Source organism: Micromonospora cathayae (assembly GCF_028993575.1).
Taxonomy (GTDB): domain Bacteria; phylum Actinomycetota; class Actinomycetes; order Mycobacteriales; family Micromonosporaceae; genus Micromonospora; species Micromonospora cathayae.
Genome location: NZ_CP118615.1, coordinates 907,618 through 1,022,960 on the forward strand (window position 1 = coordinate 907,618; position 115,343 = coordinate 1,022,960).

Annotated in this window: 97 protein-coding genes, 1 tRNA gene and 1 pseudogene (2 of these 99 only partly in view); 41 read left to right on the forward strand and 58 right to left on the reverse strand. The window is 73.3% G+C overall.

Going from position 1 to position 115,343, the window contains the following annotated elements; genetic code table 11:
* On the forward strand, positions 1 to 470 hold the final stretch of the coding sequence (gene radA / locus PVK37_RS04290) for a DNA repair protein RadA (protein WP_275032415.1). The gene continues 982 nt to the left of window position 1, outside the view; 470 of the gene's 1,452 nt are visible here — the last part of the coding sequence; the start codon falls outside the window, past its left edge; the stop codon is at positions 468 to 470.
* Positions 471 to 578: 108 nt separating this feature from the next.
* Positions 579 to 1,766 (forward strand): DNA integrity scanning diadenylate cyclase DisA, encoded by a 1,188-nt coding sequence (disA, locus tag PVK37_RS04295; protein WP_275032417.1) that lies wholly within the window; start codon positions 579 to 581, stop codon positions 1,764 to 1,766.
* A gap of 87 nt (positions 1,767 to 1,853) precedes the next feature.
* On the opposite strand, the gene PVK37_RS04300 is transcribed toward disA, so the two are convergent.
* From PVK37_RS04300 to PVK37_RS04310, 3 genes are all read right to left on the reverse strand, one after another.
* Complete coding sequence (locus PVK37_RS04300) at positions 1,854 to 2,591, reverse strand: hypothetical protein (RefSeq protein ID WP_275032418.1); 738 nt, start codon at positions 2,589 to 2,591, stop codon at positions 1,854 to 1,856.
* An 89-nt stretch (positions 2,592 to 2,680) separates the two neighbouring features.
* On the reverse strand, positions 2,681 to 3,241 hold the full coding sequence (locus PVK37_RS04305) for a peptide deformylase (protein ID WP_275032419.1): 561 nt from the start codon (positions 3,239 to 3,241) through the stop codon (positions 2,681 to 2,683).
* Positions 3,238 to 3,750 (reverse strand): glycine cleavage system transcriptional repressor, encoded by a 513-nt coding sequence (locus tag PVK37_RS04310; protein WP_275032422.1) that lies wholly within the window; start codon positions 3,748 to 3,750, stop codon positions 3,238 to 3,240. Before PVK37_RS04310 ends, PVK37_RS04305 begins: the two co-directional genes overlap by 4 nt.
* 97 nt (positions 3,751 to 3,847) lie before the next feature.
* Between PVK37_RS04310 and PVK37_RS04315 the strand changes: the two genes are divergently transcribed.
* Positions 3,848 to 4,747, forward strand: a complete 900-nt coding sequence (locus PVK37_RS04315) for an HhH-GPD family protein (protein WP_275032423.1) — start codon at positions 3,848 to 3,850, stop codon at positions 4,745 to 4,747.
* Positions 4,748 to 4,996: 249 nt separating this feature from the next.
* Here PVK37_RS04315 and PVK37_RS04320 read toward each other — a convergent pair whose 3' ends face one another.
* The 11 genes from PVK37_RS04320 to PVK37_RS04370 form a co-directional block, all read right to left on the reverse strand.
* Positions 4,997 to 7,537, reverse strand: a complete 2,541-nt coding sequence (locus tag PVK37_RS04320; protein ID WP_275032424.1) for an ATP-dependent Clp protease ATP-binding subunit — start codon at positions 7,535 to 7,537, stop codon at positions 4,997 to 4,999.
* A gap of 650 nt (positions 7,538 to 8,187) precedes the next feature.
* On the reverse strand, positions 8,188 to 8,538 hold the full coding sequence (locus PVK37_RS04325) for a histone-like nucleoid-structuring protein Lsr2 (RefSeq protein WP_275032425.1): 351 nt from the start codon (positions 8,536 to 8,538) through the stop codon (positions 8,188 to 8,190).
* 135 nt (positions 8,539 to 8,673) lie between these two features.
* On the reverse strand, positions 8,674 to 10,182 hold the full coding sequence (gene lysS, locus PVK37_RS04330; protein ID WP_275032426.1) for a lysine--tRNA ligase: 1,509 nt from the start codon (positions 10,180 to 10,182) through the stop codon (positions 8,674 to 8,676).
* Between the two features lie 463 nt (positions 10,183 to 10,645).
* A complete protein-coding gene (locus PVK37_RS04335) occupies positions 10,646 to 11,404 on the reverse strand; it encodes a type III pantothenate kinase (RefSeq protein ID WP_275032427.1) in 759 nt (252 codons plus the stop codon).
* Between the two features lie 23 nt (positions 11,405 to 11,427).
* Complete coding sequence (nadC, locus tag PVK37_RS04340) at positions 11,428 to 12,303, reverse strand: carboxylating nicotinate-nucleotide diphosphorylase (protein WP_423791049.1); 876 nt, start codon at positions 12,301 to 12,303, stop codon at positions 11,428 to 11,430.
* Between the two features lie 98 nt (positions 12,304 to 12,401).
* A complete protein-coding gene (locus tag PVK37_RS04345) occupies positions 12,402 to 14,096 on the reverse strand; it encodes an L-aspartate oxidase (RefSeq protein ID WP_275032429.1) in 1,695 nt (564 codons plus the stop codon).
* Positions 14,097 to 14,294: 198 nt separating this feature from the next.
* Entirely contained in the window at positions 14,295 to 15,191 is an 897-nt protein-coding gene (locus tag PVK37_RS04350) for a septum formation family protein (protein ID WP_275032430.1), read from the reverse strand.
* Between the two features lie 112 nt (positions 15,192 to 15,303).
* The gene (gene panD / locus PVK37_RS04355) at positions 15,304 to 15,729 is read right to left on the reverse strand and encodes an aspartate 1-decarboxylase (protein ID WP_275032431.1); all 426 of its coding nucleotides are present in this window, start codon (positions 15,727 to 15,729) and stop codon (positions 15,304 to 15,306) included.
* 54 nt (positions 15,730 to 15,783) lie between these two features.
* Positions 15,784 to 16,632 carry a pantoate--beta-alanine ligase gene (gene panC / locus PVK37_RS04360; protein WP_275032432.1) on the reverse strand — a complete coding sequence of 283 codons (849 nt, stop codon included), beginning with the start codon at positions 16,630 to 16,632 and terminating at the stop codon, positions 15,784 to 15,786.
* The gene (locus PVK37_RS04365; protein WP_275032433.1) at positions 16,629 to 17,591 is read right to left on the reverse strand and encodes a Rossmann-like and DUF2520 domain-containing protein; all 963 of its coding nucleotides are present in this window, start codon (positions 17,589 to 17,591) and stop codon (positions 16,629 to 16,631) included. Before PVK37_RS04365 ends, panC begins: the two co-directional genes overlap by 4 nt.
* A 191-nt stretch (positions 17,592 to 17,782) precedes the next feature.
* Entirely contained in the window at positions 17,783 to 19,111 is a 1,329-nt protein-coding gene (locus tag PVK37_RS04370; protein ID WP_275032434.1) for a phytase, read from the reverse strand.
* Positions 19,112 to 19,165: 54 nt separating this feature from the next.
* On the opposite strand from PVK37_RS04370, the gene PVK37_RS04375 reads away from it, so the two are divergent.
* Positions 19,166 to 20,239, forward strand: a complete 1,074-nt coding sequence (locus PVK37_RS04375; protein WP_275032435.1) for an SAM-dependent methyltransferase — start codon at positions 19,166 to 19,168, stop codon at positions 20,237 to 20,239.
* Between the two features lie 31 nt (positions 20,240 to 20,270).
* Here the strand turns inward: PVK37_RS04375 and PVK37_RS04380 are convergent, their stop codons facing one another.
* On the reverse strand, positions 20,271 to 21,728 hold the full coding sequence (locus tag PVK37_RS04380) for a M16 family metallopeptidase (RefSeq protein ID WP_275032436.1): 1,458 nt from the start codon (positions 21,726 to 21,728) through the stop codon (positions 20,271 to 20,273).
* 91 nt (positions 21,729 to 21,819) lie between these two features.
* On the opposite strand from PVK37_RS04380, the gene PVK37_RS04385 reads away from it, so the two are divergent.
* Positions 21,820 to 22,983, forward strand: coding sequence for an NADH-quinone oxidoreductase subunit D (locus PVK37_RS04385; protein WP_275034951.1), 1,164 nt, complete (start codon positions 21,820 to 21,822; stop codon positions 22,981 to 22,983).
* Between the two features lie 27 nt (positions 22,984 to 23,010).
* Here the strand turns inward: PVK37_RS04385 and PVK37_RS04390 are convergent, their stop codons facing one another.
* The 4 genes from PVK37_RS04390 to PVK37_RS04405 form a co-directional block, all read right to left on the reverse strand.
* Complete coding sequence (locus PVK37_RS04390; protein ID WP_275032437.1) at positions 23,011 to 25,074, reverse strand: hypothetical protein; 2,064 nt, start codon at positions 25,072 to 25,074, stop codon at positions 23,011 to 23,013.
* A 131-nt stretch (positions 25,075 to 25,205) separates the two neighbouring features.
* A complete protein-coding gene (locus PVK37_RS04395) occupies positions 25,206 to 26,210 on the reverse strand; it encodes a glycine betaine ABC transporter substrate-binding protein (protein WP_275032438.1) in 1,005 nt (334 codons plus the stop codon).
* A gap of 390 nt (positions 26,211 to 26,600) precedes the next feature.
* Positions 26,601 to 27,323 (reverse strand): ABC transporter permease, encoded by a 723-nt coding sequence (locus PVK37_RS04400; RefSeq protein WP_275032439.1) that lies wholly within the window; start codon positions 27,321 to 27,323, stop codon positions 26,601 to 26,603.
* Between the two features lie 70 nt (positions 27,324 to 27,393).
* The gene (locus PVK37_RS04405; RefSeq protein WP_275032440.1) at positions 27,394 to 28,080 is read right to left on the reverse strand and encodes an ABC transporter permease; all 687 of its coding nucleotides are present in this window, start codon (positions 28,078 to 28,080) and stop codon (positions 27,394 to 27,396) included.
* A 2-nt stretch (positions 28,081 to 28,082) separates the two neighbouring features.
* Between PVK37_RS04405 and PVK37_RS04410 the strand changes: the two genes are divergently transcribed.
* Complete coding sequence (locus PVK37_RS04410) at positions 28,083 to 29,108, forward strand: ABC transporter ATP-binding protein (RefSeq protein WP_423791000.1); 1,026 nt, start codon at positions 28,083 to 28,085, stop codon at positions 29,106 to 29,108.
* Positions 29,109 to 29,249: 141 nt separating this feature from the next.
* On the opposite strand, the gene PVK37_RS04415 is transcribed toward PVK37_RS04410, so the two are convergent.
* The 7 genes from PVK37_RS04415 to folP all read right to left on the reverse strand — a co-directional run bounded on the left by PVK37_RS04415 (position 29,250) and on the right by folP (position 34,108).
* Positions 29,250 to 29,750 (reverse strand): hypothetical protein, encoded by a 501-nt coding sequence (locus tag PVK37_RS04415; protein WP_275032441.1) that lies wholly within the window; start codon positions 29,748 to 29,750, stop codon positions 29,250 to 29,252.
* A gap of 70 nt (positions 29,751 to 29,820) precedes the next feature.
* Entirely contained in the window at positions 29,821 to 30,129 is a 309-nt protein-coding gene (locus tag PVK37_RS04420) for a hypothetical protein (protein WP_275032442.1), read from the reverse strand.
* A 46-nt stretch (positions 30,130 to 30,175) separates the two neighbouring features.
* A complete protein-coding gene (locus tag PVK37_RS04425) occupies positions 30,176 to 31,417 on the reverse strand; it encodes an ABC transporter permease (protein ID WP_275032443.1) in 1,242 nt (413 codons plus the stop codon).
* Positions 31,418 to 31,595: 178 nt separating this feature from the next.
* Complete coding sequence (locus PVK37_RS04430) at positions 31,596 to 32,078, reverse strand: DUF3180 domain-containing protein (protein ID WP_423791050.1); 483 nt, start codon at positions 32,076 to 32,078, stop codon at positions 31,596 to 31,598.
* A 67-nt stretch (positions 32,079 to 32,145) separates the two neighbouring features.
* Positions 32,146 to 32,673 (reverse strand): 2-amino-4-hydroxy-6-hydroxymethyldihydropteridine diphosphokinase, encoded by a 528-nt coding sequence (gene folK, locus PVK37_RS04435; protein WP_275032445.1) that lies wholly within the window; start codon positions 32,671 to 32,673, stop codon positions 32,146 to 32,148.
* The gene (folB, locus tag PVK37_RS04440) at positions 32,670 to 33,035 is read right to left on the reverse strand and encodes a dihydroneopterin aldolase (protein WP_275032446.1); all 366 of its coding nucleotides are present in this window, start codon (positions 33,033 to 33,035) and stop codon (positions 32,670 to 32,672) included. The genes folK and folB overlap by 4 nt, the downstream gene beginning before the upstream one ends.
* A gap of 41 nt (positions 33,036 to 33,076) precedes the next feature.
* Positions 33,077 to 34,108 (reverse strand): dihydropteroate synthase, encoded by a 1,032-nt coding sequence (gene folP, locus PVK37_RS04445; RefSeq protein ID WP_341483417.1) that lies wholly within the window; start codon positions 34,106 to 34,108, stop codon positions 33,077 to 33,079.
* Between the two features lie 353 nt (positions 34,109 to 34,461).
* Between folP and PVK37_RS04450 the strand changes: the two genes are divergently transcribed.
* Genes PVK37_RS04450 through PVK37_RS04480 form a run of 7 tightly spaced genes read left to right on the forward strand, consistent with a single transcriptional unit; the run spans position 34,462 to position 43,042 of the window.
* Positions 34,462 to 34,776, forward strand: a complete 315-nt coding sequence (locus PVK37_RS04450; RefSeq protein WP_275032447.1) for a hypothetical protein — start codon at positions 34,462 to 34,464, stop codon at positions 34,774 to 34,776.
* Between the two features lie 12 nt (positions 34,777 to 34,788).
* Positions 34,789 to 35,151 (forward strand): hypothetical protein, encoded by a 363-nt coding sequence (locus PVK37_RS04455; RefSeq protein WP_275032448.1) that lies wholly within the window; start codon positions 34,789 to 34,791, stop codon positions 35,149 to 35,151.
* 49 nt (positions 35,152 to 35,200) lie between these two features.
* Entirely contained in the window at positions 35,201 to 38,713 is a 3,513-nt protein-coding gene (locus tag PVK37_RS04460) for an ATP-binding protein (RefSeq protein WP_275032449.1), read from the forward strand.
* Between the two features lie 4 nt (positions 38,714 to 38,717).
* Positions 38,718 to 40,700 carry an MFS transporter gene (locus PVK37_RS04465; RefSeq protein WP_423791051.1) on the forward strand — a complete coding sequence of 661 codons (1,983 nt, stop codon included), beginning with the start codon at positions 38,718 to 38,720 and terminating at the stop codon, positions 40,698 to 40,700.
* Complete coding sequence (locus PVK37_RS04470) at positions 40,697 to 41,254, forward strand: hypothetical protein (RefSeq protein ID WP_275032451.1); 558 nt, start codon at positions 40,697 to 40,699, stop codon at positions 41,252 to 41,254. Before PVK37_RS04465 ends, PVK37_RS04470 begins: the two co-directional genes overlap by 4 nt.
* Positions 41,251 to 42,429 (forward strand): M23 family metallopeptidase, encoded by a 1,179-nt coding sequence (locus PVK37_RS04475; protein WP_275032452.1) that lies wholly within the window; start codon positions 41,251 to 41,253, stop codon positions 42,427 to 42,429. The genes PVK37_RS04470 and PVK37_RS04475 overlap by 4 nt, the downstream gene beginning before the upstream one ends.
* Before the next feature lie 13 nt (positions 42,430 to 42,442).
* Positions 42,443 to 43,042, forward strand: a complete 600-nt coding sequence (locus tag PVK37_RS04480; RefSeq protein WP_275032453.1) for a hypothetical protein — start codon at positions 42,443 to 42,445, stop codon at positions 43,040 to 43,042.
* Positions 43,043 to 43,047: 5 nt separating this feature from the next.
* Here PVK37_RS04480 and PVK37_RS04485 read toward each other — a convergent pair whose 3' ends face one another.
* Positions 43,048 to 43,608: a hypothetical protein gene (locus PVK37_RS04485; protein WP_275034953.1), complete on the reverse strand. Its 561-nt coding sequence runs from the start codon at positions 43,606 to 43,608 to the stop codon at positions 43,048 to 43,050.
* A gap of 219 nt (positions 43,609 to 43,827) precedes the next feature.
* Between PVK37_RS04485 and PVK37_RS04490 the strand changes: the two genes are divergently transcribed.
* Positions 43,828 to 46,950, forward strand: coding sequence for an FtsK/SpoIIIE domain-containing protein (locus PVK37_RS04490; RefSeq protein WP_275032454.1), 3,123 nt, complete (start codon positions 43,828 to 43,830; stop codon positions 46,948 to 46,950).
* A complete protein-coding gene (locus PVK37_RS04495) occupies positions 46,947 to 47,933 on the forward strand; it encodes a hypothetical protein (protein WP_275032455.1) in 987 nt (328 codons plus the stop codon). Before PVK37_RS04490 ends, PVK37_RS04495 begins: the two co-directional genes overlap by 4 nt.
* Positions 47,934 to 47,940: 7 nt before the next feature.
* On the opposite strand, the gene folE is transcribed toward PVK37_RS04495, so the two are convergent.
* The 4 genes from folE to PVK37_RS04515 all read right to left on the reverse strand — a co-directional run bounded on the left by folE (position 47,941) and on the right by PVK37_RS04515 (position 51,996).
* On the reverse strand, positions 47,941 to 48,603 hold the full coding sequence (gene folE, locus PVK37_RS04500) for a GTP cyclohydrolase I FolE (RefSeq protein ID WP_275034955.1): 663 nt from the start codon (positions 48,601 to 48,603) through the stop codon (positions 47,941 to 47,943).
* Between the two features lie 32 nt (positions 48,604 to 48,635).
* The gene (ftsH, locus tag PVK37_RS04505; RefSeq protein ID WP_275032456.1) at positions 48,636 to 50,675 is read right to left on the reverse strand and encodes an ATP-dependent zinc metalloprotease FtsH; all 2,040 of its coding nucleotides are present in this window, start codon (positions 50,673 to 50,675) and stop codon (positions 48,636 to 48,638) included.
* A gap of 452 nt (positions 50,676 to 51,127) precedes the next feature.
* Positions 51,128 to 51,703, reverse strand: a complete 576-nt coding sequence (gene hpt, locus PVK37_RS04510; protein ID WP_275032457.1) for a hypoxanthine phosphoribosyltransferase — start codon at positions 51,701 to 51,703, stop codon at positions 51,128 to 51,130.
* Positions 51,704 to 51,858: 155 nt separating this feature from the next.
* On the reverse strand, positions 51,859 to 51,996 hold the full coding sequence (locus tag PVK37_RS04515) for a hypothetical protein (protein ID WP_275032458.1): 138 nt from the start codon (positions 51,994 to 51,996) through the stop codon (positions 51,859 to 51,861).
* Positions 51,997 to 52,144: 148 nt separating this feature from the next.
* Here PVK37_RS04515 and PVK37_RS04520 point away from each other — a divergent pair, with 148 nt between their 5' ends.
* Positions 52,145 to 53,107: a GlxA family transcriptional regulator gene (locus tag PVK37_RS04520; protein ID WP_275032459.1), complete on the forward strand. Its 963-nt coding sequence runs from the start codon at positions 52,145 to 52,147 to the stop codon at positions 53,105 to 53,107.
* A 45-nt stretch (positions 53,108 to 53,152) separates the two neighbouring features.
* Here PVK37_RS04520 and PVK37_RS04525 read toward each other — a convergent pair whose 3' ends face one another.
* From PVK37_RS04525 to dacB, 4 genes are all read right to left on the reverse strand, one after another.
* The gene (locus tag PVK37_RS04525; RefSeq protein ID WP_275032460.1) at positions 53,153 to 54,796 is read right to left on the reverse strand and encodes a gamma-glutamyltransferase family protein; all 1,644 of its coding nucleotides are present in this window, start codon (positions 54,794 to 54,796) and stop codon (positions 53,153 to 53,155) included.
* A gap of 22 nt (positions 54,797 to 54,818) precedes the next feature.
* Positions 54,819 to 55,802, reverse strand: coding sequence for a tRNA lysidine(34) synthetase TilS (gene tilS, locus PVK37_RS04530; protein WP_275032461.1), 984 nt, complete (start codon positions 55,800 to 55,802; stop codon positions 54,819 to 54,821).
* Positions 55,803 to 55,812: 10 nt separating this feature from the next.
* On the reverse strand, positions 55,813 to 56,880 hold the full coding sequence (locus PVK37_RS04535; protein WP_275032462.1) for a zinc-dependent metalloprotease: 1,068 nt from the start codon (positions 56,878 to 56,880) through the stop codon (positions 55,813 to 55,815).
* A 237-nt stretch (positions 56,881 to 57,117) separates the two neighbouring features.
* Positions 57,118 to 58,569 (reverse strand): D-alanyl-D-alanine carboxypeptidase/D-alanyl-D-alanine endopeptidase, encoded by a 1,452-nt coding sequence (gene dacB, locus PVK37_RS04540; RefSeq protein WP_275034956.1) that lies wholly within the window; start codon positions 58,567 to 58,569, stop codon positions 57,118 to 57,120.
* A gap of 699 nt (positions 58,570 to 59,268) precedes the next feature.
* On the opposite strand from dacB, the gene PVK37_RS04545 reads away from it, so the two are divergent.
* Positions 59,269 to 59,775 carry an inorganic diphosphatase gene (locus PVK37_RS04545; protein ID WP_275032463.1) on the forward strand — a complete coding sequence of 169 codons (507 nt, stop codon included), beginning with the start codon at positions 59,269 to 59,271 and terminating at the stop codon, positions 59,773 to 59,775.
* A 36-nt stretch (positions 59,776 to 59,811) separates the two neighbouring features.
* Here PVK37_RS04545 and eccD read toward each other — a convergent pair whose 3' ends face one another.
* Positions 59,812 to 61,215: a type VII secretion integral membrane protein EccD gene (gene eccD / locus PVK37_RS04550; RefSeq protein WP_275032464.1), complete on the reverse strand. Its 1,404-nt coding sequence runs from the start codon at positions 61,213 to 61,215 to the stop codon at positions 59,812 to 59,814.
* A gap of 94 nt (positions 61,216 to 61,309) precedes the next feature.
* Between eccD and eccCa the strand changes: the two genes are divergently transcribed.
* The 3 genes from eccCa to PVK37_RS04565 all read left to right on the forward strand — a co-directional run bounded on the left by eccCa (position 61,310) and on the right by PVK37_RS04565 (position 68,042).
* On the forward strand, positions 61,310 to 65,287 hold the full coding sequence (gene eccCa / locus PVK37_RS04555) for a type VII secretion protein EccCa (RefSeq protein WP_275032465.1): 3,978 nt from the start codon (positions 61,310 to 61,312) through the stop codon (positions 65,285 to 65,287).
* Positions 65,288 to 65,506: 219 nt separating this feature from the next.
* Positions 65,507 to 66,883 carry a type VII secretion-associated serine protease mycosin gene (mycP, locus tag PVK37_RS04560; protein WP_275032466.1) on the forward strand — a complete coding sequence of 459 codons (1,377 nt, stop codon included), beginning with the start codon at positions 65,507 to 65,509 and terminating at the stop codon, positions 66,881 to 66,883.
* Between the two features lie 220 nt (positions 66,884 to 67,103).
* Positions 67,104 to 68,042: a hypothetical protein gene (locus tag PVK37_RS04565; RefSeq protein ID WP_275032467.1), complete on the forward strand. Its 939-nt coding sequence runs from the start codon at positions 67,104 to 67,106 to the stop codon at positions 68,040 to 68,042.
* Positions 68,043 to 68,153: 111 nt separating this feature from the next.
* Here the strand turns inward: PVK37_RS04565 and PVK37_RS04570 are convergent, their stop codons facing one another.
* From PVK37_RS04570 to PVK37_RS04595, 6 genes are all read right to left on the reverse strand, one after another.
* Positions 68,154 to 69,332, reverse strand: coding sequence for a MarP family serine protease (locus PVK37_RS04570; protein WP_275032468.1), 1,179 nt, complete (start codon positions 69,330 to 69,332; stop codon positions 68,154 to 68,156).
* A gap of 64 nt (positions 69,333 to 69,396) precedes the next feature.
* Positions 69,397 to 70,110, reverse strand: a complete 714-nt coding sequence (locus tag PVK37_RS04575) for an NUDIX hydrolase (protein WP_275032470.1) — start codon at positions 70,108 to 70,110, stop codon at positions 69,397 to 69,399.
* Positions 70,107 to 70,862, reverse strand: a complete 756-nt coding sequence (locus PVK37_RS04580; RefSeq protein ID WP_275032471.1) for a TlpA family protein disulfide reductase — start codon at positions 70,860 to 70,862, stop codon at positions 70,107 to 70,109. The genes PVK37_RS04575 and PVK37_RS04580 overlap by 4 nt, the downstream gene beginning before the upstream one ends.
* Positions 70,859 to 71,647 carry an endonuclease III gene (nth, locus tag PVK37_RS04585; protein WP_275032472.1) on the reverse strand — a complete coding sequence of 263 codons (789 nt, stop codon included), beginning with the start codon at positions 71,645 to 71,647 and terminating at the stop codon, positions 70,859 to 70,861. The genes PVK37_RS04580 and nth overlap by 4 nt, the downstream gene beginning before the upstream one ends.
* Before the next feature lie 64 nt (positions 71,648 to 71,711).
* On the reverse strand, positions 71,712 to 72,878 hold the full coding sequence (locus PVK37_RS04590; RefSeq protein WP_275032474.1) for a CapA family protein: 1,167 nt from the start codon (positions 72,876 to 72,878) through the stop codon (positions 71,712 to 71,714).
* A 72-nt stretch (positions 72,879 to 72,950) separates the two neighbouring features.
* On the reverse strand, positions 72,951 to 73,691 hold the full coding sequence (locus PVK37_RS04595) for an adenosylcobinamide amidohydrolase (RefSeq protein ID WP_275032475.1): 741 nt from the start codon (positions 73,689 to 73,691) through the stop codon (positions 72,951 to 72,953).
* 217 nt (positions 73,692 to 73,908) lie between these two features.
* Here PVK37_RS04595 and PVK37_RS04600 point away from each other — a divergent pair, with 217 nt between their 5' ends.
* The 8 genes from PVK37_RS04600 (at position 73,909) to PVK37_RS04635 (ending at position 84,660) form a co-directional block, all read left to right on the forward strand.
* On the forward strand, positions 73,909 to 74,586 hold the full coding sequence (locus PVK37_RS04600) for a Crp/Fnr family transcriptional regulator (RefSeq protein WP_275032476.1): 678 nt from the start codon (positions 73,909 to 73,911) through the stop codon (positions 74,584 to 74,586).
* Positions 74,587 to 75,565: 979 nt separating this feature from the next.
* Complete coding sequence (locus PVK37_RS04605; protein WP_275032477.1) at positions 75,566 to 75,772, forward strand: hypothetical protein; 207 nt, start codon at positions 75,566 to 75,568, stop codon at positions 75,770 to 75,772.
* Between the two features lie 25 nt (positions 75,773 to 75,797).
* A complete protein-coding gene (locus PVK37_RS04610; protein WP_275032478.1) occupies positions 75,798 to 77,336 on the forward strand; it encodes a hypothetical protein in 1,539 nt (512 codons plus the stop codon).
* Between the two features lie 117 nt (positions 77,337 to 77,453).
* On the forward strand, positions 77,454 to 78,059 hold the full coding sequence (locus PVK37_RS04615; protein ID WP_275032479.1) for a TetR/AcrR family transcriptional regulator: 606 nt from the start codon (positions 77,454 to 77,456) through the stop codon (positions 78,057 to 78,059).
* 92 nt (positions 78,060 to 78,151) lie between these two features.
* Positions 78,152 to 79,828 carry an acyclic terpene utilization AtuA family protein gene (locus tag PVK37_RS04620; protein ID WP_423791052.1) on the forward strand — a complete coding sequence of 559 codons (1,677 nt, stop codon included), beginning with the start codon at positions 78,152 to 78,154 and terminating at the stop codon, positions 79,826 to 79,828.
* Positions 79,825 to 81,426 (forward strand): acyl-CoA carboxylase subunit beta, encoded by a 1,602-nt coding sequence (locus PVK37_RS04625; protein WP_275032481.1) that lies wholly within the window; start codon positions 79,825 to 79,827, stop codon positions 81,424 to 81,426. Before PVK37_RS04620 ends, PVK37_RS04625 begins: the two co-directional genes overlap by 4 nt.
* 28 nt (positions 81,427 to 81,454) lie before the next feature.
* Positions 81,455 to 83,500, forward strand: coding sequence for an ATP-binding protein (locus PVK37_RS04630; protein ID WP_275032482.1), 2,046 nt, complete (start codon positions 81,455 to 81,457; stop codon positions 83,498 to 83,500).
* The gene (locus PVK37_RS04635) at positions 83,497 to 84,660 is read left to right on the forward strand and encodes an acyl-CoA dehydrogenase family protein (RefSeq protein WP_275032483.1); all 1,164 of its coding nucleotides are present in this window, start codon (positions 83,497 to 83,499) and stop codon (positions 84,658 to 84,660) included. Before PVK37_RS04630 ends, PVK37_RS04635 begins: the two co-directional genes overlap by 4 nt.
* Before the next feature lie 11 nt (positions 84,661 to 84,671).
* Here the strand turns inward: PVK37_RS04635 and PVK37_RS04640 are convergent, their stop codons facing one another.
* The 3 genes from PVK37_RS04640 to PVK37_RS04650 all read right to left on the reverse strand — a co-directional run bounded on the left by PVK37_RS04640 (position 84,672) and on the right by PVK37_RS04650 (position 88,565).
* Positions 84,672 to 85,754, reverse strand: a complete 1,083-nt coding sequence (locus PVK37_RS04640; RefSeq protein WP_275032484.1) for a hypothetical protein — start codon at positions 85,752 to 85,754, stop codon at positions 84,672 to 84,674.
* A complete protein-coding gene (locus tag PVK37_RS04645) occupies positions 85,751 to 86,671 on the reverse strand; it encodes a transporter substrate-binding domain-containing protein (protein ID WP_275032485.1) in 921 nt (306 codons plus the stop codon). The genes PVK37_RS04640 and PVK37_RS04645 overlap by 4 nt, the downstream gene beginning before the upstream one ends.
* Positions 86,672 to 86,795: 124 nt before the next feature.
* Positions 86,796 to 88,565 (reverse strand): alpha/beta hydrolase, encoded by a 1,770-nt coding sequence (locus PVK37_RS04650; protein WP_275032486.1) that lies wholly within the window; start codon positions 88,563 to 88,565, stop codon positions 86,796 to 86,798.
* Positions 88,566 to 88,916: 351 nt separating this feature from the next.
* Here PVK37_RS04650 and PVK37_RS04655 point away from each other — a divergent pair, with 351 nt between their 5' ends.
* Positions 88,917 to 89,237 carry a hypothetical protein gene (locus PVK37_RS04655; RefSeq protein ID WP_275032487.1) on the forward strand — a complete coding sequence of 107 codons (321 nt, stop codon included), beginning with the start codon at positions 88,917 to 88,919 and terminating at the stop codon, positions 89,235 to 89,237.
* A gap of 78 nt (positions 89,238 to 89,315) precedes the next feature.
* On the opposite strand, the gene PVK37_RS04660 is transcribed toward PVK37_RS04655, so the two are convergent.
* From PVK37_RS04660 to PVK37_RS04690, 7 genes and pseudogenes are all read right to left on the reverse strand, one after another.
* The gene (locus tag PVK37_RS04660) at positions 89,316 to 90,833 is read right to left on the reverse strand and encodes a serine/threonine-protein kinase (protein ID WP_275034958.1); all 1,518 of its coding nucleotides are present in this window, start codon (positions 90,831 to 90,833) and stop codon (positions 89,316 to 89,318) included.
* Between the two features lie 31 nt (positions 90,834 to 90,864).
* On the reverse strand, positions 90,865 to 91,323 hold the full coding sequence (locus tag PVK37_RS04665; RefSeq protein ID WP_275032488.1) for a hypothetical protein: 459 nt from the start codon (positions 91,321 to 91,323) through the stop codon (positions 90,865 to 90,867).
* A gap of 135 nt (positions 91,324 to 91,458) precedes the next feature.
* A pseudogene (locus PVK37_RS04670) lies at positions 91,459 to 95,055 on the reverse strand (adenylate/guanylate cyclase domain-containing protein); the annotation flags it as partial.
* On the reverse strand, positions 95,052 to 95,885 hold the full coding sequence (locus PVK37_RS04675) for an MBL fold metallo-hydrolase (RefSeq protein WP_275032489.1): 834 nt from the start codon (positions 95,883 to 95,885) through the stop codon (positions 95,052 to 95,054). The pseudogene PVK37_RS04670 and the gene PVK37_RS04675, both read right to left, overlap by 4 nt.
* Positions 95,886 to 96,044: 159 nt before the next feature.
* Positions 96,045 to 96,503, reverse strand: a complete 459-nt coding sequence (locus tag PVK37_RS04680) for a RidA family protein (protein ID WP_275032490.1) — start codon at positions 96,501 to 96,503, stop codon at positions 96,045 to 96,047.
* Complete coding sequence (sp36, locus tag PVK37_RS04685) at positions 96,500 to 96,655, reverse strand: Sp36 family protein (protein WP_091452994.1); 156 nt, start codon at positions 96,653 to 96,655, stop codon at positions 96,500 to 96,502. The genes PVK37_RS04680 and sp36 overlap by 4 nt, the downstream gene beginning before the upstream one ends.
* 45 nt (positions 96,656 to 96,700) lie before the next feature.
* Positions 96,701 to 97,174 carry a hypothetical protein gene (locus tag PVK37_RS04690; protein ID WP_275032491.1) on the reverse strand — a complete coding sequence of 158 codons (474 nt, stop codon included), beginning with the start codon at positions 97,172 to 97,174 and terminating at the stop codon, positions 96,701 to 96,703.
* Between the two features lie 474 nt (positions 97,175 to 97,648).
* On the opposite strand from PVK37_RS04690, the gene PVK37_RS31810 reads away from it, so the two are divergent.
* Genes PVK37_RS31810 through bagB form a run of 3 tightly spaced genes read left to right on the forward strand, consistent with a single transcriptional unit; the run spans position 97,649 to position 100,577 of the window.
* Positions 97,649 to 98,365: an Rv0361 family membrane protein gene (locus tag PVK37_RS31810; protein WP_423791053.1), complete on the forward strand. Its 717-nt coding sequence runs from the start codon at positions 97,649 to 97,651 to the stop codon at positions 98,363 to 98,365.
* A gap of 26 nt (positions 98,366 to 98,391) precedes the next feature.
* The gene (bagA, locus tag PVK37_RS04700) at positions 98,392 to 99,369 is read left to right on the forward strand and encodes an ATPase BagA (protein WP_275032492.1); all 978 of its coding nucleotides are present in this window, start codon (positions 98,392 to 98,394) and stop codon (positions 99,367 to 99,369) included.
* Between the two features lie 56 nt (positions 99,370 to 99,425).
* Complete coding sequence (gene bagB, locus PVK37_RS04705) at positions 99,426 to 100,577, forward strand: ArsA family ATPase (RefSeq protein WP_275032493.1); 1,152 nt, start codon at positions 99,426 to 99,428, stop codon at positions 100,575 to 100,577.
* Between the two features lie 31 nt (positions 100,578 to 100,608).
* Here bagB and PVK37_RS04710 read toward each other — a convergent pair whose 3' ends face one another.
* Positions 100,609 to 100,929 carry a WhiB family transcriptional regulator gene (locus PVK37_RS04710; RefSeq protein WP_275032494.1) on the reverse strand — a complete coding sequence of 107 codons (321 nt, stop codon included), beginning with the start codon at positions 100,927 to 100,929 and terminating at the stop codon, positions 100,609 to 100,611.
* Positions 100,930 to 101,330: 401 nt separating this feature from the next.
* Between PVK37_RS04710 and PVK37_RS04715 the strand changes: the two genes are divergently transcribed.
* Positions 101,331 to 103,778, forward strand: a complete 2,448-nt coding sequence (locus tag PVK37_RS04715) for a penicillin-binding protein (protein WP_275032495.1) — start codon at positions 101,331 to 101,333, stop codon at positions 103,776 to 103,778.
* Between the two features lie 125 nt (positions 103,779 to 103,903).
* On the opposite strand, the gene PVK37_RS04720 is transcribed toward PVK37_RS04715, so the two are convergent.
* On the reverse strand, positions 103,904 to 104,359 hold the full coding sequence (locus PVK37_RS04720) for a GatB/YqeY domain-containing protein (RefSeq protein ID WP_275032497.1): 456 nt from the start codon (positions 104,357 to 104,359) through the stop codon (positions 103,904 to 103,906).
* Between the two features lie 25 nt (positions 104,360 to 104,384).
* Here PVK37_RS04720 and PVK37_RS04725 point away from each other — a divergent pair, with 25 nt between their 5' ends.
* Both PVK37_RS04725 and PVK37_RS04730 read left to right on the forward strand, forming a co-directional pair.
* The gene (locus PVK37_RS04725; RefSeq protein WP_275032498.1) at positions 104,385 to 105,278 is read left to right on the forward strand and encodes a metallophosphoesterase; all 894 of its coding nucleotides are present in this window, start codon (positions 104,385 to 104,387) and stop codon (positions 105,276 to 105,278) included.
* A gap of 73 nt (positions 105,279 to 105,351) precedes the next feature.
* Positions 105,352 to 105,428: transfer RNA gene (locus PVK37_RS04730), tRNA-Pro, on the forward strand.
* Positions 105,429 to 105,903: 475 nt separating this feature from the next.
* On the opposite strand, the gene PVK37_RS04735 is transcribed toward PVK37_RS04730, so the two are convergent.
* Complete coding sequence (locus tag PVK37_RS04735; protein ID WP_275032499.1) at positions 105,904 to 106,479, reverse strand: HD domain-containing protein; 576 nt, start codon at positions 106,477 to 106,479, stop codon at positions 105,904 to 105,906.
* 90 nt (positions 106,480 to 106,569) lie between these two features.
* Between PVK37_RS04735 and PVK37_RS04740 the strand changes: the two genes are divergently transcribed.
* The 3 genes from PVK37_RS04740 to PVK37_RS04750 all read left to right on the forward strand — a co-directional run bounded on the left by PVK37_RS04740 (position 106,570) and on the right by PVK37_RS04750 (position 109,485).
* A complete protein-coding gene (locus PVK37_RS04740) occupies positions 106,570 to 107,934 on the forward strand; it encodes a helix-turn-helix domain-containing protein (protein ID WP_423791001.1) in 1,365 nt (454 codons plus the stop codon).
* A 197-nt stretch (positions 107,935 to 108,131) separates the two neighbouring features.
* A complete protein-coding gene (locus tag PVK37_RS04745; protein WP_275032500.1) occupies positions 108,132 to 108,299 on the forward strand; it encodes a hypothetical protein in 168 nt (55 codons plus the stop codon).
* A complete protein-coding gene (locus PVK37_RS04750; RefSeq protein ID WP_275032501.1) occupies positions 108,286 to 109,485 on the forward strand; it encodes a helix-turn-helix domain-containing protein in 1,200 nt (399 codons plus the stop codon). Before PVK37_RS04745 ends, PVK37_RS04750 begins: the two co-directional genes overlap by 14 nt.
* A gap of 252 nt (positions 109,486 to 109,737) precedes the next feature.
* Here PVK37_RS04750 and PVK37_RS04755 read toward each other — a convergent pair whose 3' ends face one another.
* On the reverse strand, positions 109,738 to 110,601 hold the full coding sequence (locus PVK37_RS04755; RefSeq protein ID WP_275032502.1) for an NAD(P)-dependent oxidoreductase: 864 nt from the start codon (positions 110,599 to 110,601) through the stop codon (positions 109,738 to 109,740).
* Positions 110,602 to 110,735: 134 nt separating this feature from the next.
* On the opposite strand from PVK37_RS04755, the gene PVK37_RS04760 reads away from it, so the two are divergent.
* Together PVK37_RS04760 and PVK37_RS04765 are read left to right on the forward strand one after the other, a co-directional pair.
* On the forward strand, positions 110,736 to 111,200 hold the full coding sequence (locus PVK37_RS04760; RefSeq protein WP_275032503.1) for a MerR family transcriptional regulator: 465 nt from the start codon (positions 110,736 to 110,738) through the stop codon (positions 111,198 to 111,200).
* Positions 111,201 to 111,278: 78 nt separating this feature from the next.
* The gene (locus PVK37_RS04765; RefSeq protein ID WP_275034960.1) at positions 111,279 to 111,827 is read left to right on the forward strand and encodes a carboxymuconolactone decarboxylase family protein; all 549 of its coding nucleotides are present in this window, start codon (positions 111,279 to 111,281) and stop codon (positions 111,825 to 111,827) included.
* Positions 111,828 to 111,894: 67 nt separating this feature from the next.
* Here PVK37_RS04765 and PVK37_RS04770 read toward each other — a convergent pair whose 3' ends face one another.
* Together PVK37_RS04770 and PVK37_RS04775 are read right to left on the reverse strand one after the other, a co-directional pair.
* Positions 111,895 to 113,622, reverse strand: coding sequence for a cellulose binding domain-containing protein (locus PVK37_RS04770; protein ID WP_275032504.1), 1,728 nt, complete (start codon positions 113,620 to 113,622; stop codon positions 111,895 to 111,897).
* A gap of 594 nt (positions 113,623 to 114,216) precedes the next feature.
* A complete protein-coding gene (locus PVK37_RS04775) occupies positions 114,217 to 115,086 on the reverse strand; it encodes an AraC family transcriptional regulator (RefSeq protein WP_275032506.1) in 870 nt (289 codons plus the stop codon).
* 183 nt (positions 115,087 to 115,269) lie between these two features.
* Between PVK37_RS04775 and PVK37_RS04780 the strand changes: the two genes are divergently transcribed.
* Positions 115,270 to 115,343, forward strand: the beginning of a protein-coding gene (locus PVK37_RS04780; RefSeq protein WP_275032508.1) for a hypothetical protein. It continues 520 nt past the right edge of the window; the window shows 74 of its 594 coding nt (coding positions 1-74); its start codon is at positions 115,270 to 115,272; the stop codon falls past the right edge of the window.

A 115,343-nucleotide genomic window follows, 5' to 3' on the forward strand; every position in this document is an offset into this window, starting at 1 on the left:
AGGTACAGGCGCTGATCGGGGCGACCGTGGCCGGCTCGCCCCGGCGTACCGTCTCCGGGTTGGACGGTGCCCGGCTGGCGATGGTGCTGGCGGTGCTCCAGCGGCGCACCGAGCGGCTCACCCTGCACGACCGGGAGGTCTTCGCGGCCACCGTGGGCGGCATCCGGGTGGTCGAGCCGGCCGCCGACCTGGCGGTGGCGTTGGCGGTCGCCTCCGGCGGGCTCAACCTGGCCATCGCCCCGCACCTGGTGGCGATCGGTGAGGTCGGGTTGACCGGCGAGGTACGCCGGGTCGGCGCGGTCCCCCGCCGACTGGCCGAGGCGGCCCGGCTGGGCTTCCGGCTGGCCCTGGTGCCCACCGGCTGCGGCCCCGCCGCCTCCGGGGTCGGCGCCCCGGAGAACATGCGCGTGGTCGAGGTCGCCGACGTACGGGCGGCGTTGCAGTGCGCGGCCCGCGCGTCCGCCGAGTGACGGCCGCCTGTCGAGGCGCGCTGTCGCAGGTGGGAGAGGAGTCGGGCAGGTGACACATCACAGTAACCACGGCAGCACCCAACGCATGCCAGTCCGTAGACTGTCCGGGTGCCGATCGACCGCGATGCCAGCAAGCCAGCCGGCGCGACTCCGCACGCCCGTAGTGGCGCGCTGGGTTCCCCGGCCCGACCGATCAGCGTCAGCGTGACCGGCGCCGCCACCACCGGCGGAGCGGGCGACCCGCTCCGGGCGAACCTCGCACTGATGGCCCCCGGCACCGCGCTGCGCGACGGCCTGGAACGCATCCTGCGGGGCCGTACCGGCGCGTTGATCGTGCTGGGGTACGACAAGATCGTCGAGACGCTCTGCACCGGCGGGTTCCCGCTCGACGTCGAGTTCTCCGCCACCCGCATCCGGGAACTCTGCAAGATGGACGGTGCGGTGGTGCTGTCCAGCGACGGCACCCGGATCGTCCGGGCGGCGGTGCACCTGATGCCGGACCCGTCCATCCCGACGGAGGAGTCCGGCACCCGGCACCGCACCGCCGAGCGGGTGGCCCGGCAGACCGGGTATCCGGTCATCTCGGTCAGCCAGTCGATGCGGATCATCAGCCTCTACGTCAACGGTCAGCGGCACGTGCTGGACGATTCGGCCGCGATCCTGTCCCGGGCCAACCAGGCCCTCGCCACGCTGGAGCGGTACAAGCTCCGGTTGGACGAGGTCTCCGGCACCCTCTCCGCGCTGGAGATCGAGGATCTGGTCACCGTACGGGACGCGGTGGCGGTGGTGCAGCGGCTGGAGATGGTCCGCCGGATCGCCGACGAGATCGCCGGCTACGTGGTCGAGCTGGGCACCGACGGCCGACTGCTGGCCCTCCAGTTGGACGAGCTGATGGCCGGGGTGGACGCCGACCGGACGCTGGTCATCCGGGACTATCTCCCCGCCGGCCGCAAGTCCCGCACCCTGGACGAGGCCCTGGTCGAGCTGGACCTGCTCGGCGCCACCGAGCTGATCGACCTGGTCGCGGTCGCCAAGGCCATCGGCTACCCGGGCGCGTCCGACGCGCTGGACGCGGCGGTCAGCCCGCGCGGCTTCCGGCTGCTGGCCAAGGTGCCCCGGCTGCCGGTGGCCATCGTCGACCGGCTGGTGCTGCATTTCGGCAGCCTCCAGCGGCTGCTCGGCGCGACCGTGGAGGACCTTCAGGCCGTCGACGGGGTCGGCGACGCCCGCGCCCGGGGCGTCCGGGAGGGCCTCTCCCGGCTCGCCGAGGCGTCGATCCTGGAACGGTACGTCTGATCCCGTCCCGCGCGTCGGATCACCGCTCGCCCGCAGCGTTCCCCGGTCGGCTCAGGGCGGCTCTCGGCTTCTCTCCGGGCTGCGGGCTCAGTCGACGACGGTCAGCTTCGCCGGGGCGCTGAGCTTGGTGTCCAGCCGGCCGAAGACCTGGTACGTGCCCGGGGCCAGCTTCGGCCCGCTGGCGATCCCGTTGGCGCACTGGCTGGCGTCCAGGCCGTTCCAGTTGACCGTGTACGAACGCTCGAAGGCGGGGGTGAAGGACTGCACGTCCGACCCCTTGGCGGTACCGCAGGTGTCCGAGGACCAGACCTTCTCCGCGCCCGCCTTGACGTAGAGCTCCTGAAGGTCCGCGCCGACGTCCCGGCTGCACGTCCGTCCCGAGATGTTCTTGATCTTCAGTTGCAGGTCGACCGGAGCGCCGCTGCGGACCGACGCGGGCAGCACCACCGGCGTCACCGAGATCTCGGCGTCCGTGCAGCCACCGTCGCCGCCGGCCGGCCCGGCGGGCGCGCCGCCACCCGGCGCGGGCGGGGCGGCGCTGGTGGCCGTCGGATCGCCGGCACCACCCGGGCCACCGCCGTCCGGCGCGTCCGGGTCGGACGACGCGGGCGGCGCCCCTGACTGGGGAGTCAGCACCGAGCCGCTCGGGGCCGGCTCGGCCGCCGACGGCGTCGGCGAAGGCGACCGCTGCGGGTTCGCGGTGTTGTCGCCCGACCCGCTGCACGAGTAGAGCACGACAATCAGAAAGAGAATCCCCGCTCCGAGTACGACGGCACGACGCCGCCAGTACACGGCGGGCGGCAGGGGGCCAACCGTCAGACGCATGATGCCCCCACGGTAGCGGCGTACCGCACAGCGACCCGGTACGACGCGCCGGAGCGAGAACGGCTCAACCGCGCCAACCTCTCCACGCCCTACAGGTAGACCTTGCGTTGGTAGATCGCGTGCGCGCCGGCCACCCGGTCGAGGAAGAGCAACCCGGCACAGTGGTCGATCTCGTGCTGGAGGGCACGGGCCTCGAACCCGTCGGTGGACAGCCGGACCGTCCGGCCACTGCCCGGCAACTGTCCCTCCACCACCAGCCGGCTGGCCCGCTTCACGTCCCCGGTCAGGTCGGGCACCGACATGCACCCCTCCCGGCCCGCCTTCCACCGGCTGGCCTCCACCACCCGGGCGTTGCACAGCACGAACGTGCCGTGCACGGTCACCGCCTTCGGATGGCCGGTCACGTCCACCGCGAAGACCTGCGCACCCACGCCGACCTGCGGAGCCGCCAACCCGACGCACCCCGGCGAGACCCGCATCGTGGCGACCAGGTCGGCGGCGAGCCGGACCACCTCGTCGGCGGTGGGATCGACCTCCACACCGGCCTGGCTGAGCACCCCGTGCGGCGCGGCCACCACCGGGCGTACCTCGCCCGGGACGGTCAGCGCCTCCGGTGTCCAGCCGTCCAGGCCGGTGCGCTGCGCTGTCACAGCAGATCCGGGTCGGCCGGCCGGAGGGTGACCTCGACACCCAGCTCGGCGGCGGTGCGGGCGAGCCGCTCCCGGAGCACGTCAGCCGCGCCGTCCGGCAGGTCGACCTCCGCGATCACCACGTACAGGTCACCGGAGAGCCGGGTGCTCAGATCGGTGACGTTTCCGCCCACCTCGGCCAGGGCCCGGGTCGTCGCCGCGACGATGCCGAGCCGGTCCGCGCCGTGCACCGCCATCACGTACGGCTCGCCGGGTGCGGTGCTCGCGCCGTCCGGCACGACCTCGCTCACCGTCGCCAGCAGGTGGCCGTCGGCGGCGAGCGGCGCGAGCGCGGCCTCGACCTCGGTGGCGGCCGGACCGACACAGATCAGGGTCATCGCGAAGTGCCCGCGCAGCCGGGTCATGGTGGAGTCGGTGAGGTTCGCGCCGAGCCCGGAGAGCACCTCCGCGACGTCGGCCACGATGCCCGGCCGGTCCCGGCCGATGACGGTGATCGCGAGCTCGTTCATGCCGGCATTCTCCCCCGCTGACCCGTCGGCCCCGCGCCGACCCACCCGGACCGCCCACGCTGCGGGACGTACCGGACGTGACATCATCGGCGGCGCGATGACAGAGCAGACTTTCGCCGAGCGGGTCAGCCGCTGGTACGAGGAGAACGCCCGCGACCTGCCGTGGCGTAAACCCGGGACGAGCCCGTGGGCCATCCTGGTCAGTGAGGTCATGCTCCAGCAGACCCCGGTGGTCCGGGTGGTGCCGGCCTGGGAGGCGTGGCTGGCCCGCTGGCCGGTGCCCGCCGCACTGGCCGCGGAGAGCCCCGCCGACGCGATCCGGATGTGGGGACGGCTCGGCTACCCCCGTCGGGCGGTGCGGCTGTACGAGTGCGCGGTGGCCCTGGTGGAACGGCACGCCGGGGAGGTGCCGGAGCGGCTGGACCAGTTGCTCGCCCTGCCCGGGGTGGGCACGTACACGGCCCGGGCGGTGGCCGCGTTCGCGTACGGGCAGCGGCATCCGGTGGTCGACACGAACGTCCGCCGGGTGGTGGCCCGGGCGGTGGCCGGGGAGCCGGACGCCGGCCCGACCACCCGTCCGTCCGACCTGGTGGCGACCGAGGAACTGCTGCCGGTCGAGCCGGCTGCGGCGGCCCTGGCCAGCGCGGCCTTCATGGAACTCGGGGCGGTGGTGTGCACGGCCCGGTCGCCGCGCTGCGCGGTCTGCCCGGTGGAACGGGTGTGCGCCTGGCGGGCCGCCGGTCAGCAGGCGCCGACCGGCCCGACCCGCCGCCCACAGCGGTACGCGGGCACCGACCGTCAGGTACGCGGGCTGCTGCTGGCCGTGCTGCGGGAGGCGACCGGCCCGGTGGCCCGGCTCCGGCTGGACCAGGTCTGGGCCGACGACGTGCAGCGGTCCCGGGCCCTGGCCGCGCTGGTCACCGACGGCCTGGTGGAACCGGTCGGCGAAGCCAGCTACCGCCTGGTCGGCGACGGCCCCGCCCACCTGCCGATCTGACGCCGTCCGCCGGCCTGTGTCCCCGACGCCGTGATCGACTCGGGTTGCGGCATGTCGGGGTGTCAGCGGCCCGTTCGACCCCCAGGTGCCGCATCCCACGTTGATCGTCGGGCGAGTCGGCGAGCACGGGGCGCGGGGCGGACGCCGGCCCACCGGGGCCGCCGGGGAGACGAACAGGGGCCCGGCGGCTTGCGCCGCCGGGCCCCTGTCGCGTTGTCTGCCGCCCTGTCCGGGACGGCCTGACGTCCGTCAGGCAGCCGCCTCGTCCGCGCCGGTGGGGGCGGGGCCGCCGAGGTTGGCCGGCACGGCGTCCGGCACGTCCACCGGTCGGTCCGCGCCCTTGAACACGAGCTTGGACTTGTCGATGTCCTCCGGGTCGCCCTCGCAGTCCACCACCACGATCTGACCCGGGGTCAGCTCGTTGAACAGGATCCGCTCGGAGAGGTTGTCCTCGATGTCGCGCTGGATCGTGCGACGCAGCGGACGCGCCCCGAGCACCGGGTCGAAGCCCTTCTTCGCCAGGTACTTCTTGGCGTTGTCGGTCAGCTCCAGACCCATGTCCTTGTTCCGCAGCTGGGTCTCGATCCGGGCGATCATGATGTCCACGATCGAGAGGATCTCGTTCTGGCGGAGCTGGTGGAAGACGATGGTGTCGTCGATCCGGTTGAGGAACTCGGGCCGGAAGTGCTGCTTCAGCTCGTCGTTGACCTTCTGCTTCATCCGGTCGTAGTTGGACTCGGAGTCCTCCGACGCCTGGAAGCCCAGCGACACCGCCTTGGCCACGTCCCGGGTACCGAGGTTGGTGGTCAGGATGATGACCGTGTTCTTGAAGTCCACGATCCGGCCCTGACCGTCGGTGAGCCGACCGTCCTCCAGGATCTGGAGCAGCGTGTTGAACACGTCCGGGTGGGCCTTCTCGATCTCGTCGAAGAGGACCACCGAGAACGGCCGACGCCGCACCTTCTCGGTGAGCTGCCCGCCCTCGTCGTAGCCGACGTAGCCGGGAGGGGCACCCACCAGCCGGGAGACGGTGTACCGGTCGTGGAACTCGGACATGTCGAGCTGGATCAGCGCGTCCTCGCTGCCGAAGAGGAACTCGGCCAGCGCCTTGGACAGCTCGGTCTTACCGACACCGGACGGGCCGGCGAAGATGAACGAGCCGGAGGGGCGCTTCGGGTCCTTCAGGCCGGCCCGGGTCCGCCGGATCGCCTTCGAGACCGCCTTGACCGCGTCCTCCTGGCCGATGACGCGCTTGTGCAGCTCGTCCTCCATGCGCAGCAGGCGCGAGGTCTCCTCCTCGGTCAGCTTGTAGACCGGGATGCCGGTCCAGTTGCCGAGCACCTCGGCGATCTGCTCGTCGTCGACCTCGCTGACGACGTCCAGGTCACCGGCCTTCCACTCCTTCTCCCGCTGGGCCTTCTGGCCGAGGAGCTGCTTCTCCTTGTCGCGCAGCTGGGCGGCCCGCTCGAAGTCCTGCGCGTCGATCGCGGACTCCTTGTCCCGGCGGACCTGGGCGATCCGCTCGTCGAAGTCGCGCAGGTCCGGCGGCGCGGTCATCCGGCGGATCCGCATCCGGGCCCCGGCCTCGTCGATCAGGTCGATCGCCTTGTCCGGCAGGAAGCGGTCGGAGATGTACCGGTCGGCGAGCGTGGCGGCGGCCACCAGGGCGGCGTCGGTGATGCTCACCCGGTGGTGCGCCTCGTACCGGTCGCGCAGCCCCTTGAGGATCTCGATGGTGTGCGCCAGCGAGGGCTCACCCACCTGGATCGGCTGGAACCGGCGCTCGAGCGCGGCGTCCTTCTCCAGGTGCTTGCGGTACTCGTCGAGGGTGGTCGCGCCGATGGTCTGCAGCTCGCCGCGGGCCAGCATCGGCTTGAGGATGCTGGCGGCGTCGATCGCGCCCTCGGCGGCGCCCGCGCCCACCAGGGTGTGGATCTCGTCGATGAAGAGGATGATGTCGCCCCGGGTGCGGATCTCCTTGAGCACCTTCTTCAGGCGCTCCTCGAAGTCACCGCGGTACCGCGAGCCGGCCACCAGGGCACCCAGGTCGAGGGTGTAGAGCTGCTTGTCCTTCAGCGTCTCGGGCACCTCGCCCTTGATGATCTTCTGGGACAGCCCCTCCACCACGGCGGTCTTGCCGACGCCGGGCTCACCGATCAGGACCGGGTTGTTCTTGGTCCGGCGGGAGAGCACCTGCATGACCCGCTCGATTTCCTTCTCGCGCCCGATCACCGGGTCGAGCTTGCCCTCGCGGGCGGCCTGGGTCAGGTTGCGGCCGAACTGGTCCAGCACGAGGCTGGTCGACGGCGCGGCCTCGCCGGTGGCGGTGCCCGCGGCGGCCGGCTCCTTGCCCTGGTACCCCGAGAGGAGCTGGATCACCTGCTGGCGGACCCGGTTGAGGTCGGCGCCGAGCTTGACCAGCACCTGGGCGGCGACGCCCTCGCCCTCGCGGATCAGGCCGAGCAGGATGTGCTCGGTGCCGATGTAGTTGTGGCCGAGCTGGAGCGCTTCGCGCAGCGACAGCTCCAGCACCTTCTTGGCCCGCGGCGTGAACGGGATGTGCCCGCTCGGCGCCTGCTGACCCTGGCCGATGATCTCCTCGACCTGCTGACGGACGCCCTCGAGGGAGATGCCGAGGCTCTCCAGGGCCTTTGCCGCGACACCCTCACCCTCGTGGATCAGGCCCAGCAGGATGTGTTCCGTACCGATGTAGTTGTGGTTGAGCATCCGGGCCTCTTCCTGGGCCAGGACGACAACCCGTCGCGCTCGGTCGGTGAACCGCTCGAACATGCCCTCGTGCTCCTCACGTGCCGTGCGCCTTGATAGCCAAGATCTTGGCGGGGCCGGTGCGCGGACGACCGGGGTGGACGCCCGTGCCTCATTACTCTATCGCCGCGAACCGACTCCGCTGAGGTCGTGTGTCTCCGGCCGGGGTCCGGTACGCGTCGTTTTACCCAACCGTCCACGCTCAGGAGGTGTTCCGGGCCGGCGTCCTGTACGCGCAGAGCGAAATTCGGTGGGTGGGTGGACGGGCCCGACGGGCCCCGGACGGTCCTCCACAGGCTGTGGACAACTCCTCCACCGGTTGTGGACAACGCCCGTCCGGACGGATTCCTTCCCGCCCGGCGACGCTCTCCTCCCCCGGCCGCCCCGACCCTCCCCGGCCACCCGGAGGGACCGGCGGCCGGACCGCCCGACTCCTCACCGGCCCACCCGGGAGGACCGGCCACCGGACGCCGCCGGGAGAACGGTCTACCGGACGCGCCGGAGGACCTTCTCCGGCCGCGCCGGGAGGCACGGAAGGGCCGGGAGGCACGGAAGGGCCGGGCTTGTCGGGGAGAGACCGGCCGCGGCGGGAGACCGGCGGCCGGTGCCGAACCGACGCCGGCCCGGAGCGGGTGCTCCGGGCCGGCGTCGGTGTAGCTCGTCGCGGGTCGGCGTCAGTGGCCGGCCTTCGCGTGGAACTCGTCGACGATCTCCTGCGGGATACGCCCCCGGTCGGAGATCTCCCGGCCCTGACCCTTCGCCCAGTCCCGGATCGCCTTGTTCTGGGCCCGGTCCGCGGTAGCGCCCCCCCGGCCGCGCGCGGCCCGACCACCGACCACCACCCCGCCTCGACCGACCTTCGAGCCGGCCGCGACGTACGGGGCGAAAAGGTCCCGCAATTTCTCGGCGTTCTTGTTGGAGAGGTCGATCTCGTACTGAACGCCGTCGAGCGCGAACTTGACGGTCTCGTCGGCGTCTCCGCCGTCCAGGTCATCGACCAGCTTGTGAATGATCTGCTTGGCCACGTGCCATTCCTTTCAAGCAGGTTCGCCTGCTAACAAGAGCACAATAGCGGGCAGGATGCTGAGCTCGTCAATAGGACACCGGATTCAGTCACAGGTAGCCTGACTACCGCCGGGCCGGGGGGAGCGAGTCCCCCACTACTCCGGGCGGACCAAGGGAAACAGGATCGTTTCCCGAATTCCCAGGCCGGTCAGGGCCATCAAGAGCCGGTCGATTCCCATTCCCATACCCCCGGCCGGCGGCATTCCGTACTCCATGGCCCGGAGAAAGTCCTCGTCGAGCCGCATCGCCTCGTCGTCACCGCGGGCGGCCAGCGCCGCCTGGGCCGTCAGCCGCTCCCGCTGCACCACCGGGTCCACCAGCTCGGAGTACGCCGTGGCCAGCTCGAAGCCGAGCACGTACAGGTCCCACTTCTCGGCCAGGCCGGGCTCGGACCGGTGGGCCCGGGTGAGCGGGCTGGTCTCCTCCGGGTAGTCGCGCACGAAGGTCGGCTCCTGCAGGCCCGGCACCACCAGTTCCTCGAAGAGTTCCTCGGCCAGCTTGCCCGGCCCCCACTTCGGATCCACGGAGAGACCGACCTTCTCCGCGTACTCCACCAGCCGGGCCCGGTCGGTACGGACGGTGACCTCCTCACCGAGCGCTTCGGAAAGAACTCCGAACAGCGAGACCGAGCGCCACTGGCCGCCCAGGTCGAACTCCCGGCCGTCGGCATGCGTCACCGTGGTCGAGCCGGCGACCGCGACCGCCGCCCCCTGCACCAGATTCCGGGTCAGCTCGGCCATGGTGTCGTAGTCGCCGTACGCCTCGTACGCCTCGAGCATGGCGAACTCGGGCGAGTGCGAAGAGTCGATGCCCTCATTACGGAAGTTGCGGTTGATCTCGAACACCCGGTCGACGCCACCGACCACCGCCCGCTTGAGAAACAGTTCCGGGGCGATTCGCAGATAGAGATCGGTGCTCAACGCATTGCTGTGCGTCACGAATGGTCGGGCCGCCGCGCCCCCGTGCAGGAGCTGGAGCATCGGGGTCTCCACCTCCACGAAGTCCCGCCCGTGCAGGTTGTCCCGGAGGCTGCGCACGGCCGCCGCCCGGGTGCGTACCATCTGCCGCGCCTGCGGTCGGACGACCAGGTCGACGTACCGCTGCCGGACCCGGGCCTCCTCGCTGAGCGGCTTGTGCGCGACCGGCAGCGGGCGCAGCGCCTTGGCGGTGACCGCCCAGCTCTCGACCAGCACGGACAGCTCGCCGCGCCGGCTGGTGATCACCTCACCGGTGACCCCCACGTGGTCCCCCAGGTCGACCAGGCGCTTCCAGTCCTCCAGCCGGTCCGCGCCGACCCGGTCCAGCGAGAGCATGGCCTGAAGTTCGGTACCGTCACCGTCACGCAGGGTGGCGAAGCAGAGCTTGCCGGTGTTCCGGACGAAGATCACCCGGCCGGTGACCGAGACGGTGTCCCCGGTCGCGGTGTCGGTCGGCAGCTCCGCGTACCGCTCCCGGACGGCGGCCAGGGTGGTGGTCCGGGGGTAACCCACCGGGTACGGCTCCATCCCGTCGGCGAGCAGCCGGTCACGCTTCTCCCGGCGGACCTTCATCTGCTCGGGAAGGTCGTCGGCGGGATCCATCGGCACGGTGTTCTGCTCGGTCACGGCATGCTTCCTCAGCGGGAGAAATCGGGTGGGTTCACGGCAGAGCGTACTCAAGCCCGCGCGCGGCCAGCACTCGATAACCTGCCCGGCATGACCGACCCCACTCAGGCCCTCTCGTTCGGCTCGGCAGCGGAGGAATACGACAGGTACCGCCCCACGTACCCCGCCGACGCGGTCACCTGGGCGGTCGACGCCCCACCACCGGCCCGGATCGTCGAGCTCGGGGCGGGCACCGGACTGCTCACCAGGGCCGTGCTGGCGCTCGGCCACCACGTCGTACCGGTCGAGCCGGACGAGGCGATGCGGGCACGACTGGCCGCCGCGACGCCCGGGACGAGGGCGTACGCTGCTCGACCGCCACCCGGACCTGGCCGGTCGGGAGCGCGTCGTCCTGCCGTACCGGACGTTGGTCATCCGTGCCCGGCGGACCTGACACCCGCCGACCCGGCTCCGGCGATGCGCCTCAGAGATTGCGGTCGTAGACCAGGCGCAGGCCGATCAGGGTGATCATCGGCTCGTGGTGGGTGATGGTCCGGCACTCGTTGATCACCAGGGCGGCCAGGCCCCCGGTGGCGATCACCGCCCTCACCTCGCCCAACTCCTCGATCATCCGCTCCACGATCCGGTCCACCTGCCCGGCGAAGCCGAAGTACAGGCCGGACTGGAGGCACTCCACGGTGTTCTTGCCGATCACCGACCGGGGCTTGGCCGCCTCGACCTTGCGGAGCTGGGCGGCGCGGGCGGCCAGCGCGTCGAAGGAGATCTCGATGCCCGGCGCGAACGCCCCACCGAGGAACTCGCCCCGGGAGCTGATCACGTCGAAGTTGGTGGTGGTGCCGAAGTCGACCACGATCGACGGGCCGCCGTACAGGGTGTGCGCGGCCAGCGTGTTCACCACCCGGTCCGCGCCGACCTCCTTCGGGTTGTCGATCGCCAACTGCACGCCGGTCCGTACCCCCGGCTCGACGATCACGCTGGGCAGGTCACCGTAGTAGCGGGCCAGCATGGTACGCAGCGAGCGCAGCGCGGCCGGCACGGTGGAACAGGCGGCCACCCCGGTGATCTCCACCGCGTCGCCGGCGAGCAGCCCCCGGAACATCAGGCCCAACTCGTCGGCGGTCGAGCGGGCGTCGGTCTTGACCCGCCAGGAGTGCACCAGCTTGTCGCCGTCGAAGGTCGCCAGCACGGTGTTGGTGTTTCCGATGTCGATGCAGAGCAGCACGCACGCAGCCTAGACGCTGCCGCTCAACGGGTACGCAGGTCGAGTGCGACGTCCAGGATCGGCGAGGAGTGGGTCAACGCGCCCACCGACAGGTAGTCGACGCCGGTCGACGCGTACTCGGCCGCCACGTCCAGGGTCAGCCCGCCGGTCGCCTCCAGCTCGGCCCGGTCCCCCACCGCGGCCACCACCTCGGTCAGCGTCGCCGGGGTCATGTTGTCCAGCAGCAGGAAGTCCGCGCCGGCCGCCACCGCCTCCTCCGCCTCGGCCAGGGTGTCCACCTCCACCTGTACCGCCACCTCGGGGAACGCCTCCCGGACCCGGCGGTAGGCGGCGGCGATCCCGCCGGCCGCGAACTTGTGGTTGTCCTTGATCATGGCGACGTCGTACAGGCCCATCCGCTTGTTGGTGCCGCCCCCGGCCCGGACCGCGTACTTCTCCAGGATCCGCAGGCCGGGCGTGGTCTTGCGGGTGTCCAACACCATCGCCTTCGTGCCGGCCAGCTCGTCCGCCCAGGCCCGGGTGTGGGTCGCCACCCCGGACATCCGGCTGAGCAGGTTCAGCGCCGTCCGCTCGGCGGTCAGCAGCAGCCGGGTCGGGCCGGTCACCGTCGCCAGCACCTCACCCCGGGCCACCCGCGCGCCGTCCACCGCGACCAGCGACACCTCGACCGTACGGCCGTCGCCGGTCAGCACGCCGACCAGCTCGAACACCGCGGCGGCGACGGCCAGCCCGGCCACCACCCCGTCCGCCCGGGCCACCACGTCAGCGGTGTCGGTCTGCCCGGCCGGGATGGTGGCGACGCTGGTGACGTCCCGGAACTCCGGCCCGAGGTCCTCCCGCAGCGCGGTCTCGATGATCCGCCGGACCTCGGCCGGGTCGAGACCGGCCTCCCGCAGCATCCGTTGCGTCGACTGCCTCACCACAGCTCCTCGCTTCGCGACTGCATGTTCACACCGGAGGCTTCACGCCCCGGGTCGTACCGGGACCGGCCGCACGCTCACGCCGGCACCGTCCACCGCTGCGTCAGCCGGCCGTCCGGCCCGACCGCACCGACCAGGTGGCCGCGCCACGCCTCGTCGGCCGTCGGGAAGTCCTCCCGCCAGTGGCAGCCCCGGGTCTCCCGGCGGGCGTACCCGGCGGCGACCAGCGTCGACGCCACGGTCAGCAGGTTCGTCGCCTCCCAGCTCGCCGTCCGGGGCAGCCCCCGCCCGGTGCCCAGCTCGCTCAGGATCCGGGCGGTGTCGGCCAGCGTCGCCGCCGACCGGAGCACCCCCGCGCCCCGGGTCATCGCCCGTTGCAGCACCGGCGTCGCCTCCGGCGGCAGCACCCAGCCGCCCCCACCGACCCACGCGCCGGTCGGCGCGGGCTGCGCCTGTCCGGGCAGGCCCCGGGCGATGTCCTCGGCGATCCGGCGGGAGAACACCAGCCCCTCCAGCAGCGAGTTGGAGGCGAGCCGGTTGGCGCCGTGCACGCCGGTGCAGGCCACCTCGCCGCAGGCGTACAGGCCGGGGATGGAGGTCTGGCCGCGCAGGTCGGTACGGACCCCGCCGGAGGCGTAGTGGGCGGCCGGGGCGACCGGGATCAGGTCGGTCGCCGGGTCCACCCCGATCGCCAGGCAGGACGCCACGATGGTCGGGAAGCGCCGGGCCAGGTGCTCGCCGCCCAGATGCCGGGCGTCGAGGAAGACGTGGTCCGCGCCGGTGGCCAGCAGCACCCGGTGGATGCCCTTGGCGACCACGTCCCGGGGGGCCAGCTCGGCCAGCTCGTGCTGCCCGACCATGAACCGCTTGCCGTCGCCGTCCACCAGGTACGCGCCCTCGCCGCGCAGCGCCTCGGAGACCAGCGGCTGCTGGGCGTGGCCGGCACCGGGAACCCGGGCGGGCTCCGGCACGATCAACGCGGTCGGGTGGAACTGGACGAACTCCACGTCGGTGACGGCCGCGCCGGCCCGCATCGCCAGCGCCACCCCGTCGCCGGTCGAGACGGCCGGGTTGGTGGTCGCCGAGAAGATCTGCCCCATCCCGCCGGTGGCCAGCACGACCGCGCGGGCCAGCAGCGCACCCACCCCGTCCTCGCTGCCCTCGCCGAGCACGTGCAGGGTGATGCCGCAGGCCGGGCCGAGGCCGCCGGGGCCGTCCCCGGGAGCGCGGAGCAGGTCCAGCACCAGGGCGTGCTCGACCAGCCGGATCCACGGGTCGCGGCGGACCGCGGCGTGCAGGGCACGCTGCACCTCCGCGCCGGTGGCGTCCCCGCCGGCGTGCACGATCCGGTCCGCCCGGTGCCCGCCCTCCCGGGTGAGCATCAGCGAGCCGTCCGGGTGCCGGTCGAACTCGGCCCCGATCCGCATCAGCTCGCGCAGCCGGGCCGGCCCCTCCTCGACCAGCACCCGCACCGCCGCCGGGTCGCAGAGACCCACCCCGGCCACCTCGGTGTCGTACGCGTGCGCGGCCGGGGTGTCCGCCGGGTCGAGGACCGCGGCGATGCCGCCCTGCGCCCAGCGGGTCGAACCCTCGTCGATGTTGACCTTGGTGACCACGGTGACGTGCAGCCCCGCCTCACGCAGATGCAGGGCGGCGGTCAGGCCGGCGACCCCGGACCCGACCACGATCACGTCGGTGGTCTCCACCCAACCGGGCGCGGGGGCGGCCAGCAGGTCGGGGAGTCGGGGCAGCTCGACGGTCGACAGCTCCATGGGCACAGTCAACCGCGCCGGGGCACACCGCGCAGCGGCGGGGCCGAACCGAGTGGCGCGGGTGACGCTGGTGTACCGACTGACGCCTCCGTGCCGGGGGCGACGCACCGACTCAGCGGGCGCGGACCGACTCAGCGGGCGCGGAGTACCGGCGGACGCGTCGACTCAGCGGGCGCGGACCGGCGGGCGCGGACCGGCTCAGCGGGCGCGGACCGGGAGGGCGGTCGGGCCGGCGCCCTTGAGCGAGCGGGTCACCGTACGGTCGCTGAGCCAGAGGTGGCAGCGGACCCCCCGGTCGCCCACCTTCCAGCGGGCCGGACCGGGTGGGCGGACCACCACGTCGGCGCGGAACCGCAGGTCGTCGTCGACCGGCAGGCCGGCGTACCGGGCCAGGACCGACCGGCAGCCGGTGTAGACCGGGGCCCAGTCGGCGGCCTTGGCCGGGTACGGCCGGTCCGGGGCCTTCCACACCCCGACGAACTCGGCGTTGTGCGCCCTGGCACAGTCGACCGGGGTGAGCCGTTGCACGCCCAGTTGCCGGCCGGTACGCGCGTCCTGGCAGCCCAGCCGCAGCGGTGACGGCCCCTTCAGCGCGTCCCGCAGGCTGCCGGTCCGCAGCACCGTACGGGCCGCCGACTCGACGGTGTCCAGCTCGGTCAGGTCGCAGCGGTACCAGCGGGCCCCGGACGCCCAGCCCACCGTCGACGGCAGCGCCACCCCGAGGCGCAGCCGGCCGGCCCGCCACTCGTCCCCCACGTACGCCGACGCCCGGGTGTCGCAGTCGGCGAAGGCGGCCCGCATCGCCGCCGAGTCGATGGCCGGTGGCGCGGTGACCGTGGCGGGGAACGTACCCACGTGGGCCGTCTCGAGCCGGTGCGGGACGGCGCAGTCCACCGGCGCGAAGGCGGTCAGGGCGAGCCGGTCGGTGAAGTCGGCCACCTGGCAGACCCCGGCGGGCGGGACGAACGGCCCCGGTGCCGCCATCGGCTTCCAGTCGTCGGTCAGGTCGCCGTCGAACCCGTCGGAGCCGGCGCAGCCGGTCAGGGCCAGCAGGGCCACCGCCACCGCCGCCAGGCTCCTGCTCGCACGGCGCATCGCGGCCTCCCCCAGCCAACGGCCGTCGCCCGACGGCGCGCGGTAAGGGTAACCAGAAATGACCCTCCGGTAACAGACCGGATGCGCGGGCGGCAACCGGACACCGCGCCAGCTAGCCGACTGCGACGGCGTCCCCGCGGACCGGGTCGCCGACCATGCCGGGAGCCACCCCGGCCGGGTCCGTGCCCAGCTCGATCACCCGGTTGTCGGCGTCCACGTGCACCACCCGGGGCCGGTACGTCCGGGCCTCGGCGTCGTCCATCTGCCCGTACGAGATGAGGATGACCAGGTCACCGGGGTGCACCAGGTGGGCGGCGGCCCCGTTGATGCCGATCACGCCGCTGCCCCGCGCGCCCGGGATCACGTACGTCTCCAGCCGTGCCCCGTTGGTGATGTCCACGATCGCCACCTGCTCACCGGGGAGCAGGTCGGCGGCGTCGAGGAGATCCTGGTCGACGGTGACCGAGCCGACGTAGTGCAGGTCGGCCTGGGTCACCGTGGCCCGGTGGATCTTCGACTTGAGCATGGTGCGGTACATCGGATCGCTACCTCTCGCGGTTCGGGTCCGGGCCGGCCCACCCGGGTGGGGTGGTCACCGGGGACCGAGCCAGATCTCCATGTTGTCGATCAGTCGGGTGGTGCCGACCCGGGCCGCGACCAGCAGCCGGGCCGGCCCCCGCTCCGGGCCGGGTTCCAGGTCGGGGTCGGCGAGCACCAGGTAGTCCAGCTCCGCGGCGCCCTTGCTCGCCACGTCGAAGCCCAGGTTGGCGGCGACCAGTACGCCCTCCGGGGTCCCACCGTCGCCGGTGGCGGCGGCACCGGCCCGCAGCGCGGCCGACAGGGCCAGCGCGGCCTTTCGCTCGGCGGGGGACAGGTAACGGTTGCGGCTGGACAGGGCCAGTCCGTCCGGCTCCCGGACGGTCGGCACGCCGACGATGCGGACCGGCACCGCCAGGTCGCGCACCATCCGGCGGACCAGGGTGAGCTGCTGGTAGTCCTTCTCGCCGAAGAACGCCAGGTCGGCCCGGGTCAGGTTGAGCAGTTTGAGGACCACGGTGAGCACCCCGTGGAAGAAACCCGGCCGGCTGGCCCCCTCGAACTCGGCACCGAGCGGGCCCGGGTCGAGGCGGACCGCCTGTTCGCCGTCCGGGTACATCTCGTTCACCGTCGGGGCGAAGACCAGGTCGGCACCGGCCCGCCGGCAGATCTCCAGGTCCGCGTCGAGGGTGCGCGGGTACCGGTCGAAGTCCTCGTGGGGGCCGAACTGCAACGGGTTGACGAAGATCGTCACCAGGACGTGGTCGGACTGGTCCCGGGCGACGCGCAGCAACGCCTCGTGTCCCTCGTGCAGCGCGCCCATGGTCATCACCACCCCGACCGTGCCGGTCAGCGCGGCCCGCGCCTTCGCGAGGTCGTCGCGGGTGTGCAGTACCTCGGTCATGCCATCGCCTCCCGATGCGTGCCGCCCAGCACCCCGAGCAGCGACTCGGCGTCGGCCGGACGCAACCGGCCGGCGGCGATCGCCCGGTCGGCGGTGCGCCGGGCCAGGGCCAGGTACGCCTCGACCGAGTCGGGCGCGGTCGCGGTCAACCGGTCGAGGTGCCGTGCCACGGTGCCGGCGTCACCCCGGGACACCGGGCCGGTCAGCGCGTCGTCGCCGAGCCGCAGGGCATTGTCCAGGGCGGCCCGCAGCAGCGGGGCGAGCACCCGGTCCGGCTCGGCCACCCCGGCGTCACGCAGCCGGTCGGCCGCCTCGTTGACCAGGGTGACCAGGTGGTTCGCGCCGTGCGCCAGGGCCGCGTGGTAGAGCGGGCGGTCCGCCTCGGCGATCCACTCCGGCACCCCGCCGAGGTCCGCCACCAGCCGGGCGGCCAGGGCCCGCAGGTCCGTCGGGGCGGTCACGCCGTACGACACGCCGGGCAGCCGGTCCAGGTCGTCGGGCGTACCGGTGAAGGTCATCGCGGGGTGCAGCGCGAGCGGCCGGGCTCCCACGGCGGCGGCCGGGGCGAGCACGTCCAGCCCGTACGCCCCGGAGGTGTGCGCGACCACCTGGCCGGGCCGCAGCGCGCCGGCCTCGGCGAGCCCGGCCACCACGGCGGCGAGCGCGTCGTCCGGGACGGCCAGCAGGAGCAGGTCGGTGGCGGCCCGGCCGACCGCGACGGCGGAGCGGCGCTCGACGGCGGGCAGCAGCAGGGCGATCCGGGCGGTGGACGCGTCGGAGACGCCGGCGGCGGCGACCACCCGGTGCCCGGCGGCGGTGAGCGCAGCGCCCAGTACGGCACCGACCCGGCCGGCGCCGATCACGCCGACGGTGAGGGTGCGCGGGAAGGCTGGGGAGGTGCCCGCTCGACGGGCGGCCCCGTCGGGGGCGGCCGGACGCGGGCGCGGCGATGCGCTCATGTGATGATCCAGTCCTCGGTGATGGGGTACCGGTCAAGCGCAAGTATGCGCCGTGATCATCGACGCGCACAGGTGGGTGTGAAAACCTTCACCGGCACCGACGCCGGCACCGGCACCCGCGCCGGCACCGGCCGGGGACGCGCGGAAGGCGACCCCGGCCGGCGGGCCGAGCGGGCATCCGGCCGGGCGGGTCAGCGGACGGCGCGCAGGAAACCGGCGTCGAGGAACTTGAAGTTCGTCTCCGGCCGGGGCTCCCCGTCCCCGCCCGGGGTGACCGGGGTGTTCCCGCCGTCGTGCACCACCAGCAGCCCACCCGGGTACCCGGGCAGCGGGGTCGACACGGCCGCCGCACCGTCGCACTCCTGGGCCCCGTCCACCCGGCCGTCGACCACCGCGAACCGACCGGTCGGCCGGTTGGTCCGCCGGTCGTAGGTGTAGAAGGTGTCGTCACCCTGGCTGGAGACGACCAGGGTGCCGGTGAACCGGCCGGTCCGGTAGATGGTCAGCCCCTCCACGTCGGCGGCGATCCGGCCACCGAAGCCGGGGTCGGCCGAGTAGTCGACCACGCAGTCGTCCTCCTCCGGGTCGAAGGCCGCCGGGACGCCGTACTCGCGGGTGTGCTCCACCACCCGAGGGGCACCGGCGAACCGGCCGGCGCGCAGCGGAACCCGCCACAGCCCGACCGTCTCCTGGGCGAGGTACACGGTGCCGGTGGCCGGGTCGACCACCGTCCCCTCGACCTGCGGCCCGTCGCCCGGGTCGGCGCACGGCGACCAGGTACCGCCGTCCGGCAGGGTGAACACCGAGGGCAGGGTCAGCCGGTCCACCGGCAGGTAGGAGATCCGGTCCCTCTCGGCCACGATCTCGAACACCCCCACCTCCGGGGTGCTCCGGCGGCTCACCACCGCGTACGCGGTGCCGTCCCCGGCGGTGAAGGTGCCCAGCCCGTACGCGGTGCGCTGCTCGTTGACCTCGGCCTGGTCGGCGCTGAACGCGTACGGCACGTCGGCCGCCGTGACGTCGGTGAGCAGCCGGGTCACCGGGTCGATCCGGTAGAACCGCAGCTGGTCCCGGCCCCGGTCGGTGACCACGGCCAGGTCCACCGGCCGCCCGCCGAGGCGGAAGCCGGTGACCAGGTCGACGTTGTTGAACCGGCCCGACTCGTCGTCCGGGCCGGGCGCGGGCGGGGTGGGGATCGCCTGCCGTTCCCGGGCGGCCAGGTCGTAGACCCGCAGGCCGCCGTTCTTGGCGGTGGCGACGACCAGGCTGCCGGCCCGGTCGGTGGGGTGCACCCAGATCGCCGGGTCGTCGGCGTCGGCGTCCCCGCCGGCCTCGTCGTCGAAGAGGGACGGCGTCTCGACCGAGGCGCGGACGGAGGTGGGGGAACCGGCCGGCCCGTGCACCGGCTCGGCAGGCTTGGCAGGCTTGGCGGGGTGGGACGCGGCCGGCGCGGCGGTCACCGCGCTACCGGCCACCAGCAGCGGAAGCACCGCCACGGCGGGGATCAGGAGTCGTCGCATACCGGCTGACCGTAGGGTCGGCACGGTGACGCGAGCTGAACCCGGGATGAACTGATGGCCGTCGGTTGGCGGACGGCGATGACCAGGGCCCTGTACGGTCCCGGCGGCTTCTTCGTGACCGGGGCCGGCCCGGCCGCCCACTTCCGGACCAGCGTGCACGCCTCCCCGGTGTTCGGCGCGGCGCTGCTGCGCCTGGTCGAACAGGTCGACGCCGCGCTCGGCCACCCCGACCGGCTGGACGTGGTGGACGTCGGCGCGGGTCGGGGCGAGCTGCTCACCACCCTGGCCCGGCTGGTCGCGCGGTCGCCGGCCGTCAGCCGCCGCGCCGACCCGACCGCACCACCCGACGGCCGGCCGGCGGCCCTGCTCGACCGGCTCCGGTTGACCGGGGTGGAACTGGCACCCCGCCCCCCGGACCTGCCCGCGCCGATCGGCTGGCGGGACCGGCTGCCGGAACCGGTCACCGGGCTGCTGCTCGCCACCGAGTGGCTGGACAACGTACCGCTGGACGTGGCGGTGGCCGGCGGGGACGGCTGGCGGACCGTCCTGGTCGATCCGGCCGGGCACGAGTCGGTGGGTGGGCCGGTCGACCCGGCCGACGCCGCATGGCTCGACGCCTGGTGGCCGGGGCCGGTGCCGGGCGGCCGGGCCGAGATCGGCCGGCCCCGGGACCTCGCCTGGGCGGACGCGGTCCGGGCCGTCGACCGGGGGCTGGCGCTGGCGGTGGACTACGGGCACCTACGGGCCAGCCGGCCGGTCGACGGGACGCTGACCGGCTACCGCAACGGCCGACAGGTGCCGCCGGTGCCGGACGGCTCCTGCGACCTCACCGCGCACGTGGCGGTGGACGCGGTCGCCGCTGCCGGTGACCCGGCCACCGGTACGTCGTACGCGCTGCTTCCGCAGCGGGACGCGCTGCGGCTGCTCGGGGCGGACGGCGGGCGACCGCCGCTGGCGTTGGCCGGCACCGACCCCGCCGGTTACCTGCGGGCGCTCGCCACCGCGTCGGCGGTCACCGAACTGACCGACCCGGCCGGGCTCGGCGGACACTGGTGGCTGGTGCAACCGGTGGGCGTCCCGTTGCCGTTCGCGACCCCCACCGACCCCACCCGGGTCGGTCCCGGGTGACCGGCCCCGGCCCGGTCGGCCGCCCTCCCGCTCAGTCCAGGTTCACCAGCTCGGAGCGGCGGTAGCGCAGGGCCGCCGGCACCGCCGCGTCGACCGCGCGGACCGCCGCCTCCGCCCCCTTGAACAGCTCCGGATCCACCGGTACCTGGCAGCCGTGCAGCCCGAAGACGGTCCGTCCGGCACCGTCCTCCTCGACCCCCACCACCTCCGAGAACCGGATCCGGTGCACGTCACCGTCCGGGTCGCGCAGCGCCACCCCGTCGTCGGTCAGGATCAGGCGCAGACCCCGCGCATCCTTCGTCAGCACCTTCGCCAGCAGCGGCGGCCGGAAGACCCGACCGGTCGGTTCCTGCCGGTCCCGGCGGCAGCCCCCCTCGGCCAGCCCGGGCAGGTCGGGTGCCACCCCGCAGGGCACCACCAGCTGGGCGGTGGACAGCGCCTCCCGGAACGCCGCCCGGACCTCCTCCGGGGTCACCCGGGACCGCTGCGCCAGCCGGGTCGCCGGATCCTGGTACGCCATGCCGAACAGCTCGCGGACCGCCGCGTCCAGCAGTTCCGGCTCCACCGCGCGCGGGTCGTCCGCCAGTTCCCGGGCCGCCTCGCAGCGGTCCGCCAGCTCGGCCCCGGTGGGCCCCTCGTCGGCCATCCGCCGCAGCTCCGTCCAGAGCAGCCCGGCCACCTCGGCCTCCTGCCCCTCCCGGGCGTCGACGGTGAGCGTGAAGATCCGCCGGTCCCGGTCGAGCGGGACGACGTCGCCGCCGACCTCGTAGCTGAGGCCGTGGGTGTGCCGGGCGATCTGTTCCAGCCGCTCGGAGAGCACCTCCATGCCCTGCGCCCAGACCGGCCCACCGGTACCGAGCAGCGACACCCCCACCTCGGCGACCACATGCTCGAACCACACCGGCCCCGCCGTCGGCATTGGCTCCGGCAGCAGGTGCTCCGGTCGGGGCCCCGGCGGCAACGGCAGACGCAGGTCGGCCGGGGGCGGACCGGTCAGTACCAGCGCCGCGTTCCCGGCCACGAAGAACCGGGCCGCGTGCGCCCGGACCTGCTCGGCGGAGAGCCGGTCGTAGCCCGGTCCGGCCCAGGGGGCCAACCCGGCGCCCTGGACGCCGAGCCGCTGGCTGTACAGCGCCGCGCTGGTCGGGTCGGTGTAGTTCCCGCCCTCGGCGGTCAACACCCCGGCCTCCTTGTCGATCCGGTCGGTCGGCAGGTCGGCCAGGGTCCGGCAGACCCCGTCGAGGAAGGTGACGACCTGGTCCGGGCGGCCGGTGGCGGTGAAGATGGTCACGTCCAGGTCCACCGAGGCGTTCCGGTCGTGGTGCACCCGGGGCAGCGAACCCATCGTCAGGTGCTCCACCAGGTGGGTGATGCCGATGGTCCGGAACGTCTCGTCCCGGCCGCCGCAGCCGAACAGCAGGGCGGCGGTCAGCGGCTCCGGACCCCGGGCCCAGAACACCGGTACCCCGTCGATCAGCACACGCTCCATGGAGCGGGATGCTACGACCGCGATCATGGGCCGGGCACCGGCCGTCCGGTTGGGACGCACCGCCCGCGACGGCACCGGACGCCGTGGCACGATGGCGGGCATGACCACCGACGCCGGGAGCCTGCGCGAGCTGACCGTCGGCACCGGAGCCGGGCTGGACACCGCCGACATGGTGCTCAACATCGGCCCGCAGCACCCGTCCACGCACGGGGTGCTCCGGCTCAAGCTGGTACTCGACGGCGAACGGGTGGTCGCCTGCGAGCCGATCGTCGGGTACATGCACCGGGGCGCGGAGAAACTCTTCGAGGTCCGCGACTACCGGCAGATCATCGTGCTCGCCAACCGGCACGACTGGCTGTCGGCGTTCTCCAACGAGCTGGGCGTGGTGCTGGCCGTCGAACGGCTGATGGGGTTGGAGGTGCCGGAGCGGGCGGTCTGGCTGCGGACCGCGCTGGCCGAGCTGAACCGGGCGCTCAACCACCTGATGTTCCTCGGCTCGTACCCGCTGGAGATCGGCGCGATCACCCCGATGTTCTACGCGTTCCGGGAACGGGAGACCCTCCAGGCGGTCATGGAGGAGGTCTCCGGCGGCCGGATCCACTACATGTTCAACCGGGTCGGCGGGCTCAAGGAGGAGGTGCCGGCCGGCTGGACCGGCCGGGCCCGCGCCGCCATCGGCCAGGTCCGCCGGGGCCTGCCCGACCTGGACGACCTGATCCGCCGCAACGAGATCTTCCTGGCCCGTACCGTCGGGGTCGGGGTGCTCTCCGCCGCCGACGCCGCCGCGTTCGGCGCGTCCGGGCCGGTCGCCCGCGCCTCCGGCCTCGACCTGGACCTGCGCCGCGACGAGCCGTACCTCGCCTACGGCGAACTGGACGTGCCGGTGGTCACCCGCGCCACCGGGGACTGCCACGCCCGGTTCGAGGTGCTGCTCGACCAGGTGTACGTCTCACTCGACCTCGCCGAGCAGTGCCTGGACCGGGTGGACCGGCTGACCGGGCCGGTCAACACCCGGCTGCCGAAGGTGGTCAAGGCCCCCGAGGGGCACACCTACGCCTGGACGGAGAACCCGCTCGGCATCAACGGCTACTACCTGGTCTCGCGGGGCGAGAAGACGCCGTGGCGGCTCAAGCTGCGCACCGCGTCGTACGCGAACGTGCAGGCGCTGTCCACCCTGCTCCCCGGCTGCCTGGTGCCCGACCTGATCGCCATCCTCGGTTCGATGTTCTTCGTGGTCGGCGACATCGACAAGTGACCCCCCGGCCGGCCCGGGTCACCGGGGTCACTGCCAGTGGTCCGGGGCGGAGCGGGAACCGTACTCGCGGGGTGGCCGGTCGTAGCCGTCCGGCCCGGTTTCCGGCGCGCGGCCCCGGCGGGGCGTGTCCGGCGTCGGCCAGTCGTCCGCCGGCGGTCGCTGCCGGGGCGCTCGGAACGCGTCCGGCACCGGCACCCCGCCCGGGGGCAGTGCGTGGTGCGGCTCCGGCCAGCGCCCGCCCCGGTCCGGGTAGCCGCCCGACCGGGGCCCTGCCCCGGGATCGGGATACGCCCGCCGGGCATCAGGCGGCTCGGGCCCGGGGTCCGGGTACGCCCGCCGGGGGTCCGGGTGCTCCCGTCGGGAACCGGGGTGTTCCCGCCGGGGGTCCGGGTGCTCCCGCCGGGGCTCGCCGCGCCGGACCGTAGCCCACCGGTCCTCCATCCGCAGTTCGGTCCCGGCCCCGTCGGCGTGCAGTGCGGCACGCCGCTCGCCCATCCGTACCTCCCGGCCGTGCTCGTCGTCCCGTACCGCGGCCCAGCGGTCCCCGGCCCGGACGTCGGACCAGTGATCCGCCCCGGCCCCCTCCGCCGGGTACGGCCGATCCCGGTCCGAACGCTCGGCGGGCCCCTCCCAGGCCCGGTCGTCCGGCCGTTCCCAACCGCGGTCGTCCGGCCCCTCCCAGCCGCGGTCGGCGCTCTCCCGGCTACGTCCCGACCGGGGTCTCTCCTGCCGGGGTGCCGGCCCGTCCCACCGGTCGTCGGCAGGCCCCGACCATGGCTGCTCCTCGGGCGGCGGCGTGGGGGTCCACCGGCCGTACACGTTCCCGGGCACCGGGTCAGGGCCGGAACCGTCCACGATGGTGTGCCGGGTGGTCACGTGCACGGTCTCGGTGTGCCGCACCACGCCGACCGGACGGGACGTCTCCGGCCCGTGGCCGGCGCCGGGCCCGTCGGGCCGGGGCACGCCGTACACCCCGGGCGCCGGCCGCTCGGCGGCGTACCGGGCGGCCGGTCGGGTCCGGCGGGCGGCCGGTTCCTCGTCGTCGGACCGGTGGCCGGGGTAGTCGTCGGGCCGCTGGCCGGGGTAGTCGTCGGAGCGGTACCCGTCCCACTGGTCCTGGGCCCGGCGGGCGCGGTACCGGTCCGGCTCGTCGTCGTGGTGCCGGCGGGCGTACGGGTCGGGCTCGTCCTCGTGCCGCCGGCGCGCCCGGTACCGGTCGGGTTCCTCCTCGTCCGGCCGGCGGGCGTCGTCGTCCCGGTCCTCGTCCGGCTCGGGACGTCGCCGGCGTCCACCCTCGGCTGCGGTCGACCGGCGACGACCGGCAGCGGCCTCGTCCGTCCGGCGGCGTCCGGCAGCGGCCTCGTCCGTCCGGCGGCGTCCGGCAGCGGTCTCGTCCGTCCGGCGGCGTCCGCCGGTCGGCTCGTCCGTCGCGCTGTCCGCCGACTCCTCCGGCCAGCCGCGACCGCCTCCGGGCCCGACCGCCCGGTACGGCTCCGGCTCGTCGGTACGCCCGGACACCGCGCCCGCCGCGCCGGGTACCGCCACCCGCGCCCGTCCCGGACCGGCCCGCTCGGCACCGGGCACCGGACCAGCGCCTTCCGGGCCGGACACCGACCCGGCGTGTTCGGGGCCGGACATCGAGGCGGTCCGCTCGGTACCAGACCTCGGAGTGGTCCGCCCGGTACCGGACAGCGGCCCGGCCCCCGCGCCGCCCGGTACCGGTTCGGCACCCGGAACGGACGCGCTCCCCCCGGTCCTCCGGGGCACCGACGCCACCGCCTCCGGGGCCCGGTACGCCTGCTCGGCGACCTGGTGCCCGGATCGGGCCACCACCGCGATCTCGGCGCGCAACTCGTCGACCTCGTCGTAGAGCTGCCGAACGGCGGCACCGTCGTCGGGGCGCAGGGCGACCGACAGGCCGATCGCCACCACGGAACCGAGGGCGAGCACGGCGGCCACCCGCAGGGTGCCGTTACCGTCGGCCACCAGCAGCAACAACGCCGCGATCACGGCGAGCGCCACACCGACCCAGAACAGCAGGGGCAGTCGCGGCAGGCCGCGCTTGTCATCGGGGAGCACCGGAGCGGGCATGGGTGTGCAGCCTACCGAGCGTCCCTGGGACGAAAAAGGCCGACGGTGCCCGAAACCGGGCACCGTCGGCACAACGGCACGGATCAGCACGCCGATCCGGCGGTCACCCGCTGCGGCGACCCGCGCCGGACTCAGTTGACGGCGAGCGCCGCGTCCGAGCTGAACACCAGGCCCACGCTGGCGGTACCGGTCTTCAGGGCGTTCTTGGTCTGCGGGCCACCGGCGTCCAGCGAGCTGAACGAACCGGCCTTGAAGTCGTAGACCTCGACCAGACCGGCCTGGCACTTCGGCCGCTGCGGGCACTCCGGCGGTCCGGCCAGCACGGTGGCCGACCCGGAGCACTTCTCGGCGAGCTGGGTGAGGGTCGTCACGCCGTACTTGTCGGAGAAGGCCTTGGTGACGGCGAAGGCGTTCTGGTCCTGGGCGGCCGAGGGCGCGCCGAAGGCGAGCCCGGCCTTCTCACCGGCGGCGGTGAGCGCGGCGACCGTCTTGTCCAGGTCCGGCGAGGAGACCGGCTGGGCGTTCTGCCCGTTGGCCTTGTTGTTGAGGAACTCCGCCAGGGTGGCCGCGTACTCCGGGACCACCTGGATCTCGCCCTTCTCCAGGGCCGGCTCGTACAGTTCGCGGCTGCCGATCTGCTGCACCTTGACCTCGTACCCGGCAGCGGTGAGCACGATCGCGTACAGCTCGCCGAGGGTCTGGTTCTCGCTGAAGTTGGCCGCCCCGACCACGAGGGGGCCGCCCGGCCCCTTGGCGATGCCGTCGGTGAGGCCGTTCGCGGCGGCGAACTCCTCGGCGGCGACCTTCGGGGTCTTGCGGTCCACGTCGACGGCCTTGTTGAGCGCGATCAGCTTCGGCGTGTCGAGCGCGGCGGAAACCTTGTCGAGCGCGGCGACGAGCTGCGGGTTCGCCGCCTTCGCGTTGATCGCCGGGATGATGTTGTCGGTGTTCTGGAGCTTCTTGTCGTCGTCCAGGACGACGAGCTGGTCGCCGGCGACCGGCGCGCAGCCGGCCCCCGAGGACGCCGCCTCCGGCGCGTCGGTGCCGGACGAGCCGGCGTCACCGCAGCCGGTGAGGAAACCAGCCGCGGCGAGGGCGCCCACCGCGCCGATCACCAATCGAGTACGTGCGCGCATCTGCCCGCCTCCCGTGTCCCGGCGCGACCCGTACGGGCCGGCCGCGTGTCCGACGGGCGATCGTTCGGCCGCCCGCTGTCCGCCGCGAATCTCGCGGGAATCCCACGAAACATCTTCGCGGAACCGACCGAGACTTTCTCGCGGAATATCCACGAAACATCTTCGGCCACGGGACCGACGGACTGGCAACTCGGAGCCCGGTTTGACGCCGGATCGTCACCGAGCGGCATCGGCTGACCGCCTTTCCGCGTACCGGAGAACGGCCGCACGACCGGGCAGAACCGGCGGCCGTACGGCCGGGCAGGGCCCCGGGCGGCTGCCGCCGGCTGGCCAGGGCCGGGCGGGAGTCGGCGGCCGGGCAGGGCCGGGGGGGTACGGGTGCCGGCCGGCTCAGCCGCCGGTCACGGCGCTCGCCGCACGGCGGGCGGCCCGGCGGCGGGCCCGGCGCAGCGGGCGCGGGGTGACCAGCCGCTCGACCACCGCCAGGACCAGTTCGACCAGGATCGCCAGCCCGGCCACGAGCAGCCCGCCGGCGAGGATCTGCCCGCCACCGGCCGCGATGTCCAACCCGAAGCCGGCTCGGATGATCTGCCCCAGCCCGCCGCCGTTGACGAACGAGGCCAGCGCCGCCGTGGCGACCACCTGGACGGCGGCGGTCCGGAAGCCGGCCGCCAGGTACGGCACCGCCAGTGGCAGTTCCACCCGCCGCAACACCTGCCAACCGGAGAACCCCATTCCCCGGGCGGCGTCCCGGGCCTCCGGGTCGGCCTGCCGGATCCCGGTGTACGCGTTCGCGAGCAGCGGCGGCACCGCGAAGACGGCCAGGGCGACCACCACCGACGGTTGACCGAACCCGAGGAAGGTCAGCGGGAGGATGGTCAGCAGGGCCAGCGTCGGCACGGCGAGCGTGACGTTCGACACGAGCACCACCAGGCCCCCGCCCCGGCCGGTGTGCCCCAGCCAGAGCCCCACCGGCCAGGCCAGCAGGCAGCCCAACGCGACCGCCGCCGCCGACATGGTCAGGTGTTCGGTCAGCCGGTCCAGGACGCCGCCCGGGTTGGTCCAGTTCAGCGGGTCGTTGAGCCAGACCACCGCCTGTTCGATCGCGCTCACCGGGGCCTCCCCGTCACGTTCACCGGAGCCTGCCCGATCGCACTCAGCCGGAGCCTCCTCCTCGTCGCGCTCACGGGAGCCTCCTTCGCAGCCAGGGGGTGAGCAGCCGGCCGACCCCGGCCAGCACCAGGTCGAGCAGCAGCGCCAGCAGCACGCAGAGCAGGGTGCCGGTCATGATCTGCGCCTTGTAGAAGTTGTTCTGGAAGCCGGCGAAGATGAGCTGGCCGAGCCCGCCCCGACCGACCACCACCCCCACCGTCACCAGCGCGACCGTGGAGACGGTGGCGAGCCGGAGCCCGGTGAGGATGCCGGGCAGCGCCAGCGGCAGCTCCACCCGCAGCAGCCGGCCCCAGCGCCCGTACCCCATGCCCTCGGCGGCCTCCCGGACCTCCGCCGGGACCTGGCTCAGCCCGGCCACCGCGTTCCGGACGATCACCAGCAGCGCGTACAGCGCCACCACGCTGAGTACGGTCACCGCCCCGATACCGAGGTACGGCGCGAGGAAGGCGAACAGCGCCAGGGACGGGATCGTGTACAGGACCCCGGTGAGTGCGAGAATCGGCCCGGTGAGGGACCGGTACCAGTGGGCCGCCACCGCCAACGGCAGGGCCACCAGCGCGGCGATCAGCACCGCGCGGGCGGTCAGCGAGGCGTGCTCCCCCACCGCGGCGATGATCGTGTCAGAGTTGTCCCGCACGTACTGCCAGGAGAACCACGGGTTACCCGGATCGGCCCGGTAGCTCAGGCGGAAGGACATGCGTGGACGTTACCCCGGATCCCGTTCCCGGTACGGCCGCCGGCAGCGGCCCGGCCGACCGGTCCGGCGCCTCGTCGATCACCCTGGAGGGCATCGGCAAGCGCTACCCGGACGGCACCGAGGCGGTACGTGACCTCAGCCTGGAGGTCCGTGCCGGCGAGCTGACCGTGTTGATCGGCCCGTCGGGCTGCGGAAAGTCCACCGTGCTGCGGATGATCAACCGGCTGGTCGAGCCGACCTCCGGTCGGATCCTGCTCGGCGACGACGACGTCACCCGGGTCGACCCGGTGCGGCTGCGCCGCCGGATCGGCTACGTCATCCAGAACGTCGGTCTCTTCCCGCACCAGACCGTACGGGCCAACGTCGGCACCGTGCCCCGGCTGCTGGGCTGGTCGAAGGAGCGCAGCAGCCGCCGGGTGGACGAGTTGCTGGAACTGGTCGGGCTGGACCCGGCCCAGTTCGGCCGCCGCTACCCGCACGAACTCTCCGGAGGGCAGCGGCAGCGGGTCGGGGTGGCCCGGGCGCTCGCCGCCGACCCGGTGGTGCTGCTGATGGACGAGCCGTTCTCGGCCGTCGACCCGATCGTGCGGACCCGGCTCCAGGAGGAGTTCCTCCGCCTCCAGGCCGAGATGCGCAAGACGATCGTGCTGGTCACCCACGACCTGGACGAGGCGGTCCGGCTCGGTGACCGGATCGCGGTGCTCTCCGAGGGCGGCAAACTGGAGCAGTACGACCCGCCCGCCCGGCTGTTGGGCGCGCCGGCCTCGGACTTCGTCCGCGAGTTCGTCGGGGCCGACCGGGGCATCCGTCGGCTGGCCGTCACCCCGGTCACCCGGGAGACCCTGCAACCGCTGCCCGCCGACCTGTCCGGGCTGCCCCGGGTCCGGTTGGGCGGCTCGGCGTACGACGCGCTGGCCGCCCTGCTGGGCGCGTCCGCCGACCGGGCGGTGGTGGTGGACGACGACGGCCCGGTCGGCGCCCTGACCCGGCAGCAACTGCTCGACCTGGGTCAACAGCCGGTCCCCTGACCGGGGCTGATGTCGGGGCCGGTGCCGGTCCCCTGGCCGGGGCCGGTGCTGGTCCCCTGACCGTGACCGGGCCGGTCCCCTGGCCGGGGCCGGGCGGCCGTCCGGCGTGTCCGGCCGGGCGGGGTCGCAGCACCGGACGGCTCAGGCCCGGCCGCCGAGACTCGCGATGCCGACGACCCAGCCGGCGAAGAACCCGTACCCGGCCCCGGTGCCGGCCGCCTGGAAGGCCGCGAACAGCGACGGGTCGTCGCCGAACAGGGTGGCGAGCACGGCCGCGAACCCGGCCGCGAAGACGTACGCCCCCCAGCCGGAGAAGAACTGGCTGAGCAGGCCGCTCGCCGGGGCGGACTGGGGACCGGGCAGCAGGTAGAGCAGCACCCCGGTCAGCACGATCAGCAGCAGGGCGCGCAGCCCGTCGGTGAACAACGTCTCCAGCGGGGCGGACGAGTCGAGCCGCCAGGTCGGCCAGGCGAGCAGGCGGAGGAACCAGCCGCCCGCCGAGTTCGGGTCGGTGCTCCGCTCGGCCCACCGGGCGTACCCGGAACTGCCGCAGACGGCGACCAGGACCAGCGCGGCGAGCGTACCGGTCCCGGTCGCGGTGCTGCGACGGCGGTCGACTCCGGCCCGGCTGGTCAGCGGCATGCCGCGACCAGTTCCCAGCCACCTCGGACGGGCAAACCTGCCGGCGGTGCGCTTCACCGGGGGTGTCGGCTCAGTGCTTCATCAGGTAGTCGATGAAGGCCGCCCGCAGCAGCGGAGCGGTCTCCTCGTAACCGTGCCCGGTCAGCTCCCGCCACAGCGCCGCCGCCTCGTCGATGGTCGGCCCGACCGAGTTGGGCGCGCCGTCCAGGGCCGCCGCCTCGTCGGCGTTGGGCAGGTGCCGCAGCACCGACCAGAAGAAGCGCACGTCATGACGCTCCCTGGCCAGCGCGAACGCCTGCTGCCGGAGTTCCTCGGTGGAGAGTGCGTCCAGCTCGGCGAAGGATCGGCCACCCGTACCCGTGGCTGTTGAGTCGGTCATGCGGCGAGCCTAACCGGCGAGATCAGGCCCGGCCCGTCGAGTCACCTCAGCGGGTGTCGCCGCGCCACCGGTCGGGTCCGCCCTCCCAGCGTCGCCACGGGTCGGCCGGGTCCTCGGTGGCGGCATTCGACGGTAACGCGGGCGGCCAGGGGGCCTGCGATCCGGCGCGGGGCAGCGCCCAGCCCTGACTGATCGACGCGTCCCCGACCGGGGTGGTCTCCGGACGGTCCTCCGTGGCCGGCCGGGGCCGCCCGTACGCCTCGACCAGCCGGGTGACGACCAGACCGACGCCGAGCGCGGCCCCGGCCACCGCCCACCGGCTGATCTCGTGACCGGCCGCCTCGACGTACGCGAACAGGAAGCCGACCAGGACCACCACCAGCAGGGTCCCACTCACCCCGCCCCGACGGCCGAAGGCGCTCGTCCCACCGAGCAGCGCCATGCCCACGCCGAGCGCCGTCCAGTCCAGACCGGGGTCGGGGACGACCCGACCGCTGCCGTTCGCGGCGAGCAGCACCCCGGCCAGCGTCGCCAGCACGGTCGAGCCGATCAGCGCACCGACCGTGACCAGACCGGCCACCGTCCCCCGCCGCCGGGCCGGGTCCTCCACCGGCCGGAACCGGCCCACCAGCCGACGTACCGACCGGATCGCGCCGAAGAGTCCGCCCAGGACGGCGACCGCGGCGAAACCGGCGAAGAGGTAGTACGCGCTGTGCCGGGGGTCGTAGTCGGCCTGCACCGGCACCGGGACCGACCGGCGTTCGATCCAGGCCACCACCGCGGCCGCCCCGGCCAGGCTGGCCGCCCAGGCCGGCACGTGCAGGAGCACCACGAACACCGCCAACGCCAACCCACCGGCGGCGGCGAACACGGCGGCCGGGACGACAGCCTCGGTCACCCCCCGGTCGCCCTGCTCGGCGAAGTGCAGGGCGGCGGCGACCGCGACCGGGCCGATCGCCAGGTTCGGCGCCGCGGTCCGCAGGCTCAGCCCGGCCGCCAACGCCAGCAGGCCGAGCCCCACCACGCCGACGAGCAGCTCGCGCAGGCCGTCGCCGCGCAGCGTCTGCGGGCTCTGCAACCACAGCAGCAGTCCGAGTACGACCACCTTGCCGGCGAGTGCGCTCTCCCAGGCGACGTGTACGCCGACCCGGTCCCGCCCAGACTCACCGTCGGCCCGGTCCCGTCCCGCCCCACCGTCCGGTGGGTCCTCGGGTCCGAGGGTGGCGGCGGCCCGCCTCGGCTGCTCCCGGTCGACGGACTCACCCCGGCCCGGCTCGTCGTAGCCCATTGACGCACGCCTCCCACGGTGACCGGAACCGGCCCGGCGCACGGCGGGCCGGAACGCGCGGACCGGAGTCGGCCTTGACTACCCGGTCGCAGGCACCGTACCCGCGGTCACCGCGCAGAGGTAACCCCGTGATCAATGCGTGACGGAACCCGTGATCAATGGGTGACGTAAGCGGTTGTCAATGAATGTGCGGGCGCTCGCGGTCGTCGGGTTCGCGCTCGTCGTCCGGGCGCTTCGGCACCCGGCAGGAACGTTCCAGCCAGAGTGCCGCCCCGACCAGCGCCAGCGAGGCGGCCAGGCCGGCCAGCGCCGGCCCCCGGTCCTCGACCGCCGCCCGCGTGGTGCGCTCGATGAAGAGCCAGCCGGCCAGTCCGGCGTAGAACCCGGCGAAGATCGCACCGGCCAGCGCGGACGCCTTCGCCAGCACCACGAACCGGGCCACCACCAGCGGGTTGACCGGATCCCGGCCCGGCCTGCGCTCGATCCGCCCCTTGGTGTTGACCGCCGCGTACGCCTCCAGCACGGCCAGCCCGGCCAGGGTGACCACCGGCAACCAGGGCAGGGCCGGCATGGACCGGTAGAAGAAACTGATCAGCAGCCAGGCCAGGGCGGCGGCGGCCAGCCCGGCCACCAGCAGGGAGGCGGGCCGGGTCGGGCCCATCCGGTCCCGGTCGGACCCCGGGCCACGTGGCGACGGGGACTGGGTCATGCCGGCCGGCTCCACTGGGTCATGACGTCGACTCTAACGTCAGATCCGGACGGGCACCCAGTTCCAGGGCGTCCCCGGCGACCGGCTCGGCGTTCAGCAGGTCGGTCAGCCAGCCGTGCCCCGGCAGCTTCCCGTACGGCTGGATGTCGATCCACGGCCGCAGCACGAAGGCGCGCAGGTGGGCGCGGGGATGCGGCAGGGTCAGTTCGGGATCGTCGCTGAGCACCGGCTCACCGGCGTCGTCCCAGACCGCCACCACGTCCACGTCGAGGGTGCGCGGACCGAACCGCCGCCGCGGGTCGCGGACCCGTCCGGCCGCCCGCTCGGCGGCCCGCGCCCGCGCCAGCCAGTCGACGGCGGTGGCGGCCGGCTCCTCGGCCAGCAGCACCGCGTTTAGGTACGCGGGCTGGTCGGCGTCGCCCCACGGCGGCGTCTCGTACACCCCGGAGACCACCCGCACGGCGTCACCGAGGGTGACGATCGCGGTACGCAGGTGGGCCAGCCGGTCGCCGAGGTTGCTGCCCAGCGAGAGGACCGCCCGGGTCACCGGGTACGCGCCCGGGTCATGGTCACCGCCACGTCGGTGAAGGCGTGCGGCACCGGCGCCTCGGGCTTGTGCACGGTGACCGTGGCGGCGGTGACCCGGGGGTCGGCCAGGCAGACGTCGAGCAGCCGGTCGGCGAGCGTCTCGATCAGGTTCACCGGCTCACCGGTCACCACCGCCACCAGCCGGCCGGCCAGTTCGCCGTAGTGGACGGTGTCGGTCACCTCGTCGGAACGGGCCGCCGGGGCGAGGTCGAGTTCGAGGACGGCGTCCACCACGAACTCCTGGCCCTGCTCCCGCTCGAAGTCGTACACGCCGTGCCGACCCCGGGCCCGCAGCCCGGTCAGCGCGATCCGGTCGGTCATCCGCTCCCCCGCCGTCGATCACTCATGCTTCATCCTGCCGGTCACTCATGCTTCACTCCGGTGCCGCTCCACGCGGCCCCGACCGGCCCGGATGTTCCGCCGGCACCCGGCCCGGCGAACCCGGACGTACCGTCCATGACCGGCCCGGGCGTACCGGCCACGGCCACGGACCTGGGTGTACCGTCTGCGGCCGGCCCGGGTGTGCCGTCCGCTGCCGGCCGGGTCGCGGCGGAGGACGCGAGGTGCGGGCGACCGCTGGCCTGCCAGACGGCGAGCGCGTCGGCGGTGCCCCGGACGTCGTGTACCCGGACCCCCCAGGCACCGGCCGCCACGGCCAGCAGACTGGTGGCCGCGGTGGCCACCTCCCGCCCGCCGGTGGGTCGGGGCTGGCCGTCCGGGCCGGCGAGCAGCCGCCCCAGGTACGACTTTCGGCTGGCGGCGAAGAGCAGCGGGAAGCCGAGGGTCAGCAGTTCGGGCAGCCGTCGGGTGAGTTCCCAGTTGTGGTCGGCGGTCTTCGCGAAACCCAGGCCGGGGTCGACGATGATCCGGTCCGCCGCCACCCCGGCCCGCAGCGCCTCGTCGACCCGCCGGGCCAGTTCGTCCCGTACGTCTTCCACCACGTCGGTGTAGGTGGCGAGATCGCGCATGACCCGCGAGTGACCGCGCCAGTGCATCAGCACCCACGGGCAGCCGGCGTCCCGGACCACCCGGGCCATGTCCGGGTCGGCGAGCCCGCCGGAGACGTCGTTGACGACGGCGGCCCCGGCGGTCAGAGCGGCCTCGGCGACCCGGGCGCGGGTGGTGTCGATGCTGACCGGCACCCCGGCGCCGGCGAGTTCCCGGACGACCGGCAGCACCCGGGCCGCCTCGGTCTCCGCGTCGACCCGGTCCGCGCCGGGGCGGGTGGACTCTCCGCCGACGTCGACCACGTGCGCGCCGTCGGCGTGCAGCCGTACGCCGTGCCGGACGGCGGCGGCCAGGTCGGCGTACCGGCCGCCGTCGGAGAACGAGTCGGGCGTGACGTTGAGGACGCCCATCACCACGGGGACGCCCGCCCGCACCAGATCGGTCACCGGTGCACCGTACCCGCCGGCCCGCGCGCCGGGGAGCGGCCGGGGCCCGACTCACCCGACCCTGACGTGCGCTTTCGAACAGGTGTACGATCGGTCGCCGGGGTCGAAGCGGGCACACTCTTCGCCGCTTGTTCCAAACAGGGGCGGCCCGTACGCTTTGGAATTGCTTCGGCACTGAGACGACCGGAGCCCGAAGGGAGGGTCAAAGCGGGAAGAACCGCCCGAAGTTCGCCACCTTGCGTGGCGGGCGACGAACGCAGCGTCAGTGATGACGTGTCGAGCACACCCATTCCCGTCAGGCCCTACTCACGCAACGCCGCGGCTCTGCCGGCCGCGCCATGGGGAGGTTTCCAGTGATCGCCACAGAGTTCGTGGAGACGGTGTCGACAGGTGTCGGCCCGCTCCTCCACGCCCTGGCGTCGACCCCGCTCGCCGAGCCGGCCCCCAAGGGGATCGACACCGACGGTGTCGTCACCTTCTTCGCCAGCAAGATCGCACCCATCCTGCTCGCCGTGCTGGGCGTCATCTTCATCGGTCGGGCCAGTCGAGGCGAGGTCTCGAAGGTGCTGACCAGCTCGGCCATCGCGATCATCGGGCTCGCGTTCATCGCCGGAGCCGCCACACTCTTCTTCGTCGGTGACTACCTGATCGAACTGATCTTCGAATAGGCGCGGGCAGAGATGCGGCTGCGCACCGACGACGACATCTACCGGGCCCGCCTGGTCTACCTCGGGCCGCCCGGCTACACCCTTCCCGTTCACCTGCCGTACGCGCAGTACGGCCTGTTCATGCTGCTCGTCCCCCTCTACATGTTCATCCACTGGTTGTTCACGCTGCAGGTGGAGCTCTTCCCGGCCTGGGAGATCGCGCTCGCCATCGTGACGACCTCGTTCGTCTTCCGGTACGTCGACCCGGACCGGCCCGCGCGGATGGTCATCCGCACCGCGCTGACCGACTGGCGACGGACCCGGGAGCCGGCCGCCGAACTACGCGACCCACGCCTGGTCGGCAGCCGGATCAGGATCCGGGAGGAGCTGGCATGACCGGTCGTACGCCGATCGAACGGTCGAATGATTCGGGTGAGGCGATCGAATGAGCCGCTCGGCGACGCCGGGGCCCTCGTACCCGGCCGGACACCACACCGCCCCGCACGGTCACCGTGCGCGCTCGTTCGACTACCCCGACGACGGGTCGCCCGACGAGGTGAGCCTCGACCCGGCGCTGGCCACCTCACCGGGCCACGGTGGGGTGGGCGTCTTCCAGGCACCCCGGCCGGTCCGGGGCCGGCCCACCCCGTCCGGGCCGGAGCCGGCGACACCTGCCCCGGCCCCGGCCGCGGACAGTCCGGACATCGACTCCCCCTTCCTCGACCTGTTCGGCGGCACCCGCCCCGGCGCGACGCGCCAGCCGATCGCACCGCTGCGGCGACCCGGGCGGGATCCGTTGCCGATTCCGCACCAGCCGGCCCCCCCGCCCGTGGAGCCGGCCGCGTCCCGGTCCGCGCCGACCGGGCCGGCACCGGCCCCCACCCGGGCCGCCCCGGGCGGGGCACCGACCCGCCCGACACCGGCCCCCCGCGAGGAGTCGATCCCCCAGCACCCGGAACAACGCCGGACCGACCCCGTCGGGTCCGGCCAGGTCGACGGCCCGACGCCGGTCGCGGCTACTCCCCCGGTGCCGGAGCCGAGGCCCGCCGGGCCGGTGGCCGCGCTGGCCGATCCGGAACCACCCGCCGGGCCGCCCCGGGTGCCGGAAGCCGTCCCGGCGCGGATGCCCGAGACCATGTCCCCCCGGGCACCGGAAGCGCTGTCGCCCCGGGTGCCGGAACAGGCCGGCGACCGGATGCCGGCCGCCCGTCCCCCGGTCGAGCCGGCACCGGCCATGACCCCGCTGGCCGGGACGTCGCCGACCGTGACGCCGCCCGCCGCCCACGACGAGTCCGAGGATCCGTCGACGCACCGTCGGGTGCCGCCCCGGCAGCGCTCCTCCGGCCGGCGGGAGAAGTCCGCCAAGCCGGCCCGGCCGACCCGGATCCGACCGCCGAAGATCAAGTTCGGTGACCGGGACCCGTCCATCGAGCTGGCCATCACCGAGATCGCCGGGCACCTGACCTTCACCCCCAACACGGTGACCGCCTGGTACTGGCTCCCCGAGGTGCGCTGGGCCTTCCGCCCCGACGCCGAACGCGAGGCGCTGCTCTCCGCCATCTCCGAGCAGTACGCCGGCCTCGCCGGATTCCGGCTGCACCTGCGTCGCACCACCCGTCCGTTCCCGGCCGACGAGTGGGCGCGCACCATCGACTCGTACACGCCGACCCCGCTGCCGGACGTGCCGGGCACCCCCGGCTGGGGTGACCACCTGGTCGCCGCCCAGCGGCACCTGCTCTCGGTCAACCACGCCGAGGGGCAGACGTACCTCGGGGTGACCTTCGCCCGCCGGTCGCTCGGCGACTCGCTGACCGAACGGCTGCTGCGCGCCTTCGGGCGGGGCACCGCCGACGGCGAACGGCGCAAGCTGGGCCGGACGGTGGAACAATTCGACGAGGTGCTCGCCGCCTTCGGTATGCGCGGCCGGCGGGTCACCTCCGGTGAGCTGGAATGGCTGCTCTACCGCTCGGTGGCGCTCTGCATGGCCCCACCCGGCCAGCTCTCCCCGGTGACCCACGGGCAGTGGGAACGCGGCGACCTGCTCGCCCTCACCGAGCAGGTCGAGCGGTACCGCACCCCGTACGGCTCCACCGTGAAGCTGGTCAACCGGATGACCGGCGAGGAACGGCACGTCGCCGTGCTGGCCGTCGGCCGGATGGAGCCGCTGGAGATCCCCGAACGGCACGAGCCGTGGCTGCACTTCCACGAGCGGCTGCCCTGGCCGATGGAGATCTCCACCCGGGTCGACATCCTCGGCTCCAACGACTCCTTCCGTAACCTCGAGCACCGCCTGCGGATGATCCGTTCGCAGCAGCTCGACTACGCCGAGCACGGCATCGACGCCCCGCCCGAGCTGGAACGGCTCGCCAAGCGGGCGCTGGTGATCGGCGACGAGATGACCACCGGTCTGCCGGTGGACTCGGCGCGGGCGCACGGCTGGCACCGGATCGCCGTCGGCGGCCGGACCCGCGAGGAGTGCCTGGAGCGGGCCCGTCGGCTAATCCAGCTCTACTCCCGCGAACTGCGCATCTCACTCCAGCACCCGAAGAACCAGGACTGGCTGGCCCGCGAGTTCATCCCCGGCGAGCCGATCGCCAACACCGGGTACGTCCGCCGGATGCCGGTCAACCTGCTCGCCGCCGCCCTGCCACAGGCCGCCTCCACCGTCGGGGACCGGCGCGGTGACCTGATCGGTCGGACCGCCGGCACCTGCCGCCGGCCGGTCTTCCTCGACCTGCACTTCCCCATGGAGGTGCGGGAACGCTCCGGTCTGGCGGTGTTCGTCGCCGAACCCGGCGGTGGCAAGTCCACCCTGCTGGGTGCGCTCGGCTACCTGGCCGCCCGACGTGGCGTCCAGGTCACCCTGCTCGACCCGTCCGGTCCGCTGGCCCGGCTGTGCAGCATGCCCGAGCTGCGGCCGTACTCCCGGGTGCTGAACCTGACCGGCTCGGAGCACGGCACGCTGGCCCCGTACTCGTTGATCCCGACCCCGCTGCGGACCGAGTTCGCCAACGGTCCGGCCGGCGACCGGGAGTTCGAGATCGCCGTCTCCAACGCCCGTGCCGAGCGGCGCATGCTGGTGCAGGACATCTGCATGATGCTGGTGCCGCCGCAGGTCGCCCGGGAGGCGTCCACCGCCACCCTGTTCCGGCACGCGGTACGTCAGGTCCCGGCGGAGGAGACCTCCACGCTGGACGACGTGGTCGCCTGCCTGGGGCAGCTCGACGACGACGCCGGCAAGGAACTCGCCAACCTCCTGCTGGACACCGCCGAGATGCCATTGGCGCTGCTCTTCTTCGGCCGTCCACCGGAGGGGCTGCTCGGTGCGGACGCCGCGCTCACCGTGATCACCATGGCCGGGCTGCGGCTGCCCGACCTCAAGATCGAACGGGAGTACTGGTCGGCCGAGGAGTCCCTGGCCCTGCCGATGCTGCACACCGCGCACCGGTTGGCGGTCCGGCGCTGCTACGGCGGTTCGATGTCGTCGCGGAAGCTGGTCGGCCTGGACGAGGCGCACTTCATGGAGGGCTGGCGCTCCGGCCGGTCGTTCCTGGTCCGGCTCGCCCGCGACTCCCGGAAGTGGAACCTCGCCGCCCTGGTCGCCTCGCAGAACCCACGTGACATCCTCGGGCTCGACGTGCAGAACCTCGTCTCCACCGTCTTCGTCGGCCGGATCGCCGAGGACACCGAGATCGCCTCCGAGGCGCTCCGGCTGCTCCGGGTGCCGGTCGACGACGGGTACGAGGCCACCCTGGCGTCCCTGTCCGCCGCCGACGCGTCGTCCGCCGCCCGACTCGGGTTCCGCGAGTTCGTGATGCGGGACGTGGACGGCCGGGTGCAGAAGGTCCGGGTCGACGTCTCGTACGTCGACGGGCTGCTGGAGCACCTGGACACCACCCCTGCCGCGGCGCAGAACGCCGCGAACCTACCGAGCATCCTGTCGGACCTGGAGGCGTGACATGGTGGCGAGGGCCCCGGCACGGATCGCGGCACTCCTCCTCGCCGTCGGCGTACTCGCGGTGGCCACGATCGTCTGGCCCGCGGTCGGAGCGGCGGCAGCCCCACCCCCGGTGGCCCAGGCCCGGGCGGAGCTCTGCACCACCCCCGAGTGGCAGGCCGACTTCCGCGCCTGCGTCGCCAAGCTCGAGAACATCAGCGAAGACACCGTCAAGTGCCGGAACGCACCCGTGCCCGGCACCCCCGACTCGGGGCTCGCCGGCTGGTTCGCCGCCCGGCCGGATTCCGCCACGCAGCCTGGCCCCAAGGGCCTCTACAGCGACTACGGATACGCCGGCTACAGCTACAACACCTACGACATCGACACCGGTTGCGCATCCTCGGTGATCCACCCGGAGTACCGGTTCACCACCATGGTGGCGAACGGTGAATTCATGCTGGCCAATGCGATCATCGGCGCGTCCAACGCGTTGCGCGAGCGGGCCTGGGAACCCCGTTCCATGTGGGGCTGGGCCGACCCGCTGGTGGACCAGGCCACGAAGGCCGTCTACGAGAAGGTCTTCAGCGTCTTCGGCATCGTCACCCTCTGCGTGGTCGGCCTCTATCTGCTCTGGCGGTCGCGGCAGTCCGACCTGAGCAACGCGATGACGACCGCCGGTTGGGCCCTGCTGGTGATGGTCGCGGTGACCGCTCTGGCCGCCTGGCCGGTGAAGTCGGCGAACATCGCCGACGGCACCCTCGTCACGACGTTGGGCGTGGTACACGACGCGGTCGGCCCCGCCGCGAAGGACATCCCGGCGGACAAGTGCGTCCTGCCGAACCCGGAGGCGTGCAAGGACAATCGACCTCCGGCGGTGCGGGCCAGCGACACGGCAACCGAGTCGCTGCTCTACCGGAACTGGTTGCGTGGAGTGCTCGGCTCGGCGGACAGCGAGACCGCGAAGAAGTACGGCCAGGCCCTCTACGACGCGAAGTCGCTCTCCTGGGAGGAGGCCGAGAAACTTCGGCAGAACCCGGCGACCCGAGAGGCCACCATCGACGCCAAGCAGCAGCAGTGGGCCCGGGTCGCCGAACAGATCAGGACCGAGGATCCGGAGGCGTACGAGTACCTGAAGGGTGTCCGGGACATGGACCGGATCGGCGCGGGTTTCATCGCCGTACTCGCCGCCGTCCTCTTCGCGATGTTCGACCTGACCGCCTCCCTGCTGGTCCTTCTCGGCTTCCTGATCTTCAGATGGGCGGTGATCGCGGCACCGATCCTCGGCACCGTCGGTCTGATGCGTCCGGCCAGCGCCGGTCTGCGTCGGCTCGGCAACGCCGTGGTCGCGGCGGTGTTCAACATCGCGATCTTCGGCACCGGCGCGGCCATCTACCTCTTCGCACTCGACCTGATCATGAGTACTCCCACCCTTCCCGGTTGGCTCCAGGTGGTGCTGGTGTGGCTCTGCGGCGTGGTCGGCTGGCTGCTGCTGCGGCCGTACCGCCGCATCACCCAGCTCGGTGGGAAGGAGAGCGGAGAGTCGGCCGGCGGAAACTCCTGGCACCGTAGGTTCTTCCGCGACATGCGGACCGCCGCCCGACTGGAGGAAGCGGAAGCCGGCGGCAGGACGGAGTCCGCGGCGGGACGCAAGCGAGGCCCGGTCGTCGAACAGACCCGGCTCCGGCCCGAGGCACGCCTGGAGGACCCGGCGCACGCGCCGACGAACCGGACCGCACCCGCCACCCGCCTGGAGACCGTCCGGGAACGCCCGGACGGTCGCGAACGGTCCGACGAGACCGCCACCCAGGACGAGCAGCCGGTACGCACCGAACGGCCGGCGGCTGTGCCGCGTCCGCGGAGGCGGCAGCCGGCTACCTGGACGGAGCCGGACGTGCCGGAGGAGAGCCCGTCCTTCGCGATCTACCGGCCCGGTTCCACTGAGCGGACCCCGGCTCCCCAGGCTCCGCGCGTGCGTACCGAGGCGCGGGTCCGTACCGAGACGAGGTGATGGCGGTGCGGCGGGCGGTCGAGTTCCTGTTCACCCGGGTCCTGCGGTCCCGGTTCGGTGTCGCCCTGGGCATCGGCGTCCTGGTCCTCGGAGTCATCGGAGCAGCCCGGCTGGTCGCAGGGCCGGTCGATCCCACGGCCGGGCTGAGCAACCGGCCGGAACAACCGATCACCACCGTCGACCCGAACTCCGGGGACGACGGTGCCATCTCCACGGCCGCCCCGCCGTCCCCGGTGACCAGCCCGGGTGCACCCCTCCCGGAGCAGATCACCGACCGGTTCGTCAGGGCCTGGCTCGGGGGCGAGGGCATGACCAGCGAAGAGTGGCTGGCGACCATCCGCCCGTTCGCGACACCCGTTCTGCTCGACAAGATGGCCGGCGCCGATCCGGCGGCCGTGCCGGCGGCACGGACCGTCGGGCCGGCCACGCTCCGGCCACGAACCGAGTCCTTCGTCGAGGCGCTGGTTTCGTTGGACACCGGTCGGCTCCGACTGGAACTCGTGGCGCCTGACGGGCGCTGGCTGGTTGACGTGGTGGACTGGGAGCGGACATGAGCGGTGTTACCGGAGGCACCACTTCCCCCCGACGGCAGGTACGGGTCGGCGCACTGGCGGCGGCCCTGACCGCGGCGCTGGCACTGCTGTGTTGCACCGGCGGGGCCGGGGCGTTCCTGTTGACCGAGCTGGGCGGCGAAACCGAGCAGCCGGTGAACTCGAACGCCCTGAACTGCGGCACCGACAACGAGGTGAACGTGACCGGTGACATGCCCCGGTTCAGCGAGTACGGCGAGCGGCAGCTCCGCAACGCCGCCATCATCATCAAGGTCGGCCAGGACATGGGTCTGCCGGCCCGGGCCTGGGTCATCGCGGTCGCCACGGCGATGCAGGAATCCGGCCTGCGTAACCTCGCGAACCCCACCGTGGCCGGGTCCAAGGACATCCCGAACGAGGGTGTCGGCTGGGACCACGATTCCCTGGGCCTGTTCCAGCAGCGCGCCGGATGGGGCACGGCGCGGCAGCGGATGGATCCGGCCTACGCGGCCCGGAAGTTCTACCAGAAGCTGGTCAAGGTGGACAACTGGGAGCAGAAGCCGTTGACCGTTGCCGCGCAGCGGGTGCAGATCAGCGCCTTCCCCGACGCGTACGCCAAGCACGAGGAACTGGCCAGCCGGATCGTCGACGCTCTTGCCGGCGGGGCGGCCCGGACGGTCCAGATCGCCGGCAAGAAGGTCTGCGACGCCGCCGCCAGTGGTCGGATCGCCTCGTCCGGCTGGACGGCGCCCATCCCCGGCGGAGTCGGGTCCGGCTTCCGCACAGCCGACCGTCCCCGGCACAACGGGGTGGACATCGCAGCGCCCAAGGGCACCCTGATCCGAGCCGCCGCGAGCGGACGAGTCGTGGTCTCCCGCTGCGACCCCGACAACCGGGGTCGACTGAGCTGCAACGTCGACGGATGGCCGAACAAGGGCGGCTGCGGTTGGTACGTCGACATGCTGCACGCCGGTGGATACGTCACCCGCTACTGTCACATGATCAAGAAGCCCCGGGTCGTCACCGGGCAGATGGTCGAGGCGGGCGAGGTCATCGGCGAGGTGGGTAGCAGCGGAAACTCCTCCGGTCCACACCTGCACTTCGAGGTGCACGTGAACGAGGACCGCACCAGTCGTGGTGCCATCAACCCGGTTCCCTTCATGAAGGAGCGGGGTGCCCCGTTGAAGGGCGCGGCGTGAAACGTTCCGAGTCATGACCGGTCCACTTCCGGATCCCTTCGCCGGCCAACCCGACTGGACGCCCCTTCCTCCCCGGCCGGTACAACTGGTGCCCGCCACCGGGCAGGTGGAACTGCGTGGCCGCCGGGTGATGGTCGGGCTGCCCGGCCTGGGCTGGCGAGGTGACCTACGGGCGGACCAGCGGGTGGTGCAGAACAGCCGGACCTACGTACCCGTCATCCCGGAGCACGACTGGTACCGGGCCGAGTCCGAGCAGGTGGAGGTGTTCGCCCCACTGGTGCCCGTCGAACGGGTCTGGGTGGAGAAGCTGGGGCATCGTCCGACCGCCGGCACCTCACGTGACTCCACTACGCGTCTGGTCTCCCTGGACGATCCGGCGCACCGGCGCCCTACTCCCGTCTTCGAGGCTGGTCCGGTCACCGGTCGACGGGTCGTCCACGTGGTGGGCTCGACCGAGCATCGTGACCTACGCGCGGTCACCGAGCCGTACTCCGGACCCGACGGGGACATCTGCGTACGAGTGACCGCAGAGCTCGACTGGTACCGGTGGGCCTGGCGCGGCCAGGCTCCGCACACGCTCGAGATACCGGTTCACCTGCTCTGGTTGGAATGAACGCTTCAGCTGCCGGGTGTGCCTCGGCAGACACGCCATTCGTCCTCTAGCTGCGTGGTGAATCGCCAGGGCTGCCGATCACTCTGGCTGATCCCTTCCACGAACGCGGAGATGACTAGTTCTACTCGCACCTCTGCCGCGTCACCCTGCCTCTGCATCGTCAGAGGTCCCCACTTGACCGAGATGTCGGTGCCGAAACGCTTCTCTCGAGACTCAAGATCAGCGCGCAACGCGTGCAAGTCACTCAGTCCTTCCGGCGCGTGGTCGCAGGTGAAGAGGCCGGCTTTGGCATCGTTACGGTCGACGAGATAAGCCCGTAGGTAGTTGTCCACGACCACGTCGGGAGCGCTGCGGTCGGGGGCGCTGGCGCGGTCGTAGAGGATGAAGACCGTCACGACTCCGCTGAGGAGGAGCACCGTCAGCGCGACGCCCGCCACGGTGAGCACCGTCCGCAGGCGACGACGCGGGGGTACCGGGACCGGCGCCTCCGGAGGCGGTGCCACCTGGTCGAGCGGGACCCGCTGCGCCGGTACGCGGGACACCTGGGAACCGGCGGGGGGCTGCACTGATTCCACCCCCTGAGGCTATCGGTTGGACGCGTCGTACCCAATGCCCCGGATGCCGCCGTTCATCACCTGACTCGTCCCGCTTCGTCGGATCGACGTGGTTCGCCAGATCCCTGCGCGCACCGCCGTCGCGCATCCCGGAACGCCACCCCGACCTGGGATACCGTCTCTGCTCGGGAGGTCCTACCGGCTTCGGGACGACCGGCCTGGGGAAGAGAGGTGGTGGCGGTGGCGAACCTGAAGGGCCGTACCAGCCGCGCCGCCGCGCTGCACCGCCGGGCGGCCGCCACGGCGACCGCTGCCGCCGAGTTGCTGGACGACACCCGGCCCGCTCCGGCCGACCAACGTCGACAGTACGAGCTCGCCGAGCGGCTCCGGCGCGCGGCGGAGGTACTGGCTCCGGGCTGGGCGGGAGCCGCCGTGGATTCGCTCACCCTGGACGTCCCGGCCGGCGGGAGGGTGCCCCCCTTCGTCCGGGTCGGTACGGCCGCTCCGTTGGACGACGCCCGCTTTCCCGCGCTGGTGCCCCTGCTCGGTGCCGGCCACCTGGCCATCGACACCGATGCTTCCGATCCCCACGTCTCCGGCCTGCTCCGCGCCCTGCTGCTGCGGATGCTCGCCGCTTCGCCGGCTGGCGCGCTGCTGGTGAGAGCGGTCGACGGGTCCAACGGCACCCACGGATCCAACGGCGTCAGCGTCGGCAGCGGCAGCAACGGCAACGGCAACGGGACGATGGCATCCGTCGGCCGCCCGGGGGCACCGGTCACCTCGACCGCCCAACCACCCACCACAGCAGCCGCCGCGATCTCGGCCAGCCCCACGGGTGGCACGTTCGCGCCGTTCGCCGTGCTGGCTGATGCGGGCCTGCTGCCACCGCCCGCCACCGACCTCACCGGCCTACGGTCGGTGCTCGCCGAGGCCGAGCAGTGGGTGGCCTCCGGAACCGTCCGGCAGCGGCGGCACGACCGGGCGATGCTGCTCGTGATCGCCGGCTGGCCCGAGTCGACGGGGCCGGACGACCTGGCGCGGATCGAGGCGTTGGCCCGCTGCGGGCCCGGTTCCGGGCTGCATCTCGTCGTGGCTGGCTGGGCGGCCCCACCGGCCTCCGCCGAGCGCACCGGCGTGGGCACACTCTGCCACCCCGCAACCACAGCGGACGAACCGGTGGTGACGCCGGCAACCCCGGGTCGGCGGGGCGACACCCCGACACCACTGTCCGCTGCCCGGAGGCGGCCCGGGAGGGCAGGACGGGTAGCCCGCCGCCAGACCGCCGCCGTACCGGAGCCGTTCGAGGTCACCGCCGGGGCGGCGCCGTTCGACGCCGCCCCACCGGAGCCGTTCGACGCAGGTCCCCGCGCCGGGTCGGCCGGAACCGTCGCATCCGAGAAGTCCGGTACCCGGACGGCAGCACCCCTGCCGTACGGGACGACGATCTCGATCCGTAACGGATACGCCCTGGTGGGTGACCCGCCCGGGACGTCGTTCGCCGGGCCGGGCGGAACCCCGCCGGTCGGGCTGAACTCCCCGGTCCTGATCGAGGCGGACCCGCCCGGTGAGCTGGTCGAGGCGGTCTGCCGTCGGCTGGCCCGGCGGGTCGCGTCCGGTACCCAGTTGACCCTGGCCGCCCTGCTGTCGGAGGTCGACCCGGCCGGCTGGACGGCCAGTTCCGCGGCCGGGCTCTCCACGGTGGTCGGTGACGCGGACGGCCGGGCGGTGACCCTGAGCCTCACCGAGCTGACCCCGCACTGGCTGGTCAGTGGCCGGCCGGGTAGCGGCCGGGGGGACTTCCTCACCAACGTGCTCTTCGGTCTCACCGCCCGGTACGGCCCGGACGAGCTGGTTCTGCACCTGGTGGACCTGGCCGACAGTGAGTCGTTCACCGAGTTCCTCCAGACCCGGCGGGACCGGTCGTGGGTGCCGCAGGTCAGGTCGGCCGCACTGGCCGCCGACCGGGAGTACGTCCAGGATCTCTTCGGGCACCTCGAAGCGGAGTTGCACCGGCGTGAGGAGGCGGGCCGGCGGGCCGGCGGGCAGCGCTTCGCCGAGCTGCGTCAGCACCAGTCGCTGCCCCGGATCGTCTGCGTGATCGACAATGCTCCGCTCCTGTTCCGGGACGACCGGACGGGGAGTCGACCGCCGCAGCGGGACCGGCTCGCCGTCGACCTGGCCGGCCGGCTGGAGGCGCTGGCCCGGGCGGGACGTGCGTACGGTATTCATCTGATTCTCGGCGGCGACGGTGATCTGGGGATCGGTCTCGGGCCGACCGGCCGGGAGGGTCCCACCGGCCGCGAGGGCGTGACCGGCCGGGAGGGTTCCGTGAGCCGCGACGGTTCCCCGGCCCGGGACGGTACGGGACATCGCGACTCGATGCTCGGTCAGTTCCCGGTACGGGTGGCGCTACCGGGCGGTGGGGCGGTGTTGGAACCCACCAACGACGCCGCCGCCGGGCTGGCCGTGGGGAGCGCAGTGATCAACACGGCGGGTGGGCTCGGTGGTCCCCGGGGCGCGACCCGGGGTCACGAGCGGATGGTGCGGTTCCCGGACCCGCTGGACGATCCGATCGCCCTCGCCGAGCTGCGGCACCGCCTGTGGGCGGCCCGGCCGGAGGGCTCGTCGCCACCGGTGGTCTTCGCCGGGTACGCCCGGCCGCTGCTGCGCAACGATCCGTGCTACCGGGCGGCGGTCGCGGGCACGTCCCGTGCTCCGGCCGCGCTGCTCGGTCGGGCGGTGGACGTGTTCCGGACGACGGTGTCGGTTCCGTTCGTGCCGGCGTCCGGGCGGAACCTGGTGGCGCTGGGCACCGGCGGCGAAGCCACCGCGTTGCTGGTCACGGCCGCGCGGAGCGTCGCGGCACACCACCGGCCGGGTACCGCCCGGTTCGTCGTCGCGGCGCTCACCGGCGGTGCGACCGAGGTCGCCACGGCGCTCGCGGCCGATCTGGCCGGGCAGCACAGCGTCGAGACGGTCGACCTGGCCGGGCTGCTCGCCGTACTGGCCGACGAACGTCCCGGCTACCTGGTCCTCTTCGGTCCGGACGGCCCGGGTGGGGTGCCGGACGAGCCGATGCGGGCCCTGCTGCGGGACGGCCCGCCGGCCGGTCGGCACGTGCTGGGCTGGTGGCGTTCGGTGTCGTCGCTCGCCGCGCTGCTCGACCCGGAGGACGGGGTGGGCAAGGTGGCGACGGTGGCCGTGGTGGACGTGCCGGGCAGCCAGCTGGCACCGGTCCTCGGCCGGCCGGTGCAGTGGTCGCCCCGACCTGGCCGGGCGTTGCTCTGGGACGCCTCGGAGGGGCCGGGCCGGATCCTGGTGCCGTTCGCCGAGGACGGGACGGCCGCCGGATGACCCCGGAAGCAGGCCCGGCCGGGCAGACGACCGACCGGACCGGCACCACCGACCGAAGCAGCAGCACCGACCGGACCGGCAGCACCGACGGAAGCAGCAGCACCGACCGGACCGGCAGCACCGACCGAAGCAGCACCACCGGATCGAGAGGCACCCCCGGCGGAAGCAGCGCCCCCGGCCGGGACGGTACGACCGGCCGAGGAGGCGACATGGCCCGGGAAACGGGTACGGCCGACCGGGAAGCCGAGACGGCCGGGCCGCGGGTCGCCCCCACGCAGCGGGTCAGGTCGCCGGAGCCGGCTACGTCCGACCCGGTCACCGCCGCCTGGACCGAGTATCTCGCCGCCGCCCGGCAACTCGACGGGGTCCGGCGTGGCGCAGCGACCGCTGCGGGCGAGCAGGCCCGATCGGTCCAGGCCGCCCGGGAGGAGTTGGCTGCCGTACGGGCCCGCCTGGCCAGCCAGCAGACGCTCCTACGTGAGCTGGGCGTACCGGCGATGTCGCTGGTGCCGTCGCCGCCCGAGGTGGGGGCGGCGGCACGGTCGATGGTGGCCGGGCCGGCAGCGGTGCTGGCGGGGTTGCGGACGGCGCGGGAGTGCGCGGACGAGGCGGAGGGGCTGCTCGCCGCCCGCCGGACGTCACGGCCGACGGGTTGGCCGGCCCTGCGGGGGGACCTGCTGGGGTACGGGCTGCTGGCGCTGCTGGTCCCGGTGCTGCAACTGGTCGTCCTCGGACTGACCGGCACCGGTGCCGCAGGTGTCCTCGCGGCTCTGCTCGGTCTGCCGCTGGCCGTACTGGCGTTCGTGGTGCGCCGGCCCGCCGTGGCCCGGTTGTCCCGGCACCTTCAGGGGCGGGACCGGACGGGTGGACGCCCGGCGGCGGACGGTCTGCCGGATCGGGGCCGGTGGTTCGGTGCGCTGGTGTGCGGAGTCCCGGCGGCGGTCACCGCCGCCGGGATCCTGCTGGTCGTACTGCTCGGCTGACCGCTGGTCAGCGGGCGTTGATCAGTGCCATCGCCTCGGCCCGGGACTTGGCGTCCCGCTGGAGGGTGCCCCGGACCGCCGAGGTGATGGTCTTCGCTCCGGACTTCTGGATGCCGCGCATGGCCATGCACATGTGCTCGCACTCGAGTACCACGATCACGCCCCGTGGGTCGAGCCGGTCCATCAGCAGGTCGGCGATCTGCGAGGTGAGCCGTTCCTGTACCTGCGGCCGGCGGGCGAACACCTCGACCAGCCGGGCCAGCTTGGACAGGCCGGTGATCCGTCCGTCCGGGCCGGGAATGTAGCCGATGTGGGCGCTGCCCCGGAACGGCAGCAGGTGGTGTTCGCAGAGGCTCATCACGTCGATGTCCCGGACCAGCACCAGCTCCTCGTGGTGGGCCTCGAAGGTGGTGTTGAGCACCTGCTTCGGGTCGACCCGCAGGCCGGCGAAGAGTTCGGCGTAGGCGCGGGCCACCCGGGCCGGGGTCTGGACCAGCCCGTCCCGGTCCGGGTCCTCGCCGACCGCGATGAGGATCTCGCGGACCGCCTTCTCGATCCGGCCCAGGTCGACGGCGTCCTCCACCGGTCGGCCGCTGAGCTTGCCGTTGATCAGGCGGGCGGCGAGGTAGTCCAGCCCGTCGTCGTCCGGCTCGGTCGCGGAGGCGGCCAGCCCCGGTCCGGGGCTGGCCGCTGATTCCGCGCTCAGTGTGTACCGTCCGAGTTGTTGGACCCGCCCCCGAGGTTGTTCGGGGAGGCACCGCCGCCGACGGCCGCCTGCGCGCCGTCCGCCTGGGCCTGCGCCTTCAGCTTCTCCTTCTCCGCCGGGGTGAGTACCGGCGGCTCGGTGGAGGGCTGTCGCTTACCGAAGCCGTTGTACGGGGCCATCGGCGGACGCTTCACCACCCGGGCGCAGATCCGGGCCATGTCGGCGGTGGAGAGGGTCTCCTTCTCGATCAGCTCCAGGACCATGTTGTCCAGGACGTCCCGGTACTCGACCAGGATCTCCCAGGCCTCGTCGTGGGCCAGCTCGATCAGCGCCCGCATCTCGTTGTCGATCTCGGCGGCCACCGAGTCGGAGTAGTCCCGCTCGTGACCCATGTTGCGGCCGAGGAACGGCTCGTCTCCGCTGGTGCCGTACTTGATCGCGCCGAGCTTGGAGCTCATGCCGTACTGCGTGATCATGGCGCGGGCGAGCTGGGTGGCCTTCTCGATGTCGTTGCCGGCACCGGTGGTGGGCTCGTGGAAGACCAGCTCCTCGGCGGCCCGGCCGCCGAGCGCGTACGCCAGGGTGTCGATCATCTCGGCCCGGGTCTGGGTGTACTTGTCCTCGGTGGGGAGCACCAGGGTGTGCCCCAGCGAGCGGCCCCGGGACAGGATGGTCACCTTGTGCACCGGCGCGGCGTGCGGCAGCGCCCAGGCGACCAGCGCGTGCCCACCCTCGTGGTACGCGGTGATCTTCTTCTCCTGGTCGCCCATCACCCGGGTCCGGCGCTGCGGGCCGGCGATCACCCGGTCGATCGACTCCTCGAGCGAGTCGTTGGTGATCGCGCGCTGGTCCTTACGGGCGGTGAGCAGCGCGGCCTCGTTGATCACGTTGGCCAGGTCGGCACCGCTGAAGCCGGGGGTACGCCGGGCCACCGAGTCGAGGTCGACGTCAGGCGTGAACGGCTTGCCCTTGGCGTGCACCCGCAGGATGGCCTTGCGGCCCTCCATGTCGGGGGCGTCCACCGGGATCTGCCGGTCGAACCGGCCCGGGCGCAGCAGCGCCGGGTCGAGGATGTCCGGCCGGTTGGTGGCCGCGATCAGGATGACCCCGCCCTTGGTGTCGAAGCCGTCCATCTCGACGAGGAGCTGGTTGAGGGTCTGCTCACGCTCGTCGTGACCGCCGCCCATGCCGGCACCACGGTGCCGGCCGACGGCGTCGATCTCGTCGACGAAGACGATCGCCGGGGCGTTCGCCTTGGCCTGCTCGAACAGGTCCCGGACCCGGCTGGCGCCGACACCGACGAACATCTCCACGAAGTCGGAACCGGAGATGGAGTAGAACGGCACCCCGGCCTCGCCGGCGACCGCGCGGGCGAGCAGCGTCTTACCCGTACCGGGGGGGCCGAAGAGCAGGACACCCTTGGGGATCTTCGCTCCGAGCGCCTGGTACTTGGCCGGGTTCTGGAGGAAGTCCTTGATCTCGTGCAGTTCCTCGACGGCCTCTTCGGCGCCGGCCACGTCGGCGAAGGTGGTCTTCGGCGTGTCCTTGGTGATCATCTTCGCCTTGGACTTGCCGAAGTTGAGCACCCGGGAGCCGCCGCCCTGCATCTGCGACATGAAGAACAGCAGCAGGAGCACGAGCAGCGCGATCGGCAGCAGGTTCACCAGCAGGGTGACCAGCACGCTGTCCGACGAGACCTCGGTGTCGACCGGGCCGGTGACCCGGTTCGCCGCCTTCGCCGCGAGGACCTGGTCCCAGACCTGCTGACCGGCCTCGTACGGGAACTGCGCCTCGATCTTGTCGGTGGTGGTGTCGCCGAACTTGGCCTCGTCCTTCAGGTCGATCCGGAGCGTCTGCTCCTTGTCCTGGAAGACCACCTTCTCGATCTGCGCGGTGTTGAGCCGGTCGAGCGCGACCGACGTGTCGACCTTGTGATAGCTCGGCCCGCCGGTGAACAGCTGGCTGAGCAGAATCGCGCCGGCGATCACCAGGATGATCCAGACCACCGGGCGGCGGAAGAAACGCGTACGTTCCATACTGTTGTCGAGCGCCGAGGCGCCCGGACCCTCCTGATCGACGTCCTGACCGTCTGATGGCTTTCGCCGCCGAGGCGGCGGCCGGAGCCGCCGTTCGGGCCGGCCTCGACCCCGAGACGCGAAATCGCCGCGTCGCGGTCATTCGACGGTACACCGTGCGGGCGAGGAGTGAGCTTGCGAGGGCCGCAGTCGCGCACCGTGGGTATGACAGCGCGTGACGATCGGCTCCGGCAGCCCGCTCACCGACCGGCGGGACCGGGTGAGGACCGGCGTGACGTCGGCACCGCGCCCGGCCGACGGCCCCCGACCGGAGGCCCGGCAGGGAACCGCGCCCACGTCACCGGACCACCACCGTAGTCCGACTGGCTGAGAGCCCGCTGTACGTCCGCTCGATGTCGACCGACACCACCGGCCGAGACCGGGCGGGGCCGCCGGTGCGACGCGGGGCGGGGTCAGGACCGGGCGTAGACCTGCGGCTTGAGGACGCCGACGTAGGGCAGTTCGCGGTACCGCTCGCCGTAGTCGAGGCCGTATCCGACGACGAACTCCGTCGGGATGTCGAATCCGACGTACTTCACCGGGACCTCGACCTTGACCGCGTCGGGCTTGCGGAACAGGGCCACCACCTGGACGCTCGCCGCCGAGCGGGACGCCAGGTAGCGCAGCAGCCAGGACAGGGTGAGCCCGGAGTCGACGATGTCCTCCACGACCACCACGTGCCGGCCGGCGATGTCGCGGTCCAGGTCCTTGAGGATCCGCACCACGCCGGAGGAGGTGGTGCCCTGGCCGTACGAGGAGATGGCCATGAAGTCCAGTTCGGCGGGGGGACCGTGCCGGCCGAGCGCCCGGGCGAAGTCGGCCATGAACATGACCGCGCCCTTGAGCACGCAGACCAGCAGCAGCCCGTCCTCGACGTCGGCGTAGTCCGCCGAGACCTGTTTCGCCAGCTCCGCGGTCTTCTCGCGGATCTGCGCCTCGGAAATGATCACGTGGTCGATGTCGGCGTCGTACCAGGAGCCGTCAGCCATGCCCCTAGCCTGCCGTACGCCGCCGCGCCGTCGTCGGCGGGGCTGCCCGTTGTGGCCGACCCCGCCGACGGCGACCGGCGCACCCTGGCCCGGGGCCGCACCGGGCGGCGCTCCGGTCGGCACGACCCGGACCGGCCCCGGCCGGCCGGGGCCGGTCAGCAGCGTCGGGACCGCCAGCGGCGGCCGTCGTCGGTCGGTTTCCAGTCGGCCGAGTCCCGGCTGTCGACGGTCAGCCCGAGCATCGAGGCGACCGCGAGGAGTAGGAAGAAGAGCAGGAAAAGGATGGTCTCCATGGCGGCGTCCGCCTTCCGGTCGGTGTCGGTTTCTCGCCGCCGGTGCGCACCGGACGGGTCAAGTCTGCGACCGTCCGGGACGGCACGACAGTGGCAGGAAAGCCACCTGACCTCGATTTCCTGCCACCCCAGGGGTTAGCCTGGTCACATGCTCCGTACCGTCGCTGTGATCGCGCTGGACCCGGTCGACCCGTTCGAGCTGGGGGTGCTCTGCGAGGTCTTCGGCACCGACCGGACCGCCGACGGTTTCCCCGGCTACCAGTTCACCGTCTGTTCCGTGGATGGCGGTCCGGTCCGCAGCTCGTCGGGCTTCGGGGTGGTCCCGCAGGCCGACCTGGCACCGGTGGAGGAGGCCGACCTGGTGGCGGTGCCGGCGTACCACACCGGTGGGGAGGTGCCCGAGGCCGCGCTGGCCGCGCTGCGCCGGGCCGCCGAGCGCGGGGCCCGGGTGCTCAGCGTCTGCTCGGCGGCGTTCGTCCTCGGTCAGGCCGGGCTGCTCGACGGCCGGGAGTGCACCACCCACTGGCGGCACGTCGACGAGCTGCAACGACGGCATCCGCTGGCCCGGGTCCGGTGCAACTCGCTCTACGTACAGGACGGCCCGCTGCTGACCAGCGCGGGCACCGCCGCCGGCATCGACGCCTGCCTGCACCTGGTCCGGCAGGAGCACGGCTCCGCCGTCGCCACCCGGCTGGCCCGCCGGATGGTGGTCCCCCCGCACCGCGACGGCGGGCAGGCGCAGTACATCGAGGCACCCATCCCCCGGACCCCGGACGCGCCCACCCTGGAACCGGTGCTCAGCTGGCTGATGGGGCACCTGGACCGCCCGCTCACCGTCGAGGAGCTGGCCGCCCGGGCCGGGATGCCGCCGCGTACCTTCGCCCGCCGGTTCCGCGCCGAGACCGGCACCACCCCGCACGACTGGCTGACCAACCAGCGGGTGCTGCTGGCCCGGCGGCTGCTGGAGGAGACCCGGCTGACCGTCGAGGCGGTGGCCGGGCAGGCCGGCTTCGGCGACGGGGCCGCGCTGCGGCACCACTTCACCCGCCGGGTCGGCGCGACCCCGGCCGCCTACCGGGCCACCTTCCGGGAACGCGTTCCCAGCCCCTGACGGCCGGCGCTCCGCAGAGGCCGGGGAACGCCGGGCCGGGTGGGGTCACCAGCCCAGCGCGGCACCGTCCACCCGTGGCTCGGAACCGACCACGTACCCGCCGTCGCCGGACCGCCAGATCGCCTGCCCGTACCCGAAGATCCCCGGGTCGTCGGCGACGGTGACCTGGTGGCCGCGCCCGCGCAGCTCGGCCACCGCCGCCCGGCCCTCGGCGGTGCCGGTCAGCTCCGGCTCGACCAGCAGCGACCGGCCCGCGTGCCAGTACCAGCGGGGCGCGCCCAGCGCCGCCTGCGGGTCGAGGCCGGCGTCCAGGGTGGCCGAGACGAGCTGCACGTGCCCCTGCGGCTGCATGTGCCCACCCATCACCCCGAACGGCCCGACCGGGGTGCCGTCCCGGGTCAGGAAACCGGGGATGATCGTGTGGAACGGCCGCCGGGACGGGCCGACCACGTTCGGGTGGGCCGGGTCGAGCCGGAAGCCGGTGCCCCGGTTCTGCAGGCCGAAGCCGTACCCGGGGACCACCACGTGCGACCCGAAGCCCAGGTAGGTGGACTGGATCAGGCTCACCATCAGGCCGGCGGAGTCGGCGGCGCAGAGGTAGACCGTGCCGCCCCGCTCCGGGTCCCCGGCGACCGGCGTGCCGGCCCGGTCGGTGACCAGGGCCCGCCGGGCCGTCGCGTACGCCGGGTCCAGCAGGGCCGCCGTGGGCACCGCCGTGTGCGTCGGGTCCGCCACGTACGCGTGCGCGTCGGCGAACCCCAGCTTCACCGCCTCGATCTGCCAGTGCAGCCGCTCCGCCGGCGGCAGGGCGGCCAGGTCCACCCCGTCCAGGATGTTCAGGGCGAGCAGGGCGGCGATCCCCTGCCCGTTCGGCGGCAGCTCCCACACCTCGTGCCCCCGGTACCGGGCGGCCACCGGATCCACCCACTCCGACCGGTGCCCGGCCAGGTCGTCGGCGGTGAGCAGGCCACCGGTACGGGCCGCGTGCCCGGCCACTGCGGCGGCGAGGTCGCCCCGGTAGAAGTCGTCCGCGCCGGTGGCGGCGATCCGGCGCAGGGTACGGGCCGCGTCCGGGTTACGCCACCGCTGCCCGGCCCGGGGTGCCCGCCCGTCGACGGTGAAGACCCGCCGCCACTCGGCGAACTCCGGTCCGGTCAACGAGTCTTGCAGGGTGGCGGCCCGCGCCCAGCCGGCCGCCACGCTGGCGGACACCGGGTACCCGTGCTCGGCGTACCCGATCGCGTCGGTGAACAACTCGGCGAACGGCAGCGAACCGAACCGGTCGTGCAGGTCCCGCCAGCCGGCCGGGGCCCCGGGCACGGTCACCGGAAGCCAGCCCCGGGCGGGCATCGCCGGCCCGTCCGCCTGCGCCCCGCCGAGGGCGGCCACCGGCTCGGCACCCCGGCCACCGGTCGCGGCCAGCACCACCTCCCGGGTCAGGGCCGCCGGGGACCGGCCGGAGGCGTTCAGGCCGTGCAGCCGGGTGCCGTCCCAGACGATGGCGAACAGGTCGCCGCCGATGTCGTTGGAGCCGGGCTGGACCACGGTGAGGGTGATCGCGGTGGCGAGTGCGGCGTCGACGGCGTTGCCGCCGCGCCGCAGCACGGCCAGACCGGCCGCGGCGGCCAGCGGCTGGCTGGTCGCGACGGCGCCGTTGGGGGCGTACAGCGGCGTCCGGGGGTACGACATCCGCCATGTGTACCGCAACGGCTCAGCCCGGTACGAGCTGCCCGTCACGACGGGTGACCCGGAACCCGCCGGGCAGGTGCACGGCCCCCTGACCACGCCAGTCGGTGACCAGCGCGTCGAGCGCGCCGACGTGCCGGTGCGACAGCGCCGCCGGCGACGCGCCCAGCTCACGGGCCCAGGCGTGCAACACCCGGGTACGCACCGCGGGTGCCAGCCCGGCCAGCGCCGGTACGGCCAACCCGCCGTCGGGCATCCGGGCGTCGGTCAGCGCGGCGGCGGCGAGGTCGTCCAGCACGGCGGTGTCGGCGGCCACCAGCCGGGCCGTCCGGGCGAGGTTGTCCAGCACCCCCGGCCCGAGGGCACGGACCAGGGCCGGCAGCACGTCGGCCCGCACCCGGGCCCGGGCGTACGACGGGTCGACGTTGTGCGGGTCCTCCCACGGGGCGAGCCCCAGCACCACGCACGCGGTCCGGGTCTGGTCACGGCCGACGTCGAGCAGCGGGCGCAGCAGGGGCACCCCGGCCAGGTCCCGGCGGGCCGGCATCCCGGCCAGGCCCCGTGGCCCGGCCCCCCGGGCGAGGGCGAGCAGCACCGTCTCGGCCTGGTCGTCCCGGGTGTGCGCGGTGAGCAGGGCGGCCGCCGCGTACCGGTGGGCCGCCGCCGCCAACGCCTGGTAGCGCGCATCCCGGGCGGCCCCCTCCGGGCCGCCGGGCCGGCCCTCGACGCGTACCCGGACCGCCTCGACCGGGGCGAAGCCGGCCCCTTCCGCCCAGCGGGCCACCGCGGCGGCCCGCTCGGCGGAGCCGTCCTGGAGGCCGTGGTCGACGGTGACCAGCCCGGCCGGTCGACCGACCCGGGGGGCGACGAACGCGGTGGCGGCGGCCAGGGCGAGCGAGTCGGCCCCACCCGAGCAGGCGACCAGCACCGGCCCGTCACCGGCCAGCCCGGTCAACGCCCGGCGGACGGCGACCCGGATCGCGGCTACCGCCGGGGCGAGCGCGGCCACGTCCCGTCGGTCAGCCGGCTGCCGGCAGCGGCCCGGCCGGCCCGTGCACCCGGGCCACCCAGGCGTCCGGGTCGCCGAGTTCCTCCAGGCGGGGCAGGGTCAGCGGGGACGAGAAGATCCGGTTGAAGCCGGCCATGCCGACCCGTTCGACCACGCCGTGCACGAACTTGCGCCCCTCGGCGTACTGGCGCATCTTGACCTCGACGCCGAGCAGCCGGCGGATCGCCTTCTCCAGCGGGTTGCCCGCCTCGCGGCGGCGGTTGAACCCGGCCCGGATGCGTTCCACGCTCGGGATGACCTCCGGGCCGACGCCGTCCATGACGAACTCGGCGTGCCCCTCCAGCAGGGTCATCAGCGCGGTCAGCCGGTCCAGCACGGCCCGCTGGGCCGGCGTCTGGACGATGTCCAGCACGCTGGCCCGGCTCTCCGGGTCCTTGATCGCGTCGGAGAGGGTGCCGATCCCCCGGCGGAGCCGCTCCAGCAGGTGTTCACCACCCTGGGAGGCGTCGACGAACGCCTGCACCTCGCCGAGAAAGTAGGCGCGCATCCACGGGACGGCGGTGAACTGCGTCCGGTGGGTCACCTCGTGCAGGCAGACCCAGAGCCGGAAGTCCCTCGGGTCGGCGCCCAGCTTCCGCTCCACCTCGACGATGTTCGGCGCGACCAGCAGCAGTTGGCCCGGGTCGGCGGAGAAGACCTCGTACTGGCCGAGCACCCGGCCGGAGAGGTACGCCAGCACCGTGCCGGCCTGCACCCCGGTCAGCCGGGACCCGATCGCCTCGGTCAGCGCGCCCGGCTGCTTGTCACCGGAGAGCCGGTCGACCAGCGGGTTGATCACCTCCCGGAGCCCGGCGATGTTGGTCGCCGCCCAGTCCCGGCGGTCCACCACCCGTACCGGCGGGTGGGTGACCTGCGACCGCAGCCCGGTGTACTCGGCCACGTGCCCGGCCGCCTCGTCGGTCAGCCGCCGCAGCTCACCGACCACCTCGGTGGCCTCGGCGTACGAGACCCGGGGCCCCGACTTGCCCAGGGCCCCCGCGGTGGCGGCGGCCAGATCCCAGTCCACGAACTGCGCCATGCACCCCACCGTACCCGCGCCGGCACAGCCCGGCCCCGGCTCGCGCGGCCCGACCGCCCGGCGACGGGGTGGGACGGCGACCGCCGGGACCGGCTGAGCCGGGCTCCGGGGCCGGCTCGGCCCGGCCCGCCGGACAGCCCCGGCCCCGGGCTCAGCCGGAGGGCCGGGGCAGGCTCGACCAGGCCCGCGACAGGCCCAGCCGGGCCCGAGACAGGCTCGGCCGGGCCCGTGACGGGGTCAGCGGCAGCCGCAGCCGGCGAGGGTGGCACCGATCCGGTCGAGCGCCAACCGGGTGGCGTCCGGGGTGCCGGCGGGTGTCTTGTCGGTGAGCACGGCGAAGGTCAGCAGGCGACCGTCGGCCGTGGTGACCAGACCGGCGATGGCGTGCACCCCGGTCAGTGTCCCGGTCTTGGCCCGGATCGCGCCCGCCCCGGCCCGGGTGGCCGCCGTGCCGTACCGGTCGTCGAGGGTGCCGGACCAGCCGCCGACCGGCAGGCCACCGAAGATCCCGGCCAGTTCCGGCCGGCTGCCGTTGCCGGCCAGCGCGATCAGGTCGGTGAGCAGGGACGGGCTGATCCGGTTGGTGCGGGACAGCCCGCTGCCGTCGGCGAGGGCGAGTTCGTCGGCGGGCAGCCCCAGCTCGGCGACCACCTGGTCCATCGCCGCGGCGGCCCCGACGAACGAGGCGGGCTGGTTGCGGGCCAGTGCGACCTGACGCGCCAGCGCCTCGGCGACCAGGTTGTCGCTGTCGGTGATCATCATGTCGACCAGCCGGACCATCGGCGGCGACTCGACCCGACCCAGCTCCGTGCCGGGCGTGGGCACGGTACCGGGGCTGGCGCTGCCGGTACCGGCGGGTGCGGTGCCCTTCGTCACCTTCGTCCCGGCGGGGAGTCCGAGCAACCGGGCGAACGCCCGCCCGGCGGCGAGGTCCGGCTCGGCGTACCGTTCCGCGCCCTTCCGGCCGGCGTCCGGGTCACGGCGGGCCCCGTCGGTCATCAGCGCGGTCACCGCGCCGCCGTACCCGCCGGTGGGGATGTCGGCGTCCCAGCCGGGCTCGAAGACCGGGCCGGGGAAGAGGGTGGAATCCACCGTCACCCGGGTGGGGGCCGCCCCGCCGAGCGCCTGTTTCACCTGTTCCGCGAGGTCGTCGAGGCGGGCCGCGCCCGGGTAGAAGCCGTTGGCGTCGATGGCCAGCGTCGGGTCGCCACCGCCGACGATCACCACCTCGCCGGGGGCCGCGCCGGCCACCGCCCGGGTGGTGATCCGGTACGCCGACCCGCGCGCGGCCAGCACGGTCACGCCGGTCACCAGCTTGGTGACCGAGGCGGGCACGGTGGCGTCGTCCGCGCCCTGCCCGTACAGCGGTTGGCCGGTGCCGACGTCGGAGACCGAGACGTTGACCCGGCTACCCAGGGCGGCCGCGCGGACCAGCGGGTCCAGGGCCGCCCGTACCCCGTCCGGGGTCGGTGCGGGGGCCGCGCTGGAGGGGCCGGACAGCACCGGCACGGGTGCCACCTCCGGCATCCTGGGCGGTACCTGCGCACCGGGGTCGGCGCCCAGCCAGCCGGCGACCGGCCCGGGACGGACCACCACCAGCCCGACTCCGGCGACGACGAGCAGCAGGACGCTGGCCAGCACCGCGAGCCGGTTCCGTCGGCGACGGCCGGTCGCCACCGGCGGCCCCACCGGCGGCGGCCCGACGGGCGCGGCACCGGACGGCCCGGAACCGGACGACGCGGCACCGGACGGCACGGAACCGGACGATCCAGCACCGGACGACGCGGGGCCGGACGGCACGGAACCGGACGAGGCAGCACCGGACGGCGCGGGACCGCCGGGTGCGGGGCCGGACGGCCCGGTGGGCGGGTTGCCGCCGGGTGGCGCGCCGACAGCCGCAGCGACGGCCGGGTACGGGGGCGGGGCCGCCGGTGTGGTCGGGGCGGCACCGGCGGGGTACTGGGGCGGGGCGGCGGCCGGGCCGGCACCGGCGGGATCCCCCGGACGGGCGGCGTCCGGGGAGCCGGGCCGGGCCGGCGGGCGGTACACGGGGGGCGGCGGCTGGCCGGTGCCCGGCGTACCGGGGGGCGGCGCGACCGCTGCCGGTTCGGGCCCTCCCGGCGCGGAACCGGCTGCTCCAGGACCGTGTGCACCGGGAACGTGCACCCGTCCGGTGGCCGGCTCCGGCCGACCCGAGGCACGTTCACCTCCCGGGCGGTAGTGTGAGTCTTCCCTCCCCACAGCCCCCTCCTCCCCCACGAAAAACGGCTTGGGCGACACTACTTCGGTCCGAAGACTATGCGGCGCCCGACGCCGACGGGTGCGCTTCGCCTGTCCGGGAACCGTCACTGTTCGTTAGCCAGCGTGGGCAAACGTAGGGAGCGTGAGATGGATTTCGACGTCACGGTTGAGATCCCCAAGGGTCACCGCAACAAGTACGAGGTGGACCACGCGACCGGCCGGATCAGGCTGGACCGCACGCTCTTCACGTCCACCCAGTACCCGGCCGACTACGGGTTCATCGAGGGCACCCTGGGTGAGGACGGCGACCCGCTGGACGCGCTGGTGCTCGTCCCCGAGCCGACCTTCCCGGGTTGCCTGATCCGGTGCCGCACCATCGGCATGTTCCGGATGACCGACGAGAAGGGTGGCGACGACAAGGTCCTCTGCGTGCCGTACGAGGACCCGCGTCAGGAGCACCTGCGTGACATCCACCACCTCGGCGAGTTCGACCGGCTGGAGATCCAGCACTTCTTCGAGGTGTACAAGGACCTGGAGCCGGGGAAGTCGGTCGAGGGCGCGACCTGGGTCGGCCGGACCGAGGCCGAGGCGGAGATCCGCGCGTCGTACCGGCGGCACCAGGAGGCCGAGGCGCGGGGCGAGAACACCCACTGACCTCTGATTCGTCACCGGGCCCGGTGGCCGTTCGGTTCAGCCGAGCAGCCCCCGGGCCCGGTCGTACAGGTCGAGCACCGCGCAGGCCACCGGCACCACCGCGACCACCAGCAGGGTGTCGGTCAGGTCCGCCGCCCGACCCAGGTACGGCGAGACCGGCCGGCGCGCGTACGTGCTGCCGGCCGCCACGGTGAGCAGCGCCAGCACCCCGGCGGCGGCGACCAGCACCAGCAGGGTGACCGGGCCGGCCCGGCCGACCAGGGCGACACCCAGCACACCGAGGCCGACCAGCCCGGCGACCACGGTGGGTACCCGCTGGCGCAGCGCCACGAACAGCCGGGCGCGCAGCAGCAGCACGGTCGCCGCGACGGCCACCAGGATCCGTCCGGCGGTTCCGCCGGTCACGGTGAGCACCACGGCGGCGGCGACGGCCAGCACGGCGTGCCCGAGCAGCATCCCGGTGAGGGTCTCCTCGGTCCGGGCCACCGCCGCGTGCACCCGGTCGGTGTCCGGCAGGTCCCGTACGCCGGACCGGGCCTCGGTGTCGGCGTTCGCCGGCAGGGTGATCGGCGGCAGCGGCACCTTGCCGAGCCGGATGGCCAGCAGGGGTAGCGCGCCGACGGCGAAGACCAGCACGCTGAGCAGGATCGCCGCGCTGCCGGCCGGGGTGAGGACCAGCCCGAGCAGCGCACCGACCGCTCCGGCCGCCCCGACCGTCGCGCCGGCCACGAAGACCCGGATCCGGGCGGCCACCCCGAGCAGGCCGAGCACCGCCACCAGCAGCAGGGCGACCGAACCGGCCAACAGTTCGGGCGCGCCCAGCCAGTTCAGCGGGCCGAACGGGGTGACCGGGTCACCCGGGCTGACCAGCAGCGCACCGGCGGCGAAGGCGTACGGCAGGGCGTACCCGCCGAGGGTCGCGCCGGCCGGGCCGTCCCCGTAGGCGCGGGAGGCGACGGTGCCGGCTACCGCGAGCCCGGCGGCCAGTACCGCCGCGACCAGCCAGTCGGCCGGGTGGTCGGGACCGCCGGCCAGCAGCGCGACCAGGCCGACCAGCAGCGGTACGGCGGCGGCGGCCAGCGTGGCGGCCCGGGTGGCGGCGGGTGACCAGGCGGCTCCCCGGCGGCGGGCCCCGTCGGCGATCGCCTCGACCACGTCGTCGTACTCGAGTTCCGGCCAGTGCGCGCGGGCCGGGACGAGGTACAGCACCTCGCCGTCGCGGACGCCCTGGGCGAGCAGGTCCTGCCCGGTCGCCAGCACCACTCCGTCGCAGCGGCGCAGCAGCCAGCCGCCGTGGCGTTCCCCGTCGTCGGCCAGCCCCTCCCCGGCGTGCCGGAGCACCTCGGGCAGCAGTTCGGCGAGCGGGACCTGCTCCGGCAGGGCGACGTCCAACCGCCGCTGCGGGGCGCTGATCGTGACGCGGGCGAGCCCGGTTGCCATCGACGTTTCTCCACTTCCGGCGGCGGGGCACGCGGACGGCAGCACTTTACCTACCATGGGCCGGGCTCGGGTCACCGTGCGCTTGGGAGGTTGGGTGTCCACTGTCGTCATCAAGCGACCGCCGCGCCGACCGGCCCCGGAGATCCCGGTCGGGGAGCTTCCGGTCGAGGCGCCACCGGAGATCCCGGAGGTCACCGGTGGCCGGTGGCAGCAGGCGCTGATGCTGCTGCCGATGCTCGGTGGCACGGTGGCGATGGCGATGATGTTCGGCCGGGGCGGCGGCGCGTACTCCTACGTGGTCGGTGGCATGTTCGGGCTGTCCTCGCTGGCCATGCTGGTGACCTCGTGGGGCAGTTCGTCGGGGATGCCGAAGAAGTCGGAGATGATGGCCGCCCGGCGGGAGTACCTGCGGCATCTGGCGGTGCTGCGCCGTCAGGTCCGGCGGAGCGCGGCCCGGCAGCGCGCCGGCCTGTTCTACCGGCATCCCGACCCGACCGGCCTGTGGTCCACCGTGGACAGTCACCGGGTCTGGGAGCGGCGGCCCGGCGACCCCGACTTCGCGGTGGTCCGGGTGGCGCTGGGGCCGCAGACGCTGGCCACCCCGCTGGTCCCGCCGGTGACCCGGCCGCTGGAGGAGCTGGAGCCGATGACGGCCGGCGCGCTGCGCCGGTTCCTGGACGCGTACGCGGTGGTGCCGGACCTGCCGGTGGCGGTGTCGCTGCGCAGTTTCGCCCGGGTGTTCCTGCGCGGCGACGGGGTCTCCCACGACGGGGGCGACGCGGCGTCCCGGGGCGCGCCGTCGGCGCAGGCGCTGGCGCGGGCGGTGCTGACCCAGCTGGCGGTTTTCCACGCCCCGGACGAGCTGCTGGTCGCGGTCTGTGCCGGCCCGGAGCGGCGGGCCGCCTGGGAGTGGGTGAAGTGGCTGCCGCACGCCCACCATCCGGGGCGCTCCGACGCGCTCGGCCCGGTCCGTCTGGTGACCAGCGCAGCGGCCGAGCTGGAGCAGCTCCTCGGGGACGTGCTCGGCAACCGGTCCCGGTTCAGCCCGGCCGGGCCGGCCACCGACGGTCCGCACGTGGTGGTGGTGCTCGACGGCGCGGACCTGACCGGGGCCACCGACCTGACCTCCGACGGCGGCATCGACGCGGTCACCGTGGTCGACCTGGACACCCCGCCGCCGCGGCTGCTGGACCGGACGACCCTGGTGCTGGAGGTACGCGCCGGACGGCTGCACTCGTACGCGGCGGACACGCACGCCGAGGTGGGTACCGCCGACCAGGTGGCGGTCACCGACGCCGAGGCGGTGGCCCGCCGGCTCGCCCCGCTGCGGCTGGCCGCCACGGTGAAGGGGTCGGACGCGCCGCTCCGCGCCGAGCTGGGCCTGCCCGAGCTGCTCGGGCTGGGCGACCCGGAGAACTTCGCCGTCGAGCAGGGCTGGGCGCCGCGCGCCCCCCGGGACACGCTGCGGGTGCCGGTCGGGGTGGGCACCGACGGCGGCGCGATCGAGCTGGACCTGAAGGAGTCCGCCCAGGACGGCATGGGCCCGCACGGGCTGCTGATCGGGGCCACCGGTTCCGGCAAGTCGGAGCTGCTGCGCACGCTGGTGCTGGGGCTGGCCGCCACGCACAGCTCCGAGGTGCTCAACTTCGTGCTGATCGACTTCAAGGGCGGGGCCACCTTCGCCTCGTTCGACCGGCTGCCGCACACCGCCGCCGTGATCACCAACCTGGAGGACGCGCTGCCGCTGGTGGACCGGATGGCGGACGCGCTCAACGGCGAGCTGACCCGCCGGCAGGAGCTGCTCCGCCGGGCCGGGAACTTCGCCAGCCTGCGCGACTACGAGCGGGCGCGGGCGGCCGGTACGCCACTGGCTCCGCTGCCGTCGCTGCTGGTGATCTGCGACGAGTTCTCCGAGCTGCTGTTCCACAAGCCGGACTTCATCGACCTGTTCGTGCAGATCGGTCGGCTGGGCCGGTCGCTGGGGGTGCACCTGCTGCTGGCCTCGCAGCGGTTGGAGGAGGGCCGGCTGCGCGGGCTGGACACCCACCTGTCGTACCGGATCGGGTTGCGGACCTTTTCCGCGCTGGAGTCCCGCACGGTGCTCGGGGTGCCGGACGCGCACGACCTGCCCCGCTCCCCCGGCCACGGCTACCTGCGGTTCGGCACCGAGCCGCTGGTCCGGTTCAAGGCCGCGTACGTATCCGGGCCGGCCCGGCGGCGCGGGGCCGTCGCCGGTGGCGGCCCGGCCGGTACGCCCCGCCTGCTCGCCTTCTCCACCCACTTCGTACCGGTGACCGAGCCGGCCGTCCCGGCGCCCCGCCCCGCCGAGGAGACCGGCGGTGCGGCGAGTCTGTTGGACGTGCTGGTCGGCCGGCTCGCCGGCCAGGGCCCCCCGGCCCACCAGGTGTGGCTGCCGCCGCTGGACGCCTCGCCGGCCCTGGACGACCTGCTCGGTCCGGCGGGCGTGGACCCGGCACGCGGGCTGGCCTTCGGCAACCCGGAGCTGCACGGCGCGCTCCAGGTGCCGGTGGCGCTGGTCGACAAGCCGGCCGACCAGCGACGTGACCTGCTGTGGCTGGCCCTGGACGGGGCGGCCGGGCACGTCGCCGTGGTCGGTCAGCCGCGCAGCGGCAAGTCCACCCTGCTGCGTACGTTGATCTGCAACCTGGCGCTCACCCACACCCCGTACGAGGTGCAGGTGTACTGCCTGGACTTCGGCGGCGGCGGGCTGGGCGCGCTGCGCGACCTGCCGCACGTCGGCGGAGTGGCCGGCCGGGCCGACCCGACGGCGGTCCGGCGTACGGTCGGTGAGCTGTCCACCCTGCTGGCCGAGCGGGAGCAGCGTTTCGCGGAGCTGGGCGTGGAGTCGATGGCCGTGTACCGGCAGCGGCGCGCGGCCATGGTCGCCGCCGGGCAGCCGGTGACCGACCCGTTCGGGGACGTCTTCCTGGTGGTGGACGGCTGGGGCACCGTGCGCGGCGAGTACGACGACCTGGAGGGGCCGGTCACCGACCTGGCCGCCCGGGGCCTGGCGTACGGCATCCACGTGGTGACCAGCGCGATCCGCTGGATGGACTTCCGGCCGGCGATCCGGGACCTGTTCGGGTCCCGGCTGGAGCTGCGCCTCGGTGACCCGTCCGACTCGGCGGTCGGCCGGCAGGCGGCGATAAACGTGCCGGAGGACCGGGCGGGTCGGGGCATCACCGCGGAGAAGCTGCACTTCCTGACCGCCGTGCCCCGGCTCGCCGGCACCGGCGGCGACACCGGTGACCTGGTCAAGGCGGTCGCCGGGGGGTGGGCCGGTCCGGTCGCCCCGGCGGTCCGGCTGCTCCCGCCGGTGCTGCCGTACGCCGAACTGGACCTGTCGGTGTCGACCGGGCTGCGCATCCCGGTGGGCATCGCCGAGGCCGATCTGAGTCCGGTGCTGCTCGACTTCGCCAACGAGCCGCACTTCGTGGTGTTCGGCGACGCGGAGTGCGGGAAGTCGTCGTTCCTGCGCGCCCTGGCGACGTCGATCACCCGCCGGTTCACCCCGGAGCAGGCCCGGATCATCCTGGTCGACTACCGGCGCAGCCTGCTCGGCGCGATCGAGTCGGAACACCTCATCGGGTACGGTACGGCCGCCTCCGGCACCGCCGACCTGATCGAGTCGGTAGCCGGGTACATGGAACGTCGCAAGCCCGGCCCGGAGGTGAACGCGGCGCAGTTGCGGGACCGGTCCTGGTGGTCCGGGCCGGAGCTGTTCGTGCTGGTGGACGACTACGACCTGGTGGCCACCGGCCCGACCAACCCGCTGCGTGCGCTGGAGGAACACCTGCCGCAGGCCCGGGACGTCGGGCTGCACCTGGTGCTGGCCCGACGGTCGGGCGGCGCGGGACGGTCGCAGTTCGAGCCGATCGTGCAGCGGCTGCGGGAACTCGCCGCCGCCGGTCTGGTGATGTCCGGCAGCCCGGACGAGGGGGCGCTGGTCGGCCCGGTCCGGCCCGGCCCGTTGCCGCCCGGTCGGGGACGGCTGGTCACCCGACGGGAAGGCGTACGGCTGGTGCAGTTGGCCCATCTTCCGCCGGCATGACCGCTCGACCGTGCCGGCATGACCGGTCGGCCGGTCGACGGCTCCGGCGTCTCGGCCGGTCGACGGCTCCGGCGTGACGTCTCGACCGGTCGACGGCTCCGGTGCGACCGTTGACCGGCGGATTTTCGAGGTTCCGGTTTCGACGTTTAACCAAACAGGACCCGAAAACCGGGTAACCTCCGAGCGTTGTGTGTCCGGCGCGACGAATGGGCTGAGAGTGTGACTGGGGTGCCGCGGGGACGCGTGGCCGGGGTCCGGTGGCTGGCCGGCCGTACCCTGCTCGCCGTCGCCGCGACCGCCGTCCCGTTGGCGGTTCCGCTCGCCGGCGCCGCGCCCGCTGTCGCCGCGCATGCCGTCGCCGCGCCCGCCCCGGCGCTGGCCGCGTCCGTGCCCGCCGCCGCGCCGGCCCCGGTGCCGGCCGCGCTCGTTGCGGCGCCGGTCGCCGTCGACCCGATGTTCGCGCCGGCCCGCGCCGACCAGGTACGCAACGACCAGTGGCAGCTCGACGCGTTGGACGCGGAGACGGCCTGGCGCACGTCCACCGGACGCGGGGTGACCGTCGCGGTGGTCGACTCCGGGGTGGACGGCTCCCACCCGGACCTCGCCGGTCAGGTGCTGCCCGGGCTCGACCTGGTCGCCCCGGAGGGCACGACCGAACCCGACCCGGTGGGGCACGGTACGACCGTCGCGGCGCTGATCGCCGGCCGGCGGGACGACCAGCGGGGCGCGGTGGGGCTCGCGCCGGACGCGAAGATCCTGCCGGTGCGGGTGCTGGACGCGGAGAACCGCTACGACGACGCGCTGATCGTCGCCCGGGGCGTCCGGTGGGCGGTCGACAACGGGGCCCGGGTCATCAACCTCTCCCTCGGCGGGGGCGGCGACAGTCCGGCCCTGGCCGCCGCGCTGGACTACGCCTTCGCCCGGGACGTGGTGGTGGTCGCCTGCACCGGCAACCTGGCCGTCTCGCCGGGCAACCGGGTCTGGTACCCGGCCCGGGAGCCGGGGGTGATCGCGGTGTCCGGTCTCGAACGCGACGGCGACGACCTCTGGTCCGGCTCGATCACCGGCCCGGAGACGGTGCTGACCGCGCCGGCCACCGGGCTGGTCGGGGCCCGTCCCGGTGGCTACTGGCGGGTGCAGGGGACGAGTTTCGCCGCACCCCTGGTGACCGCCGCCGCCGCGCTGGTGCGGGCCCGGTTCCCGCAGATGTCCGCCGGTGAGGTGGTGAACCGGCTGATCAGCACCGCCCGGGACCTCGGCCCGGCCGGTCGGGACGACCGGTTCGGCTTCGGCCGGGTCGATCCGGTCGCGGCGCTCACCCGGGACGTGCCCGCGGTGCCGCGCAACCCGTTGGACGACCAGTCCTCACCGGGCGAGGTGGGCTTCGGCCGGGCACCGGGCTCGGTGGAGCAGACCACGGTCGACGCGGACCAGCTCGGCCTGCGTACCCGGGGGGACAGCTGGACGGCCCGCGCCGCCGGTGGGGCGGAGGCCGCCACCCCGGGCCGGCTCTGGGCCGGAGTGGTGACGGGTGCCGTACTGGTCGCCACGACCGCGCTGCTGGTCCGCCGGTTCCGCCGTCCGGCCCGCCGCTGAGCCGTCCGCTGGGCCTGTCCACACCGGATGTTCGGTGATGGCTTCGTTGCTCAGAGTGAAGAAAGCGGTGCCACGACGCGCACCGGGCTTAATGTGAGTTCAGCGCCGCGTCTCACCATCAACCAGAGCTGACGCCCGCTGAACAGGCGGTTTGCATCGCTGTTTATCGTGATCAGTGATCTATGTGCCACCGCACCCGCCGAAGCGATAAGGGCTAACGATGAGCGACAGTCACCCTCCGTACGGAGGACCGTCCGATCCGAACGCCGGGCAGCCGTGGGGGCCGCCGCCGGGGCCACCGCCGGGGCAGCCGATCTCCGGGCAGCCGTGGGGCCCGCCGCCCCCGGGACAGCCGATCTCCGGGCAGCCGGACCCGTACGGCTACGGTCAGCAGCACGGCTACCCGCCGCCGCCCCAGTTCGCCACCCCGGTGCAGCCGCCGAAGAAGAACCGGGGCCTGATGATCGGGCTCGGTGTCGGGGCGGCCACGGTGGCGCTGCTGGCGCTGTGCGGTGTCGGCGTCGGCGTACTGGTGGCCGCCGGTGACGACGAGGACCCGACCCCGCCGATCGCCACGGGACCGGCCCCCGGCCCCAGCACCGAGACCGACCCGGGCACCACCCCGTCGACCACGCCGCCCGGCGGGGACGACGCCCCGCAGAACAACAACGCCGTCACCGCGCGGTACTCCAGCGACTTCGAGGCGGTCTGCGAGGGCAACCCGATCCTCAACGCGAAGGCGTACACCGCACCGGCCGGTTCGAAGGCGTACACCTTCTACAACTCGGTGGACCGGCCGTCGAGCTGGCTGCTCCGTTCCGCCGGCTACGGCAAGTCGTACTACGCGAAGAGCGACGAGTTCGACGAGGTGAGCGTCGTCGGTTGCCTGAAGTACGTGGAGGGCAGCGAGGGCGCCGGCAAGAAGTGCCAGCTCAAGGACAGCTCCGACAAGGTCATCACGGTCGACTACGTGTCGTCGCGGTACCAGCTGACCTTCTACGCCGCGAAGACCGCGCAGAAGGTCGGCGACGGCGGCACCATCAACGCGCCGGCGGTGCGCTGCCCGTCGTTCGTGACCTACAACAAGAACACCATGAAGGCGTACGCCTCGCCGGACACCGGTGCCCTCGAGGCCGCGCTGGACAAGTTCCTGGACTGATTCCGGGTCGCGGAGCCGGGGAGGGGCGGCACGGTCCCTCCCCCGGCTCCGCCGGCCGGCTCAGCTCGCCCGACCCGCGCCACAGCGGCCAGCGGTAGCCCTCTCGACCGGTCAGGTGCAGTCCCCGGTGTCGACCGCCTTGGTCCGCTCCGCCCCGGCCAGGGCCACCGGCCGGGCCTCCTCGGCGGTCACCGCGAATCCGGTGTTCGGATCGTCCGCCGCCGCCGCGAAGATCACCCCCAGCACCAGACCGTTCGGCGCGACCAGCGGCCCGCCCGAGTTGCCGCTGCGGACCAGCGCGCGGATCGTGTAGACCTCCCGGGTGACGTCCCCGGAGGCGTAGATGTCCGGCCCGGTGATCCGGTCCACGTCCCGCACCCGGGCCGACTGGGCATCGTACGGACCGTCCAGCGGGAAACCGAGGACGATCGCGTCCGCCCCGCTCGTCGCCCCGTTGGCGGCGAACCGCATCGACGGGCCGGGCAGGTCCGGCACGTACAGCACGGCGAGGTCCCGGTCCGGGTCGTAGACCACCACCCGGCCGTCGTACCGGTCGCCGTTCAGCTCCACCGACACGCTACGGACACCGGCGACCACGTGCGCGTTGGTCATCACCCGGTCGTCGGCGTAGATGAAACCGGAGCCCTCGATCCGCCGGCCGCAGCTCGGCGCGGAGCCGAGCACCTTGACCACGGACCGCTGGCCGTTGGCGACCACCTGGGAACCGGCCAGCGCCGGGTCGGGCGGCGACACCTGCCGGGCCCGGGTGGGGGCCAGGTCGCCGAAGACGTCGGGGAAACCGTTGGTGTCGACGGTGTCCCGCAGCGCGGTGGACAGCTGCTGGGCCTGGTCCGGCATCACCCGGTCGACCACGGTCAGCAGGGCGCTGTTCCGGACCGAGGAGGCCAGCCAGGGCAGCGACGACGAGCCGAGCGGCACGGCGACCAGCCAGGCCACCATGATCACCGCGAACAGCGACACGAACGCCCCGCCGACGTCGTCGACCCGCCGACCGACCCGGCTGGTGATGGCGTGCCGCAGGTGGGAGCCGAGCCAGCCGGCCAGGGCCTGCCCCAGCACCGCCAGCCCGAACACCGCGACCAGCGAGATGATCACACGGGCGACGCTGTCGGTGAACTGCTGCGCCAGCAACGGACCGGCCTGGAGGCCGAGCAGGGCGCCCAGGAAGAACCCGGTGAACGACAGCGCCCCGATGACGAATCCCTGACGGTATCCGCTGATCGCGAACAGGAGCATGAGCAGCAGCAGTACGAGATCAACGGCCGACACCCGTCCAGCGTACGGGCACCGCACGACCGCGACGACGAGCGCCGGGTAAGCCGGGCCGTGACTGTCAGCGATCGGCCAGCGCGTCGGCCCCGTCGGCGGATTCGTCGGCGGGGTCGGTACCGGCCGACAGCGCCGGGGTGGCGACCGTCGGCGGCAGGTCCACCACCCGGCTGTCGGACCAGGGCCGGGCCCAGCCGCCCATCTCCAGGACGGCGGAGAGCACACCTGCGGTGAATCCCCAGACCAGCATCCCGCGCGCGGCGAAGGCCGGGCCGATCCAGCCGTTCCGGAGGCGTACCCGCAACCGGTTCGCCGGATCTACCAGCTCGGCGACGGGCAGCCGGACGACGTGCGCCACCTCGGCCGGTTCCCGTGCGTGCACCGGATGCGGCCGGTGCCACCAGCCGAGCACCGGAGTGACCATGAAGTCGCTGACCGGAATCCACAGCTTCGGCAGGTGGGCCAGGACGGTGACACTGTCCGGGTCGAGGCCGACCTCCTCGTTCGCCTCACGGAGCGCGGTCGCGGTGGCGTCGGCGTCCCCCGGGTCGGCGGCCCCGCCCGGGAACGCCGGCTGGCCGGCGTGGTTGCGCAGGGTGGCGGACCGTTGCAGCACCAGGACGTCCGGGCCGGCGTCGGGTTCCTCACCGAGCAGCACCAGTACCGCGCTCTCCCGGCCGCCGCTCGGCGGAACCGGGATCCGGCTGAAGTCCTCGGCGCTGGCCGCGCCCAACCGGTCGAGCAGCGGGTCCAGCCAGGCTGGCCGGGGACGGCTCACGCGGGTACCTCCAGGCCGAGGTGCCGGCGGACCAGCTCGGCCAGGCGGGCGTCGTCGAGTGCCCCGGAGACGTCCTGGTGCCGGATGCGTCCCTGCCCGTCGACGAAGATGGTGACCGGCAGGACGTTCGGGGCCAGCTCCCGCTGCAACCGCTGATCGGTGTCGACCAGGGACGGGAAGGTCACCCCGAAGTCCTCGCCCACCGAGACCGCCCGGGACCGGTCGTCGTAGGTGTTCACCCCGATCACGTGCGCCTGCCCGGCCATCCGGTCGCTCAGCCGCTGGAACGCGGGCAGCTCCTTGCGGCAGGGCGCGCACCAGGAGGCCCAGAGGTTGAGCACCGCCGGCCCGCGTACCTCCCGCAGGGCCACCTCCGCGCCCCCGGTGAAACAGGCGAACCGCAGGTCGGGCAGGAGTCGTCCGGTACCGTCCGGCGACCCGCCACCCGACGGGGCGGTCGTCGCCGGAGTGTTGGCCGGGGTGGGCGGCCCGGCCGTCACGGTCGGCCCAGTCCCGGCGGACGCGGTCGGGCCAGCCGACCCGGCGGCGGACGCGGGCGGGACGGTCGGGTCGGGGGAGCCGGTGGACGCCGGGGCCGCCGAGGGTGGCGTGGTCAGCGTCGTGCAGTCGGCGAAGGGCGACGTCGACGTCGACGCTCCGGGCGCGGCCGTCCGGTCGGAGCTGCCGATGGTGCAGCCGGCAGCGGTGAGCAGCGGAACGAGGAGGAGTGCGGCGGCGAGCCGTCGGTTCACGGTGCCTCCGCGGCGACCGCCTGGACCGGCACCAGCTCCGGGTCGACTCCGGCGGCGACCGCCAACTCCCGGGCCCGGGGACCCTTCAGCAGCTTCGCCGCCGCGGCCGGCTCGGTGGGCCCGGCACCGTACGAGGGGCAGAGCCGGGTGAGGGTGCACGCCCCGCAGGCCGGCTTGCGGGCGTGGCAGACCCGCCGGCCGTGGAAGATGACCCGGTGCGAGAGCATGGTCCAGTCGCGCTTGTCGTACAGCGCCCCGATCGCATGCTCGATCTTGACCGGGTCGGTCTCCTCGGTGAGCCCCCACCGGTGGACCAGCCGCTGGAAGTGCGTGTCGACGGTGATCCCCGGGACACCGAAGGCGTTGCCGAGGATGACGTTGGCGGTCTTGCGCCCCATCCCGGGCAGGGTGACCAGATCCTCCAGCCGGCCGGGGACCTCACCGTCGTACCGCTCGACGAGGGCCTGCCCGAGCCGGATCAGCGAGTTGGTCTTGTTGCGGTAGAAGCCGGTCGGCCGGATCAGCTCCTCCAGCTCGGCCCGGTCGGCGCCCGCGTAGTCGGCCGCGCCCGGATAGCGGGCGAACAGCTTCGGGGTGACCTCGTTGACCTTCTTGTCGGTGCACTGGGCGGAGAGGATCGTCGCGACGGCGAGTTCGAGCGCGTTGCCATGGTCGAGTTCACAGTGCGCGTCGGGGTGGGCCTCGGTGAGCGCCCGACCGATCCGGCGGGCACGACGCTTACGGCCCAGGTCGGTTTCCACGACGCCGGGGGAGCTGGTGGTCACGTCGGCCAGCCTACGTCGCGCCGGTGGCCGGCCGCCGCCGCGCCGGGCCGTCCGCCGGGAGGGGCTACCCCGCGTCCGGGGCCGAGATCGTCCCGTCCGCGCCGAACGTGGCCCCGCTGGTCGGAAAGTCCTGCTTGCTGAGCTGCTTCAGCAGGCCCAGGCCCCGGTCGTCCGGGTCCATGACCGGCTTGCCGATGCCGTTCATGTACGTGGAGGCGAACGAGCCCTCGACGAAGCTGCCGTCGGCCTTCAACGACACCTTCAGCACGCCACCCCAGCCGAGCCGGCCGTTGTTGCTCAGCGAGTTGCCGCCCCCGGCGAAGTTGCCGAGGCTGTAGGCGATCAGCCGACCCTGGTAGAACTCCATCCCCCGGAGCACGTGCGGGCCATGCCCGACGATCAGGTCCGCCCCGGCGTCGATCATCGCCCGGGAGAACTTGATCGGGTCGCCCCGGTTCTCGCCGAGGAACATCTCCGTGCCGGGCTTCACCCGGGTCTTCTCCGAGCCCTCGCCGCCCATGTGCACCTGTACCACCACCAGGTCGGCCATGGTGGCGGCCTTCTCGATGACCTTCTCGGCCGCGTCGATGTCGACCAGGCTGTTCGACCAGACGTACGAGGAGAAGCCGGCCACCGCGACCTTCACGCCCTTGACGTCCACCACGGTGATCTGGTCTGGCGCGCCGGTGTGCTCCAGCCCGTGCTCCTCCAGCGCCTTCTGGGTGTTCTTGTACCCGGCCGGGCCGTAGTCGTAGCCGTGGTTGTTGGCCTGGTTGAGCAGGTGGAAACCGGCGTCCTTGAGATGGGCGGCGTACTCCGGCGGGGCCCGGAACTGGAAGCAGCGGGTCGAGTTGGCCCCGCACTTGCCGGTCCCGGTGTCGACGGTCAACGGCTCCTCGAGGTTGCCCATCACCAGGTCGGCCTCGAGGGCCTCCTTGACGCTGGTGAAGAAGCCCTTGCCACCGTTGGGGGGCAGCCGGTTGGGCGCGTTGCCGATGATGATGTCACCGGTCGCGGAGAGCGAGATGACCTTCTCGTCCGCTTTCGCCTCGGGGCTCGGGGCCGCCGAGCCGGATCCCGGGGAGCCCTGCGGGGCGGACTGCCAGACGGGATCGGTCTCCGTCGTGGAGCCGCACCCGGCGGCGAGGAGCAGAGCGACGAGGACGCCCAGCGCGGCCACCGGACGGCGGTGGGCGCGGCGACGGGCAGGACGGCAGGCGGCGGCGTACATCGCTGGCGACCCTACCGGTAGGGGAACCACACCGGCGATGGCCGATCGGATGAAATGCACCGATCGGTACGCTCAGTGGCCGTAGCGGTCCGACCAGGCCACGTCTTGGCCGTCCGCGCCGGCCCGGACGGCGGCGTACACCGCGCGGGCGAGCCGGCCACCCCACCGCGAGCGCGGTCCGCCGTACGGCTCGGCCGGGCCGTCCGGTGGGCAGAGCACGGTGACCGCGTCGGTCGGGGTGCCGGTGCCGGGCCGACCGAGGTCCCGGATCGCCTGGGTCTTCGCCTCCGTCGCGGTCGCCACCGCGTTGACCAGGGCGGCGTCGGCGAGCCGGACCGGCACGAGGACCACGATGTTGACCGTACCGACCCGGTGCCCGGGAGTCCCGCCGCCCGACCGGGCGGCCGACTCGACCGGAACCGGAGCGGCGGCGTCGCGTTGAGCCGGGACTGCGGCGTCGAGCGAGGGTGCCGGGGCGGCGGCGTCGACCGGGATGCCCAGGCCGACGGTCGCCCAGACCCGCACTCCGCCGTCGGCGGCGGTGACCAGCTCGGTGACGTCGACGCCGGTCAGCAGCCCGACGCCGGGGCCGTCGAGGCCGAGCCGGACGGCCAGGTCGGCGAGGTGGTCGGCCGGATCGTCCCGGCGGTACGACATCGGCACCGTCGCGTTGACCACCCAGTTGCGCAGCCCGATGCCGCCGCCGAGCGGGCCGGAACTGACCGCGCGCAGCGGCCGGGTGGCGCGCCAGTGCAGCAACGGCAGGTCGTGGCCGTCCTCGGTCCGACTGGTGAGGGTGGGCTCGCTGAGCATGGGGGGACCCTACGGGTGCCACCCCGGGGACGACCGGCCGGCCGGTCGGAGCAGCGGATGATAGCCGTTGATCAGGTCTGTCTCGTTACGTCCAACGATCAAGATTCCAGGGGTGCGCCTCTGATTCCTGCTCACGTGCGCCTAGACTGGCGTCGCGCGCGGGATCAGCGGACGGCGGACCCGGCCGACGGACGGCACGCGTAGGCGGAGGTGCGGGATGGACGAGGTACTGGCCCGTAGCGGGATCTTCCAAGGGGTGGACCCGGAGGCTGCGGAGGCGCTCGCCAAGGAGATGGAGACGATCGAGGTCCGCAAGGGCGAGGTCGTGTTCAACGAGGGCGAGCCCGGCGACAGTCTGTACATCCTCCTGTCTGGCAAGATCAAGTTGGGTCGCCGCGCGGCGGACGGCCGGCAGAACCTGATCGCCGTGGTGGGCCCGTCGGACATGGTGGGCGAGCTGTCGCTCTTCGACCCCGGCCCGCGGACGGCGACGGCCACCGCGATCACCGACACCCGCCTGGTCCGGCTGCGCAAGCAGGCGTTGCGCCCGTGGTTGAACAACCGGCCCGAGATCGCCGAGCAGCTCCTCCGGGTGCTGGCCCGTAGGCTGCGCCGGACGAACGACTCGCTGGCCGACCTGATCTTCACCGACGTGCCGGGCCGGGTCGCCAAGAACCTGCTCCAGATGGCCGGCCGCTTCGGCACCCGGGACGGCGGCGTGCTGCGGGTGACCCACGACCTGACCCAGGAGGAGATCGCCCAGCTCGTCGGCGCCTCCCGGGAGACGGTCAACAAGGCGCTGGCCGACTTCGCGTCCCGGGGCTGGCTGCGACTGGACGGCAAGAGCATCATCATCCTCGACCCGGAGCGGCTGGCCCGCCGGGCGCGGGTCTGAACGACCGGGTCCGCGCAAGCCGGACCTTCCGGAAAGGGGACCGCCGTCGGCGGTCCCCTTTCCGGTTTCCGCCCGAGGGCCGCGCCTGCCCCACTCCGGGGCCGCCTCTGCCGCTCCCGGATCATCCGGACGCCGCCGCGTGGACCGACGGGTACGCCGGCGCGCAGGCCGACGGGTACGCCGGCCCCGGTACGACGACACCGAAGCGTCGCCCCTCCCCGCTCCCCGGGACGGTCGACGACCGCCCCCGACCCCCGGGCAGGGGCCATTCGTCGACCACCCGTTCTGCCACGGGACAGCGGCGGACGGGTGTCGGTGACCGGACCGGCCGCCGACGGCGTTTCGGATGCCCGGGAAACAGTGGCGGTTGGTGCCGGAAGGCGGTGCCGGGGAGGCACCGCCCTCCGTAGGCCGGCCCCGCTGGCACGGTGACCAGGCCAAAGCGCCTGTCCAGGTCAACGGACGACAGTGGCCACCAGGTGAGTGATCCTCGTTTCCGATGGCCGCCGATGGCTGCGCACTGGCCATCGTGCCCTTCCTGACCGGTCGACGGAAGCACCCCCGCCAGGGAAAAACCTGTCCGAGACGGGCCGTCGGGGCGGGGCGGCCCGCTGGGGGCGGCTCTCTTGCGGCATCCGATGTTTCTCCGAGGCGTCCGAGTCTGTTTGCACCCCGTCCGAGGTGCGGAAACGGCACTACCCGGCACTGGTGGACCGCCCTTTTCCGGATGCCGGAAAAGCCGGCCGGCGGCGGAGTCTTCCTCCGTCGAGCGCCGGGCACGAACCAGGGACCAAGGAACCTTTTGTCGCAATGATTGCGAAATCAAGACCAAGACAATTCTCGGGTGGGAAGAGAAACAAGGCTTTATTGCCTGGAAGGCCGACAACGGTGAAGATTCAGAAGCTGTCCCCGCCCGTGACGCCCCTGGCAGGGCATACGGGCACTGAGGACAGCAGAGTTCCAGGTCAACGGACATCTCATGATCGAGAAGAGGATAGAAGTGGCTGTCACCCAAGGTGAGTTCACCGACGACAGGGCCCTGTCGCACCTGGCCGTTCCCGCGGTGGTGTTGATCGTGATCGTCGTGCTCATCAAAGCCCTGGTCAATGCGGGAAGCGAGCCCGAGTTGACGATCGGGTGCGGCTGCCTGCTGGCGGCCACCGCCATCCGGCTGTTGCGTCGCTGAGTGACCTAACGACCGGACGGGTTCGGTGCCAGCGAAGAGGGCGCCGCTCGAACCGACGCTGACCAACCCGGTCGCGGAGTTCGCACGTGGGCTACGTGAGATCCGCGACCGGGCCGGGATGCCGACGTACGAGGTCATGGCGCGCGACGGGCTGAGCAACAAGAGCAGCCTGTCCAAAGCGGACAAGGGCGTGAAGTTCCCCAGCCGGGACGTCACCCTGGCATACGTACGGGCCTGCGACGGCCCGGTGGCGGAATGGAAGACCAAGTGGGAACAGGTCGCCAAGGCGATCGGCCAACCGTCTTCCCGGTCGAGGCGATCCACTCCCTCCGCCTCGACCGTCGCATCCCGGGAGGCGGTCAATCCGGTCGACGCGATGACCGTCGAGGATTTCCGGGCCAAATTGCGCCAGGTACGCGAACGCGCGGGGAATCCGTCCTACAAGGAGATCGAGGAGCAGGCCCGGATCAAGGGTCTCGAACTGGCCGCCAGCACCGCGTTCGACATGCTCAAACCCTCCGGGAAGGGGTTACCCAGACGGGATCGGCTGATCGTCTTTCTCAGCGTCTGTGACGTGCCGCGACAGCAGCACGAACTCTGGACGAAGATCCGGGAGCTGATCAGGGCCCGACAGGTACAGGCGAGCACGGCACCGCCGGTGGAGCCGACGCCGGTCGATGCCGCTGAACGGCTGACCGACGAACGCACGGAACCCCCACCGGACCAGTCGACCGTCAAGGCTCTCCAGGCCGAGATCCACCGACTGCGACAGCAGCTCAAGGTGTACGAGGCCCGCTCGGCGTGGTCCTCGGCCGGGTTGGCGGACCCCCGGGGGGCGGTCGTCCGCCCGTATGTCCTCTACTGCCCGCCGCCGCAGGAGCCGCGGGTGGCAGCCGGCCCCGGCCCCGACGTTGCGACCGGGCCCGTCCCATGGTTCCACGACAGCGGAGAAGGGGTCTCCGCACCGGTCACGTCGAGGCGGGCCCCGGACCGCAGCCCGTACCAGCAGTGGCTCGACCAGTTCCGGCCGCCACTGCCCGCCCCGGCCGCCCCATCCGGGGGGCCGGCAGATCCGCAGGAACGGGAAGGGTCCCCCGTCGTGGTCCGGGAGCCGGTCGGGGCTTCCGGTGCACAGCACGAGGACCTGTACGAACAATGGATCCACCAGTTCTGGAATCCGCTGCTCGACACTCCGTTCGTCCCGGTCGACCTGTCCGAGGGCGAACGGTCGGCCGGTGCACCCGTCGGGTACTTCGGGGACCACCGCCGGCCACCGCTCAACCCGTGGCCGACCGGCCGGGTCGCCGACCGGGAGGAACAGTTCGACGTCTCCCCGAGCTGGGCGGTCTACCCCCACGAGCAGATCAACTGGATCGGTCAGGGGGTACGGGGGGTCCACCTGACGCTGGGCGTCGTCCTCGTCGCCATGGCGGCGGTGCTGCTGTCCGTCGCCGCCACCTCCCGTACCGACGACACGGCCAGGGACACCCGACACGCGGAGGACTTCTACCAGGAGGCCCGTGACCTGCGGTGGATGCTCCAGCAGCGGGCGGCCACCGGGTAGGCGAACCGGAGGGGCGTACCGCCGTCGGTGCGCGCGGTCCGGCACGGCGGGCACCGGTCAGTAGACCCGGAAAAAGTCAGGCTTGACTGTTTGTTTCCTGCCCGGCACGCTGGTCGGGTGCCCGCCCCACCGAGCCGCGTCCCGCAGCAGGAGCGCAGCCGCGCCACCCGGGCCCGGCTGCTCGAAGCGACCGTCGACTGCCTGGTCGAGCACGGCTGGTCCGGCACCACGACGACGGTGGTCGCCGCCCGCGCCGGGGTGTCCCGGGGCGCGCAGCTGCACCACTACCCCACCCGGGCCGCCCTGGTCACCGCCGCCGTGGTCCACCTGGCCGACCGGCGGGCGACCGAACTACGCGCCGAGGCGGAGAGCCTGCCCGCCGGGCCGCAGCGCCTCGACCGGGTGATCGACATGCTCGCCGCGGCGTTCACCGGTCCGCTCTTCGTCGCCGCTCTCGAACTCTGGGTCGCCGCCCGCACCGACCGCGAGCTACGTGAGGCGTTGGTGCCGCTGGAGGCCCGGGTGGGTCGGGAGATGCACCGGCTCACCGTCGCGCTGCTCGGTGCCGACGAGCGCCGCCCCGGCGTCCGGGAGGCCGTGCAGGCCACCCTCGACCTGCTGCGCGGGCTGGGCGTGGCGAATCTGCTCAGCGACGACTCGGCCCGGCGTACCGCGCTGTTGAACACCTGGAAACGCCAGCTCACCACCCTGCTCACCCCCTGACCGTCCGGCCATACCCCCGTGGAGGTGCCCGCGTGATCCGCATCGGCAACGCCTCCGGTTTCTACGGAGACCGGTTCGCCGCCTGGCGGGAGATGCTCGACGGCGGCGAACTGGACGTGCTGACCGGCGACTACCTGGCCGAGCTGACCATGCTGATCCTGGGCCGGGACCGGCTGCGCGACCCGTCCCTCGGCTACGCGAAGACATTCCTGCGGCAACTGGAGGGCACCCTCGGCACCGCGCTGGACCGGGGCGTCCGGATCGTCACCAACGCCGGGGGCGTCAACCCGGCCGGGCTGGCCGACGCCATCGGCTCACTCGCCGACCGGCTCGGGCTCACCGTCCGGATCGGGTACGTCGAGGGCGACGCGCTGGACCGGCCGGACGCGCTGACCGCGAACGCGTACCTGGGCGCGTTCGGCATCGCCGCCTGCCTGGACGCCGGGGCGGACGTGGTGGTGACCGGCCGGGTCACCGACGCGTCCCTGCTGGTCGGGCCGGCGATCGCCCGGTACGGCTGGCGACCCGACGACCTCGACGCGCTCGCCGGAGCCACCGTCGCCGGGCACCTGGTCGAGTGCGGGGCGCAGGTCACCGGCGGGAACTTCAGCTTCTTCACCGAGCTGCCGGACGGCGGTCGCCGGCCCGGATTCCCCATCGCCGAGGTGTACCCGGACGGCTCGTCGGTGCTCACCAAGCATCCGGGCACCGGCGGCGCGGTCACCGTGGAGACGGTCACCGCGCAGCTCCTGTACGAGATCGGCGGTCCGGCGTACCTCGGCCCGGACGTGGTGGCCCACCTGGACACGGTCACCCTCGCCCCGGACGGCCCGGACCGGGTACGGGTCACCGGCACCCGGGGCAGCCCGCCGCCGGACACCCTCAAGGTGGGCGTCAACAACCTCGGCGGCTTCCGCAACTCGATGACGTTCGTCCTCTGTGGACTGGACATCCCGGCCAAGGCGGCGCTGGTCCGTACCCAGATCGAGGCGGCGGTGGGCCCGGCGGGCCTGGAGTTCCAGCTCGCCCGGACCGACCACCCGGACGCCGTCGACACCGCCACGGCGAGCGCGCTGCTGCACGTACATCTGCGGGACGCCGACCGGACGCGGGCCGGGCGGGCCTTCTCGGCCGCCGCGGTCGAACTGGCCCTGGCCTCCTACCCGGGCTGCACGCTGACCACGCTGCCCGGCGACGCCACCCCGTACGGTGTGTTCACCGCCGACACGGTGCCGCAGGACGCCGTCCCCCACGTCGCCGTGCTCCCCTCCGGCGAACGCCGGCCCGTCCCACCCCCACCGCTGACCGTCCCGCCCCCACCGCTGACCGGCGCACCGGAGCCACCGGCACCGGCAGCACACCGGGCGACCACCGGGGGGCGGCCAGGGCCGTCGCGGCGCGGGCCGCTCGGGGAACTGGTCGGGGCGCGGTCGGGCGACAAGGGCGGCGACGCGAACCTCGGCGTCTGGGCGCGCACCGACCCGGCGTACGCCTGGCTGCGCGGCTGGCTCACCGTCGAGCGGCTGGCCGAGCTGCTGCCGGAGACCGCCGACCTGCCCGTCGAGCGGTACGAGCTGCCGAACCTGCGGGCGGTGAACTTCGTGATCCGGGGGCTGCTCGGTCAGGGGGTGGCCGCCTCCACCCGGTTCGATCCGCAGGCGAAGGCGCTCGGTGAGCTGCTCCGCGCCCGGATCGTCGACCTGCCGGCCGAGCTGGCCCCGGGCCCGGAACACGGAAACCGGGAAGACGCCGGGGAGGGACGGGCGTGACCACGTTGCGGAGCGCGGTCGACCCGGCCTCGGCGGCGTACCGGGCCAACCGGGCGGCGCTGCTGGACCGGCTGGCCGAACTGGACGAGGCCCTCGACGCGGCCCGCGCGGGCGGCGGGGAGAAGTCCGTGGCCCGGCACCACGGGCGCGGCAAGCTGCTGCCCCGGGAACGGATCGAGCTGCTGCTGGACCAGGACAGCCCGTTCCTGGAGCTGTCACCGGTGGCCGGGTACGGAACGGACTTCCCGGTCGGGGCGAGCGTGGTGACCGGCATCGGGGTGGTCGAGGGGGTGGAGTGCCTGATCCTCGCCAACGACCCGACGGTGCGCGGCGGCGCGGTGAACCCGTGGTCGTTGAAGAAGACCCAGCGGGCCGGGGAGATCGCGTACGCGAACCGGCTGCCGATGGTGAACCTGGTCGAGTCGGCCGGGGCCGACCTGCCCACCCAGGCGGAGATCTTCATCCCGGGTGGCCGGGTGTTCCGCGACCTGACCCGGCTCTCCGCCGCGAAGATCCCTACGGTCAGCGTGGTGTTCGGCAACGCCACCGCCGGCGGGGCCTACATCCCGGGCATGTCGGACTACACCATCATGATCCGTAACCGGTCGCAGGTGTACCTGGCCGGGCCGCCGCTGGTGAGGATGGCCACCGGCGAGGACGCCGACGACGAGTCGCTGGGCGGCGCGGCGATGCACGCCGGCACGTCCGGTCTGGCCGACTTCCTCGCCGAGGACGAACGGGACGGTATCCGGCTGGCCCGGCGCTGCGTCCGCCGGCTCAACTGGCGCAAGCAGGGCCCGCCACCGCGTGACCCGACGCCCCGACCGCCCAGGTACGACCCGGAGGAGCTGCTCGGCATCGTCAGCGCCGACCTGAAGGTGCCGTTCGACCCGCGCGACGTCCTGGCCCGGATCCTGGACGACAGCGACTTCGACGAGTTCAAGCCGGCGTACGGCACCGCCCTGGTCACCGGCTGGGGTGAGCTGCACGGGTACCCGGTCGGGGTGCTCGCCAACGCGCGGGGCGTGCTGTTCGGCGCGGAGGCGCAGAAGGCCGCCCAGTTCATCCAGCTCGCCAACGCCACCGACACCCCGCTGGTCTTCCTCCAGAACACCACCGGATACATGGTCGGCACCGAGTACGAGCAGCGCGGCATCATCAAGCAGGGCGCCCAGATGATCAACGCGGTGTCGAACTCCACCGTGCCGCACCTGACGGTCAACCTGGGCGCGTCGTACGGGGCGGGCAACTACGGCATGTGCGGGCGGGCGTACGACCCACGGTTCCTGTTCACCTGGCCGAACGCCAAGTCGGCGGTGATGGGGCCGGCGCAGTTGGCCGGGGTGCTGTCCATCGTGGCCCGGCAGGCCGCCGCCGCCCGGGGCCGGGAGTACGACGAGGACTCCGACACCGCGATGCGGATGATGGTCGAGCAGCAGATCGAGTCCGAGTCGGGGGCGCTGTTCCTCTCCGGCCGGCTCTACGACGACGGGGTGATCGACCCCCGGGACACCCGTACCGTCCTCGGCCTCTGCCTCTCCGCCGTGCACAGCGCACCGGTGCGGGGCGCGGACGGCTTCGGCGTCTTCCGGATGTGACCGCTATGGGACCGGAGGTGAGGGGCTGATGATCACCAGACTGCTGGTCGCCAACCGGGGCGAGATCGCCCGGCGGGTCTTCGCCACCTGCCGGGCGCTCGGCGTGGAGACGGTCGCGGTGCACTCCGACGCGGACGCCGACGCGCCCTTCGTCGCCGAGGCCGACCGGGCGGTACGGCTGCCCGGCAACACTCCCGCCGAGACGTACCTCCGCATCGACCTGCTCCTCGACGCGGCCGGGCGTACCGGCGCGGACGCCGTGCACCCCGGCTACGGCTTCCTCGCCGAGAACGCCGACTTCGCGGCGGCGGTGGTCGACGCCGGGCTGACCTGGGTCGGGCCGCCGGCCGGCGCGATCGCCGCGATGGGCGACAAGCTGGCGGCCAAGCGGCTGCTCGCCGGGGCGGGTGTGCCGATGCTGCCGACCTGGACCGATCCCGCCCAGGTCACCGACTTCCCGGTGCTGGTCAAGGCCTCCGCCGGTGGTGGCGGCCGGGGCATGCGGATCGTCCGGGACGCCGCCGGGCTGGCCGACGCGGTGGCCTCCGCCGGGCGGGAGGCGGCCGGCGCGTTCGGCGACGGCACGGTCTTCGTCGAGCGGTACGTCGAACACGGCCGGCACGTCGAGGTGCAGATCATCGGTGACCGGCACGGTACGGTGCTGGCCCTCGGCGACCGGGACTGCTCGGTCCAGCGCCGGCACCAGAAGATCGTCGAGGAGGCCCCGGCGCTGCTGCCCGACGGGGTGCGGGACCGGCTGCACGCGGCGGCGGTGGCGGCCGGCCGGGCGGTCGACTACGTCGGCGCGGGCACGGTGGAGTTCCTGCTCGCCCCGACCGGCGAGTTCTTCTTCCTGGAGATGAACACCCGGCTCCAGGTCGAGCACCCGGTCACCGAGGCGGTCACCGGCCTGGACCTGGTCCGGCTGCAACTGCTGGTCGCCGGGGGCGAACCGCTGCCGCTGGCGGCGGCCCCGCCGGTCACCGGCCACGCCGTCGAGGTACGGCTGTGCGCCGAGGACCCGGCCCGGGGCTGGCGGCCGGCCACCGGCGTCCTGCACCGGTTCGCCGTGCCCGGGGTGACCGGGGAATTCACCCCCACCGCCGGGCTGCGCCTGGACTCGGGCGTGGTCGACGGCTCGCCGGTCGGCGTGCACTACGACTCGATGCTGGCGAAACTGGTCGCCTGGGCACCCACCCGGGCCGAGGCGACCCGCCGGCTGGCCACCGCGCTGGCCCGCGCCGAACTGCACGGCGTCACCACCAACCGGGACCTGCTGGTCCGGGTGCTACGCAGTCCCGCGTTCGCGGCGGAGCAGGTCGACACCGGTTTCCTGGACCGGCACCCGGAGGTCTTCGCTCCGCTGCTGCCCGCCGACGAACTGCCGGTGGCGGCCCTGGCCGCCGCGCTCGCCTCGGCCGCCGCCCGCCGCGCCGCCGCGCCGATGCTCGGCTCGCTACCGTCGGGCTGGCGGAACGTGCCGGCGTTCCCGCAGTTCACCCGGTTCACCGACCCGGACGGCGGCGAGCTGACGGTCCGCTACCGGCTGGACCGCACCGGCGCGCTGGCCGAGTGGACCACCGTGCCACCGAGCGGGCCGGGCACGTCGCGCGCGCTGCCCGAGCCGGCGGGCGGGCGCTCCGTGGTCCTGGTCGACGCCACCCCGGACCGGGTGCTGCTGGACATCGACGGGGTACGCCGCGCGTGGCGCGTACACCGGGTGGGGCCGGCGGTCTTCGTGGCCGGCCCGGACGGGGCGACGGCGCTGACCGAGTCGCCGCGCTTCCCCGACCCGGAGCGGGCGTTGGCCGCCGGCTCGCTGGTCGCGCCGCTGCCCGGCACGGTGACCCGGGTGCACGTCGCGGTCGGGCAGCGGGTCGACGCCGGTGAGCTGCTGCTGACCCTGGAGGCGATGAAGCTCGAACACCCGGTGCTCGCCCCGGCGACCGGCGTGGTCACCGCCCTGCCGGTACCGGCCGGCGGCCAGGTCGACACCGGAGCCGTACTGGCCGTCGTAGCCGACAGCGGCGCGGACCGGCCGGCGTCACCCCACCCCCAGGAGGACCCGCGATGAACGTCGACCTCACCGACGAGCAGGAGCAGCTCCGCGACGCGGTGCGTGCGCTGGGCCGACGGTACGGCCACCGGTACTTCGTCGAGAAGGCGAAGGCCGGTGAGCACACCACCGAGCTGTGGGCGGAGGCCGGCCGGCTCGGCTACCTGGGCGTCAACATCCCCACCGAGTACGGCGGCGGGGGCGGCGGCATCACCGAACTGGCGATCGTCTGCGAGGAACTGGCCGCCGCCGGTTGCCCGCTGCTCCTGCTGGTGGTCTCGCCCGCCATCGCGGCCACGGTGATCGCCAGGCACGGTACCGAGGAGCAGCGGGCCGGTTTCCTGCCCGGCCTCGCCGACGGCTCCCGGAAGGTGGTCTTCGCGATCACCGAACCGGAGGCCGGCTCGAACTTCCACCGCCTCGGTACGGTGGCCCGCCGCGACGGCGACGACTGGGTGCTCTCCGGCCGCAAGTGTTACATCTCGGGCGTGGACGAGGCGGAACACGTGCTGGTGGTGGCGCGTACCGAGAACTTCACCTCCGGGAAGCTCCAGCCGGCGCTGTTCCTGGTCCCGACCGACGCGGCCGGACTGACCCGGTCCAGGCTGGACATGGAGATCGTCTCTCCGGAGCACCAGTTCCTGCTCTACCTCGACGAGGTGCGGCTGCCCGCCGACGCGTTGCTGGGTGGCTCACCGGACACCGGCCTGCCGGCACTGTTCGCCGGGCTGAACCCGGAACGGATCACGGTCGCCGCGATGGGTGCCGGCACCGGCCGGTACGCGATCGAGCGCGCCTCGGAGTACACCGCGACCCGCAGCGTCTGGGGCGGCCGGAGCATCGGCTCCCACCAGGGGGTGTCGCACCCGCTGGCGCACGCCGCGATCCAGGTGGAACTGGCCCGGCTGATGATCTACAAGGCGGCCACCCTGTACGACGCCGGGCGGGACCTGGAGGCCGGCGTGGCCGGGAACATGGCGAAGTACGCCTCCGCCGAGGCCGCCGCGTTGGCGGTGGACACCGCCGTGCAGGCGCACGGCGGCGCGGGCATGACCACCGAGTACGGTGTCGCCACCCTGCTCGGCGCGGTACGGGCGGCGCGGATCGCCCCGGTCAGCCGGGAGATGATCCTCAACTTCGTCGCCCAGCACGTGCTGAACCAGGACCGGTCGTACTAGCGTCCTACCGCTCAGTCGGGGGCGCGGCAGGCGGCGTCGATCCGGTGCACCGGCCGGACCCGCCGGCCGAGCCCTTCCAGCAGCGAGTCCTCGACGTGGAAGTCGTGGATCCGCAGCCGGTGCCGGGGCAGCTCGTCCTCGTTCGGGCAGAGCACCTGCCCCCGCACCTGGTCCACCGGGACGAACCGCACCCCGCCCCGGGCCTGGAGCACCACCATGTTCACGTCGTCGACGGTCACCACGTGCCCCCGTACGTCCTCGTGTCCCCCGTCGGGGCGGGCCACGGTGACCACGGTCAGCGGCAGCACCGGCGTGGTGATCACCGGCAGGGCCGCCCAGACCAGGGTGAGCAGCACGGCGGCCTGGGTGAGCGGGGCGAGCGGGCGGAGCACCACCCGGGGCAGCGGCCCGGCGACCCCACCGGCCAGCAACGGTGGCAGCCCGATCAGCAGGACGGCCACCAGGTCACCCTGCCGCCAGGCGTCGACCAGGGTCGGCGCGACCAGCCAGCCGTACCCGGCCAGCAGGCCGGCCAGGAGCAGCAGCCGGGGTGCCGTGTGCTCGTGCAGCCGCCCGAGGGTCAACTGGAAGGCGGCTGCCACCGCCGGCAACAGCAGCGGCAGGTAGAGCAGATCCCAGGTGACCAGCGCGAACAGGAAGCTCGCCAGCACCAGCCAGGCCGGGGTGATGTCGACCAACCGGGCGAACAGCGGCCGGCGGACCGGGCCGGGTGGCGAACGACCGTCGGTCTGGGCCGCCGTCGACCGGCCGCCGTCCCGACCGGTCGGGACGGCACCGGGGGCGGGGCTGTCGAGGCTGGTGGCGAAGACCGCGCCCAGCGCGAAGATGGCCACCAGTGCGGTGGAGACGAGGGGGGCGGTCGTGGTGAGGAAGCCGGCCATCAGGTTCACCGGCCCGACGTTCGCCACCAGCAGCAGCGTGGTCTGGAGTTCGCCGCCGGCCTCCACCGCCAGCCGGAGCACCGAGAAGATCGCCGGTACGCCGACGACCAGCGTCCAGAACGACTGGCTGGCCCGGGCCCGCCGCTCCTCGACGGCCCCGGCCGACGGGCGGTCGTCGGTCGGGGCGTTCATCGCGTCGGTGCCTTGTCGTCGAAGTCCACCAGGTCCGGTACGTCGTGCGGCGGTGGCTGCGGCAGGTCCGCCTCCAGCCAGCGGCCGAGGGTCGTCTGGTACGCGGTCAGCCAGGGGCTGTTGCCGGTCTTACGGCCCTGCTCGTGGCTCTTGCCGAGGAAGTAGGCGACCAGGTCACGCAGGGCGGGGTCACCGATCGGCACCCCGACGCCGAGCTTCTCGGTGGTGCCGAACGGCATGTCGACGATCTCGAACTCCTCCGGGTACAGGGAGAGGAACCCGGCCAGGATCGCCTTGTCGGAGCTGACCACGTCGTACTTGCCCGCGCGCATGCCCCGGACACAGTCGGACACGTTCATGACCAGGCGCGGCTGGATGCCGCGCTCCTTCAGTTCGTCCTCGGTGGTCGAGCCGCCGCTGGAGCAGACCTTCAGCTGCGGGTCACGCAGGTCCTCGATGGTGCGGACCCGGTCCTTGAGCTTCCGGGGGACCAGCACCTCCTGGGTGGTGACGAAGTACGGGCCGGCGAACAGGACGTCCTTCTCCCGCTCCTCGGTCATCGAGAAACTGCTGATCACCAGGTCGACCTGGCCGCTCTGGAGGGCCGTGATCCGCTCCTCGGTGTTGAGCGGGTGGTACTCGATGTCCGCCCCCTCGTACCCGAGGTTCTTGGCGATGTACTTGGCGATCTCGCGTTCGAAGTCGACGAACGCGCCGTTCTCCGGGTCCTCGGCGGACACGCCGATCCGGAGGACGGGCTGACCGTCGATGTGGGACTCGCGCAGCTTCTCCCGGACCGAGGGGGGTCCGGGGTCCTGCTGGCCCTCGCAGCCGGCGATGCCGGCGAGGGCGAGGGTCAGGGTGACCGCGACCGCGGTGACCAGTGATCGGAGCTGATGCCGGGCGGGCAGGTTCATCGGCGACCTCACCGGGAGCGCGGAACCGGGAGCCACCCACAGTAGCCACGGCCATCCACTGTGCTGTCGGCTTCCATACCGAGGGCGCGTGACCTGGGTCACGCGCCCTCGGGTACGGCGGGGATCAGCGCAGGTTCAGCACCGGGAACGGCGCGACCACCGGCGGCAGCCGCTTCGGCTCACCCCGGCCCGGTACGCCCCGCGCGGCCAGGTCGTCCTTGGCTCCGGTGGCCCGCAGGGTCGCCCCGGTGGGGGCGGGGCCGAACGGCTGGACGTCACCGACGCAGACGGTGCCCTCGGCCGGCGGTACGCCGGTGAGCAGGTACCGGTCGACGGCACCGGTCGCGCACGCCGAGGTGCCGTACGCGGTGTGCCCCCAGCTGTCGCTGCTGAGCAGCCGGCTGTTCGGCAGGGTACGGGCGGCGCTCACCGCGCCCTGGTAGTTGGTCGACGGGTCCCAGTAGTTGCCGACGACCAGCACCGGGGCGGCGGTGCGCCGGTCGAACGGGCCGGTGTAGGCGTCCTCGTCCCGGACCGTCCAGGTGTTGCGGGCGCACGGCGAGGTGCCCCAGGTCCACAGTCGGCCGAAGTACGGGTCGCGCCGGTCGGCGCGGGCGGCGAACGCCGGCCAGAGGATCGCGTCCCCGGGGTGGTACGCGTCGGTGCAGTCCACCCCGAGGAACGTCTCCAGGCTGTTGTCGTACCCGTCGTCGTACCGGCTGACCTGCGACCGGGCCTGGTCGACCCGGTTCAGCAGGGCGGCCGACGTGCTGCTCCGACGGGCCGTGGCGGTGTCCGGGTCGGTCAGCACGAGCAGTTCGGCGGTCATCGCCACCACCGAGGCGTACCCGTCCGGGCTGTAGAGCATGATCAACGTGTTGGTGACGAAGTCGGCGTAGCCGAAGGTGACCGGCCCGAGGTCCGGGTCCTCGATGACCAGCGGCTTCGCCCGCAGCCGCTGGGCCACCAGGTCGAAGCTGGCGGCCGGGTCGCTGCCGAGCGCGCACGCGTCCCGGCCGGCCTTCGCGCACCGGGCCAGCACCTCGCGCAGCGCCTTGCTGGCGCCCTGCGCACTGCGCAGCCGGTCCTCCTGGGTGGTGGCGCCGGAGGCGGGCTTGCCGACCCATTCCCGGGGGCCGAGCACCCCGTCGATCGCCAGCGCCCGGAACCGGTCCGGGAACATGTTCGCGTACTGCTGGCCGAGCGCGGATCCGTAGCTGAAGCCGAGGAAGCTGAGCTTGCGGTCGCCGACGGCCCGACGCAGCACGTCCATGTCCCGGGCCACCTGCGCGGTGGACATCGCGCCGCTGAGCGGCTGGCCGGTGGTGGAGCAGGCCCGCCCGATCGCCCGGGAGGCGGCCACGTACGCCTTCTCCTCGGCCTTCGTCGTCGGGAAGGCCACGTTCAGGCCGGCCAACTGCTCGGCCTGCTCCTCCGGGGACCGGAAGCAGCGGACCTGCTCGCTGCCGCCCACCCCGCGCGGGTCGACCCCGACCACGTCGAAGCGGTCGAGCACGTCGTCGCCGAGGAAGTAGGGCGCGGCGAGCGCCAGGCTGGTGCCGGCGCCACCCGGGCCGCCCGGGTTGACGAAGAGGCTGCCGATCCGGCGTTGCTGGTCGCGGGCCTTCACCCGGAGGACGGCGAGCGCGGTGGTCGGCCCGTGTGGCTGGTCGTAGTCGAGCGGCACCCGGACGGTGGCGCACTCCGCGTAGTCGTAGCAGGGCGTCCAGGCGATGCGGGGTGTCGGCACCCGGTCGACCCGACGGGCCTCCAGCGGGCTGGTCCGTTCGGCCGGGCCGGGCGGGGCCGGGGCGTCGGGTTTGACCGGTACGGCGTTGACCGGGCTGACCGCGAGCCCGGCGAGGACGAGGCCGGCGATTCCTGCTGCTGTCAAGGACCGGGCGGTACGTCGCATGCGGTTGCCTTCCGCTGGAGGACGGGTACGGATCGCTGGTGAGCGGCGACCTGCCGTCACTCTAGGCAGGTCGGGCCACCGGTCGCGGTCGCCACGTCCAGGATGGAGCGAAAAACGACGGAATGCCGTAACAGGAACGGCCCTGCCGACGCTGTTGTGTCCGGCCACCGGCCTTTCACTGCCGAACTGCCGGCCTGCGGTGCCGGTCCGGCCGCGCTGCCGCCCCGAGCGGGCCGGGTCGCGGTGCCGGACCGGCTGGGCGACCGTCCGATCCGGCTGTCGCCCACCCCGGGTGGTTGACAGCCCCGGCCAGCCGACGATGCTGTACGGGTGACGCGTCTACCCCGGTCCCGCGCCCGGATCCTGGCGGTGACCGCCTCGCTCGCGGCGGTCTCCCTGCTGGTCACCCTGGTCGTGCTGCGCCGCGACGACATCCTGGGGGTGGCGCTGGCCCTGCTGGTCGTCCTGTGCGCGACGGTCGCGGGCGTGGCCGTCAACGCCGCCCGTCACCAGCCGGCGGCCGAGCCGGCGGTGGCAGCGCCGCCGGCACACCGGTCGGGCGGTCTGCACAGCATCGACGCGGACACCCTCGAGAGCTTCGACGACCCACGGATGGTGGCGGCGCTGCGCGAACGCCACCGCGCCCGCTGACCCCGGGCCGACCTCGGCCCCGCGCCCGCTGACCCCGAGCCGGCCCCGCCCAGTCCCGCGATCGCCGGGCGCGCCGGGTCAGCGCAGGGTGAGGGTGGGCACCGCCAGGCTGTCGACCCCCCGGCCGGCCAGGCACCGGTACGTCCGGTCGCTGGTCGCGGCGGCCGGCGGAAGGACCTCCAGGTTCCATCCCGCCGCGTACGTCAACCCGCTGGTCAGTCGGAACGTCGTCTCGTTGCACACCCGACGGACCGCCGGGTCCGCCTTGACCGTGGCATGGTCGGCGCCGACCAGGGCGTCCGGCAGGTCACCCTCGGCGTAGCTCTCCCAGGTGTGCCGGCTGTCGCAGCGCACCTCGGCGGCCTCGGCGTGGCTGCCGCGTACCCGGACCGGGCCGAAGCAGTACAGCTCGTCGGTGCACCGGCCGCCCGGGGGCAGGGTGGCGGTGCCGTCGGCGCAACCCGGCAGCACGCCCGCCACGGCGGTGGTGGACGGCCCGGGGTCCGGTTCCCCGGAGGGGCTGCCGATCCAGGCGCCCAGTCCGGCCGAGGCGACCAGGGCCAGCACGCCCGCCCCGCCCAGGAACCAGCGTCGCCGCCGGCGTACCGGGGCCGGCACGGTCGGGTGTCCGTCCTCGGTGGGCGGCCGGGGTTCGGGCCGGCGGGACACCGGGTCGTCACCGGTCGACCCGGTGGTCCGGCGCGGGCCGGTGTCGGTCCAGGGTGAGACGAACGGCGAACCGTGCCCGGTCGTCGGGCCCTGTTCGGCCGGGCCGAGCGGCAGCCGGGCCAGCATGTTCCGCAGTTCGATGGCGGAGGGGCGGTCCTGCGGGTCGTTGGACATGCCCAGCCGGAGCACGTCGATCAGCTCGTCCGGCACGCCGGGGAGCCCGGGGATCGGGTGGTTGAACAGCTCCAGCACGGTGACCAGGCTGGGGTTGCGCTCGGCCTGCCAGCGGGGCGGCCGGCCGTGCATCACCGCGTAGAGGGTGGCGCAGAGGGCGTACACGTCGACCGCGGGTGAGGGCGGGCTGTGGCTGAACATCTCCGGCGGCGCGTACGCCGGGGTGAGCACCTCCATGGTGACCGTGGGGTCGCGCATCTCGCCCAGCACGGCCAGCCCGAAGTCGGCCAGGACCGCCGAGTTGAAGTGCGAGTACAGGATGTTCGCCGGTTTCACGTCGCGGTGCAGCACCCCGGCCGCGTGCGAGTGCGCCAACGCGTCGGCGATCTTGACGCCGAGGTCCCGGGCCTCGACCGGGCCGAGCGGGGAGGTCCGCATCCGCTCGGCGTACGAACCGTCGCACAACTCCATGATCAGGTAGGGGTGCTGGTCGACGGTGACCCCGACGTCGAAGAGGTCCACCACGTGCGGGTGGGACGACATCCGGCCGGCGGCCCGCGCCTCGCGCAGGAAGCGGGCCTGGTCCCGTTCGTTGTCCAGGGTGCGGTTCTCGACCTTGACCGCGACCTCCCGCCCGACGGAGATCTGGACGGCCCGGTACACGGTGGCGTAACCACCCCGGGCAAAGACCTGCAAATCGGTCAGACCGGGCACGATGGGCTTCGGCAGGGCGCCGGGCGGGGTGGCGGTCACAGCTTCGAAAATACCCAACTCGTCCGGCAGCTCAGCGGCCCGCACCCGTGACCGGTATCGATGACGTCGCCTCCACCCCGGTCACCGGGATGCCCCGACGGGCATCCCACCGCAGGCCGAGCGCGGTCGCCAACGCCCCCAGGCCCTCCCAGGCCGCCACCCCGAGAAACCGGACCGGCGCGATCTCCGCCAGCACCGCGATCCCGAACACGAGCACGGTGAGCGTCCGGAACACCACCGTGAACCGGAAGAAGGGCCGCCACTCGGTGACCGCCGCCAGGAGGTAGTAGACCCCCATGTTCACCGCCGCCATCGACGAGGCCACCAGGAACGTTCCGGTGTGGTCACCGGGGGCCCGGACGGCCGGCACGGTCAACCCCAGCAACGCCAGCAGCCCGGCCGGCCAGAGCAGCCCGACCACACCCATCAGCAGGGCCAGCGCGCCGAAGGCCGCGACCGTCCAGCCGGCGGCGGAACGCGGCAGCCTCATGAACGTCCTCCTGTGCGGGCACGGCGGGGGGCCGCCGCGTGAACCCACACGCTAACCGGCCACGCGCCCCGGGGCATCAGCGGAACCGGCAAAACCCGACGAGCCGGCCGGGCCGGACCCGGAACCGGCAGCGCCCCCCGCACCGGTCAACCGGGCCCGCAGTGCGTCCGCGGCGGCCCGCTCGCTGCGCTGCTCGGTGGCGTACGCCAGCCGGACCGCCTCCTCGGCGGCGGCCAACGCCTCCACCGGACGCCCGCACGCCACCGACGTCTCGGCCAGCACCGTCTGCGCCACCACCTGGCTGCGGACGTCCTCGGCCGGCGCGGCCACCGCCCGACGGGCCCAGTCCAGCGCCTGTTCCGGCTGCCCGAGGGCGAGCAGCGCGGACGCGTACCGGGCCATGGTCTGCCGGCGCGAGAACAGCAGGGCCGGGGTGTTCGCGGCGGTGGCGACCGGGGCGAGCAGGCCCACCGCCGTGCCCGGGTCACCGGCCGCCTGCCGGGCCATCGCCAGCAGCACCCGGGGACCCACCTGGGCCGGGGCCTGCGGGTTGTGCGGCTCCACCGCGGCCAGCACCGCCCGCGCGTACCGCTCGGCGGCCTCACCGTCACCCAGGTCCAGCGCGACGAACCCGCGCAGTGTGCCGGCCATCCCGGTGAGCAGCGGGTGCCCGGTCCCCTCCGCCTGGGTCAGGGCGTCCGAGAGCAGGTCGGCGGCGTGTTCCGGCTCGCCCAGCCCGCGCGCGATCACCCCCCGCACCACCAGCGCGAACCCGCGCCCCCAGTCGTCCGAGGCGGCCACGAAGTCCCGGTACGCGCGGCGGGCCGACCGGTCCGCCTCGGCGAGTTCACCCAGCTCGGCGGCGGCGAACGCCTCGACGGCGCGGAGCGTGCCCACCGCCCACGCCTCGCCGATCCGCTCCCCGAACGGCAGGAAGATCCGGGCCAGCCGGCACGCCTCACCCAGCCGGCCGGCGAGCAGCCGGGCGAACGCGGTCGTGCCGCGCAGCCAGGCCCGCCCGTACGGGTCCTTCAGCTCGGCGAAGAGCCGGGCGGCCCGGCCCAGCACCGCGTCGGTGCCGGCGAAGTCACCCCGGGTGGTGGTCACCCAGGCCAGGTTCTGCAACGACCACGCCTGCCCGCGCGGGTCCTGCGCGGCCAGGCTGACCTGGTACGCGGCGGCCAGCCGGCTGCTCGCCTGCCCGAGCCGGCCGGTGACGAAGTCGGCCATGCCGAGCCGGCGCATCGCCGACGCCCGCAGGGTCGGCAGCTCGGCGGCCACGGCCACCTGCAACGCCTCCTGCCAGCTCGCCACCGCCCGCCCCAGGTCACCGAGGTTCTGGTACGCCTGCCCGGCGAGCAGCAGTGCGCTGGCCCGGGTTCCGCCGTCATCGGCCGCGTTCGCGGCGATCTTCTCGGCGAAGGCCAGCGCGTCGGTGGCCCGGCCCACCTGGAGCAGGGCGCGGGCGTGCACCACCCGGTCGGCCGCCGGCAGCCCGTCCCGGGCCAGCTCGGCGGAGCGTTCGGCGTACTCGACGGCCAGCGCCGGCTCCCCGGCGGAGAGCGCGCGGCGGGCGGCCCGACCCAGCGCGGCCACGCCCAGCGGGGCCACCGTCCGGGCCGGCGCGTCCGGGCGCAGGCCGACCGCGTCGGCCAGCGCGGTGGCCCGTTCGGCGTGCTCGGCGACGAACGCGTCCCGGGCGGTGTCGGTGAACCCGCCCGGCGGCACCGGCGCGCCCGCGTCGTCGGTGGGCGCGGCCCAGCGGACCAGCGCCGCGTGCCGGTCGGCGGCGTCCGCCTTGCTGACCCCGGCGTACGCGGCCTCCCGCATCAGCGGGGTGGCGAAGGAGTACCCGGTCCGGGTGCGGTGCAGCATCCGGCGTTGCAGCAGCTCCTCCACGGCCCGTTCCAGCTCCACCGCGACCACCGCCGCCGGTCGGCCGTCCCGCCCGGTACGCCGCTCCCGCAACGCCTCCAGCGCGCCGGCCGGCACGGTGTCGCCGACCGCGGCGGCGTCCCGCAGCACCGAGCGGGCCTCCGCCGGAAGGGCGTCGATCCGGGCCGCCAGGACGGCGGCGAGGTCCCGGGAGAGCAGCCGGCTGCCGAGCGAACCCGGGGCCAGCCGCCAGGTGGCCGGACCGCTGCCCTCCCGCTCCGCCCCGGCGGTCAGCGCGCCCCGCTCCATCAGCAGGGTGACCAGCTCGGCCAGGTAGAACGGGTTGCCCTGGGCGGTGGCGAGCAGCCGGTCCGCGTCCGGTTGGGGCAGCCGGCCGCCGCCGAGGTATGTGGTGAGCAGCCGGGAGGCGTCCGCCCCGCGCAGCGGGGGGAGCGCGTGCACCTCGGCGTCGGCGAGCCGGGTCAGCGTACCGGCCGTCCGGACCAGTTCGGGCCGGCCCAGCAGCAGCACCAGCACCGGCCCGGTCAGCCGGGACAGCGTCACGCCGAGCGCCTGGATGGTCTCACCGGTGGCGTCGTGCAGGTCGTCGACGATCACCACCAGCGGGGCCTCGGCGGCCAGCGCGCTGAGTAGGTCGGCCACCGCGGCCGGCACCGCGTCGGCGTCCGGGGCCGGGTTGCTGCCGCTGAACTCGGCGTCGTCGGTCGGGCTGCCGTGCGCCCCGGGCAGGTCGACGTAGCCGAGCAGGGCCAGCAGCTGGTCGGTGGCCAGCGGCGGCGGTACGGGGCGAAGCCGGGCCAGCCGCTGGCCGAGCCGGCGCAGCCGTTCCTCCACCGCCGCCCGGGTCACCGCCGTCGAGGCGTCCCGGGGCAGACCCACCGCGGCCCGGACCAGGTCGGCCAGCGGGGCGAGCCGGCGGCGCTCACCGAAGGCGGCGCAGCGTACCGAGAGCACCCGGGCGCCGGTGTGCGCGGCGTACCGGCCGGCCCCGACGTCGTACCCGGCGGCCAGCCGTTCCACCTCGGCGGCGAACCGGGACTTGCCGATCCCCGCCTCGGCGGTCATCAGCAGCACCCGCAGCTCGCTCCGGTCGATCACCTCGGCGAGCCGGCCGGCGACCCGGCCGATCTCGGCCTCCCGACCCACGAACGGGGCCTCGTCACCGAGACCGGACCGGGTGCCCGGGGCGTCCAGCAGACCGAGCAGCTCGTACGCCTCGACCGGCTCCCGCTTGCCCTTGAGGCGCAGCGGGCGCAGCGCCCGCCAGGAGGCCACGTGCCGGGTGGCGGCGGAGGTACGCGGACCGGCGTAGACGGCTCCGACGGCGGCGGCGTCGGCCAACCGGGCGGCCGTGTTCACGGTGTCCCCGATGACGGTGTACTCGATGGCGGCCTGGATGCCGGCGATCACGTCCCCGGTGTTCAGGCCGACCCGCAGGCCCAGCGGCGCGCCGCCGCCCCGCTCGTCGTCGAGCACCCGGCGGACCGCCCGCTGCATGGACAGCGCGGCCCGGACGGCCCGCTCGGCGTCGTCCTCGTGGGCGACCGGCGCGCCGAAGACCGCCATGATCCCGTCGCCGGTGAGCTTGTCGACGTGCCCGCCGAAGGTCTTCACCGCCCCGGCGAGCGCGGCGAGCACCCGGTCGGTGACCGCGCCGACCCGTTCCGGGTCGAGGTCCTCCGACCAGGAGGTGAAGTCGGACAGGTCGCCGAAGAGGACGGTGACCACCCGGCGCTCGGCGGCCGGGAGGGTCGCGGCGGCCGGCAGGGCCGCCCCGCAGTTGTGGCAGAACCGCGCGCCGGGCACGGCGACGGTGCCACACACCGGGCAGGTCACGGCTGGTCCAACCCGCCCGCCCGGGGGCCGGATTCCCGGCCGGACCGGTCGAGGTGTTCGAGCTGGGCGCGGACCGACCACTCGGCCGCCCACCACAGCGACCGGTCGACGTCCGCGTACACCCGGGCGACCACCTCGGCGGGGGTGGTGGCGCCCTCGGCGACCGCCTGCCGGACCTGGTCGAGCCGGGCGCGCCGGTGGGCCAGGTAGTAGTCGGCGGCCACCCCGCAGTCGGCCAGCGCCGGGCCGTGGCCGGGCAGCGCCGGGATCCCCCGGTACGTCGCCAGCCGGGCCAGGCTGGCGAGGTACTCGCTCAGGTCGCCGTCGGGGTGGGCGACCACGGTGGTGCCCCGGCCGAGGATGGTGTCCCCGGTCAGCACCACCTGCTCGTCGCCCCGCCCGACCAGGAAGCAGACCGAGTCGGCGGTGTGGCCGGGGGTGGGCAGCAGCTCGATCCGCAGGCCGTCGTCGCCCAGCGCCGTACCGCTGGTCAGCGGCGGGCCACCGTGGCAGTGCGCCGGGTCGGCAGCGAGCACCGGCACCCCGCCGAGCAGTTCGGCGAGCCGGGCGGACCCTTCGGTGTGGTCCGGGTGCCCGTGGGTGATCAGCACGTACCGGACCGGGGCGTGCCCGGCGATCCGGGCCAGGTGCCCCTCGTCGGCGGGGCCGGGGTCGACCACGATCCGGTAGTCACCGCCCGGCGGGCTCAGCAGCCAGGTGTTGGTGCCGTCGAGGGTCATCGGCCCGGGGTTCGGCGCGCGCAGCAACGTCACCCAGTCCGGCAGCGAGTCCGCCAGCGCCGCCGCCGGCGTCGTCATGTGCCCGGTCATGGCTGTGATCGTACGACCCGGGCGGTCGCTCATCGCGATCTTGGAGTCCGGCCGGGACCGTCGTCCACGGTCGTTCCGACCGGTAGACGCACCGGTCCCACCCGACCGGACCTGGGCTTCCGACCGCCCGGCGGGTGGGACCACGGGGTTCGTACCGGGTCAGCCGACCTCGACGATGACCTCGACCTCGACCGGGGCGTCCAGCGGCAGCTCCGCCACGCCGACCGCGCTGCGGGCATGCCGACCGGCCTCACCGAAGACCGCGCCGAAGAGTTCGGAGGCACCGTTGATCACACCGGGCTGTCCGGTGAAGCCGGGGGCCGAGGCGACGAAGCCGGTCAGCTTCACCACCTTGACCACGTTCTCCAGCCCGACCAGCGCGTCGATCGCGGCGAGCGCGTTCAACCCGCAGCGCTGGGCGAGGTCCTTGGCCTGCTCGGCGGAGACCCCGCCGCCGACCTTGCCGGTGGCGAGCAGCTTCCCGTCGGCGATCGGCAGCTGGCCGGAGACGTACACGGTCTGCCCGGACTGCACGGCCGGCACGTAGCTGGCCACCGGCGGGACGAGTTCCGGCAGCTTCAGCCCGAGTTCGGCGAGCTTCGCGTGCGGGCCGGTCATGCCTTGGGCCGCTTCAGGTAGGCGACGAGCTGCTCCGGGTTCGGCCCGGGGATCACCGAGACCAGTTCCCAACCGTCCTCGCCCCAGTTGTCGAGGATCTGCTTGGTCGCGTGGACCAGCAGCGGGACGGTGGCGTACTCCCACTTCTGCATCGTTGCCGGGCTCCTGTGGTCGTGGGTTGATGTTCCGCCGACAGCCTACGACCCGGTCGACGGGCGGGGCACCGGGCGAGGCTCCGGGGCTGCGGGCTCCTCGCCGCACGGGCCGCGGTGTCCGTACCGCTGCGGGCAGCGCGACCGGTCGGGCAGCAGGAGGTCGCAGAAGACCCGGTGCCGGTTGTTCTGGTCGTCGGCGGTGGACACGGTGGTCTCGCCGGCGTCCAGCTCGGGCAGGAAGCGGAGCGAGTCGGCCACCCGGCCGGCCAGCGCGGTGGCCGCCGCCAGGTCCGGCACCCGGACCGGGAGGTGGATGACGTATCCGGGCTCCTCGTCGTCCCGGCCACGGTCGAACGGCCGGACCCACGACCGCAGCGGTTCGACCGGCTCCACCCAGCGGCGGTACGGCCGCTCGTTGCAGGGCGCCGCCAGGGTCGGCTCGCCGCTCCCCCGGCGCGGTGTCGCTCGTTCACCGTCGGGACACTGGGTGCGGGGGCTGTTCTCCGCGTCACGCATGCACTGCCTCCGGGCGTCGTACCTGGTGCGATCTGCCGTTGTTGCCGGAGCGGGCGTGGTCGCCCGGCCCGTTCCCCCGCGCCGCGCCTGAACGTAGGGTCGAAATCCCGACATCGGCAACCGGACGCGCTCGGATCACCACCGAATGTCACATATGCGACACCTCTACCGTCCGGTAATCGATACCGCTCCGACGCCTACCGGTCCTCGCGGTGGCCGGAGCCGATCGGCGGCCACCGGCCGGCACCCGCGCCGGCCGGTGGCCCGCTACTCTCACGGGCGGGCGAGCGCTCCGGCGCGCCCCGTCACGCTCAACCCAGCGTCGCCAGGCCGGTGAACGCGCACCACACTTCGGGGGACACGATGACCCAACCGCCCCAGGGTGGCCCGTTCCCGCCGCCGAGCGGCCCGCCGTTCGGCACCGGCCAGCAAGGTGGACCGGCTCCCACCCCACCCGGCCCGTACGGCGCTCCGATCCCCGCCCAGCCCGGCCCGTACGACCCGCCGGCTGCCCCGCCGGCCGCCCCGTACGGCGGCCCGACCGGACCGCAGGGCGTCCCGACCGGACCGCAGAGCCCGGCCGGTCCGTACGGTGCCCCCGGCCCGCAGGGCTTCCCGGCCCCGCCGCAGGGCTTCCCGGGCGGTACCCAGGGCTTCCCGCCCGGTGCGCAGGGTTTCCCGGGCGGACCCCAGGGCTTCCCGGGCGGACCCGGCGGGATGCCGGGCCAGCCGGCGCCGGCCGCGCCGAAGCGGCGACGGGCCCCGCTGATCGCCGCGATCGTGCTGGTGGTCGCCCTGGTGCTCTGCGGAGGTGGCGGCACCGCCGCGTTCTTCCTGCTCCGCAACGCCGAGACCGGCGAGGGCGCGGCCGAACCGGCCGGCGCGGTCCAGGAGTTCCTCACCGCCGTCTACACCGAACGGGACGCCGACCGGGCCACCGACCTGGTCTGCTCCTCCGCCCGGGACCGGGAGAAGATCGCGGCGAAGGTGGCGGAGGTGCGGAAGTACGCCGAGACCCACCAGAACGCCCGGTTCAAGTGGAGCGCGCCGAAGGTCGACAACCAGACCGCCGAGCGGGCCACCGTCTCCACCACCGTGACCGTGACCACCACCGACGAGAAGGTCGCCGACCAGGAACTGCGGTTCACCGTGGTACAGAAGACCGGCTGGTGGGTCTGCGAGGTCGCCTGATCCCCTCCGGTGGTTAGGCTCGACGGGTGCGCGCAGCTGAGCAGCCGGTCGAGCCGGCCGGTACCGGATGGCCGGCCCGCCTCCACGTGGTCACCGGCAAGGGTGGCACCGGCAAGACCAGCGTGGCCGCGGCGCTGGCCCTCGGCCTGGCTGCCGGGGGCCGGCGCACCCTGCTGGTCGAGGTCGAGGGGCGGCAGGGCATCGCGCAGCTCTTCGGCACCGAGCCGCTGCCGTACGAGGAGCGGCACCTGACCGACGCGCCGGGTGGCGGGGAGGTCCGGGCGCTGGCGGTGGACGCCGAGGAGGCGCTGCTGGAGTACCTCGACATGTTCTACAAGCTCGGTGCGGCCGGCCGGGCGCTACGCAAGCTCGGCGCAATCGACTTCGCCACCACCATCGCCCCGGGGCTGCGGGACGTCCTGCTGACCGGCAAGGTCAAGGAGGCGACCACCCGCACCGCCGGGCAACGACGGGTGTACGACGCGGTGGTGCTGGACGCCCCACCCACCGGCCGGATCGGGCGGTTCCTGAACGTCACCGCCGAGACCGCCCGGCTGGCGAAGGTCGGGCCGATCAAAACCCAGAGCGAAGGGGTGGCGGCGCTGCTCCGTTCCCCGATCACCGCGGTGCACGTGGTGACGCTGCTGGAGGAGATGCCGGTCCAGGAGACGCTGGACGCGGTAGCCGAGCTGACCTCGCTCGGCTTCCCGGTCGGGCGGATCATCGTCAACGCCACCCGGCCGCCGGTGCCGGCGGGCCGGGCCACCAGTCAGGCCGAGCTGCGCAGGGGTCTGCTCGCGGCCGGGCTCTCGGCGGACCGGGCGACCGTCGCCGGGCTGCACGCCGAGGCGGTCGGCCAGGTGGTCCGCCGGGAACTGGAGGAGTCGCTCCGCGCGGAGCTGGTCGAGCTGGGGTTGTCGCTGACCGAGCTTCCGCTGCTCCCGGCGGGGGTGGACCGGGCCGGTCTGGAAGCGTTGGCCCGGGTGCTCGTCCGGGCGGATTGACTCACACCTGCCCCGGCTCGGGGCGGAGACGCGCGCGCTCCCGATACGCTCGATCGGTGCCTTCCGCCGAAGACGCCACGCCGTCGCTCGATGTCGACCGGATCCTCGCCGACCCCGGCGTGCGGATCGTGGTCTGCTGCGGGGCGGGCGGCGTGGGGAAGACCACCACCGCCGCCGCCCTCGCGCTGCGCGCGGCGGAACAGCACGGCCGTCGTACGGTGGTGCTCACCATCGACCCGGCCCGGCGGCTCGCCCAGTCGCTCGGCCTGATCGAGCTGGACAACACCCCCCGGCAGGTCAAGGGGATCGACACCGAGGCCAGCGGCGGCGAGCTGCACGCGATGATGCTGGACATGAAGCGCACCTTCGACGACGTGGTGCTCCAGCACACCGATCCGGCGAAGGCGGCGGAGATTTTCGCCAACCCGTTCTACCAGGCGATGAGTTCGACCTTCGCCGGTACGCAGGAGTACATGGCGATGGAGAAGCTCGGGCAGTTGCACGCCCGGGGCGAGTGGGACCTGATCGTGGTGGACACTCCGCCGTCCCGCTCCGCGTTGGACTTCCTCGACGCGCCGGCCCGGCTCTCCCGGTTCCTCGACGGGCGGATGCTCCGGCTGCTGCTGGCCCCGGCCCGCAGCGGGGGTCGGAGCATGTTCAGCCTGGTCACCGCCTCGTTCGGGATGTTCTCGAAGGTGGTGCAGAAGGTGCTCGGCGCGCAGTTGCTGACTGACCTGTCCGGGTTCGTCGCGGCGCTGGACTCGATGTTCGGCGGTTTCCGGCAGCGCGCCGAGCAGACGTACCGGATCCTGCAGGCGCGGGAGACGGCGTTCCTGCTGGTCGCGGCGCCGGAGCGGGACGCGGTCCGGGAGGCGGCCTACTTCGCCGGGCGGCTGCGGGAGGAGCGGATGCCGCTGGTCGGGCTGGTGCTCAACCGGGTGCACCGGCCGGAGGTGGACAGCCCCGACGCGGCGGAGAGCCTGGCCGCGGCGGACCGGTTGGCGGAGTTGGGCGGGCACGAGGCCACCGTGGACGTGCTGCGCGCCCACGCCGCCCTGCTCGAGCAGGCGGTACGCGAGCAGCAGGTGGCCGCGTCGTTCACCGGGGCGTTCCCGGCGGTGCCGATGGTGGCGGTGCCGGCGCAGCCCGCCGACGTGCACGACGTCGACGGGCTGCGGACGATCGGCGCGGCGATCAGCCGGCCGTGACCGGGTCGACAGCTCCCGGCCGCCGGCCTGATCAGCCGATGTTGACCAGGACCTTGTCCTTGCCGGCCGCCTTGTCCTGGGCGTTCTTGCGCATCGCCGCCTCGAACATCTTGCGCCAGCTCGCCACCTGCGGGTGCCGACGCAGCAACGCCCGGCGTTCCCGTTCGGTCATGCCACCCCATACGCCGAACTCGATGCGGTTGTCGAGCGCGTCGGCCAGGCACTCGTACCGGACTGGGCAGCCCCGGCAGATCCGCTTCGCCACGTTCTGTTCAGCGCCCTGTACGAACAGTGCGTCCGGGTCTCCGTTCTGACACGCCGCCAGCGACGGCCAGTCAGTGATCATGCCCATCTGTACACGTCCCCCCTTGCAGTACCTACCGACCTCGTGCGGATCGCACCGGTATCCCCCGGTCGCCGTGCCCGGCCTTCCCCAAGGCGGCACGGACGACATGTGGCTCGATTGCCGCCTACATCATGCTCCGTAGTCACCTGATTACGCAACGTTGTCGGCCAAATCCATCATTCCGGACAGTTCAGGCGTCCGGGCGTACGGCCCGCCGCGTACCCCGCCCGAGTACGTGAAAACCCTGCGCCGCCCCGGCCGGCGGGAGACACTCGTCGGCCTCGTCCCGCAACCAGGTGCCGGGGGTCGTGCGTTTAGCACAACGAGGGCGACGCTCGCAGGAAATGGGGGAAACCCGCCCGTGAGCCGCCCAATCCCTACTCGCGTACCCTGTCGAGGTGACCTGGATGCGGAAACGTGACCACAATCTGCTGACCAACGCCGCATCACTACTGATCTGCGGCCTGCTGGCCGGGGTGGTGGTGGCGGCCGCGGCATTCCCCGCGGTGGCGATGTCCGGGCTGGCCGCCAAGGCGGGCGCCGAGACGGTCGGCAAGCTGCCCCCGGACCTGACCGTCAAGCGGGCCCCGCAGATCAGCTACATCCTGGCCAGCGACGGCAAGACCCCGCTGGCCACCATGTACGACGAGAACCGCAAGGACGTGAAGCTCAAGGACGTCGCGCCGGTCATGCGGCAGGCCATCGTCGCCGCCGAGGACCACCAGTTCTACAAGCACAACGGCGTCGACTTCAAGGGTGTCGCCCGCGCGTTCGTCAACAACAGCTCCGGGGCCGCCTCGCAGCAGGGTGCCTCGACGCTCACCATGCAGTACGTCCGGCTGGCCATCGCCTACTCGGCGAGCCACCCGGCCGACGTGGTCGCCGCGACCGAGGACACCAGCGCCCGCAAGATCCGTGAGATGCAGTACGCCGTCCAGGTGGAGAAGAAGTTCTCCAAGGACGAGATCATGGAGCGCTACCTCAACATCGCCGCCTTCGGCAACGGCGCGTACGGCATCTTCGCGGCCAGCCAGGTCTACTTCAACAAGACGCCGGCCAAGCTCACCATCGACGAGGCCGCCATGCTGGCCGGCATGGTGAAGGCGCCGACCAGCTTCGACCCGACCACCCCGAGCGGCTACCCGCTCGCCGTCGACCGGCGCAACTACGTCATCAACAACATGGTGAAGACCGGGGCGATCACCCAGGCCGAGGCGGACAAGGCCAAGGCGGTCAAGCTGACCGTCAAGGGCAAGCGCGCGCCGAACGGCTGCGTGCAGACCAAGGTGAACAGCTGGGGCTTCTTCTGCGACTACTTCTACCGCTGGTGGCTCCAGCAGGAGGAGTTCGGCTCCACCACGTACGACCGGGAGCGGCGGCTCAAGAGCGGCGGCTACACCATCGTGACCACCCTCGACGTGCAGGCGCAGAAGGGCGCGGACAAGGCGGTCCGCAAGGCCAAGCCGATCACCAGCAAGGAAGCCGCGATGGTCGCGGTGGTCGAGCCGGGCAGCGGCCGGGTCCGGGCCATGGCGGTCAACCGGAACTTCAAGCTGGACGACCCGAACAAGCCGACCAACAAGAAACACAGCGACCCGGTGCAGCGCCGCAAGGGCAAGCTCGGCAACTACCCGAACACGGTGAACCCGCTGCTCAGCGGTGGTGACGGCATCACCGGTTACCAGGCCGGCTCGACGTTCAAGATCTTCACCATCGTGGCCGCGCTGGAGAAGGGCATCCCGCTCCAGTACACGATCAACTCGCCGAAGCAGTTCAAGTCGGAGTACATCATCCAGCGCGGCTCACCGGCCGCCTGCCCCGGCACGCACTTCTACTGCCCGACCAACTCCGTGGAGAGCATGGCCGGCCCGCACAACATGTGGAGCGCCTTCGGCCGCTCGGTGAACACCTACTTCGTCCCGCTCCAGCAGCAGGTCGGCGCGAAGAACGTGATCAAGGCGGCGCAGAAGCTCGGCATCACCTTCCGGGCCCAGGAGGACCTCAACCTCTCCGCCACCGACGACGCCGCCAACCAGTGGGGCGCGTTCACCCTCGGTGTCTCGCAGACCACCCCGCTGGATCTGGCCAACGCGTACGCCACCCTGGGCGCCGACGGCAAGTACTGCGAGCCGATCCCGGTCCAGAAGATCACCGGCCCGGACAACAAGACCCTGGACGTCGCCAACCCGCGCTGCAAGCAGGTGATCAGCACCGAGGTGGCCCGCGCCGCCGTGGACGCCGCCCGCTGCCCGCTGGGTGACCGCTCCTCGACCACCAAGTGCACCGGCGCCACCGCACCCAACGTGAAGGGCATCGTGGACGCGCCGGTCGCCGGCAAGTCCGGCACCACCGACTCGGAGAAGACCGCGTCGCTGGTCGCGATGACCAAGCAGTACGCGGTGGCCGGCATCATGGCCGACCCGGACTGGCCGCAGACCAACGTCAAGATGAAGCACGGCGAGAAGGACGGCATCAACCCGCCGGTGTACGAGACGCTCCGGGACGCCATGAAGGGCAAGGAGCGGATCAACTTCACCCCGCCCAAGGGCAAGATCGTCGAAGGTGACCAGCGGAGCATCCCCCGGGTCCGGTGCGAGTCGGTCGACACCGCCCGCAACCGCCTGAAGGGCGCCGGGTTCGAGGTCGTCGTCAGCGACGTCAAGGTCTCCTCGAACTGCCCGGCGGGCAGCGTCGCCGGCACCAGCCCGGATGGCCGCACCATCAAGGGCGGGGTGGTCACCATCCAGCTCAGCGACGGTTCCGGCGGCGGGGCGCCCGGTGACAGCGAGGGTGGCACGCCACCCGCCAACGGGCCGGGCAACCGCCCGCCCAACGGTCCGGGCCGCCCCGGCTGAGTGGGCGACTGAACCCCGGTAGACAACGAAAGGCCGGACATCCCGCAGCGGATGTCCGGCCTTTCGGCTGTCTCGACCCTTTCGGCTGTCTCGACCCAGAGCGACGCCGACGGTACGACGGCTGCTCAGGCCCCCAGCTGGCGACGTACCTCGGCGGCCACCCGGCCACCCTCGGCCCGGCCGGCTACCGCGGCCTGGGCCGCCTTCATGGCCGGGCCCATCTGCCCCTTGCCGCTGAACCCACCCGCGGCGAGCGCCCCGCCGACCAGCTCGGCCAGCTCGGCGTCGGAGAGCTGCTTCGGCAGGTACCGCTCCAGTACCTCGCCCTCGGCGGTCTCCTTGGCCGCCTGCTCGGCCCGGCCGGCGTCGGCGAAGGCGGTCGCCGACTCGCGGCGCTTCTTCGCCTCCTTGGTCAGCACGGCCAGCACCTCGTCATCGGAGAGCTCCCGCTTGGCCTTGCCGGCGACCTCGGCGTTCCCGACAGCGGCCAGGGCCATCCGCAGGGTGGAGGTGGTCAACTCGTCGCGGGCCTTGAGGGCGGCCCGCATGTCGGTGGTCAGGCGGTCCTTAAGCGTGCTCATGTCCGGTGAAACTACCCTGATCCCCATGCGAAAGCGCACACTATTCCGGCTCGCGGCCTCCACCGCCGCCCTCGGCGCGGCCACCCTGGCGTACGCCTCACTCGTCGAACGCAACCTGTTCACCCTGCGCCGGTACGACGTGCCGGTGCTGCCGGCCGACGCCGAACCGCTGCGCATCCTGCACCTGTCCGACCTGCACATGACCCCCGGCCAGGAGCGCAAGCAGCGCTGGGTGGCCTCGCTGGTCGCCCTCGACCCGGACCTGGTGGTGGTCACCGGGGACAACATGGCCCACCCCGGAGCGGTGCCCGGGGTGCTGCGCGCCCTCCAGCCGCTGTTCGACTTCCCCGGCGTCTTCGTGTTCGGCTCCAACGACTACACCGGCCCGGTCTGGAAGAACCCGCTCAGCTACTTCCTGCCCGACCGGGAGTACCGGGAAGGCGTGGAGCTGCCGTACGAGGAGCTGCGCTCGGTGTTCACCGGAGCCGGCTGGGCCGACCTGAACAACGCCCGCACCACCGTCAAGGCCGGCGGCCGGATGATCGAGGTGGTCGGGGTGGACGACCCGCACATCGCCCGGGACGACTACGAATCCGTGGCCGGCCCGGTCGCCGAGACCGCCGACCTCGCCATCGCCCTGGCCCACTCCCCCGAGCCCCGCCTGCTGGACGAGATGGCCGCCGACGGCTTCGAACTGCTGCTGGCCGGACACACCCACGGCGGGCAGGTCTGCGTACCGGGGGTCGGGGCGCTGGTCACCAACTGCGAGCTGCCCCGGTCCATGGCGAAGGGCCTACACCGCTGGCCGGGCTCGGACGCCTGGCTGCACGTCTCCGCCGGACTCGGCACCCACCCCACCGCCCCGGTCCGGTTCGCCTGCCGCCCGGAGGCCAGCATCCTGACCCTGATCCCCCGCTGACCTGCCCCCGGACGGGGCGGGGGTACCGAGTTGGACCCCCGGGGCGGGTGGGCTAGTATTTGTCCGCACGCCTCGGGGTGTAGCGCAGCTTGGTAGCGCGCTTCGTTCGGGACGAAGAGGTCGTCGGTTCGAATCCGGCCACCCCGACCAGGTAAGAGGGCACATCCGATAGATGGATGTGCCCTCAGTGCATTCACGGCGGATTAGCGTCGGTTGGAGCAGGCTTCGCTTCCCCGGCGGCGGGGCAGCGGTCCTTCCGACCCGTCTGCGACGATCGCCACCGTGTCTAGGAGCCGGGCGGCCCTGCTCGTCGGAGGGTTCTTCGTAGTCGCGGCAACGGTGGTGAGTTGTTGCGCCCAGCGTCTGCGGGTCGTTCCGCCACGGTTGTCGACAGCCACGAGAACCAGCTGGGGGAACGAGGTCTGTCCCGAGTGCGGGCATTCACCGCAGGTCCATCCGACGCCGGACGGTGGGAGCCTGTCCATCTGCGCGGCCTGCATCCACGAGGAGGACGCTGGGTTACGCGATGTCGGGGCCATGTGCACGAGAGTCTTTCCCGACATCGTGGGCGGGTAGGGAGAGAACCTTCCACGTTCGCCTCTATAGCCCTACCGGCGATGCGCAGCTACTGCGGTTTCGGGGGTGGGGTGAGCCAGGTGAGGGGCTGTCCGGTGAGTGCGGCGTCGGCCAGGCGGTGCGCCGAGGTGGTCTTGAGTGCGGCGCGGGAACTGTCGATCCAGCGTTGGACGTTGTCGATGCCCTGGTGGCGGTACTCGACGGCTTGGACGAGGCATTCGAGTTTGTCGGCGTCACGGGCGACGATGGCCTCAAGGGTTTCGCCGGCTTCGTATTCCGCGACGGCGACGGTGATGGTGTCGGCGACGGTAGGTGGGCAGCCGGCGACCTGGTCTTCGGTGATGGTGGTGTTGGGCGCGGCGGTTAGGTAGCGCTTTGCTATGTGGGGAATGTCGGTGGTCCGGGTCTCCTGCGTGTCGTGCAGGACGCAGAGCATCGTCACCCGGGCGGGGTCGGCCCCTTCCATGGCGGCGAGGATCATCCCGATCAGAGCGGTGCGGTGGGAGTGCTCGGCGATGGACTCGGGGTGCTTGACCCCGGCGAACCACCAGCCGGTACGGGCGGCGCGTTTGAGAACGCCGGCCTCGAAGATGAACCTCATCGCGGCGTCGTGGTCGTCGCTCATCTGCCCGTCCCTGTGCCGGTGACTCCTTCTGCCCGAAGGCTGTAGACGATAGAGGTTAGTTCCTACCGGGACTGGGTGTGGTGCTCCCGGATGTGGTCACCGACCCGGCCTGCCCGATCAGGCCACGAACGGTCGGCGGCACATCGTGCGACCGATCATCTGACACTGACGGCCATACCAGGCAGCAGTGGCGGTCGTTACGGTGAAAGCCTGACCGATGTACCTTCCGTAGTGGCTGTTCACAGCCGAGAGCTGGAGCGCGTTCCTTCCTCCTACACCGGGAGCGTGGTCGTGTCGCACGTCGATCCGCGTTTCGGGGCTCAGTTACGGGCTCTTCGTGCCGACCGGGGTCTGTCGCTGCGGGCACTCGGGCAGCTCGCGCATCGGGGCAAGAGCCACCTGCACGACCTGGAGACCGGTGCCAAGGCTCCGACGCCCGAGACGGCCCGGCATCTCGATGATGTTCTTCAGGCCGGTGGTGTGCTCGTACGGCTCGTCGGGCAGCCGGTCGACCACCACGCCGAGGCCGACGACCTGGTTGCCCGGGTACGCGCCAGCGATGTGAGCGCCGAGACGCTGACCCGGATCGAGGCAGGTGTGGACGATCTGGCGAGCGCGTACGCGACCACGCGGCCGGTGGACCTGTTGCCGATGGTCCGGAGGCATCTGGCGTACGTGGGCCGGCTGCTCGACGGTCGGGGCACGCTGGCGCAGCGGCGGCGTCTGATCGTTGCCGGCGGCTGGTTGACCCTGCTACGGGCGACGGTGCATATCGACCTTCAACAGCGTTCGGCAGCCGGCGCGCACCTGATCGCGGCCGCCAAGCTCGCCGAGCACGGCGAACATCCGGAGATCCGGGCGTGGTGTCTGGAAACCCGGGCGTGGGACCGGCTCGTCCAGGGCGAGCACCGGCAGGCGGTCGATCTCTCTCAGCAGGCCCAGCGGGTGGCACCCCGGGGAAGCTCGGCGCATATCCAGGCCACCGCCCAGGAGGCGAGGGTATGGGCCCGGCTGGGTGACGTTCGGCGGACCCGCGACGCGCTGGACCGCCTGGACCGGTTGACCGCGAACCTGCCCGTGCCGGCGCGCGCCGAACACCATTACCGGTACGACCCGACGAAGGCGTTGGCGTACACGGCGACGACGCTGTCGTGGGCGGGCGACCCGGCTGCCGAGCAGGTTGCCCGGGTCGCGTTGACCGAGTTGGATCCGCACGGTGACGGGGGTGACCGGCCTCGGCGGTCTGCTTCTGCCCGCCTCGACCTGGCGCTGGCATTGGTCGCCGTCGGCCGGTTGGACGAAGCCAGCGCGGTTGCGGTCGAAGCAATCCGCTCCGGGCGGGTGGCCTCGTCGAACTGGTGGCGGGCCCGGGAGGTGCTCCGGCGGGTCGAGCAGACGGACGCGGCAGAGGCAGCTGCGCTGCGTGAGGTGTACGAGGCACACCGGCCCGCCTGACAGCGGACAACACACCCCACCAGCGGACACCAGCCGCCTTTCGGTAATCACCAGGTCACTCGATGCTGTGGTCGAGGGCGGGGCCGGCGCGAAGCGGCCGGCAACGGACATGGCCGTGACCCGCTCGGAGCCGGGCGCGGCGGTGTCGATCCTTCCCCGAACAGCACGCCGTCGCGCCCCTACCAGCGGAGGTGGGGATGGGCGACGATGCGGCGGCCGGGAGCCGAGGCGAGCAGATCCAGCAGGCGGAACGGGAAGCCGCGAAGCAACGCCTGCTCTCGTTGGCCGAGGCGGAGCGGATACCGGTCGAGGAGACCACCCGGGCTATCCCTGACCGGCGGTGGCGGCGACGTGCCGGGGACTGACCTGCCGATCGGTCGGCGGGTGGCGTACTGGCGGGGTCGGCGGAAACTGTCCCAGCAGATGTTCGCCGACCGGCTCGGCAAGTCGAAGAGCTGGGTGGACAAGGTCGAACGTGGTGTCCGGAAACTCGACAAGCTGTCCACGCTCCAGGAGATCGCCACCGTGCTGCGTATCGACCCGGCGGTCCTGCTGGGCCGGGATGTGCAGCCCGCCGAGGCGACCGGACGCACCGAGGGCGTCGATCGGATCCGGGCGGCGCTGTCCCGGTACGAGATCCCGCTCGGTAGGCCGGCGGGCCGCCGGCCGGTGTTGCCGGTGGACGGGATGCTCCGCGAGGTCGGGCATGCCTGGACGACGTTCCAGCATGCCCGCTACCAGCAGCTCGTCGGCCTGGCCCCGGGCCTGCTGACCGACGCGCAACGCACCCACGCCCACCAGCCCGGCCCTGGCCGGGTGCCGCTGGTCGAGGCGTACCGGATCGCCGCGTCGCTGCTGGTCAAGCTCGGCGACGCCGAGCTGGCCTGGCTGGCCGCCGACCGGGCGATGCTGCACGCCACCGGGGACCGCGAGCTGGTCGCCGCCGCAGCCGTGCAGCTCGGCCAGGTGTTGCGTGCCGCCGGCCGGGCCCGGGAGGCGCGGTCGGTGCTGCGGGTCGCCGCGTACCGGATCGCCCCACCGGTGATCGGGTACGGCACGGCGGCCGAGCTGTCGCTGTGCGGCACCCTGCTCGTCCAGGCCGCCCTGGCGGCGGCACAGGACGGGGACGAACCCTCCGCCGCCGAACTGATCGACGAGGCCGCCGAGCTGGCCGAACAGGTCGGGGACGGGCACGACCACTACCGGACCGGGTTCGGACCCGCCGCCGTCGAGCTGGCCCGCACCGCCGCTACCGTCGAATGCGGCGACGCCCGTGCCGCGATCGGCTGGCACGAGAAGGCGACCGGGCGGGCCGGCTGGCGGTGGCTGGCCGCCGAGCACCGGGCCGCGCACCTGCTCGACGCCGCCCGCGCCTACCTGCACGCCGACGACCCGGCGAGCGCCGCCCGGGTGCTGCTCGATGCCCAGCGCACCGCGCCCGCCGAGGTCCGGCACCGGCCCGTCGCCCGGGACCTTCTCGCCCAGCTCGCCGACGACCCGTACGCCCCGACCACGATCACGCAGCTGGCCGTCGCCCTGGGCGTGGGCTGACCGGTGACGGCACCGTTTCTGTCCCTGGCGCAGATCCGTAATCGGCTGATTCTCACCGCCCGTACCGTCCTCCGTCAGCACCGACCCGGCCCCGACGGCCGCTGTCGCGCGTGCCGTACCCCGGACTGCCGGGTGGCGACCGCTGCCCGCAACGTCCTCCGGGCGGCCGGCGAATCGCCGCAACGCATCGACCCGGACCGGGACGGCTCGCAACAGTCCGGGTGACCCTGGCCGGCACACCACAGGGCATGGTCACCCACCCGAGGTCTTGCGGAACTGCTCGATCATGGCGGCGTAGCTGTCGCCGCCGTGGCCTCCGGTCACCGCCCGCTCGGCGAGAACCTTGACGAACCTGGGGAGTTCGGCGTCGACGCCGAGGAACTCGGCCTCGTGGATGAGGTGGTCCATCGCCGCCACGTGGGTGTCGATGGTGGCGTCGAGGGCCGGGTACCTGCCGCTGTCGATCTGGTCCGCATAGCCGGTCAGCCAGTCGGCCACGGTCGCGATCCCCTTGCGTGCGGCCGGGGCGAATGCCGCGGCCGGCACGTGTGCCGTGCCGACCAGGGCTGCGCCGTGCAGGAAGCCGTTCAGCACGTTCCACATGATCGTCAGGATCGCCATGTCGTACAGCGATGACAGGGCGTGGTCGGCACCGAGGTACGTGGTGGTCCCGCCGAGGATGCGAAGGGTTGGCTCGTGCCTGTCGAACACCGGCCGCGGCCCGCTGTAGAACAGCAGGGTGTCAGCCGCGCCGATGCCCTGCGGGGTGGCAATGATCACGCCGTCGAGGTAGGAGATGCCCCGCCGTTCCGCCCACCGGGCGGTCTCCCGGGCCTGCTGGGAGGTGCCCGAGGTCAGGTTCACGAGCACCCGGCCCGCGAGGACGTCCGCGAGCGGGTCGAGCAGTTCGTGCACGACCTCGTAGTTGGAGACACAGACGACCACGAGAGGGCTGGCGGCGACGGCGTCGCGGGCCGAGGCCGCGAGGGTCGCGCCACGGGCGACGAGTGGTTCGGCCTTCGTCGCCGAGCGGTTCCACACGGTGGTCGGGCGTCCGTCCGCCAGGAACGCTCCGGCCAGCGCCTGGCCCATCAGTCCCAGGCCGAGGACCGTCACCGGAGCGTGGTCGGCGTCGGATTCCCGCGTCGGCGATTCCTGTACGGCATGCGTATCGGTCGATGAACTGGAAGGTTCAGTCATGGCCGTAGCATCGACCTTCACACCGATATGAATGTCAAGGAGGAGCACAGGTGTTGATCGGGGAGCTGAGTCGCCGGACCGGAGTGGGTGCATACCTGCTGCGCTACTACGAGGCCCAGGGCCTGCTCCAGCCCGGCCGCAGCGCGAACGGCTACCGCGAGTACACCGACGAAGACATCCTGGCCGTGACTCAGATCAGAGGGTTGCTGGAAGCCGGACTCTCCACCGAGGACATCGCCTACCTGCAGCCCTGCGCCACCGGCACGGCCCCGGACCTGGAGCCCTGCCCGGAACTTCTGACCAGCCTGCGGGCCCGGCTGCACGAGCTGGACGAACGCATCGACACGCTCACCCGGTCCCGCCGGGCCCTGCACGACTACATCGACAACACGGAACGACGTACGTCACCGCAACGCCGGCCGTGCGATGCCACCGCGCCGGAGCCGCCCGGTACGGCCGCCGTCGGCGGGCGTCGGGGTCGGATGCCAGGCGACAGCGCGCGGCAGGCCCCTTGAGATGCCGGACGCCATTCACTAGCTTCGATCACGGCACCACGATCAGGTAGCAGCTTCGAAATTCAGGAGTGTGACGCCATCGCACACATCGATCTAGGGGTGGACGAGACCGAGTTCCCCGGCATCCGGGGGCCGCTGCGGTTCCGGCCGGAGACCGCCCGACCGTTGCTCGAACTGGTCGAGGTGCTGCTGCGCGGCCCGCACCCGCTCACCCCCGGCGAACGGGAACTGATCGCCGCCTACGTCTCCGGCCGCAACGAGTGCACCTACTGCTGTGCGGCGCACTCGGCGTACGCGGCGGCACAGCTCGACGAGGGCATGACCCTGGTCGACCAGGTCCGCGCCGACCTGGACAGCGCCCCGGTCCCGGCGAAGCTGCGCGCCCTGCTGCGCATCGCCGGAGCCGTCCAGGTCAGTGGCCGCGAGGTCACCCCCGAGCTGGTCAAGGCCGCCCGCGCCGAGGGCGCCACCGACCTGGAGATCCACGACACGGTACTGATCGCGGCGGCGTTCTGCATGTTCAACCGGTACGTCGACGGGCTGGGCACGCTGCCGGCGGCCGACCCCGGCTGGTACGCGCAGGCGTCCGAGCGGATCGTCACCGCCGGCTACCGCCAGGTGGTCTGACGGGTACGGGTGGGTGGGTGCCGGCGATCGGTCACCCACCCACCCGGCCACGGGCCGAGTCAGACCGTCAGAGGGTCAGCACGACGGTGGAGATGCTGCGGGCACCGACGTTGACGCTGACCTGTCCGCCGTTCACGCTGGTCGGCTGGCTCGCCGCGCTGGCGTTCTGCGAGGTCAGGTAGTACTCCGCCTTGGTGACGTTCTGCGGCACCTGGATGACGGCGTTGTTCACCGCGCTGGTCGACCGGTTCAGGATGACCAGCGTGATCTTCCCGTCGCCCTGGTAGGCGGTCACCTCCAGCGGCGACGCCTTGGAGCTCTTGGTCAGGGCGACCCGCTGGTACCCGGGCCGGACGTACTTGGCGTACTGCGAGAACGCGTACCCGCGCTTCAGCGGTGCCCCGGCGGTGGTGCCGTAGGCCGCCTCGCCGTCACCGATGAACGAGTAGTAGCGCTTGCCGTACCACCAGATGTAGGCGCCCCAGTTCGACTCCATCGACTTGTGCACGGTACGCATGATGTCGTCGAGCGTCTCGTTCCAGACCGTCTGGTTGCTGGGGTTGCCCCAGATGTTGGAGCCGCTGCCGTCGGCCTCGTGCAGGTTCCACTCGGTCATCCACACCGGCTTGTTGTGCTGCTGGGCCAGGGTGTACGGCTTCAGCCGGCCGGACGCCTCGGTGCCGTACAGGTGGCCGCCGATGTAGCCGATGTTGTTCCGGGCGCTGGCGTCGTTCAGCGTCGGGTCGGTGTAGCTGTAGTTGAGGTTCACCGCCTCGGCGACCATGAGCTTGGTGTTCTGCACCTTCGCGCCCTGCTCCCGGACGAAGGTCTGTAGCTCCGTGCCGCTCCAGTCCATCGAGTCGTAGTCCGGGTGCCAGTCCGGCTCGTTCTGCACCGAGGTGACGTCGACCGTCACCCCCTGGTTGCGCATGTACTGCACGTAGCTGTTCAGGTGGAGGGCATAGTCGTCGTAGTACTCGGGGCGCAGCTTGCCGCCGTTGATCCGGCTGTTGTTGGTCTTCCAGGCCGCCGGTGCCGTCCACGGCGAGGCGAGGATCTTCACCCCGGACCCGTACGACTTGGCCGTCTTCAGCGAGTTCACGTGGGTCGACCACTCACTGGAGACCGGCGACAGGCCGGTCCGCACGATGGACAGACCCAACTGGTTGGGGCCCATCCCGACCAGGGTCTGGGTGTCGGTCGTCGACCAGGAGCTACCCCAGATCGACTGGGCCGCCCCGAACCCGTCGATGGTCTGGTACCGGGTGGCGCTGTTCACCGTGATGTCCGCTGCCGCGTTCGGCGGCGGCGTGGTGGGCGGGGGCGTGGTGGGCGGGGGCGTGGTCGGCGGCGGGGTGGTGGGGCCGGTGGTCGGCGCGACCCCGCCGGTGCAGGTCACCCCGTTCAGCGCGAAGCTGGTCGGGGCGGGGTTGCTGCCGCTCCACGAGGCGTTGAAGCCGAACGAGGTGGAGCCGTTGGTCGGGATGGCCCCGTTGTAGCTGACGTTCCTGGCGGTGACCGCGGCACCGCTCTGGGTCACCGTCGCGTTCCAGGCTTCCGCGACCCGCTGGCCGGCGCTGTAGGACCAGGTCAGCGTCCAACTGGAGACCGGGTCACCGAGGTTGGTGATGGCGACGTTGGCACCGAAGCCGCCCTGCCACTCGGACGACACGGCGTAGGTCACCGAGCAGCCGGCAGCCGCCGCTCCGGCCGGCAACGCCCCGGCGACCGCGGCCGAGCCCAGCAGCATGGCACCGGCCGACACCACGGCGGTGTTCACTCTGAGTCTTTTCATGGCACTTCTCCTGAGGTGGGGGATGCGACCGCCGCCCCGGTGGGGGTGTCCCGTGTCCGGGCGCGCCGGTGGCCGCGTCAGGCGGACCTTGGAGCGCCCCAAGGGCCCGACGAACAGGGGTGGTGGTGGAGGAACGCCGGCACGTCGTGTCCCCCGACGGGGCCAGGAGAGGGATCCCGACACCGTCCGACGGCCGGATCCCGGCCGTCGGCGCGCTGGTGCGCCTGCCCGGCACTGGCGGGAGTCTGCCCCCGAGCCGGCGATGTTAACGCTCACAACGATGCCGGGCCGAAAACCTGCCCGTCGGCGCGGTGGCACGGCGGGCGGGAACGACGACAGCAGCAGGTGAACGTGGTTCAGCGGAGCCGCACGGTGCCCTTCCGTGTCGGCCGGACCGGTGACACCGGCCCGCTCCGCCGCTCATCGCAGCACGCAGGCGAGTTCCGCACAGCGAGCGCACGAATCCCTCTCTGGTCGCCACGACCGTAGTCCCGCCCGCTCAGAACTGTCAACGCCTGTCGATGCGTTGCCGCTGACGCGACCAGGGGGCGCGTCCGGTCGACCGGACGCGCCCCCTGGTGTCGAACGCCTACCTCACTCCGGCTCGACCGGCATCCACAGCTCGCAGGTCGCGGTGCTGAAGTCGTCCGCTCGGTCCAGGACCGCGACGATCGACGGGCCGGGCCGCAGCCGCCACGGGTTGGACGGGAACCACTCGGTGGCGGTCGCCGCCCAGGTGTCCTGGAGCAGCTGCGGGTACGGTCCACTCGTCCGGAAGACCGCCCACCTGCCGGCCGGCACCTCGATGGCGTCAAGGTCGTCGGGGGCCGGGGTGCCCCCGGCCAGGGCCACCCCGTGCAGGTAGGTCAGTTCGGTGCCCTCGGTGGCCTCCGGGTCGACGTCGTCGGTGACCTGGAGCAGGCCCTGCGGTTCGGTGTCCCCGAGGCCCTTGAGCCGCAGATGCTCCTCCGGAGGCAGCGCGGCGATGTGCCGTTGGATGTGCGGGTTGACGCCCCGGTGGATCAGCGGGACGCGGGCGGCGTGCCCGACGAGCCGGAACGCGGGGCGGTCGACGATGCGGGTGTCCATGGGGATGCTCCCTTCGACGGTCAGGCGGAACCTGATCTGCGGTTGGCTACGGAGGGGGCCACCGTCCCGGCGTACGTCACCGGGGCTGACACCGTGCACGGCCCGGAACGCCCGCCCGAACGCCTCGGTCGAGCCGTACCCGTGCCGGACGGCGATGGTCAGCAGCCCGTCCTCGCCCCGCACCACGTCGGCGGCGGCGACGGTCATCCGACGTCGGCGTACGTACTCCGACAGCGACATGCCCGCCAGGGACGAGAACATCCGGCGCAGGTGGTACTCGGTGGTACCGAGCATCCTGGCCACCCGGGCCACGTCGACCTCGTCGGTGAGCTGCTCCTCGACGAATTCGACCAGCCGGTTGAGTGCCGAGATCACAGTGGCCTCCTTCCGGTGCCAACTCTGGTCGAGGGCACCCCCGCCCCGCCCGACCGCTGTGGCCCGATCCGGTCGGTTGGCCGGCGGACCCGTCCCGTACCGCGCGGCCCGATCCGGTCGGCCGGCCGACGCCAAAGTTCCGGCCGGGTCCGGAGTGGAGATCATCTGACACGATCGGGACCCATGCATCCCTTTCAGCACTTTCTTCTCGACGGATTCAACCAGGTGGCCGCGGACACCTGGGCCGACGACGAGCG

Coding starts and splice junctions, on each gene's coding strand:
- PVK37_RS04300 (WP_275032418.1), bottom strand. CDS start 2,591: ATGCGTCTGACGGTTGGCCCCCTGCCGCCCGCCGTGTACTGGCGGCGT.
- PVK37_RS04310 (WP_275032422.1), bottom strand. CDS start 3,750: ATGAACGAGCTCGCGATCACCGTCATCGGCCGGGACCGGCCGGGCATC.
- PVK37_RS04315 (WP_275032423.1), top strand. CDS start 3,848: ATGACAGAGCAGACTTTCGCCGAGCGGGTCAGCCGCTGGTACGAGGAG.
- PVK37_RS04320 (WP_275032424.1), bottom strand. CDS start 7,537: ATGTTCGAGCGGTTCACCGACCGAGCGCGACGGGTTGTCGTCCTGGCC.
- nadC (WP_423791049.1), bottom strand. CDS start 12,303: ATGCTGCGGGAGGCCGGTCTCGACCCGGCCGAGGTCCGGCGGATCATC.
- PVK37_RS04345 (WP_275032429.1), bottom strand. CDS start 14,096: ATGGAGCTGTCGACCGTCGAGCTGCCCCGACTCCCCGACCTGCTGGCC.
- PVK37_RS04350 (WP_275032430.1), bottom strand. CDS start 15,191: ATGCGCCGTGCGAGCAGGAGCCTGGCGGCGGTGGCGGTGGCCCTGCTG.
- panD (WP_275032431.1), bottom strand. CDS start 15,729: ATGTACCGCACCATGCTCAAGTCGAAGATCCACCGGGCCACGGTGACC.
- panC (WP_275032432.1), bottom strand. CDS start 16,632: ATGACCGAGGTACTGCACACCCGCGACGACCTCGCGAAGGCGCGGGCC.
- PVK37_RS04365 (WP_275032433.1), bottom strand. CDS start 17,591: ATGAGCGCATCGCCGCGCCCGCGTCCGGCCGCCCCCGACGGGGCCGCC.
- PVK37_RS04370 (WP_275032434.1), bottom strand. CDS start 19,111: ATGCGACGACTCCTGATCCCCGCCGTGGCGGTGCTTCCGCTGCTGGTG.
- PVK37_RS04375 (WP_275032435.1), top strand. CDS start 19,166: ATGGCCGTCGGTTGGCGGACGGCGATGACCAGGGCCCTGTACGGTCCC.
- PVK37_RS04380 (WP_275032436.1), bottom strand. CDS start 21,728: ATGGAGCGTGTGCTGATCGACGGGGTACCGGTGTTCTGGGCCCGGGGT.
- PVK37_RS04385 (WP_275034951.1), top strand. CDS start 21,820: ATGGCGGGCATGACCACCGACGCCGGGAGCCTGCGCGAGCTGACCGTC.
- PVK37_RS04390 (WP_275032437.1), bottom strand. CDS start 25,074: ATGCCCGCTCCGGTGCTCCCCGATGACAAGCGCGGCCTGCCGCGACTG.
- PVK37_RS04395 (WP_275032438.1), bottom strand. CDS start 26,210: ATGCGCGCACGTACTCGATTGGTGATCGGCGCGGTGGGCGCCCTCGCC.
- PVK37_RS04405 (WP_275032440.1), bottom strand. CDS start 28,080: ATGTCCTTCCGCCTGAGCTACCGGGCCGATCCGGGTAACCCGTGGTTC.
- PVK37_RS04415 (WP_275032441.1), bottom strand. CDS start 29,750: ATGCCGCTGACCAGCCGGGCCGGAGTCGACCGCCGTCGCAGCACCGCG.
- PVK37_RS04420 (WP_275032442.1), bottom strand. CDS start 30,129: ATGACCGACTCAACAGCCACGGGTACGGGTGGCCGATCCTTCGCCGAG.
- PVK37_RS04425 (WP_275032443.1), bottom strand. CDS start 31,417: ATGGGCTACGACGAGCCGGGCCGGGGTGAGTCCGTCGACCGGGAGCAG.
- PVK37_RS04430 (WP_423791050.1), bottom strand. CDS start 32,078: ATGGGCCCGACCCGGCCCGCCTCCCTGCTGGTGGCCGGGCTGGCCGCC.
- folB (WP_275032446.1), bottom strand. CDS start 33,035: ATGACCGACCGGATCGCGCTGACCGGGCTGCGGGCCCGGGGTCGGCAC.
- PVK37_RS04455 (WP_275032448.1), top strand. CDS start 34,789: ATGCGGCTGCGCACCGACGACGACATCTACCGGGCCCGCCTGGTCTAC.
- PVK37_RS04460 (WP_275032449.1), top strand. CDS start 35,201: ATGAGCCGCTCGGCGACGCCGGGGCCCTCGTACCCGGCCGGACACCAC.
- PVK37_RS04475 (WP_275032452.1), top strand. CDS start 41,251: ATGAGCGGTGTTACCGGAGGCACCACTTCCCCCCGACGGCAGGTACGG.
- PVK37_RS04480 (WP_275032453.1), top strand. CDS start 42,443: ATGACCGGTCCACTTCCGGATCCCTTCGCCGGCCAACCCGACTGGACG.
- PVK37_RS04495 (WP_275032455.1), top strand. CDS start 46,947: ATGACCCCGGAAGCAGGCCCGGCCGGGCAGACGACCGACCGGACCGGC.
- ftsH (WP_275032456.1), bottom strand. CDS start 50,675: ATGGAACGTACGCGTTTCTTCCGCCGCCCGGTGGTCTGGATCATCCTG.
- hpt (WP_275032457.1), bottom strand. CDS start 51,703: ATGGCTGACGGCTCCTGGTACGACGCCGACATCGACCACGTGATCATT.
- PVK37_RS04515 (WP_275032458.1), bottom strand. CDS start 51,996: ATGGAGACCATCCTTTTCCTGCTCTTCTTCCTACTCCTCGCGGTCGCC.
- PVK37_RS04520 (WP_275032459.1), top strand. CDS start 52,145: ATGCTCCGTACCGTCGCTGTGATCGCGCTGGACCCGGTCGACCCGTTC.
- PVK37_RS04525 (WP_275032460.1), bottom strand. CDS start 54,796: ATGTCGTACCCCCGGACGCCGCTGTACGCCCCCAACGGCGCCGTCGCG.
- PVK37_RS04535 (WP_275032462.1), bottom strand. CDS start 56,880: ATGGCGCAGTTCGTGGACTGGGATCTGGCCGCCGCCACCGCGGGGGCC.
- PVK37_RS04545 (WP_275032463.1), top strand. CDS start 59,269: ATGGATTTCGACGTCACGGTTGAGATCCCCAAGGGTCACCGCAACAAG.
- eccD (WP_275032464.1), bottom strand. CDS start 61,215: ATGGCAACCGGGCTCGCCCGCGTCACGATCAGCGCCCCGCAGCGGCGG.
- PVK37_RS04565 (WP_275032467.1), top strand. CDS start 67,104: ATGAGCGACAGTCACCCTCCGTACGGAGGACCGTCCGATCCGAACGCC.
- PVK37_RS04590 (WP_275032474.1), bottom strand. CDS start 72,878: ATGTACGCCGCCGCCTGCCGTCCTGCCCGTCGCCGCGCCCACCGCCGT.
- PVK37_RS04595 (WP_275032475.1), bottom strand. CDS start 73,691: ATGCTCAGCGAGCCCACCCTCACCAGTCGGACCGAGGACGGCCACGAC.
- PVK37_RS04600 (WP_275032476.1), top strand. CDS start 73,909: ATGGACGAGGTACTGGCCCGTAGCGGGATCTTCCAAGGGGTGGACCCG.
- PVK37_RS04605 (WP_275032477.1), top strand. CDS start 75,566: ATGATCGAGAAGAGGATAGAAGTGGCTGTCACCCAAGGTGAGTTCACC.
- PVK37_RS04620 (WP_423791052.1), top strand. CDS start 78,152: ATGCTCGACGGCGGCGAACTGGACGTGCTGACCGGCGACTACCTGGCC.
- PVK37_RS04630 (WP_275032482.1), top strand. CDS start 81,455: ATGATCACCAGACTGCTGGTCGCCAACCGGGGCGAGATCGCCCGGCGG.
- PVK37_RS04635 (WP_275032483.1), top strand. CDS start 83,497: ATGAACGTCGACCTCACCGACGAGCAGGAGCAGCTCCGCGACGCGGTG.
- PVK37_RS04640 (WP_275032484.1), bottom strand. CDS start 85,754: ATGAACGCCCCGACCGACGACCGCCCGTCGGCCGGGGCCGTCGAGGAG.
- PVK37_RS04645 (WP_275032485.1), bottom strand. CDS start 86,671: ATGAACCTGCCCGCCCGGCATCAGCTCCGATCACTGGTCACCGCGGTC.
- PVK37_RS04665 (WP_275032488.1), bottom strand. CDS start 91,323: ATGAGGCTGCCGCGTTCCGCCGCCGGCTGGACGGTCGCGGCCTTCGGC.
- PVK37_RS04675 (WP_275032489.1), bottom strand. CDS start 95,885: ATGACCGGGCACATGACGACGCCGGCGGCGGCGCTGGCGGACTCGCTG.
- PVK37_RS04680 (WP_275032490.1), bottom strand. CDS start 96,503: ATGACCGGCCCGCACGCGAAGCTCGCCGAACTCGGGCTGAAGCTGCCG.
- sp36 (WP_091452994.1), bottom strand. CDS start 96,655: ATGCAGAAGTGGGAGTACGCCACCGTCCCGCTGCTGGTCCACGCGACC.
- PVK37_RS04690 (WP_275032491.1), bottom strand. CDS start 97,174: ATGCGTGACGCGGAGAACAGCCCCCGCACCCAGTGTCCCGACGGTGAA.
- PVK37_RS04710 (WP_275032494.1), bottom strand. CDS start 100,929: ATGGGCATGATCACTGACTGGCCGTCGCTGGCGGCGTGTCAGAACGGA.
- PVK37_RS04715 (WP_275032495.1), top strand. CDS start 101,331: ATGCGGAAACGTGACCACAATCTGCTGACCAACGCCGCATCACTACTG.
- PVK37_RS04720 (WP_275032497.1), bottom strand. CDS start 104,359: ATGAGCACGCTTAAGGACCGCCTGACCACCGACATGCGGGCCGCCCTC.
- PVK37_RS04725 (WP_275032498.1), top strand. CDS start 104,385: ATGCGAAAGCGCACACTATTCCGGCTCGCGGCCTCCACCGCCGCCCTC.
- PVK37_RS04735 (WP_275032499.1), bottom strand. CDS start 106,479: ATGAGCGACGACCACGACGCCGCGATGAGGTTCATCTTCGAGGCCGGC.
- PVK37_RS04740 (WP_423791001.1), top strand. CDS start 106,570: ATGTGGTCACCGACCCGGCCTGCCCGATCAGGCCACGAACGGTCGGCG.
- PVK37_RS04745 (WP_275032500.1), top strand. CDS start 108,132: ATGGGCGACGATGCGGCGGCCGGGAGCCGAGGCGAGCAGATCCAGCAG.
- PVK37_RS04770 (WP_275032504.1), bottom strand. CDS start 113,622: ATGAAAAGACTCAGAGTGAACACCGCCGTGGTGTCGGCCGGTGCCATG.